This window comes from Amycolatopsis thermalba (genome assembly GCF_023376025.1).
Lineage (GTDB): Bacteria > Actinomycetota > Actinomycetes > Mycobacteriales > Pseudonocardiaceae > Amycolatopsis_E > Amycolatopsis_E thermalba.
Window position 1 is genome coordinate 6790688 of sequence record NZ_CP091196.1, and the last position, 115343, is coordinate 6906030.

Annotated in this window: 105 protein-coding genes, 2 tRNA genes, 3 pseudogenes and 1 riboswitch (2 of these 111 running past the window's edge); of the genes and pseudogenes, 52 read left to right on the forward strand and 58 right to left on the reverse strand. The window is 70.7% G+C overall.

Annotated features, from left to right (window positions below; genetic code table 11):
- Nucleotides 1-249, reverse strand: a pseudogene (locus L1857_RS35515) (CatB-related O-acetyltransferase) (it extends 395 nt beyond the left edge of the window).
- A gap of 90 nt (nt 250-339) precedes the next feature.
- On the opposite strand from L1857_RS35515, the gene L1857_RS32870 reads away from it, so the two are divergent.
- Complete coding sequence (locus L1857_RS32870; protein ID WP_116109446.1) at nt 340-969, forward strand: TetR/AcrR family transcriptional regulator; 630 nt, start codon at nt 340-342, stop codon at nt 967-969.
- Between the two features lie 277 nt (nt 970-1246).
- Here the strand turns inward: L1857_RS32870 and L1857_RS32875 are convergent, their stop codons facing one another.
- The 3 genes from L1857_RS32875 to L1857_RS32885 are packed head-to-tail and all read right to left on the reverse strand — an operon-like array spanning nt 1247 to nt 4539.
- Nucleotides 1247-2998, reverse strand: coding sequence for an ABC-F family ATP-binding cassette domain-containing protein (locus L1857_RS32875; protein ID WP_249467237.1), 1752 nt, complete (start codon nt 2996-2998; stop codon nt 1247-1249).
- A complete protein-coding gene (locus tag L1857_RS32880) occupies nt 2998-3960 on the reverse strand; it encodes a 4-(cytidine 5'-diphospho)-2-C-methyl-D-erythritol kinase (protein WP_116109444.1) in 963 nt (320 codons plus the stop codon). The genes L1857_RS32875 and L1857_RS32880 overlap by 1 nt, the downstream gene beginning before the upstream one ends.
- 9 nt (nt 3961-3969) lie before the next feature.
- The gene (locus L1857_RS32885) at nt 3970-4539 is read right to left on the reverse strand and encodes a TetR/AcrR family transcriptional regulator (protein ID WP_094004560.1); all 570 of its coding nucleotides are present in this window, start codon (nt 4537-4539) and stop codon (nt 3970-3972) included.
- A 166-nt stretch (nt 4540-4705) separates the two neighbouring features.
- On the opposite strand from L1857_RS32885, the gene L1857_RS32890 reads away from it, so the two are divergent.
- Nucleotides 4706-6094, forward strand: a complete 1389-nt coding sequence (locus tag L1857_RS32890; protein WP_116109495.1) for an MFS transporter — start codon at nt 4706-4708, stop codon at nt 6092-6094.
- Nucleotides 6095-6145: 51 nt separating this feature from the next.
- Here the strand turns inward: L1857_RS32890 and L1857_RS32895 are convergent, their stop codons facing one another.
- The 5 genes from L1857_RS32895 to metG form a co-directional block, all read right to left on the reverse strand.
- Nucleotides 6146-7159: a methionine ABC transporter ATP-binding protein gene (locus L1857_RS32895; RefSeq protein WP_116109443.1), complete on the reverse strand. Its 1014-nt coding sequence runs from the start codon at nt 7157-7159 to the stop codon at nt 6146-6148.
- A 187-nt stretch (nt 7160-7346) separates the two neighbouring features.
- Nucleotides 7347-7437, reverse strand: a riboswitch (SAM riboswitch).
- 64 nt (nt 7438-7501) lie between these two features.
- Nucleotides 7502-8362 (reverse strand): 16S rRNA (adenine(1518)-N(6)/adenine(1519)-N(6))-dimethyltransferase RsmA, encoded by an 861-nt coding sequence (rsmA, locus tag L1857_RS32900; protein WP_094004558.1) that lies wholly within the window; start codon nt 8360-8362, stop codon nt 7502-7504.
- Between the two features lie 186 nt (nt 8363-8548).
- Nucleotides 8549-9949 carry a resuscitation-promoting factor gene (locus L1857_RS32905; RefSeq protein WP_116109442.1) on the reverse strand — a complete coding sequence of 467 codons (1401 nt, stop codon included), beginning with the start codon at nt 9947-9949 and terminating at the stop codon, nt 8549-8551.
- A gap of 274 nt (nt 9950-10223) precedes the next feature.
- Nucleotides 10224-11054: a TatD family hydrolase gene (locus tag L1857_RS32910; RefSeq protein WP_094004556.1), complete on the reverse strand. Its 831-nt coding sequence runs from the start codon at nt 11052-11054 to the stop codon at nt 10224-10226.
- Nucleotides 11051-12844, reverse strand: a complete 1794-nt coding sequence (gene metG, locus L1857_RS32915) for a methionine--tRNA ligase (protein WP_094004555.1) — start codon at nt 12842-12844, stop codon at nt 11051-11053. Before metG ends, L1857_RS32910 begins: the two co-directional genes overlap by 4 nt.
- 62 nt (nt 12845-12906) lie before the next feature.
- Here metG and L1857_RS32920 point away from each other — a divergent pair, with 62 nt between their 5' ends.
- The 5 genes from L1857_RS32920 (at nt 12907) to L1857_RS32940 (ending at nt 17724) form a co-directional block, all read left to right on the forward strand.
- Nucleotides 12907-13506 (forward strand): PadR family transcriptional regulator, encoded by a 600-nt coding sequence (locus L1857_RS32920; protein ID WP_094004554.1) that lies wholly within the window; start codon nt 12907-12909, stop codon nt 13504-13506.
- Between the two features lie 94 nt (nt 13507-13600).
- Nucleotides 13601-14587, forward strand: coding sequence for an ATP-binding cassette domain-containing protein (locus tag L1857_RS32925; protein ID WP_094004553.1), 987 nt, complete (start codon nt 13601-13603; stop codon nt 14585-14587).
- Nucleotides 14577-15344 carry an ABC transporter permease gene (locus tag L1857_RS32930; RefSeq protein WP_116109441.1) on the forward strand — a complete coding sequence of 256 codons (768 nt, stop codon included), beginning with the start codon at nt 14577-14579 and terminating at the stop codon, nt 15342-15344. The genes L1857_RS32925 and L1857_RS32930 overlap by 11 nt, the downstream gene beginning before the upstream one ends.
- Before the next feature lie 95 nt (nt 15345-15439).
- Nucleotides 15440-16918, forward strand: coding sequence for an alpha/beta hydrolase domain-containing protein (locus L1857_RS32935; protein ID WP_233157155.1), 1479 nt, complete (start codon nt 15440-15442; stop codon nt 16916-16918).
- Nucleotides 16919-17109: 191 nt separating this feature from the next.
- Complete coding sequence (locus L1857_RS32940; protein WP_094004551.1) at nt 17110-17724, forward strand: glycoside hydrolase family 25 protein; 615 nt, start codon at nt 17110-17112, stop codon at nt 17722-17724.
- Here L1857_RS32940 and L1857_RS32945 read toward each other — a convergent pair.
- Nucleotides 17713-18695 (reverse strand): annotated as a pseudogene (locus L1857_RS32945) (glycoside hydrolase family 183 protein). The gene L1857_RS32940 and the pseudogene L1857_RS32945 sit on opposite strands and share 12 nt — an antisense overlap.
- Nucleotides 18696-18770: 75 nt before the next feature.
- On the opposite strand from L1857_RS32945, the gene L1857_RS32950 reads away from it, so the two are divergent.
- Nucleotides 18771-19964, forward strand: coding sequence for an aminodeoxychorismate synthase component I (locus L1857_RS32950; protein WP_233157157.1), 1194 nt, complete (start codon nt 18771-18773; stop codon nt 19962-19964).
- Entirely contained in the window at nt 19922-20533 is a 612-nt protein-coding gene (locus L1857_RS32955) for a GNAT family N-acetyltransferase (RefSeq protein ID WP_283258027.1), read from the forward strand. The genes L1857_RS32950 and L1857_RS32955 overlap by 43 nt, the downstream gene beginning before the upstream one ends.
- A gap of 303 nt (nt 20534-20836) precedes the next feature.
- Here the strand turns inward: L1857_RS32955 and rsmI are convergent, their stop codons facing one another.
- Nucleotides 20837-21664 (reverse strand): 16S rRNA (cytidine(1402)-2'-O)-methyltransferase, encoded by an 828-nt coding sequence (gene rsmI, locus L1857_RS32960; RefSeq protein WP_162830557.1) that lies wholly within the window; start codon nt 21662-21664, stop codon nt 20837-20839.
- Nucleotides 21665-21728: 64 nt separating this feature from the next.
- On the opposite strand from rsmI, the gene L1857_RS32965 reads away from it, so the two are divergent.
- The gene (locus tag L1857_RS32965; protein ID WP_116109438.1) at nt 21729-23276 is read left to right on the forward strand and encodes a dolichyl-phosphate-mannose--protein mannosyltransferase; all 1548 of its coding nucleotides are present in this window, start codon (nt 21729-21731) and stop codon (nt 23274-23276) included.
- Nucleotides 23273-23395 carry a hypothetical protein gene (locus L1857_RS35520; RefSeq protein ID WP_255407863.1) on the forward strand — a complete coding sequence of 41 codons (123 nt, stop codon included), beginning with the start codon at nt 23273-23275 and terminating at the stop codon, nt 23393-23395. Before L1857_RS32965 ends, L1857_RS35520 begins: the two co-directional genes overlap by 4 nt.
- 189 nt (nt 23396-23584) lie before the next feature.
- Here the strand turns inward: L1857_RS35520 and L1857_RS32970 are convergent, their stop codons facing one another.
- Nucleotides 23585-25309: a serine/threonine-protein kinase gene (locus L1857_RS32970; protein ID WP_094004547.1), complete on the reverse strand. Its 1725-nt coding sequence runs from the start codon at nt 25307-25309 to the stop codon at nt 23585-23587.
- Between the two features lie 120 nt (nt 25310-25429).
- Nucleotides 25430-25936 (reverse strand): hypothetical protein, encoded by a 507-nt coding sequence (locus L1857_RS32975; RefSeq protein ID WP_116109436.1) that lies wholly within the window; start codon nt 25934-25936, stop codon nt 25430-25432.
- A 92-nt stretch (nt 25937-26028) separates the two neighbouring features.
- Here L1857_RS32975 and L1857_RS32980 point away from each other — a divergent pair, with 92 nt between their 5' ends.
- From L1857_RS32980 to L1857_RS33000, 5 genes are all read left to right on the forward strand, one after another.
- Nucleotides 26029-26700, forward strand: a complete 672-nt coding sequence (locus L1857_RS32980) for a hypothetical protein (protein WP_233157154.1) — start codon at nt 26029-26031, stop codon at nt 26698-26700.
- Nucleotides 26697-28415, forward strand: a complete 1719-nt coding sequence (locus tag L1857_RS32985) for a hypothetical protein (protein WP_116109435.1) — start codon at nt 26697-26699, stop codon at nt 28413-28415. Before L1857_RS32980 ends, L1857_RS32985 begins: the two co-directional genes overlap by 4 nt.
- A gap of 4 nt (nt 28416-28419) precedes the next feature.
- Nucleotides 28420-28782: a hypothetical protein gene (locus L1857_RS32990; protein ID WP_116109434.1), complete on the forward strand. Its 363-nt coding sequence runs from the start codon at nt 28420-28422 to the stop codon at nt 28780-28782.
- A gap of 791 nt (nt 28783-29573) precedes the next feature.
- Nucleotides 29574-31487, forward strand: a complete 1914-nt coding sequence (locus tag L1857_RS32995) for a propionyl-CoA synthetase (RefSeq protein WP_116109433.1) — start codon at nt 29574-29576, stop codon at nt 31485-31487.
- Nucleotides 31488-31728: 241 nt separating this feature from the next.
- The gene (locus L1857_RS33000) at nt 31729-33303 is read left to right on the forward strand and encodes a beta-N-acetylhexosaminidase (protein WP_094004530.1); all 1575 of its coding nucleotides are present in this window, start codon (nt 31729-31731) and stop codon (nt 33301-33303) included.
- Here the strand turns inward: L1857_RS33000 and L1857_RS33005 are convergent.
- The 3 genes and pseudogenes from L1857_RS33005 to L1857_RS33015 form a co-directional block, all read right to left on the reverse strand.
- Nucleotides 33273-33989, reverse strand: coding sequence for a sigma factor-like helix-turn-helix DNA-binding protein (locus tag L1857_RS33005; RefSeq protein WP_240323033.1), 717 nt, complete (start codon nt 33987-33989; stop codon nt 33273-33275). The two genes, L1857_RS33000 and L1857_RS33005, sit on opposite strands and share 31 nt — an antisense overlap.
- 161 nt (nt 33990-34150) lie before the next feature.
- Nucleotides 34151-34300 (reverse strand): annotated as a pseudogene (locus L1857_RS33010) (sigma factor); the annotation flags it as partial.
- Nucleotides 34294-34827, reverse strand: coding sequence for an SDR family NAD(P)-dependent oxidoreductase (locus tag L1857_RS33015; RefSeq protein ID WP_205413163.1), 534 nt, complete (start codon nt 34825-34827; stop codon nt 34294-34296). The pseudogene L1857_RS33010 and the gene L1857_RS33015, both read right to left, overlap by 7 nt.
- Before the next feature lie 105 nt (nt 34828-34932).
- Here L1857_RS33015 and L1857_RS33020 point away from each other — a divergent pair, with 105 nt between their 5' ends.
- Nucleotides 34933-35742, forward strand: a complete 810-nt coding sequence (locus L1857_RS33020; protein ID WP_094004529.1) for an SGNH/GDSL hydrolase family protein — start codon at nt 34933-34935, stop codon at nt 35740-35742.
- On the forward strand, nt 35715-36281 hold the full coding sequence (locus tag L1857_RS33025; RefSeq protein ID WP_094004528.1) for a TetR/AcrR family transcriptional regulator: 567 nt from the start codon (nt 35715-35717) through the stop codon (nt 36279-36281). The genes L1857_RS33020 and L1857_RS33025 overlap by 28 nt, the downstream gene beginning before the upstream one ends.
- 4 nt (nt 36282-36285) lie before the next feature.
- Here L1857_RS33025 and L1857_RS33030 read toward each other — a convergent pair whose 3' ends face one another.
- Nucleotides 36286-38085, reverse strand: a complete 1800-nt coding sequence (locus tag L1857_RS33030) for a heavy metal translocating P-type ATPase (protein WP_249467534.1) — start codon at nt 38083-38085, stop codon at nt 36286-36288.
- Nucleotides 38086-38156: 71 nt separating this feature from the next.
- Between L1857_RS33030 and L1857_RS33035 the strand changes: the two genes are divergently transcribed.
- The 5 genes from L1857_RS33035 to L1857_RS33055 all read left to right on the forward strand — a co-directional run bounded on the left by L1857_RS33035 (nt 38157) and on the right by L1857_RS33055 (nt 44433).
- Nucleotides 38157-38513: an ArsR/SmtB family transcription factor gene (locus L1857_RS33035; RefSeq protein ID WP_094004527.1), complete on the forward strand. Its 357-nt coding sequence runs from the start codon at nt 38157-38159 to the stop codon at nt 38511-38513.
- Between the two features lie 16 nt (nt 38514-38529).
- Nucleotides 38530-39021 carry a PH domain-containing protein gene (locus L1857_RS33040; RefSeq protein ID WP_249467239.1) on the forward strand — a complete coding sequence of 164 codons (492 nt, stop codon included), beginning with the start codon at nt 38530-38532 and terminating at the stop codon, nt 39019-39021.
- On the forward strand, nt 39018-40463 hold the full coding sequence (locus L1857_RS33045) for a PH domain-containing protein (RefSeq protein WP_249467240.1): 1446 nt from the start codon (nt 39018-39020) through the stop codon (nt 40461-40463). The genes L1857_RS33040 and L1857_RS33045 overlap by 4 nt, the downstream gene beginning before the upstream one ends.
- A 70-nt stretch (nt 40464-40533) precedes the next feature.
- Nucleotides 40534-41211, forward strand: coding sequence for a DUF2306 domain-containing protein (locus tag L1857_RS33050; RefSeq protein WP_116109430.1), 678 nt, complete (start codon nt 40534-40536; stop codon nt 41209-41211).
- Nucleotides 41212-41301: 90 nt separating this feature from the next.
- Nucleotides 41302-44433, forward strand: coding sequence for an ATP-binding protein (locus L1857_RS33055; RefSeq protein ID WP_249467243.1), 3132 nt, complete (start codon nt 41302-41304; stop codon nt 44431-44433).
- On the opposite strand, the gene L1857_RS33060 is transcribed toward L1857_RS33055, so the two are convergent.
- The 3 genes from L1857_RS33060 to L1857_RS33070 form a co-directional block, all read right to left on the reverse strand.
- Complete coding sequence (locus L1857_RS33060; RefSeq protein ID WP_094004522.1) at nt 44417-45160, reverse strand: ABC transporter permease; 744 nt, start codon at nt 45158-45160, stop codon at nt 44417-44419. The genes L1857_RS33055 and L1857_RS33060 overlap by 17 nt on opposite strands.
- Complete coding sequence (locus tag L1857_RS33065) at nt 45157-46095, reverse strand: ATP-binding cassette domain-containing protein (protein WP_116109428.1); 939 nt, start codon at nt 46093-46095, stop codon at nt 45157-45159. The genes L1857_RS33060 and L1857_RS33065 overlap by 4 nt, the downstream gene beginning before the upstream one ends.
- Nucleotides 46096-46208: 113 nt before the next feature.
- Nucleotides 46209-46631, reverse strand: coding sequence for a M15 family metallopeptidase (locus L1857_RS33070; RefSeq protein ID WP_240323041.1), 423 nt, complete (start codon nt 46629-46631; stop codon nt 46209-46211).
- A gap of 259 nt (nt 46632-46890) precedes the next feature.
- Here L1857_RS33070 and L1857_RS33075 point away from each other — a divergent pair, with 259 nt between their 5' ends.
- Nucleotides 46891-47574: a response regulator transcription factor gene (locus L1857_RS33075; protein ID WP_094004542.1), complete on the forward strand. Its 684-nt coding sequence runs from the start codon at nt 46891-46893 to the stop codon at nt 47572-47574.
- Between the two features lie 10 nt (nt 47575-47584).
- On the forward strand, nt 47585-48679 hold the full coding sequence (locus L1857_RS33080; RefSeq protein ID WP_275895879.1) for a sensor histidine kinase: 1095 nt from the start codon (nt 47585-47587) through the stop codon (nt 48677-48679).
- On the opposite strand, the gene L1857_RS33085 is transcribed toward L1857_RS33080, so the two are convergent.
- The 4 genes from L1857_RS33085 to vanH are packed head-to-tail and all read right to left on the reverse strand — an operon-like array spanning nt 48671 to nt 52475.
- Nucleotides 48671-49795, reverse strand: coding sequence for a UDP-N-acetylglucosamine--N-acetylmuramyl-(pentapeptide) pyrophosphoryl-undecaprenol N-acetylglucosamine transferase (locus L1857_RS33085; RefSeq protein WP_116109425.1), 1125 nt, complete (start codon nt 49793-49795; stop codon nt 48671-48673). The genes L1857_RS33080 and L1857_RS33085 overlap by 9 nt on opposite strands.
- Before the next feature lie 10 nt (nt 49796-49805).
- On the reverse strand, nt 49806-50414 hold the full coding sequence (gene vanX / locus L1857_RS33090) for a D-Ala-D-Ala dipeptidase VanX (RefSeq protein WP_116109492.1): 609 nt from the start codon (nt 50412-50414) through the stop codon (nt 49806-49808).
- Nucleotides 50415-50416: 2 nt separating this feature from the next.
- A complete protein-coding gene (gene vanA-Sc, locus L1857_RS33095; RefSeq protein WP_116109423.1) occupies nt 50417-51451 on the reverse strand; it encodes a D-alanine--(R)-lactate ligase VanA-Sc in 1035 nt (344 codons plus the stop codon).
- A complete protein-coding gene (gene vanH, locus L1857_RS33100) occupies nt 51444-52475 on the reverse strand; it encodes a D-lactate dehydrogenase VanH (protein ID WP_116109420.1) in 1032 nt (343 codons plus the stop codon). Before vanH ends, vanA-Sc begins: the two co-directional genes overlap by 8 nt.
- Before the next feature lie 495 nt (nt 52476-52970).
- Here vanH and L1857_RS33105 point away from each other — a divergent pair, with 495 nt between their 5' ends.
- Complete coding sequence (locus L1857_RS33105; RefSeq protein WP_116109418.1) at nt 52971-55202, forward strand: poly(ethylene terephthalate) hydrolase family protein; 2232 nt, start codon at nt 52971-52973, stop codon at nt 55200-55202.
- A 279-nt stretch (nt 55203-55481) separates the two neighbouring features.
- On the opposite strand, the gene L1857_RS33110 is transcribed toward L1857_RS33105, so the two are convergent.
- The 5 genes from L1857_RS33110 to L1857_RS33130 all read right to left on the reverse strand — a co-directional run bounded on the left by L1857_RS33110 (nt 55482) and on the right by L1857_RS33130 (nt 59367).
- Nucleotides 55482-55554 (reverse strand) — tRNA-Ala (locus L1857_RS33110).
- Nucleotides 55555-55620: 66 nt separating this feature from the next.
- Complete coding sequence (sepX, locus tag L1857_RS33115; protein ID WP_094004513.1) at nt 55621-56388, reverse strand: divisome protein SepX/GlpR; 768 nt, start codon at nt 56386-56388, stop codon at nt 55621-55623.
- 142 nt (nt 56389-56530) lie between these two features.
- Entirely contained in the window at nt 56531-57190 is a 660-nt protein-coding gene (locus L1857_RS33120; RefSeq protein WP_198958168.1) for a GNAT family N-acetyltransferase, read from the reverse strand.
- Nucleotides 57191-57199: 9 nt separating this feature from the next.
- On the reverse strand, nt 57200-58465 hold the full coding sequence (glp, locus tag L1857_RS33125; RefSeq protein WP_094004512.1) for a molybdotransferase-like divisome protein Glp: 1266 nt from the start codon (nt 58463-58465) through the stop codon (nt 57200-57202).
- Nucleotides 58465-59367 carry a UTP--glucose-1-phosphate uridylyltransferase gene (locus tag L1857_RS33130; protein WP_249467246.1) on the reverse strand — a complete coding sequence of 301 codons (903 nt, stop codon included), beginning with the start codon at nt 59365-59367 and terminating at the stop codon, nt 58465-58467. The genes glp and L1857_RS33130 overlap by 1 nt, the downstream gene beginning before the upstream one ends.
- Before the next feature lie 24 nt (nt 59368-59391).
- On the opposite strand from L1857_RS33130, the gene L1857_RS33135 reads away from it, so the two are divergent.
- From L1857_RS33135 to mscL, 4 genes are all read left to right on the forward strand, one after another.
- Nucleotides 59392-59985 carry a 5-formyltetrahydrofolate cyclo-ligase gene (locus L1857_RS33135; RefSeq protein ID WP_116109411.1) on the forward strand — a complete coding sequence of 198 codons (594 nt, stop codon included), beginning with the start codon at nt 59392-59394 and terminating at the stop codon, nt 59983-59985.
- An 89-nt stretch (nt 59986-60074) separates the two neighbouring features.
- The gene (locus L1857_RS33140; protein WP_094004509.1) at nt 60075-60389 is read left to right on the forward strand and encodes an FmdB family zinc ribbon protein; all 315 of its coding nucleotides are present in this window, start codon (nt 60075-60077) and stop codon (nt 60387-60389) included.
- Nucleotides 60390-60524: 135 nt separating this feature from the next.
- Entirely contained in the window at nt 60525-61001 is a 477-nt protein-coding gene (locus L1857_RS33145; RefSeq protein ID WP_116109408.1) for a hypothetical protein, read from the forward strand.
- Between the two features lie 25 nt (nt 61002-61026).
- Nucleotides 61027-61461, forward strand: coding sequence for a large-conductance mechanosensitive channel protein MscL (mscL, locus tag L1857_RS33150; RefSeq protein WP_116109406.1), 435 nt, complete (start codon nt 61027-61029; stop codon nt 61459-61461).
- Between the two features lie 290 nt (nt 61462-61751).
- On the opposite strand, the gene L1857_RS33155 is transcribed toward mscL, so the two are convergent.
- The 9 genes from L1857_RS33155 to L1857_RS33190 all read right to left on the reverse strand — a co-directional run bounded on the left by L1857_RS33155 (nt 61752) and on the right by L1857_RS33190 (nt 70439).
- Complete coding sequence (locus L1857_RS33155) at nt 61752-61922, reverse strand: hypothetical protein (protein WP_094004506.1); 171 nt, start codon at nt 61920-61922, stop codon at nt 61752-61754.
- Nucleotides 61922-62422, reverse strand: a complete 501-nt coding sequence (locus tag L1857_RS33160) for a MogA/MoaB family molybdenum cofactor biosynthesis protein (RefSeq protein ID WP_017984989.1) — start codon at nt 62420-62422, stop codon at nt 61922-61924. The genes L1857_RS33155 and L1857_RS33160 overlap by 1 nt, the downstream gene beginning before the upstream one ends.
- Before the next feature lie 899 nt (nt 62423-63321).
- The gene (locus L1857_RS35860) at nt 63322-63702 is read right to left on the reverse strand and encodes a restriction endonuclease (RefSeq protein WP_116109403.1); all 381 of its coding nucleotides are present in this window, start codon (nt 63700-63702) and stop codon (nt 63322-63324) included.
- 539 nt (nt 63703-64241) lie between these two features.
- Entirely contained in the window at nt 64242-65615 is a 1374-nt protein-coding gene (locus L1857_RS33165) for a S1C family serine protease (RefSeq protein WP_116109398.1), read from the reverse strand.
- Nucleotides 65616-65690: 75 nt separating this feature from the next.
- Nucleotides 65691-66776: a galactose-1-phosphate uridylyltransferase gene (galT, locus tag L1857_RS33170; RefSeq protein WP_249467249.1), complete on the reverse strand. Its 1086-nt coding sequence runs from the start codon at nt 66774-66776 to the stop codon at nt 65691-65693.
- Entirely contained in the window at nt 66773-67570 is a 798-nt protein-coding gene (locus L1857_RS33175) for a DeoR/GlpR family DNA-binding transcription regulator (RefSeq protein WP_162830560.1), read from the reverse strand. Before L1857_RS33175 ends, galT begins: the two co-directional genes overlap by 4 nt.
- A 60-nt stretch (nt 67571-67630) precedes the next feature.
- Nucleotides 67631-68989 carry a sensor histidine kinase gene (locus L1857_RS33180; protein WP_116109490.1) on the reverse strand — a complete coding sequence of 453 codons (1359 nt, stop codon included), beginning with the start codon at nt 68987-68989 and terminating at the stop codon, nt 67631-67633.
- 62 nt (nt 68990-69051) lie between these two features.
- Nucleotides 69052-69744 carry a response regulator transcription factor gene (locus tag L1857_RS33185; RefSeq protein WP_094004502.1) on the reverse strand — a complete coding sequence of 231 codons (693 nt, stop codon included), beginning with the start codon at nt 69742-69744 and terminating at the stop codon, nt 69052-69054.
- Nucleotides 69745-69785: 41 nt separating this feature from the next.
- The gene (locus tag L1857_RS33190; RefSeq protein WP_094004501.1) at nt 69786-70439 is read right to left on the reverse strand and encodes a response regulator; all 654 of its coding nucleotides are present in this window, start codon (nt 70437-70439) and stop codon (nt 69786-69788) included.
- A 265-nt stretch (nt 70440-70704) separates the two neighbouring features.
- Here L1857_RS33190 and L1857_RS33195 point away from each other — a divergent pair.
- Nucleotides 70705-70777, forward strand: a tRNA-Arg gene (locus L1857_RS33195).
- Nucleotides 70778-70954: 177 nt separating this feature from the next.
- Here L1857_RS33195 and L1857_RS33200 read toward each other — a convergent pair.
- A complete protein-coding gene (locus L1857_RS33200) occupies nt 70955-71848 on the reverse strand; it encodes an IS982 family transposase (RefSeq protein WP_116109393.1) in 894 nt (297 codons plus the stop codon).
- 1294 nt (nt 71849-73142) lie between these two features.
- Between L1857_RS33200 and L1857_RS33205 the strand changes: the two genes are divergently transcribed.
- From L1857_RS33205 to L1857_RS33240, 8 genes are all read left to right on the forward strand, one after another.
- On the forward strand, nt 73143-74714 hold the full coding sequence (locus L1857_RS33205) for a nuclease-related domain-containing DEAD/DEAH box helicase (RefSeq protein WP_116109391.1): 1572 nt from the start codon (nt 73143-73145) through the stop codon (nt 74712-74714).
- On the forward strand, nt 74711-77881 hold the full coding sequence (locus tag L1857_RS33210; protein WP_116109389.1) for a helicase-related protein: 3171 nt from the start codon (nt 74711-74713) through the stop codon (nt 77879-77881). Before L1857_RS33205 ends, L1857_RS33210 begins: the two co-directional genes overlap by 4 nt.
- Nucleotides 77878-79659, forward strand: a complete 1782-nt coding sequence (gene drmB, locus L1857_RS33215; protein WP_116109386.1) for a DrmB family protein — start codon at nt 77878-77880, stop codon at nt 79657-79659. Before L1857_RS33210 ends, drmB begins: the two co-directional genes overlap by 4 nt.
- Nucleotides 79656-82808: a sigma-70 family RNA polymerase sigma factor gene (locus L1857_RS33220; protein ID WP_162830956.1), complete on the forward strand. Its 3153-nt coding sequence runs from the start codon at nt 79656-79658 to the stop codon at nt 82806-82808. The genes drmB and L1857_RS33220 overlap by 4 nt, the downstream gene beginning before the upstream one ends.
- A 44-nt stretch (nt 82809-82852) precedes the next feature.
- The gene (locus L1857_RS33225) at nt 82853-84550 is read left to right on the forward strand and encodes an AIPR family protein (RefSeq protein ID WP_205413160.1); all 1698 of its coding nucleotides are present in this window, start codon (nt 82853-82855) and stop codon (nt 84548-84550) included.
- Nucleotides 84551-84694: 144 nt separating this feature from the next.
- Nucleotides 84695-86563 carry a DNA cytosine methyltransferase gene (locus tag L1857_RS33230; RefSeq protein ID WP_205413159.1) on the forward strand — a complete coding sequence of 623 codons (1869 nt, stop codon included), beginning with the start codon at nt 84695-84697 and terminating at the stop codon, nt 86561-86563.
- Nucleotides 86564-86765: 202 nt separating this feature from the next.
- Nucleotides 86766-87200: a very short patch repair endonuclease gene (locus L1857_RS33235; RefSeq protein ID WP_116109381.1), complete on the forward strand. Its 435-nt coding sequence runs from the start codon at nt 86766-86768 to the stop codon at nt 87198-87200.
- 284 nt (nt 87201-87484) lie between these two features.
- Entirely contained in the window at nt 87485-87733 is a 249-nt protein-coding gene (locus L1857_RS33240) for a hypothetical protein (RefSeq protein WP_162830955.1), read from the forward strand.
- 1 nt (nt 87734) lies between these two features.
- On the opposite strand, the gene L1857_RS35525 is transcribed toward L1857_RS33240, so the two are convergent.
- Both L1857_RS35525 and L1857_RS33245 read right to left on the reverse strand, forming a co-directional pair.
- Nucleotides 87735-87869, reverse strand: a complete 135-nt coding sequence (locus L1857_RS35525) for a hypothetical protein (RefSeq protein ID WP_275895878.1) — start codon at nt 87867-87869, stop codon at nt 87735-87737.
- A 339-nt stretch (nt 87870-88208) separates the two neighbouring features.
- Entirely contained in the window at nt 88209-88352 is a 144-nt protein-coding gene (locus L1857_RS33245; RefSeq protein ID WP_162830954.1) for a hypothetical protein, read from the reverse strand.
- 198 nt (nt 88353-88550) lie between these two features.
- Between L1857_RS33245 and L1857_RS35865 the strand changes: the two genes are divergently transcribed.
- Nucleotides 88551-88703: a response regulator transcription factor gene (locus tag L1857_RS35865; RefSeq protein WP_116109375.1), complete on the forward strand. Its 153-nt coding sequence runs from the start codon at nt 88551-88553 to the stop codon at nt 88701-88703.
- Here L1857_RS35865 and L1857_RS33255 read toward each other — a convergent pair.
- Nucleotides 88691-88891 (reverse strand): hypothetical protein, encoded by a 201-nt coding sequence (locus L1857_RS33255; RefSeq protein WP_094004480.1) that lies wholly within the window; start codon nt 88889-88891, stop codon nt 88691-88693. The two genes, L1857_RS35865 and L1857_RS33255, sit on opposite strands and share 13 nt — an antisense overlap.
- 55 nt (nt 88892-88946) lie before the next feature.
- A complete protein-coding gene (locus tag L1857_RS33260) occupies nt 88947-90032 on the reverse strand; it encodes a calcium:cation antiporter (protein WP_094004479.1) in 1086 nt (361 codons plus the stop codon).
- Nucleotides 90033-90161: 129 nt separating this feature from the next.
- Here L1857_RS33260 and L1857_RS33265 point away from each other — a divergent pair, with 129 nt between their 5' ends.
- Together L1857_RS33265 and L1857_RS33270 are read left to right on the forward strand one after the other, a co-directional pair.
- Nucleotides 90162-91163, forward strand: a complete 1002-nt coding sequence (locus L1857_RS33265; protein ID WP_249467250.1) for a hypothetical protein — start codon at nt 90162-90164, stop codon at nt 91161-91163.
- Nucleotides 91164-91205: 42 nt separating this feature from the next.
- The gene (locus tag L1857_RS33270) at nt 91206-92837 is read left to right on the forward strand and encodes a class I adenylate-forming enzyme family protein (protein ID WP_116111537.1); all 1632 of its coding nucleotides are present in this window, start codon (nt 91206-91208) and stop codon (nt 92835-92837) included.
- 268 nt (nt 92838-93105) lie between these two features.
- Here L1857_RS33270 and L1857_RS33275 read toward each other — a convergent pair whose 3' ends face one another.
- The 3 genes from L1857_RS33275 to L1857_RS33285 are packed head-to-tail and all read right to left on the reverse strand — an operon-like array spanning nt 93106 to nt 95495.
- Nucleotides 93106-93300, reverse strand: a complete 195-nt coding sequence (locus L1857_RS33275) for a hypothetical protein (RefSeq protein WP_094004476.1) — start codon at nt 93298-93300, stop codon at nt 93106-93108.
- Between the two features lie 9 nt (nt 93301-93309).
- A complete protein-coding gene (locus tag L1857_RS33280; protein ID WP_094004475.1) occupies nt 93310-94437 on the reverse strand; it encodes a fatty acid desaturase family protein in 1128 nt (375 codons plus the stop codon).
- Nucleotides 94438-94448: 11 nt separating this feature from the next.
- Entirely contained in the window at nt 94449-95495 is a 1047-nt protein-coding gene (locus L1857_RS33285; protein ID WP_094004474.1) for a ferredoxin reductase, read from the reverse strand.
- Between the two features lie 91 nt (nt 95496-95586).
- Between L1857_RS33285 and L1857_RS33290 the strand changes: the two genes are divergently transcribed.
- The 3 genes from L1857_RS33290 to L1857_RS33300 are packed head-to-tail and all read left to right on the forward strand — an operon-like array spanning nt 95587 to nt 97157.
- Nucleotides 95587-96261, forward strand: coding sequence for a TetR family transcriptional regulator (locus tag L1857_RS33290; protein ID WP_116111538.1), 675 nt, complete (start codon nt 95587-95589; stop codon nt 96259-96261).
- Between the two features lie 25 nt (nt 96262-96286).
- Nucleotides 96287-96754, forward strand: coding sequence for a hypothetical protein (locus L1857_RS33295; RefSeq protein ID WP_116111539.1), 468 nt, complete (start codon nt 96287-96289; stop codon nt 96752-96754).
- A gap of 49 nt (nt 96755-96803) precedes the next feature.
- Complete coding sequence (locus L1857_RS33300; protein WP_094004471.1) at nt 96804-97157, forward strand: hypothetical protein; 354 nt, start codon at nt 96804-96806, stop codon at nt 97155-97157.
- Nucleotides 97158-97185: 28 nt separating this feature from the next.
- Here L1857_RS33300 and L1857_RS33305 read toward each other — a convergent pair whose 3' ends face one another.
- Entirely contained in the window at nt 97186-98043 is an 858-nt protein-coding gene (locus tag L1857_RS33305) for an alpha/beta fold hydrolase (RefSeq protein ID WP_116111540.1), read from the reverse strand.
- Between the two features lie 149 nt (nt 98044-98192).
- On the opposite strand from L1857_RS33305, the gene L1857_RS33310 reads away from it, so the two are divergent.
- Nucleotides 98193-98585: a DUF6401 family natural product biosynthesis protein gene (locus L1857_RS33310; RefSeq protein WP_205413307.1), complete on the forward strand. Its 393-nt coding sequence runs from the start codon at nt 98193-98195 to the stop codon at nt 98583-98585.
- A gap of 49 nt (nt 98586-98634) precedes the next feature.
- Here the strand turns inward: L1857_RS33310 and L1857_RS33315 are convergent, their stop codons facing one another.
- From L1857_RS33315 to L1857_RS33325, 3 genes are all read right to left on the reverse strand, one after another.
- Complete coding sequence (locus L1857_RS33315) at nt 98635-99474, reverse strand: mechanosensitive ion channel family protein (RefSeq protein WP_094004469.1); 840 nt, start codon at nt 99472-99474, stop codon at nt 98635-98637.
- A gap of 199 nt (nt 99475-99673) precedes the next feature.
- Nucleotides 99674-100606 carry a ribonuclease Z gene (locus L1857_RS33320; protein ID WP_094004468.1) on the reverse strand — a complete coding sequence of 311 codons (933 nt, stop codon included), beginning with the start codon at nt 100604-100606 and terminating at the stop codon, nt 99674-99676.
- Entirely contained in the window at nt 100593-101990 is a 1398-nt protein-coding gene (locus L1857_RS33325) for a PucR family transcriptional regulator (protein ID WP_240323269.1), read from the reverse strand. Before L1857_RS33325 ends, L1857_RS33320 begins: the two co-directional genes overlap by 14 nt.
- Before the next feature lie 92 nt (nt 101991-102082).
- Between L1857_RS33325 and L1857_RS33330 the strand changes: the two genes are divergently transcribed.
- The 3 genes from L1857_RS33330 to L1857_RS33340 all read left to right on the forward strand — a co-directional run bounded on the left by L1857_RS33330 (nt 102083) and on the right by L1857_RS33340 (nt 105306).
- Complete coding sequence (locus tag L1857_RS33330) at nt 102083-103489, forward strand: aldehyde dehydrogenase family protein (protein WP_116111542.1); 1407 nt, start codon at nt 102083-102085, stop codon at nt 103487-103489.
- Between the two features lie 102 nt (nt 103490-103591).
- Nucleotides 103592-104014, forward strand: a complete 423-nt coding sequence (locus tag L1857_RS33335; protein ID WP_094004465.1) for a YciI family protein — start codon at nt 103592-103594, stop codon at nt 104012-104014.
- An 86-nt stretch (nt 104015-104100) separates the two neighbouring features.
- Complete coding sequence (locus tag L1857_RS33340; RefSeq protein ID WP_094004536.1) at nt 104101-105306, forward strand: RNA polymerase sigma factor; 1206 nt, start codon at nt 104101-104103, stop codon at nt 105304-105306.
- A gap of 867 nt (nt 105307-106173) precedes the next feature.
- Here L1857_RS33340 and L1857_RS33345 read toward each other — a convergent pair.
- Nucleotides 106174-106755 (reverse strand): TetR/AcrR family transcriptional regulator, encoded by a 582-nt coding sequence (locus L1857_RS33345; RefSeq protein WP_162830569.1) that lies wholly within the window; start codon nt 106753-106755, stop codon nt 106174-106176.
- A gap of 74 nt (nt 106756-106829) precedes the next feature.
- Between L1857_RS33345 and mca the strand changes: the two genes are divergently transcribed.
- On the forward strand, nt 106830-107654 hold the full coding sequence (mca, locus tag L1857_RS33350) for a mycothiol conjugate amidase Mca (protein ID WP_094004464.1): 825 nt from the start codon (nt 106830-106832) through the stop codon (nt 107652-107654).
- Here mca and L1857_RS33355 read toward each other — a convergent pair.
- The 3 genes from L1857_RS33355 to L1857_RS33365 form a co-directional block, all read right to left on the reverse strand.
- Entirely contained in the window at nt 107626-108285 is a 660-nt protein-coding gene (locus L1857_RS33355; RefSeq protein ID WP_094004463.1) for a rhomboid family intramembrane serine protease, read from the reverse strand. The genes mca and L1857_RS33355 overlap by 29 nt on opposite strands.
- Entirely contained in the window at nt 108282-109322 is a 1041-nt protein-coding gene (locus L1857_RS33360; protein ID WP_094004462.1) for an ABC-2 transporter permease, read from the reverse strand. The genes L1857_RS33355 and L1857_RS33360 overlap by 4 nt, the downstream gene beginning before the upstream one ends.
- Before the next feature lie 234 nt (nt 109323-109556).
- Nucleotides 109557-110870, reverse strand: a complete 1314-nt coding sequence (locus L1857_RS33365; protein WP_094004461.1) for an aminotransferase-like domain-containing protein — start codon at nt 110868-110870, stop codon at nt 109557-109559.
- A 71-nt stretch (nt 110871-110941) separates the two neighbouring features.
- On the opposite strand from L1857_RS33365, the gene L1857_RS33370 reads away from it, so the two are divergent.
- Nucleotides 110942-111730 (forward strand): alpha/beta fold hydrolase, encoded by a 789-nt coding sequence (locus L1857_RS33370; RefSeq protein ID WP_249467253.1) that lies wholly within the window; start codon nt 110942-110944, stop codon nt 111728-111730.
- Here the strand turns inward: L1857_RS33370 and L1857_RS33375 are convergent.
- Nucleotides 111727-112173, reverse strand: coding sequence for an anthrone oxygenase family protein (locus tag L1857_RS33375; protein ID WP_116111544.1), 447 nt, complete (start codon nt 112171-112173; stop codon nt 111727-111729). The genes L1857_RS33370 and L1857_RS33375 overlap by 4 nt on opposite strands.
- A gap of 454 nt (nt 112174-112627) precedes the next feature.
- Here L1857_RS33375 and L1857_RS33385 point away from each other — a divergent pair, with 454 nt between their 5' ends.
- Nucleotides 112628-113308: a hypothetical protein gene (locus tag L1857_RS33385; RefSeq protein WP_249467254.1), complete on the forward strand. Its 681-nt coding sequence runs from the start codon at nt 112628-112630 to the stop codon at nt 113306-113308.
- Here L1857_RS33385 and L1857_RS33390 read toward each other — a convergent pair.
- The 3 genes in view from L1857_RS33390 to L1857_RS33400 are tightly spaced (at most 60 nt apart) and all read right to left on the reverse strand, a layout consistent with a single transcriptional unit that may run on beyond the window.
- Complete coding sequence (locus L1857_RS33390) at nt 113265-113729, reverse strand: MarR family winged helix-turn-helix transcriptional regulator (protein ID WP_116111546.1); 465 nt, start codon at nt 113727-113729, stop codon at nt 113265-113267. The two genes, L1857_RS33385 and L1857_RS33390, sit on opposite strands and share 44 nt — an antisense overlap.
- 60 nt (nt 113730-113789) lie before the next feature.
- On the reverse strand, nt 113790-114689 hold the full coding sequence (locus L1857_RS33395) for a LysR family transcriptional regulator (protein WP_249467257.1): 900 nt from the start codon (nt 114687-114689) through the stop codon (nt 113790-113792).
- 9 nt (nt 114690-114698) lie between these two features.
- A protein-coding gene (locus L1857_RS33400) for an MDR family MFS transporter (protein ID WP_233157144.1) crosses the window boundary here: on the reverse strand, nt 114699-115343 show its final stretch. 750 nt of this gene lie beyond the right edge of the window; only the last 645 of its 1395 coding nucleotides appear in the window; its start codon lies beyond the right edge, outside the window; the stop codon is at nt 114699-114701.

Consider the following 115343-nt stretch of genomic DNA (forward strand, 5'->3'; position numbering starts at 1 on the left):
TCGGGTGTTCCGCCCCGGCCATCAGGAACCGCGTGCCGGCGGTGATCGCGCAGTACTTGCCGATGATCAGCTTCTCCGGCCCGTAGGCGTAGAGGACGTTGCGGGTTTCGAACTCGGTGGCGGCGTCCGGGTCGTCGTAGTAGGTGAACTCGCCGACCTGGATGCGCGGATCGGTGACCAGGGGTTTCAGGAACACCACGCGCGGGTCTCGGCGAGCGGGTGGAGCACGGTGGGGTCTGGCACGGACACCTCACAGGAGTAAACTTACGACCGACATAAACTTATCCCGCGATCAAGTCGCTTGTCAACATAAAAGTAGGACGGGGGTAAGATTCGCTCATGACCGTCACCGGCCTCCGCGAAGCCAAGAAGCAAGAGACGCGGCAGTTGATCTCCGACCAAGCGACCCGGCTCTTCATGGCGAAGGGCTTCGAGCAGACGACCATCGCGGAGATCGCGGAGGCCGCGCGAGTGGCGAAGAAGACGGTGACCAACTACTTCCCGCGCAAGGAGGACCTGGCCTTCGACCACCAGGACGAGTTCGTCGCGAGCCTCGCCCGCACGGTCGCGGCCCGCCGGCCCGGTGAGCCGGCGCTGTCCGCGCTGCGCCGGGATTTCCTGGACGCGGTCGAGCGGCAGGACCCGGTGGCGGGGTTCGCCGGCCCGGAGTTCAGCCGCATGATCGCAGACAGCCCGACCCTCTCGGTGTGCCTGCGCGGCCTGCACGACCAGCGCGAGGCAGCCCTGGCCGCCGCTCTCGCCGACGCGACCGGCGCCGCGCCCGGAGACATCACTCCCCGGGCGGCGGCGGCCGTGCTCGGCGGGGTGCACCGCGTGCTGTTCGCGCGCATCCAGGAGCTGACGCTGGCCAGCCGCGCCAACCCGGAGATCGCCGCCGTGGTCGGCCCCGAAGCCGAGCAGGCGTTCGCGCTGCTGGAACCCTCACTCGGCGGCTACGCCCGCGCCTGACGGCAATGCGGTGCCCCGGACACCGCCCGGGTGCGGCAACGCACAGCAGCCACGCGCTCTCGCGCATCATGCAACGGCCAAGACATCGGCACCATCCGGCCCGGAGTGGCAGACACCAGCCACCCTGGCGCTCTCCGCCCACAGGGCGGGCTCTTCGCCTGCCCAACGTCACCTCTAAAGATCAAGAGATGTCCTCGCCGGACGGGCAGGCTCCGGGATGACGGGGGAACGTTGTCGGCTCGCCTCGGGTGGGTGGTCGCTGGGTGGTCACCCCGGGCTACTCCACCAGTTCGGAGGTCTCCAGCCAGCGCGCCTCGACGTCCTCGATCTCCGCGCGGACCGTCTTCAGCTCCGTGTTCAGCTCGACCAGCTTGTCCGGGTCGGTGGCGTGCTCGGCCAGCTGCTCGTGCAGCTTGGTCTCCCGCGTGTGCAGCTGGTCCAGCCTGCGCTCCAACCGGGACAGTTCCTTCTGCGCCGCCCGGAACTCCGCCGCGCTGGACGTCTTCGGCGCGGGCTTCGCGGCCACCGGGGTGCGTGCGGCGGCCCGCCGGGACAGGTACTCGTCGATGCCGCCGGGCAGGTGCGTGATCCGGCCGTCGCCGAACAGGGCGTACACCGCATCCGTCACGCGTTCCACCAGGTAGCGGTCGTGCGAGACGACGACCATCGTGCCCGGCCAGGAGTCCAGCAGGTCCTCCAGCTGCTGCAGCGTGTCGATGTCCAGGTCGTTCGTCGGCTCGTCGAGCAGCAGCACGTTCGGCTCGGCCATCAGCAGCCGCGCCAGCTGCAGCCGCCGCCGCTCGCCGCCGGAGAGGTCCTCGACCGGCGTCCACTGCCGCGCGGGCGGGAACCCGAGCTTCTCCGCCAGCTGCGACGCCGACAGCTCCTGCTTGCCCAGCACGACCCGCGCCGAGACCTCCTCGACGGCCTCCAGCACGCGCAGCTGCCCGGGCAGCTCGTCCAGCTCCTGCGACAGGTGCGCCAGCCGCACCGTCTTGCCCTCGATCCGCTTGCCCGCGACCGGTTCGCGCTCCCCGGCGAGCAGCTTCAGCAGCGTCGTCTTGCCCGAGCCGTTCACGCCGACCAGCCCGAACCGGTCACCCGGGCCGATCCGCCAGGTCAGGCCCTCGACGACCGGCTTGTCCCCGGCCTTGAGGGTCACGTCCTCCAGCTCCAGCACGGTCTTGCCGAGCCGCCGCTTCGCGAACGACATCAGCTCGGCCCTGTTCCGCGGCTCCGGGACGTCCGCGATCAGCGCCTCGGCCGCCTCGATCCGGTACCGCGGCTTCGACGTGCGGGCCTTCGCGCCGCGCTGCAGCCAGGCCAGTTCCTTGCGCGCGAGGTTGCGCCGCTTCTCCTCCATCGACGCCGCGAGCCGTGCCCGCTCGGCGCGCGCGAAGATCCAGTCGGCGTACCCGCCCTCGTACTGCTCGACGCGGCCGTCGGCGACCTCCCAGGTCCGCCCGCACACCGTGTCCAGGAACCACCGGTCGTGGGTGACGACCACGAGCGCGGACCGCCGCGCCAGCAGGTGGTCGGCGAGCCAGCGCACGCCTTCCACGTCCAGGTGGTTGGTCGGCTCGTCGAGCACGAGCAGGTCCAGGTCGCCGATCAGCGCGGCGGCCAGCGCGACCCGGCGACGCTCCCCACCGGACAGTGTCCCGGTGGGGTTGTCCAGCCCCAGCTCGGTGATCCCGAGTCCCTCCACAATGGACCGGACCCGGGAGTCGGCCGCCCACTCGTGCTCGGCGTCGAAACCGGCCAGCACGGCGTCGCGGATCGTGCTGCCCTCGGCGAGCTCGGTGCGCTGGGTGACGACCGCGAGCCGCAGCCCGCGGACCTGGCTGACCCGGCCCGAGTCCGGCTCGGCGAGTCCGGAGAGGACCTCCAGCAGCGTCGTCTTGCCGCCACCGTTGAGGCCGACGACGCCGATGCGCTCGCCTTCGCCGACACCGAGGGAGACGTTGTCCAGCAGCGGGCGGACCCCGTAGGACTTGGAGACCGCCTCGAGGTTGATCAGATTTGCCACTACGCGTGCACCTGCGGAGGAGTGGGTCGGTGTTCGTCGCCGCCGACGAGCCGCGCGCCCGGCACCGGGCCGTGCGCGACCCGGACCGTCCGGCACACCCCGGCCCCGGCCAGCTCGGCCGCGACCTCGAGGGCGGATTCCGCGTCGGCGCACAGGAACGCGCATGTCGGGCCGGAACCGGAGACGGTGCCGGCCAGCGCACCGGCGTTCACCCCGGCACGCAGCGTGCGGCGCAGGCCGGGCCGCAGCGACACCGCGGCGGCCTGCAGGTCGTTGCCGAGCAGCAGGGCCAGCTGACGCGGGTCGCCGGAGGCCAGCGCCTCGACGACCGGCGCGTGCGAGCCCACGCGCGGCGGGTTGCCGGTCTCGCGGAGCCGGTCCAGCTCCTGGTAGACGCGCTCGGTGGACAGCCCGCGCTGGTCGAACGCGAGCACCCAGTGGAAGGTGTGCCGGGACAGCACCGGGACCAGCTGCTCACCGCGGCCGGTGCCCAGCGCGGTGCCGCCGTAGAGCCCGAACGGCACATCCGAGCCGAGCTTCGCGGCGATCCCGGCCAGCTCGTCGCGCCCGATGTCCAGCTTCCACAGCGACGCGAGCGCGACCAGCGTGCCCGCGGCGTCGGCGCTGCCGCCCGCCATACCCCCCGCGACGGGGATCCCCTTGCGGAGGACCACCCGGACGTTCGACGCGCCGTCGGTCTTGCCGACGTGCGCGGCCAGCGCCTCGACCGCGCGCCAGGCGAGGTTGCTGGCGCCGGTGGGCACGACCTGCTCACCCTCGCCGTAGACCTCGACGCCCGGCTCCTCGGCCAGCGCGACGGTGACCTCGTCGGTCAGCGAAAGCGCGTGGAAGACGGTCGTCAGATCGTGGAAACCGTCCGGGCGCAGGTCGCCGACCGACAGGTGCAGGTTGATCTTGGAGGGCACCCTGACGGTGACAGGTGGCGGTACGACGGCGAGCACCAGTCAAGCCTACGTGCCCCCCGGAGAGCGCGGAGAGGCAAGCTCCAGTGCGACGCGCAACGCCACCTCGGCCGACTCCGGCGACGGGTTCTCGTCCAGGAACTGCGGGCTGTTGCCGACCATCAGCGCGATCAGCGCCAGCCGCGCGCGCAGCTGGTCCTCGGGGGCGGCGTCGGCCGGGACGAGGAAGGTGAACAGCTCCTTCATCCGCTTGGCCAGGACGTGCCCGGCGTGCAGCTCCTTGAGCGCGGGCTGGTTGTCCTGCATGAACCGCATGATCGGCCCGAACCGGCCCTGGATCAGCGCGGAGAGCCGGCGCAGCAGCTCCTCGCGGGCCCGCGCGTGGTCGTCCTGCGCCCGCGCCCACTCGATGATCTCGTCGAGCGAGGTGCCGATGTCCTCGATCAGGCTGTGGACGATGTCCTCTTTCGTGCGGAAGTGGTAGTAGAGCGCGGCCTTGGTGACGCCCAGCGCCTCCGCGATCTCCCGCAACGACGTCTTCTCGTAGCCCTGCTCGACGAACAGGTCCAGCGCGATCTGCTGGATGCGCTCGCGCGTGTCGGTCCGCCGCCCCGCCATGACCGTCCTTCCTGAGGAACTCTCAAACTTGCTTGACGACCGGCTAGCAATGGGCCTACCGTGTCGTCGGCGCCATTACTTGTCGGCCGACTAGCAATGGTTGCTCTCAGTCTAACCCAGTTCTCCACCAGGGGGTTCCACCATGACCACCACCACTCCGGCGCCGGTGACGGCGCCCACGGATTCGAGGAAGTGGCTGGCGCTCGCCGTCGTCGGGCTCGCCCAGCTGCTCGTCATCATCGACACGACGATCGTCAACATCGCGTTGCCCACCGCCCAGGCCGACCTCGGCATGTCCGACGTCGCCCGGCAGTGGACGATCAGCGCCTACACGCTGGCCTTCGGCGGTCTGCTGCTGCTCGGCGGGCGGCTGGCCGACCGGCTGGGCCGCAAGAACACGCTCATCGTGGGCGCGCTCGGCTTCGCCGCCGCCTCCGCGCTGGGCGGGATGGCCTCCGGGCCTGGCCTGCTCATCGCCGCCCGCGCGGCCCAGGGGGTCTTCGCCGCGCTGCTGGCGCCGTCCACGCTCTCGCTGCTGACCATCACGTTCACCGAGGCGAAGGAGCGGGCCAAGGCGTTCGGGATCTTCAGCGCGATCATGATGTCCGGCGGCGCGCTCGGCTTGGTGGCCGGTGGCGCGCTGGCCGAGTACGCGTCCTGGCGCTGGTGCCTGTACGTGAACCTGCCGATCGCCGTCGCCGCCGCCGTCGCGGGCTGGTTCGTGCTGCCGAAGGTGCCGGGCCACCGGTCGACGCGGCTGGACTGGTTCAGCGCGGTGCTGGGCAGCGCCGGGATCGCCGGCCTCGTCTACGGCCTGTCCGAGGCCGCCGGCCGCGGCTGGGGTTCGGCGGTGGTGCTCGGCACGCTGGCCGCCGCGGTGGTGCTGCTGGCCGGGTTCGTGTTCCGGCAGGCCCGGGTCGGGAACCCGCTGCTGCCGCTGCACGTCGTCGCCGACCGGACCCGCTCGTCGGGCTTCCTGACCATCGCGATCGCCGCGTTCGGGATGTTCGGGATGTTCCTGTTCGTCACCTACCAGCTGCAGGCGATCATGGGCTTCGGCGCGCTCGGCGCCGGACTGGCGTTCCTGCCGTTCCTGGCGGCCAACGTGACGGTCTCGACCCTGCTGACGCGGCGGCTGATCCCGCGGACCGGGCCGCGCCCGCTGCTGGTGATCGGGCTCCTGCTGATGGCGGCCGGGCTCGCCGGGCTGACCCAGTTGTCGGTCGACACGTCTTACTGGAGCCTCATCCTGCCGGTGACGCTGGTGCTCGGGGCCGGCGCCGGGCTGGCGATGCCGACGGTCATGAACATCGCGACCGCCGGGGTGGAGCCGGCGGACTCCGGGGTGGCGTCGGCGTTCATCACGACCTCCCAGCAGGTCGGCGCGTCGATCGGCACGGCGTCGCTGAACACGATCGCCGCGAGCGCGACCGCCTCGGCCGCCGGGCTGGCCCTGCCCGCGGCGACCGTGCACGGGTACGCCGTGGCGAACGGCTGGGCCGCGGGGATCGTGGCACTCGGCGCTATCGCGGTCGGGGTCCTCGTCCGCAAGTGAGACGAGCGGAGGGGCGTCCCGGACGGGACGCCCCTCCTGCCGTGTGCGGGATCAGGCCGCGACGACGCTCTTCGGGCCTTCCTTCGGGTGCACGACGGAGGCGCCGCGGTCGGCGATCCACGCCAGCGCGGCGTCGGCCTGGCTGCCGTTGACGCCGACCCGGAAGCGGGCCACCGGGGTGTCACCGACGCGGGTCAGGCCGCCGCCGATCGTGGCGAGCTCGACCTCGAACCGCGCGGAAGCCTCGGGCAGCAGCGCGCCGACGGCCGCGAAGCCGATCAGCACGACGTCGACGGACCGGTCGTAGCTCGACGACTGGCTGCGCGGCGTGTCGATCGGGGGCAGCAGGCTCTGCGCGACCTTGCTCGCCGGGTTGGCCAGCAGCTCCAGCACGGTGCCCTGCTCGACGAGCCGCCCGTCCTCCAGCGCCGCGACCCCGTCGCAGACGCGCCGCACCGCGGCGCCGTCCTGGGTGGTCAGCAGCACGGTGACGCCCAGCTCCGCGCGGGCGCGGTCGAGGACGGTCAGCACGCCGCCGGTCTCCTCCGCGCCGACACCGGCGGTCGGGTCGTCGGCGAGCAGCACGGCCGGGCCGGCGGCGAGCGATCGCGCCAGCGCGACGCGGCGGCGCTGTCCCGGGGTCAGCTCGCTCGGGCGCAGCGCGGCGCGCTGGGTCAGGCCGGCCAGGTCGAGCAGGCGGCCGACGCGGCTGCGGCGCTGCGGACCGTCCAGGCCGAGCTGCTCCAGCGGGGCCGCGACGTTGCCGGCCACGGTGCGCTCGGCGTGCAGCACCGGCTGCGCGTCCAGCACCGCGACCTGGCGGCGCACCTCACGCAGCCGCCGCCCGTCGAGGCCGGTGGTGTTCAGGCCGTCCAGGCGCACGACACCGCGGTCGGGCTTCTCCTGCAGGGCGATGCACCGGGTCAGGGTGGACTTGCCGGAGCCGGCCGGGCCGACGACGCCGAACAGGGCGCCGGCGGGCACCTCGACGCTCACGTCCCGCAGGGCGTGGACGGGCTTGGCGGCACCGGGGAAGGACTTGGTCAGGTTTTCGACAGTGATCACGAATGGCTCCAGCACAACAGGCGCGAACGCGCCGACCGCACACCAAGGCGACCGTCCAGTGCGGACGGTCAGGCGAAGACAGGGAAAAGTGGTGGTTCAGAAGCGGTCAGCGACGACACGCACAGACCGTGCGACGACATTCGTCGACGACGCGGCGCCTCGTGAGCATCGTGCGATACACAGGAATCCTCCATCGGTCCTGGCGTTAGCACCTGCCCCGGGTGGGGTGGTTGCTGCGGCTTCGGCGAGCCAGGTCTCTCAGCCGCTCGGGATGGATACCTCAAAGAGTAGAACGGACTTCACATCTTTTTGGCAAGTCCCCGGCGCGGATCAGGTGCGAGATCACACCAACGGTGGTAAGGACTTGCTCGCCGCGATCCTGGCGAAGTCCCTTACCCCGAGCTGCTCGCCCCGGGTGCGCGGATCGACACCGGCCGCGCGGAGGATCGCCTCGGCCCGCTCCCCCGAACCGGCCCACGACGCCAGCGCGGCGCGCAGGGTCTTCCGGCGCTGGGCGAAGGCGGCGTCCACGACGGCGAACACCTCGTCCCGGTTCGCGTCCGACACCGGTTCCGCGGACCGCTCGAACGCGACGAGCGCGGAGTCCACGTTGGGCACCGGCCAGAACACCGCGCGGGGCACGGGCGCGACCTTGCGGGCCGGGCCGTACCAGGCGAGCTTCACGCTGGGGACGCCGTAGATGCGGCTGCCCGGGCCGGCGGCCATCCGGTCGGCGACCTCGGTCTGGACCATCACCAGGCCGTGCGCCAGCGAGGGCAGCTCGGCGAGCAGGTGCAGGACCACCGGGACGGCGACGTTGTAGGGCAGGTTGGCGACCAGGTGCGTGGGCTCCTGGGCCAGGTCCGCGCGCCGGAGCTTGAGAGCGTCCCGGATCTGGACGGTGAACCGGGGGACGGCTTCGGGCGCGCGCTCGGTGATGGTGACCGGCAGGCGCTGCCCGAGGACCGGGTCGATCTCGACGGCGGTGACCGTGGCCCCCGAGTCCAGAAGGCCGAGCGTCAGCGAACCCAGGCCCGGGCCGACTTCGAGGACGTGATCGCCGTCGCCCACTCCGGAGAGGTCGACGATGCGGCGGACGGTGTTGGGGTCGTGCACGAAGTTCTGGCCGAGCTTCTTCGTGGGACGGACGTCCAGCTCGGCGGCCAAGCCCCGGATCTCGGCTGGTCCGAGCAGTGCTGTCACGTCTGGTGATGCTACTGGCCCGCCCCACCCCCACCACCGCGAGTCCCACGCTCCCGCGCGCGAGTCCCACGCTCAGGTCCGCGAGTCCCACGTCCCCGCGCGCGAGTTCCGCATTCGCGGCAGGCCACCCGCAAAAAAAGATGACCCCGGCCACCGGCCGGGGTCATCATGGTCTTGCTCGGGGGGTCAGCTGGTCGCCTTGGCGCCGCAGACCGGCCAGGCTCCGTAGCCGCCGCGGTCGTCGCGCACCTTGGTCGCCACCGCGATCTGCTGTTCGCGCGTGGCCTGGTGCGGGTAGGCCGCGTACTGGTCGCCGCCGTAGGCGTCCCACGTGCTCTTGTTGAACTGCAGGCCGCCGTAGTAGCCGTTGCCGGTGTTGATCGACCAGTTGCCGCCGGACTCGCACTTCGCGATGGCGTCCCAGATGGCGCTGTCGCTGATCACCGGCTGCTTCGTGCCGACCCGGACGATCTTCGGCTTGGCCTCGACCAGCACCTTGGTCGACAGCTCCTCGCGGGCGGTCTCCTTGCCGTTGCGCTTGGTGATCCGGTAGGTCACCAGCTTCTTGCCCGCGGTGCCCGGGTCCTGGACGACCTCGTCACCGGCGTCGAGGGTCGCGTCCTTGATCTCCTGGACCTCGGGCGCGATCTCCTCTTCCTGGTTGATCACGGACACGCCGGTGCGGGAGATGTGCACCTCGGCGCCGTTGGCCAGCTTGAGGCCGAGCCCGCCGTCGATCTCGTCGTCCGGGCCGAGCGACAGGCCCTGCTCGGCCAGGAACTCCTCCGCGGTGATCGCGGTGGTGCTCACCTGGCGCGGGGCGGCGTCGCCGTCGAACACGGTGATGTTCTTGAGGGTCTTGACCTCGACGGTCGCGCCGTCCAGCGGCAGCTCCGCGTCCAGCGGCATCGAGTACGCGGTGCCCGGGCCGAACTGGCCGCTCAGGCCCAGCTGCGTGATGGCCTCCTGGAGGCTCGTCGCGCGGACCCACAACTCGCGGGCGACCCCGTCGACGACGAGGTTCAGCTTGCGGCCGCGCTCCAGCTTGATGACGCCACCGTCACCGACCGGCGCCTGCGGCGAGGGGGACAGCGCGTCGTGCTCACCGACGGTGAGACCGGCGTCCTCGAGGACCTCGCCGACCGTCTTGCCGAAGCTGTGCACGGTCTGCGTGTGGCCGTCGACGTCGACGGTCACGCTCTTGTTCATGGCCAGCGCGGCCGCGCCGCCGCCGGTCAGGCTGATCAGGAGGGCCAGGACCGAGCCCCGGAGGAACCGGCGCTTCCAGGTCTTGACCGCGGTGACGAGGGCCTTCTCCGGCTCCTCTTCGGCCTCCACGGCGGCCGTGCGGTCTTCGGACACCGCATCCGGGATGGCCAGCGCCGGGAGCATCGTGGTCTCGGCGTTGATCAGCCGGATCAGCTCGTCGACGTCGATCTCGGCCTCGGCCATGAGATCGTCCGCGTCGCTACCCAGAACCGTGCGGATGTCGTGCTCGGTGACGGCCAGGTCGTCCGAGAACGCGTCGGCGTCGGGCCAGTCGAGGGTGCCCACGGCGCCGCCACGGCTGGACTCGAACCAGTCCATCGCCTCGGTCGGGCGCGCGTCGGCCCATCTACTACCAGTCACAGCAGGTCGATCCCTTTCGCACTACGGCTCCCGGAAGTCGTCGCCATCCCCGATCCCGACCTGCACTGGCTTGACTCCGGGTGTCCCGCGCTTCGCCCGGTTGGAGCGATCATGCGGCACGGTCACGGGACAGTAACGGACCCCGGGAGGTTGCGCAAACACCGGGCGGAATGTCGTGGCGTTCGTCACTCCTCCAGGTGGATGGTTGATTTCCACGAATGTCGCAGTCCGTTCAACCCGACGTGACGGACGGGAGCCGGAAGACGCGTTCGGCGGTCTCCGACACCGCCGAACAGACGCCTTCCAGGTCTTCCGAACGGAGGTCGGCGAGGAAGTGGACCGTGTACGCCGTGCAGTACGGCTCGTTCGGGCGGCCGCGGAACGGGTGCGGCGTCAGGAACGGCGCGTCGGTCTCGACGAGGAACTGCCCGGATGGCACCAGCTTCGCCGCGGCCTGCAGCGCGCGGGCGTTGCGGAACGTGACCGTGCCGGCGAACGACAGCACGTACCCGGCGTCCACGCAGCGGCGGGCGATGTCCTCGTCACCGGAGAAGCAGTGGAACACCACGGTCTCCGGCGCGCCCTCCTCGTCCAGGATCCGCAGCACGTCTTCGTGCGCGTCCCGGTCGTGGATCATCAGCGGTTTGCCGATCCGCTTGGCGAGGTCGATGTGCCAGCGGAACGCCTCCCGCTGGGCCTCCGGCGGTGAGTAGTCCCAGTAGTAGTCCAGGCCGGTCTCGCCGACCGCGACCACCCGATCCTGCCGCGCCAGACGCTCTATTTCGGACTGTTCCGGCTCGCCGAAGTCCTTGGTCCGCGTGGGATGGATCGCCACCGCGGCCCACACCCGTTCGTCCCAAGTGGACGCCTGAGCGGCCCAGCGGGCGGCGTCGAGGTCGTCGGCGACGGTCACCATCCGGGTCACCCCGGCCGCCGCGGCGCGGTCGGCCAGCTCGGCGACGTCGGCCGCCGTGACCGCACCGCAGGCGTCTAGGTGCGTGTGCGAGTCGACCACCGGCGCCGGAAGGCGCTCCGGCACCGGCGGTCGTTCCTGCTTGCTCACTGCGCGATCGGGGCCCACTCCGGCCCGGTCTCGCCCAGCTTCGGGTCGAGCTTGGCGAACAGCGGCGTCGGCTTGGCCAGCGGACGGCCGACCTCGATCGGGATCGACTCCCAGCGCGCCTGCTCGGCCGCGTAGTCACCGGTCAGGATCGGGTTGATCCGGCCGGGGATGTCCAGGTCCTCGACGTCCTGCAGCTCCGGCTGCGCGGCCCACACGCCGGTGCCGCCCAGCGCCTCGTGCACCTTCTGCGCCGAGTGCGGCAGGAACGGCGTGAGCAGCGTGTTCGCGTCCGACACCACCTGCAGCGCGGTGTGCAGCACCGCGTCGCGGCGCTCCGGGTCGTCCTTGAGCTTCCACGGCTCCTGGTCGGACAGGTACCGGTTGGCCGCCGACACGACCCGCATCGCCTCGGTGGCGGCCAGCTTGAACCGGGACCGCTGCAGGTGCCCGCCGACGGTCTCGAACGCCTTGCGGGACAGCGCCTTCAGCTCCTCGTCGGCCGGCGCCGGCTTGACCGGGGCCGGGATGGCGCCGTTGTTCTTGTGCGCCATCGAGATCGAGCGGTTGACCAGGTTGCCCCACTCGTTGGCCAGCTCGAAGTTGGTGCGGCGGACGAACTCGTCCCAGGTGAAGTCGGTGTCCTGGGTCTCCGGGCCGGCCACCGCGATGAAGTAGCGCAGGGTGTCCGGGCCGAACTCGCGCAGGAAGTCGTTGACGTAGATGACCGTGCCGCGCGAGGTGGAGAACTTCGACCCGCTCATGGTCAGGAACTCGCTGGATACGATCTCGTCCGGCAGGTTGAGCCTGCCGTACGGGCCGACCTGACCGCCCTTATCCCCGGCGCCGTTGTGGCCGAGCAGCAGCGCCGGCCAGATCTGGGCGTGGAAGGTGATGTTGTCCTTGCCCATGAAGTAGTAGCCGCGCGCGTCCGGGTTGTTCCAGAACTCCTGCCAGGCGTCCGGGTTCCCGCTGCGGCGGGCCCACTCGACGCTGGCCGAGAAGTAGCCGATCACCGCGTCGAACCACACGTAGAACCGCTTGAGCGGCTGGTCGCGCCAGCCGTCCAGCGGGATCTTCACGCCCCAGTCCAGGTCACGCGTGATCGGCCGGGGCCGCATGTCGTCGAGCAGGTTCTTGGTGAAGTTGACGACGTTGGGCCGCCAGTCCGTCTTGGTCGACAGCCACTTGCCGAGGCTCTCGGTGAACGCCGGCAGGTCGAGGAACAGGTGCTCGGTCTCGACGAACTTGGGCGTCTCGCCGTTGATCCGCGACTTCGGGTTGATCAGCTCCGCGGCGTCCAGCTGGTTGCCGCAGTTGTCGCACTGGTCGCCGCGCGCGCCGTCGTACCCGCAGATCGGGCAGGTGCCCTCGATGTAGCGGTCGGGCAGCGTGCGGCCGGTGGACGGGCTGATCGCGCCGGTGGTCGTCTTGGGCACGACGTAGCCGTTGCGGTGCAGCGCCAGGAAGATCTGCTGCGTGACCTCGGCGTGGTTGCCGGTGCTGGTGCGGGTGAACAGGTCGTAGGTCAGCCCGAGGCCCTGCAGGTCCTGGCCGATCTGGCGGGTGTACTTGTCGGCCGTCTGCTGGGAGGTCAGGCCCTCCTTGTCCGCCTGGACGGTGATCGGGGTGCCGTGCTCGTCGGTCCCGGACACCATGAGCACCCGGTTGCCGGCCATTCGCTGGTAGCGCGAGAACACGTCCGACGGGACGCCGAAGCCGGAGACGTGGCCGATGTGACGGGGCCCGTTGGCATAAGGCCAGGCCACCGCCGTCAACACAGGGATGCTCATGCCTGTTTAGCGTACGGATGCCGTCTCGTGCATTGTTACCTGGGAAGGCTTAAGGAGGTCGGGTGTCGCCGACGCGGCTGCTGGTGCTGGGCGTCGTACGGATGTACGGCAAGGCGCACGGCTATCAGGTGCGGCGTGAGCTGCTGACCTGGTCGGCCGACCGGTGGGCCAACGTCCAGCCCGGGTCGATCTACCACGCGCTGAAGAAGATGGCGGCCGAGGGCCTGCTGGAGGCGGTGCCCGACGAGCCGGAGGGGCGCGGGCCGGACCGGGTCGCCTACCGGCTGACCGGAGACGGCGAGACCGAGTTCCAGGTCCGGCTGGCCCAGATGCTGAGCCAGCTCGGCGAGAACGACGCGCAGAACGCGTTCGGCTTCGCCGCGGCGCTCACGTTCCTGACCTGCCTGCCCCGGCAGCGGGCGGCGTCCCTGCTGCAGCACCGGCTGACCCAGATGGAAGGCCAGCTCGCGTCGGTCCGGCACGTGCTGGGGCACGGCGTCGAGTGGGGCCAGCCGGCGCACGTGAACGAGCTGTACCGGCTGTGGGCCACCAACGTCTCGGCGACGATGGAGTGGGTCCGCAACCTCATCAAGCGGCTGGAGGACGGCGAGTACGTCATGGCCGACGACCCGGGACGCAGCTTCGGCGAGCCGCCCCGGTGATCAAGTAATCAAATTTGACTACGGCGCGATAGTTGGGGCAGAGTGGCCGCGCTCACTAGTCAAATTTGACTACTGACTCAAGGGGGATCTTCTGATGATCAAGGCACGCGGCCTCGCGCGGACGTTCACCGCGCGCGGCCGCAGCGTCGAAGCCGTGAAGGGCGTCGACATCGACGTCGCCGAGGGCGAGCTGGTGGGGTTCCTCGGCCCGAACGGCGCGGGCAAGACCACGACCCTGCGCATGCTGACCACGCTGCTGCGCCCGACCGCGGGCGAAGCCCAGGTCGCCGGGCGCGACCTGCTGGCCGACCCGGTCGGCGTGCGCAGGCAGATCGGGTACGTCGCGCAGGGCGGCGGCGTGACCCCGGAGATGAAGGTGCTCGAGGAGATCGAGCTGCAGGGCCGCCTCTACGGCATGTCGAAGGAGAACTCGCTGCGCCGCGGCCGGGAGCTGGTCGAGCAGCTCGACCTGGTCAACCTGGACCAGCGGCTCACCAAGACCCTGTCCGGCGGCCAGCGGCGGCGGCTGGACATCGCGCTGAGCCTGATCCACGACCCGAAGCTGATCTTCTTCGACGAACCGACCACCGGGCTCGACCCGCAGAGCCGCGCCAACCTGTGGGAACACATCCGGCGGCTGCGCGCCGACCACGGCGTGACGCTGTTCCTCACCACGCACTACCTGGACGAGGCCGACTCGCTGTGCGACCGGATCCTGGTGATCGACAACGGGCGGATCGTGGCCGAGGGGTCACCGGACTCGCTCAAGGCGCGCGTGTCCGGGGACGGCGTGACGATCGGGGTGGCCCCGGAGTTCGTGGGTGCCGCGGCCGAGGTCGCCGGGCGCCTGGCCGGCGCGCACGAGGTGACCACCGGCGACGGCGTGGTGCGGTTCCGGGTGCCGCGCGGGGACACCGCGCTGCCGGAGCTGCTGCGCCGGCTGGACGCCGACGGCATCGCGATGACCTCGATGCAGGTGCACCGGCCGACGCTGGACGACGTGTTCCTCACGCTCACCGGCCGCTCGCTGCGGGACGCCGAGCAGTCCCAGACCTCCCCGGAGGCCGCCCATGTTGCGTGACACGTGGCTGATCTTCAAGCGGGACTGGACGTTGTCCATGCGCAATCCGGCGTGGGTGATGATCGGCATCATGCAGCCGGTGCTGTACCTGGTGCTGTTCGGGCCGCTGATGGAGAAGGTCGTCAGCAGCACGCCGGGCTTCCCGCCGGGCAGCAGCTGGACGATCCTGACACCGGCGCTGATCATCCAGCTGGCGCTGTTCAGTTCGTCGTTCGCCGGGTTCGCGCTGCTGATGGACTACCGCAGCGGGGTGCTGGAGCGGTTGCGGGTCACGCCGGCGAGCCGGGTCGGGCTGCTGCTGGGCAAGGTGGCGAACAACGTGATCCAGGCGGTCATCCAGGCCGTGCTGATCACGGTGCTGGCGTATGTCGCGTTTGGACTGGACGCGCCGGTCGGCGGGGTGCTGCTGAGCCTGGTGATCGTCGGCCTGGTGGCGGCGACGCTGGCTTCGGCGTCGTACGCGGTGGCGCTGACGCTGAAGAGCGAGCAGGCGTTCCCGGCGCTGCTCAACGCCGTGCTGATGCCGGTGCTGCTGCTGTCCGGCATCCTGCTGCCGATCACCAGCATCCTCGCGCCGGACTGGCTCTACACCCTCTCGCGGATCAACCCGTTCACCCACGTGGTCGACGCCGAGCGGGCCACGTTCCGCGGCGACCTCACGATGGACGCCCTGATGACCGGCTCGATCATCCTCGTGGTGATGGCGGTGCTCGCGGTGTTCTGGGGCACGCGGACCTTCCAGAAGGAGAACGCCTGACCGACGCGGCCGCGGTCGCCGACCGGTGATTTCGCCGATGCCGCGGCGACCGCGGCCGCACCACACTGGCCCTCCCCACACCACGGAGGTGACCAGTGCGCACAGCCGTCCTCGCAACGCTCCTGGCGGTGTTCGCCGCGGTACTGCCCGCCACGGCCGCGGCCGCCACCCCGACGATCACCACGCCACCCGCGGGCAGCCACGGGTTTCCGTTCCTCGCCGCGGCCGAGGACCTCGGCTCGTTCGGCTACACCGAGAGCGAGTACTTCATCTCGGGCACCGCGACCGCCTACGCCAAGTCCGGGCTGTGGACCTCGAGCGGCCGCTGGGACGTCCGGCCGACCACCCAGGCCGGGTACCGGACCCGCCTGCTGGTGCGGCGCCCGAGCGATCCCGCGCGGTTCAACGGCACCGTCGTCGTGGAATGGCTCAACGTCAGCGCCCAGCTGGAGCTGTCGCCGGACTACTGGTTCACCCGCGACGAGCTGCTGCGCCGGGGCTACGCGTGGGTCGGCGTGTCCGCGCAGTCGGTCGGCGTCAACGGCGGGCTCGGGGACATCGCCGGGCTGCGCGGCTGGGACCCGGCCCGCTACGGCAGCCTCGTGCACCCCGGCGACGCGTACGCCTACGACATCTTCTCCCAGGCGGGGCAGGCGTTGCGCACCCCGGACGGGCCGGATCCGTTGGGCGGACTGGAGATCCGGACGCTGCTCGCCGACGGGGAATCGCAGTCGGCCGGGTTCATGACCACCTACGCCAACGCCGTCCAGCCGGTGTCCGGCGTCTACGACGGCTTCCTGATCCACAGCAACAGCGCGGTCGCCGCACCGATCAGCGGGCGGCCGGCCGACGTCCTGACGATGCCGAACCCGAGCCGGATCCGCACCGACACCGCGGTGCCGGTGTTCGTGGTGCTGACCGAGACCGACGTGCCGGGCGCGTCCGCGGCCCGGCAACCGGACACCGACCGGGTCGTGCACTGGGAGCTGGCCGGCACGGCGCACGGTGACCAGTGGGCGTTCGACCTCGGCGACCCGACGCTGAAGAAGTCGGTCGGCTCGGCCGCGCCCCAGCCGGACTGCGCCGCGGGTTCGGCGCCCTTCAACGACGGCCCCGGCCACTACTCGATGAACGCCGCACTGCGCTACCTCACCACGTGGGCGCAGGGCGGTCCGCGCCCGGCGAGCGGCGCGCTGCTCGACGCCGACCGCCGCGATCCGCGCACCGGACTGGCCCTCGGCGGCATCCGGCTGCCCGATGTCGCCGTGCCGACCCGCACGCTCAGCGGCGAGCGGGACACCTCGGGCAGCGGGGTGTTCTGCGGCCTCTACGGCGCCCGCGACCCGTGGAACGGCGACGCCGACCCGTGGGACCAGCACGACGCCGGCGACCCGTCCGACCCGTCGTACCCGCCCACCGCGGAACCGGTGCTGAGCCGCCTGTACCCGACCAACGCCGACTACGTGAGCAAGGTGCGGGCCGCCGCCGAGTCCTCGGTCACCGCCGGGCACCTGCTGCCCGAGGACGCGGCCGCCATCGTCGAGGCGGCACGGCACTCCGGAATCGGCGGTTGACCGCGGCCGGCAGACCCCGGCCGGACCGGGGACTGCCGGCAGCCGCGGATCTCCCGGGCAGCCTCTCGTGTACTTGCCGTGCATCACACCCTTTTCGGGTGGTGCGTCGATACGGCAACCGGGGCTTTCCGCGCTTATGGTGACTACACAGTGTCTTGAGGAGCGCATTTCGGAAATGTGAAGGCGGCGGTTTGACGGAGGGCAGCACGGAGCGCGGGATCAACCTCGCGCTGCACGCGACCGTGGCGGACTGGGACGCGGTCCGTTCCGGCGCTGTCTCGTTCGCCTCCATCACCGTCACCGAGAACACGAACTGGCTCGACCACGGCGCGGGCAAGCAGATCGAGGCGGCGCAGCGAGCGGGTCTCCGCACCGGCATCCGCCACTACGCGCGTCCGGGCGCGCCCCACGACCAGGCCGAGCTGTGCGTGCGGGCGGGACGCAGGCTCGGGGTGTTCGGACCCGGTTCGCTCGCGCCGACGCTCGAGGTCGAAGCGGAAGGCGTCGACGACCGGTTCGTGAAGGCGTGGATCAAGACCGTGCGGCAGTCCGCGGGCATCCAGCGGGTCGTCATCTACGCCGACTACGCGCTCTGGCTGCGGCGGCTGCACCCGGAGAAGTGGGCCGACCGCGAGGTCGTGCTGTGGGTGGCGCGGCACAACGACATCCCGGGCCGGCCGGGCTGGTTCCACCCGCGCCTGGCGCTGCACGAGCACAGCTCGGTGCCCCCGATGCCCGGCGTGTCCGGTCCGATCGGGATGGACGCGCTGGTGTACCCGTTCACGCTGGCCGACCTACTGCTCTAGCCGGCTGCGCATCAGGAACACGTTGTACGGCCCCCACTGGGACATCAGGTAGTAGATCTCCGGGCCGTCCAGCGCCCACGGGTGCAGGTACCCGCCGTAGAGGCCGGGGTACCGGTGCCCGGGCACGGCGGCCTGGCCGGGCGACCACGGTCCGGTGAGCCGGTCGGCGGAGTGCAGCAGGATCGCGCCGCCCGGGTCGTCCAGGTGCATCGCCAGCCACTGTCCGAGGTGGACGTCGTAGGCGACGGACAGCTCGCCGACCGGGCCCGGGATGACCGGCGCGGCGGCGAACTCGTCACGGGTCCAGCCGCGGCCGTCGAAGTACTCGTAGGAGGACGCGTCGAGCAGGTGCGGGATCGCCGCGCGGGCCAGGTAGGCGTCGCCGTGCCGCCCGTTGGTGGTGCCGAAGAGGTAGAGGTGGTCCCCCTCGCGGGCGAGCGCGCACATCTGGAACGGATCGTCCCGCTCGGCGCGGTTGATCCACCGCGCGCTCCAGGGCTTGTCTAGGTCACCCCGTCGCGCGACACGGCGAGGCCGGAGTAGTTGGTGGTCCACTTCCCGGGCGGGCCCCACTGCCGGACGGACATGTAATGGACGATCTGGAGCCCGTCGACGGCCAGGCCGGAGTTCGGGATGACCGTGACCTCGTCGCGGCGCTCGTCCCGCGGGATGACCTGGGCGGCGGTCCCGTCCGGCCGGGCGACGACGCCGTCGAGCGTGAGACCGGCGGCGAGGTCCGTCGTGGTGGAGAACGCGAGGACGTTGCTGCGCCAGTCGGCGCTGTCCGGGCCGCCGCCGTCGCCACCCCAGCCCTCGCCGAAGGTGTCGCCGAACAGCACGAAGACCCGGCCGTCCCCGCCGTCCCACGGGATGCCGAGGTCGGTGCCGTGGATGGCGAACCGGTCGGTCCGGTTGATCGAATCGGCGCCGGTCACCTTGCAGATCTGCTCCGTTTCCGCGATGCGAACCATGGCCCGACCGTAAGTCACAATGGTCCCGTGCGGGTGACACGAACGAGACTGGGCCGAGGCAGGACACCGGACGAGGTGTTGCTGCTCCTCGACGAGCGCGCCCGCTTCCGGGGCATCGGCACGGCGGCCGGTCTGTGCGGCGACTGGTTCGGCTCCCGGGCGGTGCTCGCGCCCGAGGTCCAGCTCCGCCCGGTCACCGACCCGTTCGAGGTCCCGGACCTGCAACCGCGGGTCGAGCCCGCGGACGGCGTCGTCGGCGGCGGCTGGTTCGGATACCTGTCCTACGACCTCACCGACCCCTCCGGTCGCCGCGCCGACCTGCCGAAAGCCGTCTGGGGCTGGGCCGACCACGTCCTGCGGCTGGACGCCGACGGCTGGTGGTGGTTCGAGTCACTCGACGCGGACGCCACCGCGGCGGAGTTCGAACGGCTGCTGAGCCTCCCGGCGCCCTCGCCGAGCTGGCACGCCGGCCCGTTGCACCGTCCGTTACCGGCCGAACACGGCGACGCGGTCAAGGCCTGCGTGCACGCGATCGAGGCCGGTGAGCTGTTCCAGGCCAACATCTGCACCCGCTTCGAGGGCACGTTCGAGGGATCGCCGGCCGCGTTGTTCGCGCAGGGCGTCCGCGGGTTGCGGCCGCGCCGGGCGGCGTTCCTGACCGGTGACTGGGGCAGCGTCGTGTCGTTGTCGCCCGAGCTGTTCCTGGCCCGCCACGGCGACCGCGTCCGCTCCACCCCGATCAAGGGCACCCTCCCCCGCCGCGGCCCCGCCGACGACGCGCTGGCGCGGCGGCTGCGCGAGTCGGTCAAGGACGTCGCCGAGAACGTGATGATCACCGACCTGGTGCGCAACGACCTGGGCCGGGTGTGCGCGGTGGGCAGCGTGCGGGTGCCCGAGCTGCTGCGCGTCCGGCCCGCGCCCGGGGTGTGGCACCTGGAGTCGACGGTGGAGGGGCGTGTGGTCACCTCGGACGCCGAGCTGCTGGCCGCGACGTTCCCGCCGGGCTCGGTCACCGGCGCCCCGAAGATCCGGGCGCTGGAGCTGATCGCGGAGCTGGAACCCCGCCCGCGCGGCGTCTACACGGGTGCGATCGGTCTGGCCTCCCCGGTGGCCGGCCTGGAACTGAACGTGGCGATCCGCACGTTCGAGCTGCACGGCGACCGCATCGCCCTCGGCGTGGGTGGCGGCATCACCGCGGACTCGGACGCGGAGGCAGAATGGCAGGAATGTCTGCACAAGGCCGCACCACTGGAAGCCCTGCTCACCTGATCCGCCCCGGGACGCCCACCGACATCGACGGCGCGGCGGCGACGCTGGGCGCCGCGTTCGCCGACTACCCGTTCACGCGGCACACCGTCGCCGCTGACGCTCACGTCGCCCGGGTGACCGGCCTGCAACGGCTGTTCCTGGAGCACATCGGACTGCCGCACGGACGCGTGTGGGTGAGCGACGACCTGGCGGCGGTGGCGGTGTGGACGACGCCGGCCTCCGGGGAGATCGATTTCGGCGAGCTGGGCCCGCGGCTGAGCGACTTGGCCGGCGACCGGGCGGCGGCGGCAGCGGCCGCGGAGGAGGCACTGGCCCCGCACCGGCCGACCGGGCCAGCGTGGTTCCTCGCGACGGTCGGCGTGGCCCCCGACCGGCAGGGCGAGGGCCTGGGACGGGCGGTCCTCGCCCCCGGCCTGCGCGCCGCCGCCGCGGAGGGCCACCCGGCGTACCTGGAAACCTCCCTGGAGGCGAACGTCGGGTTCTACGAGGGCCTGGGCTTCGAGGTAACGGCGAAGGTCCCGCTCCCCGAGGGACCCCTCACCTGGACGATGCGGAAGGCCCCGGCCTGACCCACCCGAGCGGCCACGGCGAATGCCAGGCCGCCGCGCCTGGGTGGTGGCAGGGCCGCCACCCAGGCACCACCCACCTACTCGACGGCGGAGGCCGCCCCCCTCAACGCCGCCGCGCCCGCACAACTCCCTCTCCCCGCCGCCAACGGCCCCAACCCGCGCCGGCAGCCCGACCACTCACGGCCTCAACCCCTCACCAGCCCCCGGACCACCGCTCATGCGCGCCGCCAACGGCCCCAACCCGCACCGGCAGCCCAACCACCACTCACGGCCTCAACCCCTGACCAGCCCCCGGACCACCGCTCACGCGCGCCGCGCTGCCAGCACCGCGTCGTACAGCTCCTTCTTCGACACCCCCGCCGCCTCGGCGACCTCCGCCGCCGCCGACTTCAGCCGCTCGCCGGCCGCCACGCGGGCCGAGACCTCGGCCACCAGGTCCGTCACCGACACCGCCCGCGGCCGGGCGCCCTCCAGCACCACGGTGATCTCGCCGCGCACACCCTCGGCCGCCCACGCGGCCAGCTCCGGCAGCGTCCCGCGCCGGACCTCCTCGTACGTCTTCGTCAGCTCCCGGCACACCGCCGCCCGCCGCTCGTCGCCCAGGGCCGCGGCGGCCTCCGCCAGCGTCGCGGCCAGCCGGTGCGGCGACTCGAAGAACACGACCGTCCGCGGCTCGTGCGCCAGCTCCCGGAACCAGCGCCCCTTCTCACCCGGCTTGCGCGGCGCGAACCCCTCGAAGCAGAACCGGTCGCTGGGCAGCCCGGACAGCGCCAGCGCGGTCGTCACCGCCGACGGGCCGGGCAGACAGGTGACCGGCAGATCCTCCGCCACACACGCCGCTACCAACCGATATCCCGGGTCGGACACGCTGGGCATGCCGGCGTCGGTGACCAGCACGACCGTCTCCCCCGCCCGCAGCGCCTCCAGCAGCTTCGGCAGGCGGGACGTTTCGACGTCCTCGTAGAAGCTGACCACCCGCCCGCGCGGGGTCACGTCCAGCGCGGTGGCCAGCGACCGCAGCCGCCGGGTGTCTTCGGCGGCGATCACGTCCGCCTCGGCCAGTGCGGTGACCAGTCGCGGCGAAGCGTCGCGGGAGTCACCGAGGGGGGTCGCGGCGAGGACGAGCGGCATGGCCTTCACCCTATTAGCCGCGCGGGAACTCCGAGTTCACCCGTGGGTCCCTAGGATCACCCCCGTGACCGCTCTGCTGACCCGACCGGACCAGGTGGACCACCTCCGCCCGCCGACGGACCGTGCCGCCACCCTGCTCGGACGGCCGATGCCCGGCGACCGGCTGCGCGGCTGGGTGGTCACGATCGTCCTGACGCTGGTCGCGGCGGTCACCCGCTTCCAGAACCTCGGCGTCCCCACCGACAAGGGCACCCCGGTCTTCGACGAGAAGCACTACGTGCCGCAGGCGTGGCAGATGCTGCGCAACGGCTGGTTCGAGGACAACGCCGGCTACGAACTGGTGGTGCACCCGCCGCTGGCGAAGCAGCTCATCGCGCTCGGCGAGTGGATGTTCGGCTACAACGGCTGGGGCTGGCGGTTCAGCGCCGCGCTGGCCGGCACGATCATCGTGCTGCTGACGATCCGCATCGCGCGGCGGCTGACCCGCTCGACGCTGCTCGGCGGGATCGCCGGGATCCTGGTCATCTGCGACGGCGTGCTGTTCCTGCAGGCCCGGATGGGCATGCTGGACATCTTCATCGCCCTGTTCGCGCTGTCCGCGTTCGCCTGCCTGCTGTGCGACCGCGACCAGGTGCGACGGCGGCTGGCGGTGGCGGTCGCCGAAGGCTGGGCGGACGAGTCGCCGTGGGGTCCGCGGCTGGGTTTCCGCTGGTGGCGGTTCGCGGCCGGGGTGTGCCTGGGCCTGACGTTCGCGGTGAAGTGGTCTGGCCTGTACTACATGGCGTTCTGCGGGCTGTTGTGCGTCGGGTTCGACGTGGCCGCGCGCCGGGCGGCGGGCGTGCCGCGGCCGTGGGCGGGGACGCTGCGCCGGGACGTGCTGCCCGCGCTGTGGGCGATCGTCGCCGTCCCCGCGCTGCTGTACCTGGCGAGCTGGTGGGCGTGGTTCGCGAGCGAGTCCGGCACCGACCGGCACTACGTCGAGATGCAGGGCATCGACCCCGGGTTCTGGAGCTGGGTGCCGCCGGCGCTGCGGTCGCTGGGCGACTACTCGATGAACGTGCTGCACTTCCACGAAAGCCTGGTCACGCCGAAGAACGACCCGCACCCGTGGGAGTCGAAGCCGTGGACGTGGCCGATGGGGCTGCGTCCGATGCTCTACTACTACGAGTCGGGCAACGGCACGTGCGGCGCGTCGGACTGCATCCGGGCGACGATGCTGATCGGCACGCCCGCGATGTGGTGGCTGGCGTTCCCGATGCTCGCCTGGGGCCTGTGGCGGTGGCTGTTCCGGTTCGACTGGCGCTACGCCGCGGTGCTGGTCGGGTACCTCGCCGGGTTCCTGCCGTGGTTCACCAACATCGACCGGCAGATGTACTTTTTCTACGCCACGCCGATGGCGCCGTTCCTGGTGCTCGGGCTGACGCTCGCGCTGGGCCAGATCCTGGGCAGCGCGCGGCGTGGGTTCGAACGCCGCGGGACGGGGCTGCTGGTGGTGGCCCTGTACGCCGGCCTGGTGGTGGCGAACTTCGCGTGGCTGTGGCCGATTCTGAACGGCGACCCGATCAGCAACGCCCGCTGGCAGGCGGAACTCTGGCTACCGTCCTGGCGATGACCGGGCACGTGGACCGCGCGCGGGAGTCGTCCGACCGGGCCGCGGAGGACTACGCCGAGTTCGCAGGCCCCCGTTTCGCGGCGACCGCGGTGGGCTGGGCGCGTTCGCCGAGCTGGTGACCGGCCGGGTCGCCGATGTCGGCTGCGGCCGAGGTTGTCGCGGTGGCGCGTGCCCGGGTGGTACCGCGGCGGCGCGGACCACGGGAGCACCGCCCAGGTACCGCCCCAGACGCGGCACGATCCGCGCCACGGCCCCCTCAACGACTCGCCTAGACCACGACCCCAACCCGCTCTGGCCGGCGCGGCGCGTCAGCGACGGGGCGGCATCGCCCGGGTGGTGCCGCCCTGGCGGGGCACTATGCGCGTCACCGGGCCGTCCATCGACTTGCCGGACCTCGACAGGAAGCCCTCCACCTCCCGGACCACCGTGTGCAGCGTCGGGCGGCGGCGGGGTTCGTTGTCGAGCGACGCGATCAGCAGCCGGGCGTGCGCGGAGCGCTGCGGCAGCTTCGAGACGGGCTCCGCGCGGGCCGCCGCCATCAGGGCGGCCATCGGCGTCTCGCGGGTGCCTCGCGGCGGGTAGCCGGACAACGCGTAGCTCACGGTGGCCGCCAGCTGCCACGCGTCGGACGCCGGGGAGGCCGCCGCGCCCGCCGCCTGCTCCGGCGCCACGAAGTCCGGGGTGCCGATCATCATCCCGGTCGCGGTCATCGTCGAGTCGCCGCGGCTGCGGGCGATGCCGAAGTCGATCAGGTGCGGCATGCCCTGCGGGTCCAGGATCACGTTCGACGGCTTCACGTCGCGGTGCAGCACACCCTTCTCGTGCGCCGCGGCCAGCGCGCCGGCCATCGTCGCCCACAGGCGGCCCGCCGCGATGTCGTCGAGCGGGCCCATCGTGTCCACCGCGGTGGCCAGCGACTGGCCCTCCAGGTACTCCATGACCAGCGCGAGCCCGTCCGGCTCCTCGATCAGGTCGTAGACCCGCACGCAGTTCGGGTGGTTCACCATGGCGAGCGCCCGCGCCTCGCGGCGCATGCGCTCCTCGGTGTCCCGGTCCGGCGCGTGCGCGATCTTCAGCGCGACCGTGCGACCCAGCTGGTTGTCCACCGCCTGCCACACCGTGCCGAACCCGCCGTGACCGAGACGCTTGATCCGCCGGTACCGGCCGCCGCCGTTGGCCGTCGACCCCGGCGGCACCGGAACCGGGCCGGGCGCCGCGGCGAGCTCCTGCGCGGCCGGCGCGACCGCGGTCGGCGCGTACTGCTTGGGCAGCTGCTGCGGCGGCGGAGGCGGTGGCGGCACCTGCGGCGGAGGCTCGCGCCGCGGCTCCGGGCGCGGCCGCTCCGGTTTGTTGATGACCGACCACGACGGCGGCCCGACCAGCGCGATCGGGATGATCCCGAGCATGGCGATCGGCAGGAACCCGAGCCACAGGAACACGCCCGCGTTGGCCGAGACACCCACCGAGAAGACCACGAACAGCACGAACCCGGCCCACAGCAGACGGCCCGGCCACTTCGGACCGCGCCGCATCGCCGTGCGGGCCTGCAGGATCATGAACAGCAGCGCGACCACCGGCAGTCCGACGAGCGCGCCCAGGTAGTAGCCGTAGGCGAGGACGTTGCCGGACGGGTAGAAGATCGTTTCGAAGACGTTCTGCCCGCCGCCCAGGTAGTCGCTCTGGGTGCCGATGAACGAGCAGTACTCGCGGTTCAGCGTGGCCAGGTCGGCCTTCGACAGCGACGACGTGCCCTCGGCGGCGGCCCGGTAGATGCCCGAGATGCCGTTGAAGGCCATCCACGGCAGCCCGAACGAGAACACGAACGCGATCACGCCGATGGCGGCGATCGTGCCGGTGTCGTACCGGTTGCCGGTGAACTTCCGCATGAGCGCGACGAGGACCGCGCCGGCCACCGGGAACAGGGCGGTCAACGCCCCCGCGGCCACCGTTGCCCACACCCAGTCGCCGGGGCAAAAGCCCGGGTTGAACAGGGCATGCGCGAGGGACAGCAGCCAGTCCGCGAACGCGTTCACCGCCCGGGTCCCTTCGTGTTCGGGGTCGTCTTCCGGTCTTCCACCCTATTCGCACCTTGGACGCGGCAGGGGGCGGGCGGGTTGCGGTCGGGTTCCGGCCACCCTGCGGAGTGAGGGTCCTCAGATCCCCGGCCGCCAGATCACCGGGGCCAGCCGCTCCGCCTCGACGCGCCACCGCTCCCGCCGGAATCGCAGGACCAGCACCGCCAGCAGGGCACTGCTGACCACCGCACCGGCCACGACGACGGCGATGACGCCGGTCAGCCCGCCCAGCACGACCGCGGCGAGGCCCAGCGCGACGACCGCGGCGACCGCGAACTGTCCCTGGCCGAGCCACACCCACCGTCGTCCCGCCTCCAGCTCGGCCAGCAGACCCTGCGCGCCGGTGGTGAGGCGGGCGTCGGGCACGTTCAGTTCGAGGATCCGGCGGGCCGCCCACGCGCACAAGTCGCGCTGGCGTGCCGAGGTGACGACGGGCATCCCCTCTCTGGTCACACTCCGTGCGGACACGGTCAACGCTTCGAGTGCCAGCGCGAGCCGCAGGCGGAGGTCGGGGTCCGCGGGAGCGGCGGCGAGCTGCTGCTCAAGCGCTTGAACAGCGGTCATCGGGTCGGTCTGTTCGGTCACGGCGAATCTCCTGAAAGGAGTAACCCGGGCGGGGCGCCCAATGCTACCCTCAGTGCTCACTTCTGCACGAGCGGTTGACTGAGGGGACATCGATGCCGCCTCCTGGGGGCCAGCCGACCTCGGCGCGCGTGGCGCTGCTCGCGGGTGTGGCGAACCTCGTCGTCCTCGGCGCCGTGGGCACGGCGCTGTTGCTGGTCCGCGACGACGGCACCCGCGGCGACACCGACCTGGCCGTCGCCACGACCAGCCCGGCCACGACGACCACCAGCACCCGCACGTCGAGCAGCCGCCGCGCCACGACGACCACCACAACCACGACCACCAGCTCGGCCCCACCGGTGAGCGAGGTGACCGGCCCGGCCGCCATCCGCACGGTGATCCCGGAGGGCTGGACCGTCGCACCCACCCAGTCCGCGGGCAGCGTCCAGGCCACCGATCCCGCCGACAGCTCCCGCTACGTCCGCTACGGCGGTTCGGCCGTCCCGAACGTCTCGATCCTGGAGGCCCACCTCGAGGCCGAACGCAACTTCGCCGCGGCCCGGCCCGCCTACTCGCGCATCGAACTCACCCAGACGACCCTGCGCGGGTACGAGGCGATCGTCTGGGAGTTCGAGTGGACCGCGCCGGAGGGCAGACGGCACGTCAAGGCCGAGTACTGGCGCGCGTCCGGCACCGAGTACTTCGTGTACGCCTCGTCGAAGGTCGCCGACTGGCCCGCGATGGTCCCGATCCTGGCCGCCATGACGGAGAACGCGATCCCGTGAGCGAAACGACGATCACCGCCTGGACCGTCCCGCCCCAGGTACGGCCCCAGGACGACACGACGCGGTACCTGTGCGCCGCCGCGCACCTCGACTCCGGCTACGCCGACAACGCGATCCGCGAGTTCCTCACCGAGCCGACCCGCCCGCTGCCGCACTCGCCCGGCTTCGACCCGGCACGCGTGCTGGTCGAGGCGATCGCGTCGCGTGGCCGCCGCAAGCTCCGGGACGGCATCCTCGCGGTGCTGTTCGGCCTGTTCGTCTGGGCCTCGGGCCCGAGCCTGTTGCTCTTCGCGTGGCTCGCGCTCGCGGTGGTCCTGGTGATCCCGTCGATCTGGCGCACGGCGATCAACGTCGCGCTCAAGGCCGCGGTCGTCGCGGTGCTCGGCGCGTTCACACTGGCCGGCCTGCTGCTGTACCTGATCGGCACGATCGATCCGGAGACGACCGAGGACTTCACCGGCGGCTACTACAGCGACTACTACGGCCCGCCGCCCGGCGACGAAGAGGTCTGGTTCTACGTCTCGATCGCGCTCGTCGTGCTGATGCTCGCGATCCTGGTGACCGACCGGCTGGTCGTGCGTTCGCTGCTCGTCGACCGGTTCGGCTACCGGGCCCGCAACCGGCCGCCGGCCGACCCGTTCACCGCCGAGCGCCCGCTGCTCGGTCTGTGCCCGCCGCGGTTTCTGCGGCAGCTGCACCGCTATCGCGACGCCGAGCAGACCCCGCAGGGCACGGTCCCGCTGTTCGTGCACCGCGGGTACAACCCGTTCGTCGGCGCGGGTCTGCACCGCGAATCGTGGTCGATGGCGCTGCCGCTGGAACGGCTGCCGGAGGACCGCAAGCCGGACGGTTCGCCCTTCGACGAGCTGACCACGCCGCTGCTGTACGAGCGGGTCCGCGCGGCGATGGCGGTGTTGCAGGAGAGCGAGTCGCTGTCGCCGGACCGCCGGTTGCGCGAGCTGTCGATCCGGGAGGCCGTGTTCGCCTCCTCCGCCGAGCTGATCGACCACGTGAACCAGCCGGAGTCGGTCGTCTACCTGCGCGGCTTGGACAGCGCGCCGGAACGGCACCTGCCGCCGGGCGAGGTCACCGCGCTGCGGCAGCAGCCGCGTGAGTGGGCCCGCTACTACTTGTGCTTCCAGGTCGAGACGTGGGACCGGGACCTGGTGATGTCCAGCTTCCTGCACGCGGCCGCCGACGCCAGCACCCTGTACCTGGAGTGGACGCCGTGCGTGCTCCCGCCGGTGCGGGACCGCTACCGGGCGGTGGACAAGCTGCCCTCCGGCGTGATCGCCCCGATCGGGCAGGCGCTGCTGCGGCTGGCGCGGCTGCCGGTGACGGTGTGGGGCCGCGCCCGGCACACGCTGGAGTGGATCCAGCCGCTGCGGCAGGATCGCGGCCTGATCAACCCCGACGCCTACGGTTCGCTGCGCACGCTGCGCGAGATGGCCGCCGCCGACGAGGTGGACAGCTATTTCCAGCTGGTCGACGTCGAACGCTACGAGAAGATCCTGCACAGCAGGCTGATGCCGGCGATCAGCCGCATCCTGCGCGACTGCGGTTACTCGCCGGCGAGCTTTGAACGGCAGGCCGCGACGGTGATCCACAAGGAGATCACCATCCACGGCGACAACTACGCGCCGATCAACACCGGCGCGAACAGCGGCTCCATGGACGGCGCGAACGTCCAGTCGGCACCGGCCACGGGAGATTGACGGCATGACCGGCATCAACATCGGCGGCGGCAACTTCGGCCCGATCAACACCGGGACGAACAGCGGATCGATGAGCGGCGCGAACATCAACCAGCAGCAGGCACCGCTCGTCGCCCTGCTCGAGCAGCTGCGTGCCCAGACCGCCGCGCTGGAGGTCGAAGACCGGAAGGCGCTGGATCGCAACCTCGCCGGCCTGCTGGCGGACGCACACAAGGCGCAGGACCCGGAAAACGCCGACGACGTGGAGCCCGAGGTCGTGCGGACCCGGTGGGAGAAGGTCAAGAACCTGCTGTCCCAGGCGTCCGAGGTGAGCGGGACGGTCGCGCAGATCGGCGGGCACATCTCCGGGCTCATCGGGGCTTTCTGAGCCGTCGCCGGGCGCTGGGGTGCGCCGCGTCCGCCTCGCGTGGGCGATGCCGCAGATGACGGCTTGCGGCGCCGGGTGGTGCATGGGCGCGCAGAGCCGCCATCGAGTGGCGTGCGACCTGTGTACTGGGTCTGGACGGGGACCGGGCGAGCCCGCCTCGTCGCGGATCCGGCCGTCAGAGGCGTCCGCGCCGAGCACGGCAAGAGCCTTGTCAGGTCAACCTGCGTCAGCTCACCCGGCCGCTCCCCGCGGCGGATCGGCGTCCCGGTGAGGCGTTGCGGCCGGGTATCCCATGGCGCACCAGGGCTTGACGCACAGTCGAGGCGGGCATGTCCGGGCTCCCCGCGATGTGCGCTTGGCCCGGCGGACGGTCTCCAGGTAGCCGCAGAAGCTCCAGCTCCGTCGGGTGTGGCCGACGGGTGGGCCGTAGGGGGCATGGACGTCGGTGTAGTTGGCGTGTCGGGGGGCTCGTGCGGGTCTCGCCATGACGTCCGGCTGGCTGGGAACGGGCGGCGGTTGCTGGGCGAGCTTGCCGAGGCGGGGCGGCCAGTGGTCGAGATGGGGTGTCGCGGGCGAGCGGCCACAGGTGAGTGCGAGACGAGGGCGAGACCGGCCACAAGCGGGTGTGGGAGGAGGGCCAAGGCCGGCCACAGGTGAGTGTGGAGGAGGGCGAGTGCGGGCTCGCGGATTGCTGCAGTTCGCCGCAGGGCTTGCCAGTGGGGTGGGTGGGGACGGGTGGCCGGAGCGTGCTCTGGACGCGGCGGGTCATCGGGGGCGTTTTGAGCCATGATGTGTGGCACGAGCTCGACGACGAGGAGGTCTGCCCCATGGGCCGTCACGCGGAGGAACACCAGCGCAGCCTGACCGATCCGGAGGGGTTCTGGCTGGCCGCCGCCAAGGCGATCGACTGGACGCGCGAACCGTCCCAAGCGCTGGACTCGTCGAACGCCCCGCTGTTCCGCTGGTTTCCGGACGGGGAGCTGAACACCGCCTACAACGCCCTGGACCGGCACGTGGAGCGCGGCCGCGGCGAGCAGCCGGCGTTGATCTGGGACTCGCCGGTGACCGGCGGCAAGCGCACCTTCACCTACACCCAGCTGCGCGACGAGGTCGCCCGGTTCGCCGGGGCGCTGCGCTCGCTCGGGGTCGGCAAGGGCGACCGGGTGATCGTCTACCTGCCGATGGTGCCCGAAGCGGCCGTGGCGATGCTGGCGTGCGCGCGGATCGGCGCCGTGCACTCGGTGGTGTTCGGCGGGTTCGCGCCCAAGGAGCTGGCCGCGCGCATCGAGGACGCCAAGCCCAAAGTGATCGTCGCGGCGTCCTGCGGCATCGAACCGAACCGGGTGGTCGAGTACAAGCCGATCATCGACGAGGCGCTCGCCACGACCGAACACCAGCCGGACCGGATCGTGGTGCTGCAGCGCGACGCGGCCCAGGCGACGCTCGGCGAACAGGACGTCGACTGGCAGCAGCTGGTCGCCGACGCGAGCCCCGCGGACCCGGTGCCGGTGGCGGCGACCGATCCGCTCTACATCCTCTACACCTCTGGCACGACCGGGAAGCCGAAGGGCGTCGTGCGTGACGCCGGCGGGCACGCCGTCGCACTGGCGTACTCGATGAACGCGGTCTACGACATCCAGCCGGGCGACATCTGGTGGACCGCCTCCGACGTCGGCTGGGTGGTCGGCCACTCCTACATCGTGTACGCGCCACTGCTGATCGGCGCGACGACCGTGATGTACGAGGGCAAGCCGGTCGGCACCCCGGACGCCGGCGCGTTCTGGCGCGTCATCAGCGAGCACAAGGCGAAGGCCCTGTTCACCGCGCCGACCGCGCTGCGGGCGATCAAGCGGGTGGACCCGGACGCGACGGAGCTGGCGAAGTACGACCTGTCCGCGTTCCGCACCCTGTTCATGGCCGGGGAGCGGCTCGACCCGGAAACCCTGAACTGGGCCTCGGACAAGCTGGGCGTGCCGGTGATCGACCACTGGTGGCAGACCGAGACCGGCTGGCCGATCGCGGCCAACCCGCGCGGCCTGGAGCCGATGCCGGTGAAGCCGGGCTCGGCGACCGTGCCGGTGCCGGGCTACGACGTGCGGATCCTCGATCAGGCCGGCAATCCGCTGCCTGCCGGGCAGGAGGGGGCGATCTGCATCAAGCTGCCGATGCCCCCGGGCACGCTGCCGACGCTGTGGGACGATGACGAGCGCTACGTGGAGGCGTACCTGTCGCGTTACGAGGGCTACTACCTCACCGGCGACTCGGGCTACTTCGACGAGGACGGGTACCTGTTCGTCATGGGCCGCACCGACGACGTCATCAACGTGGCCGGGCACCGGTTGTCGACCGGCTCGATGGAAGCCGTGCTGGCGGCGCACCCCGCGGTGGCCGAGTGCGCGGTGATCGGCGTGCACGATTCGCTCAAGGGCCAGCTGCCGCGCGGGCTGGTGGTGCTCAAGTCCGGTGTGGACATCGACGAGGAGACGTTGAAGGCGGAGCTGATCACCGCCGTCCGGCGCGACATCGGCCCGGTGGCGGCGTTCCGTCAGGTGTCTATTGTGGACGCGTTGCCGAAGACGCGATCGGGCAAGATCCTGCGCAAGACCATGCGCGGACTCGCGGAAGGCCGTGACGAGCCGGTGCCCTCGACGATCGAGGACCCCTCGGTGCTCGACAGCCTGCGCGCGATCCTGCGCGAGAGCTGAGCGACACAGTGTCCACTTGAGACGGTTGACGACGTTCGGCAACGAGTTGATGTTCATACCGACAAGTTAGACCCGGGCACCGACAGAAAGCACGCTCCGGCCGGGAAATCGCCACCCGATCGAGTCGAACGCGGCGATTCACCCGGCCGGAGCAGTGCGACGGCGACTGGAGCATTGCGCGGGCGGAAGCACTGGTCTATACCTTTAAGAGACCCGCTCCCGATCCCCGCGGAGAGTGACCATGCGCAGATCCCTGGCCGGCCTGCTCGGCGCCACCGCGCTCGTGCTGACCGCCCTCACCCAGCCCGCCCTCGCCAGCGAGCCCGCCGCCGCGAACCAGCCGGCCACGCGTGCCCTGGCGGACGTGATACCCGTTCCGGTGTCGGCGAAAGCCGATCCCAGGGCCGACTTCCGGCTGACCCCCGCCACCGCGATCGAAGCCGGCCGCGACGCCCGGCAGGTCGCCGACTACCTCGCCGGCCTGCTCCGCCCGTCGACCGGTTATCGCCTGCCGGTCGTCGAGCGCACCTCGGCGCCGTCCATCGCCCTCGAGCTGGGCCCGACCGCGCAGGTCGGCGACCAGGGCTACCAGCTCACGGTGACGAAGAAGGGCGTCACCGTCCGCGCGAACAGCAGTGACGGGCTGTTCGCGGGGGTGCAGACGCTGCGCCAGCTGCTGCCCGCGCAGGTCGAATCGCGGCAGGTCGCGCGCGGCCCGTGGGTCGTGCCGGGCGGCAGGATCGTGGACTACCCCCGGTTCGCGTATCGCGGAGCGATGCTCGACGTGGCGCGGCACTTCTTCGCGGTCGATGAGGTCAAGCGGTACATCGACCAGATCGCGCAGTACAAGATCAACCGGCTGCACCTGCACCTGGCGGACGACCAGGGCTGGCGGATCGAGATCAAGAGCTGGCCGCGCCTGGCGACGTACGGCGGCAGCACCGAGGTCGGCGGCGGCCCGGGCGGGTACTACACGCAGGAGCAGTACCAGGACCTGGTGGCCTACGCCGCGTCCCGGCACATCACGGTGATCCCGGAGATCGACATGCCGGGCCACACCAACGCCGCGCTGGCGTCGTACGCGGAGCTGAACTGCGACGGCGTGGCTCCGCCGCTCTACACCGGCATCGAGGTCGGGTTCAGCTCGCTGTGCGTCGACAAGGACATCACCTACGAGTTCCTCGACGACGTGATCGGCGAGCTGGCCGCGCTGACGCCGGGGCGGTACCTGCACATCGGCGGGGACGAGGCCCATGCCACGACGCCGGAGGACTACCAGAAGTTCATGGGCGAGGTGCTCCCGATCGTCGCCAAGCACGGCAAGCTGGTGCAGGGCTGGCACGAGATCGCGAAGGCCGGGTTGCCGGTGTCCGCGGTGCCGCAGTTCTGGGACACCGACGGGGTGGACGCCGCCACGGCCGCGGCCGCCGCGGCGGGCAACAAGATCGTGATGTCCCCGGCGAACAAGGCCTACCTCGACATGAAGTACCACGAGAACAGCCCGCTCGGCCTGCACTGGGCCGGGTACGTCGAGGTCGCCGACGCCTACGACTGGGACCCGTCGACGGCGGTGCAGGGCGTGGGTGAGACGTCGATCGCGGGCGTCGAGGCGCCGTTGTGGTCGGAGACGCTGACCGACAGCGACGACATCGAGTTCATGGCCTTCCCGCGGCTGCCCGGCATCGCGGAGATCGGGTGGTCGCCGAAGTCGACCCACGACTGGAACGGCTACCGCGAGCGGCTGGCGAAGCAGGCGCCGCGGTGGGAGGTCCAGGGGATCGACTTCTACCGCTCGCCGCAGGTGGACTGGCGGTAGCGCGGACGTGGGCCCGGCGCGGTTCGGCCGCGTCGGGCCCCGTGGGGGCGGCTGCTCCGGCCGGCTGGGGTGCCGAGGGGCAGGTGGCAGGTGGCTAACGCCGCGGGTCTCCGGTGCCGCTTGCCGCCCCGGTGAACGGCCAGCCGGGTGCGATTTTCCGTGCTCGGGACGGCGGGCTCATCAGCGTCTGGACGTCGGACATCGTGGACGGACTGATCCAGACGATCCGCACCGTGAAGAACCCGGAGAAGCTCACACACCTGGCCCCGATCGCCGACGTATGGTCCGCCCTGCGCATGCTGCGACACCTGGCAGCCGATCCGGGCGGACAGCGGCATGAGCTTGGCGAGCACCCCGGCCACCGCCCCGGCGCCGGTGAACCGCGAGGCCCACTGCGGGGCCTTGCCGCCGCCGTCGCCGACCAGCTGGACGTCCGCGGCCAGCAGCTTGGTCAATGCACCGACGTCGCCGCTCCGGAAGGCGTCCAGGAACCGGCCGGCGAGCTCCTCGCGCTTGGCCCGGCCGGCCTCGAACCGCGGCCGGACCGCGTCCACGTGCCGCCACGCCGCCTCCGAACGTCCCACCGCGGAGGCGATCTCGGGGAAACCGCACCCGAACACCTCCCGCAGCACGAAGACCGCCCGCTCCAGCGGACTGAGCCGTTCGAGCAGCAGCAGGGCCGCCATGGACAACGAGTCGGCCGGCTCCGCCGAGCGCTGCGGGTCCTGATACGGATCGGCCAGCAGCGGCTCGGGGAACCACGCCCGACGTACTCCTCCCGCCGGACGCGCGCCGACCGCAGCACGTCGATCGCGATGCGGCTCACCGTGGCCGACGGGAACGCGTTGAGCGAATCCGGCCGCGTCGAGGAGGCCGCGAAACGCAGCCACGCGTCCTGGACCGCGTCCTCGGCGTCGCTCACGCTGCCCAGCAGGCGGTAGGCGATGGAGAACAGCGACGGCCGCAGCTCCTCGAACGCCTCGGCGCGGTTCACCACGGCACCGGGCCGTCCTCGGCGAAGAACCCGGCCGTCGGCCCGTCCGGGCCGAGCGTGGCCGGCCGCACCACGACCGCGGAGCCCTGCGCGACCGTCTGGAACCCGGTGTGGTTGTTGCTGTCCGTGTCGACGAAACCAGGAGCGACCGCGTTGACCAGGACCCCGTCCTCGCGCAGCTCCTTGGCGTACTGCACGGTCAGCGCACACAGGGCGGGCTTGGACGGGCTGTACGCCGCCGACGGCAGCAGCGCCGAGAAGGGGCCGTCCAGGTCGCTGTTCAAAGTCAGCGAGGCCTCGTGACTGCTGACGTTCACGATCCGCGGCGCCGGTGACCGCCGCAGCAGCGGCAGCATCGCGTTGGTCACCGCGATCACGCCGGAGACGTTGGTCTCGAACACCGCGCGGACCACGCCGAGGTCGACCGAGCTGAGGACCTGGTCGTGCGCGTCTTCGGGGTTGACCTGCCCGGAACCGGTGATGGCGACGGTCCCCTGCTGCCTGCCGTCCAGCGCCGCGATCCCGGGCACCGATCAGGACGGTCATGCCGAGAGCCGCCAGGCGCCCAGTAGACACCGTCTACAAATCTTGATAGACAGTGTCTACCAGGTGAACATCGGATGTCGGAGAGCTGAATGGGCTATCAGAGGTTCGTGGTCCTCGGCGACAGCTGCGCGGAAGGCCTGCACGACCCCTACCCGGGGACCAACATCTACCGCGGCTGGGCCGACCTGGCCGCGGCGACGCTCGCCCGGCACGACCCCTCCTTCCGGTACGCCAACCTGGCCGTCCGCGGCCGTCGCCTGGACCAGATCATCGTCGAGCAGATCCCCGCGGCCCTGGACCTCAAGCCCGACCTGGTCACCCTCTTCGGCGGCGCCAACGACGTCATGACCCGCACCTACCGCGCCGAGATCGTCGCGAAGCGGGTGGACGCGGCGATCCGCATGCTCACCCGCGCGGCACCCACCGTGGTCGTCTTCACGCTCAGCGACGTCTCCAGCCGCGTCCCGGGCCTGCTGCGCATCCGGCACCGGCTGGAAGCCCTCAACGAGGCCATCCACACCTCCGCGGCCAAGCACGGCGCCCGGGTGGTGGACCTGTGGGGCGAGGAGGCCGTGCACGACCTGCGTTACTTCGGCCCGGACCGGCTGCACCTCTCGGAGTACGGCCACCGCCGCCTGGCCGCGCACCTGCTCACGAACCTGGGCGTCGACTACGACCCGGCCTGGCTGGAACCCCTGCCCGGGGAACCGCTGCGCCCGGGCCTGCGCGCGCACGCCGGCTGGGTGTGGCGGGAGGTCCTGCCGGTGATGGTCACGCGCACCCGCAACTGGTTCACCGGCCGCTCCCCGGGCGACGGTTTCGCGCCCAAGCGCCCCGACCTGCTCCCCGTCATCGCCGACGAGCTGGCGTCGTGGAAAACGATCCCCGGCAGCGCCTGATCGACAGCGCGATCGCCGTTCTGACGAACGAGGGTGTCGAGGCCGTCACCCTGCGGCGGATCGCGCGCGAAGCCGGTGTCTCGCACGGCGCGCCCCTGCGGCACTTCGCCGGGCGCGCCGAACTGCTCGCCGCGGTCGCCGCGTCCGGGTTCGCGGAGCTGCACGCCCGCGCGGCCGACCTGCCCGACGACAACCCGCAGCAACGGCTGCTGACCGCGTGCCGCCGCTACCTCGACTTCGCGCTGGCGAATCCGGCGATGTTCGAGCTGATGTTCCGGCCCGACCTGATCGACGTGCGCGAACCCGAGCTGGCCCGGCTCTCCAACGCGGTGTTCGAGCAGTTCCTGGACCTCGTCACCCGGGCCCAGGCGGGCGGCTGGCGGCAGGGCACCGCGTCGCGCCCGCTGGCCGCGTCGCTGTGGGCGTCCCTGCACGGGCTGGCCGCGCTGTGGCTGCGCGGCGGGCTCCCGTCGGCGGCGGAGTCGTCCGATGTGGAGCAGACGCTGGCCGTCACGCTCAACACCTACCTGCGCCCCTGACGCGTCAACCGCGCCAGGCCTTCTCGCGCAGCAGTCGCAAGCCGTTCAGCGCCACCAGCACGGTCGAGCCCTCGTGGCCGGCGACCCCGAGCGGCAGCGGCAGCTCACCGAACAGGTCCCACAGCACGAGCCCGACGATGAACCCGCCCGCGATCGCGAGGTTGGCCAGCACGAGCCGGCGCGCGCGGCGGGCCAGCGCGACGACCGCGGGGATCGCCGTCAGCTCGTCCCGCACGACCACCGCGTCCGCCGTCTCCAGCGCCAGGTCCGAGCCGGCCCGTCCCATGGCGATGCCGGTGTGCGCCGCGGCCAGCGCGGGCGCGTCGTTGACCCCGTCGCCGACCACCAGCACCCGCTCGCCGAGTTCGCGGACGGCCGCGACCTTGTCCTGCGGCAGCAGCCCGGCCCGCACGTCGGTGATGCCCACCTCGGCCGCCACCCGCGCCGCGGCACGGGCGTTGTCCCCGGTCAGCAGCACGGGCGACGTCCCGGCCAGCGCGGCCACCGCGGCACGGGCGTCCGGGCGCACGCGGTCGGCCAGCCCGAGCACCCCGGCCGGTTCGCCGTCGACCCGGACCAGCACCGCGCTCCGCCCACCGGCCTCGACCTCGCGCACCGCATCGCTGTCGTCCCGGCCCACGAACACCTGCCGCCCGTCGACCACCGCGTGCACGCCCCGGCCGGGCTCCGCGCGGAAGTCCCGTGCCACCGGCACCCGGTCCGCGGCCGCCACGACCGCCCGGCCGAGCGGGTGCTCGCTCGACTGCTCCGCACCGGCCGCGTACCGCAGAACGTCCTCTTCGGACATACTCAGTGGACGGACCTCGACAACGCGCGGCGAACCCTCGGTCAAGGTTCCGGTCTTGTCGAACGCCACCCGCTCCGTCGTACCGAGCCGCTCCAGCACCACGGCCGACTTGACCAGCACACCGTGGCGCCCGGCGTTCGCGATGGCCGACAGCAGCGGCGGCATGGTCGCCAGCACCACCGCGCACGGCGACGCGACGATCATGAACGTCATCGCGCGCAGCAGCGTCTCCCGCAGCCCGGCCCCGAAGGCCAGCGGGACCAGGAACAACGCCAGGGTCGCCACCACCACGCAGACCGAGTAGCGCTGCTCGATCTTCTCGATGAACAGCTGCGTCTTCGCCTTGGTCGCGGACGCCTCCTCGACCATCGCGACGATCCGCGCCAGCACCGTGTCCGACGAGTCCCGCGTGACCCGGACCCGCAGCACCCCGGTTCCGTTCAGCGTGCCGGCGAACACCTCGTCGCCGGCGGCCTTGGGCACCGGCATCGACTCACCGGTGATCGACGACTGGTCCACCTCGCTCGCGCCGTCCAGCACGACGCCGTCCCCGCCGATGCGCTCCCCGGGCCGGACCACGAACTCGTCGCCGGCCTGGTAGCTGTCGGCCTCCCCGGTCAGGTCGAGCAGGCTGCGCACCGAATCCGCGGTCCGCTGCGTCGCGACGGCCTCCAGCGCGCCGGAGGTCGCGAAGATGACGATCAGCAGGCCGCCGTCGAGCACCTGCCCGATCGACGCCGCGCCCACCGCCGCGACGACCATCAGCAGGTCCACGTCCAGCGTCCGCTCGCGCAGGGCCCGCAGCCCCGCCAGCAGCGGTTCCCACCCGCCGGCCGCGTAACAGCCCAGGTAGAGGGTCCAGTACAGCCACCAGGGGCCGCCGCCGAGGTCGGCCGCGAGACCGGCCAGGAACAGCACCAGGGCGGCCAGCGCCCAGCGCACCTCGGGCAGCAGCAGCCGGCGTACCGGACGGATGGGGGCCGCTTGGCCGATCACCTGAACCACAGGCCGCAGCATACCGGAACACATGAAGACGTCTACATGTGTTCTTCGACTAGAATCGTCTCGTGGGTCACGGAGTCAACGGCAAGGACAGGCCGGCAGCGTCGCTGGACGCGCAGAGCGCGGTGACCGTCGCCGCGACCTTGCAGGCGCTGGCCACGCCGAGCCGGCTGCTGATGCTGACCCGGTTGCGGCAGGGGCCGTGCGCGGTCGGCGAGCTGGCCGAGGCGGTCGGGATGGAGCAGTCGGCGGTGAGCCACCAGCTCCGGCTGCTGCGCAACCTCGGCCTGGTCACCGGGCAGCGCTCGGGCCGCAGCATCGTCTACAGCCTCTACGACAACCACGTCGCCCAGCTGCTCGACGAGGCCGTCTACCACATCGAGCACCTCCGCCTCGGAGTTCCGGACAGCACGACCGCCTGACTGGCACAGTGGTGGCGTGACAACGCCCGTGGTGGATCTGCGCCCGCCCGCGAACCTGGTCAGCCGGAAGGCCGTGCTGTTCTGGGCCACGCGCGCGGCGATCGGCTGGGTCGTCGTGCTCGTCGGCGGTGGTGTGTGGCTCGCGCTGACCGGCTGGTTCCCGCTGGTCGTGGCACTCATCGTGGCCGGGGTGCTGGCGGTCGCGCACCTCGCCGTCATGCCGCAGTGGCGCTTCCGCGTGCACCGCTGGGAGACCACGCCCCAGGTCGTCTACACCCAGTCCGGCTGGATCGACCAGGAGCGCCGCATCGCGCCGGTCTCCCGGATCCAGACCGTCGACACCGAGCGCGGCCCGTTGGAGCGGCTGTTCGGGCTGGCGAACCTGACCGTCACCACGGCATCGGCGCGCGGCCCGGTCCAGATCCACGGCCTGGACTACGAGGTCGCGCAACGCCTGACCCAGGAACTCGCCACGCTCACGCAGGCCACGCCGGGAGACGCGACGTGAGCGAGGACTGGCACCGGCTCAGCGCCCGCATGCTCGCGGTCCACCCGGTGCAGGAGGTCGTGCGGCTGCTGCCGGTGCTGATCGGCGTGCTGTTCATCGGCCGCGGCAGCCAGGGGCAGATCTGGAGCCTCGTCGGCCTCGGCCTGGCGATCGCGGCCGGGCTGCTGCGCTGGTTCACCACGACCTACCAGATCACCGCCGAGCACGTGCGCGTGCGGCGCGGGCTGCTCAGCCGCAAGGAACTGTCCGTGCCGCGGGACCGGATCCGCACCGTCGACCTGACTTCCCGGCCGCTGCAACGGATCCTCGGGCTGAGCCGGGTCGTGATCGGCACCGGCCGCGGTGACTGGCAGGGCGCGATGGGTGTCACGCTGGACTCCCTGGCGACCGCGGACGCCGCCCGGCTGCGCGAAGAGCTGCTGCACCGGCGCACCGAGCAGTCCACGGGCCTGGTCGACGTGCTGGCCGAGCTGCAGCTGTCGTGGGTGCGGTTCGGGCCGTTCACGCTGTCCGGGATCGCCGCGATCGGTGTCGTGGCCGGGTCCCTTGCGAACCTGTTCAACGAGGTGCAGATCGACGAGGACGACTTCGGGGTGCTGCAGTCGTTCCTCGGCCAGGTCGCCTCGGCGCCGGTGTGGGTCATCGTGGCCGGGCTCGTGGTGCTGACCGCGGTGCTGGTGTCCGTGCTGTCGGTGATCGCCTACGTCCTGGCGTTCTGGAACTTCCGGCTCGCCCGCGGCGAAGGCACGCTGCGTGTGACGCGCGGCCTGCTGACCACCCGTCAGACGACGATCGAGCTGCGCCGCCTGCGCGGGGCCGAGATCAGCGAGCCGCTGCTGCTGCGGGCCGCCCGCGGTGCCCGCTGCTCGGCGATCACGACCGGGTTGCGCGGTGAGCACAGCAGTTCCGTGCTGCTGCCGCCCGCACCGCGCGCGGTGGCGCACCGCGTGGCGGGCGACGTGCTGGAGGACCCGGCGGTGGCCTCCGCCGAGCTGGTCCGGCACGGTCCGCGGGCCCACCTGCGGCGCTACACGCGGGCGTTCCTGTTCGCCGCCGCCGTCACCGGGTTGTTCGTGCTGTTGTGGTGGCTCGCGGACTGGCCGGCGTGGCCGTGGCAGGTCGCGCTGGTGCTGTTCCCGGCCGGCGCGCTGCTGGCCGAGGACCGCTACCGCAACCTGGGGCACGCGCTGATGGGCGGCAAGCTGGTGTTCCGGCAGGGCAGCCTGGTGCGGCGGCGGCAGGTGCTGTCGACCGAGGGGGTGATCGGCTGGGTGTTCCACCGGTCGTTCTTCCAGCGGCGCGCCGGGCTGATCTCACTGACGGCGACCACCGCCGCGGGCCGCCAGCACTACACCGGCGTGGACATCCCGGCGGCCGAAGCCATCGCCCTCGCCGACGCCGCCGAACCCGGTCTGCTGGAACCGTTCCTCATCCGGCGGTAGGGCCGGCCCGACCGCCGATCGGGCGGTGGACCGCAGTGTTTTCGGTGCCGTGCGGGCGAAAACTGGCGGCATGACTGCTTCGACGCGGATCCGCCCGCCGCTCGTCGGACTCGGGCTCGTCACCGTCGCCTTCCTCGCCTACGCGTTGCCGCCCTACCTCGGGCTGGACCCGGCGAGATCGCGCGTGCCGACGCGTGCGGACACGTGGTTCCACTACCCGCTGCTGGTGACGCACATCCTCCTGGGCACGGTGGTGCTGGTGACCGCGGTGTTGCAGTTGTGGCCGTGGCTGCGCCGGCAACACCCGCGGGTGCACCGGTGGAGCGGGCGGATCTACGTGTCCGCGGCCATCCCCGCCGGGCTCGCGGCGCTCGTCGTGGCGCCACTGGGAGCGTTCGGGCTGAACCAGCGCGCGGCGAACACGATGCTGGCGCTGCTGTGGCTGGGCACGACGGTGACGGGTTACGTGATGGCGCGCCGGCGCCGGTATCCGCAGCATCGCGAGTGGATGGTCCGCAGCTTCGCGTTGTGCTTCTCGATCGTGGTGAACCGCCTGTGGACCACGGTGTGCACGATCGCCTTCGTGCCCGACCCGTCCGACACGGCGGCGCTGGAGCAGGCGATCGGCGTCGGGACGTGGCTGAGCTGGGTGGTGAACCTGCTGATCGCGGAGTGGTGGCTGCAGCACACGCGCCACCGCCGCACCAAGCACCGCGTACCGCCGAGGGAGATGGCCGCGGCGGCGTGATCGCGGGCCCTTGCCGGTTCACGGGTCCCACTCGACGCCGAAACCGCCACTCGCCGGACCCGGTCTCGATCAACTGGCAGAATCGGCCGGGTGCAGGTCGGGATGCTTGGCCCCTTCGAAGTTCGCACGGACGACGGCGCCCTCGCCGACGTGCCGGGCGCCCGGCTGCGCGGGCTGGTGGTCGCCCTCGCGTTGCAACCGGGTCGCGTCGTGCCGAAGGCGGCGCTCGTCGACTGGATCTGGGGCGAGCAGCCGCCCGCGGACGCGGCCAACGCCCTGCAACGCCTGGTCTCCCGGCTGCGGAAGGCGCTGCCCGCCGGGCTGGTCGAGGGACAGCCGGACGGCTACCGGCTGCGCGTGGAACCCGACGACGTCGACGCGGTGAAGTTCGAACGCCTCGTCGCCAAGGCCCGCCAGGACGACGAGCCACAACTGCTGCGTGAGGCCCTCGCGTTGTGGCGCGGTCCGGCCATGCAGGACGTGGGCCTGCCGGACAGCGGCGCCTTCGACGCGGCGGTCACCCGGCTCGAAGGCCTGCGCCTGGCCGCGCTGGAGGACCGGTTCGACGCCGAGATCCGCCTCGGCAACGCCGCCGGCCTGGTCACCGAGCTGACCGACCTGGTGGCCGCGCACCCGGTGCGCGAACGGCTCGTCGCCGCGCTGATGCGCGCCCTCGTCGCGACCGGCCGCGACACCGACGCGCTGCTCGTGTTCGAGCGCACGCGGGAAACCCTGGCCGACGAGCTGGGCGTCGACCCCTCGCCCGAGCTGTCCGCGCTGCACGTCGCGCTGCTGCGGGGCGAGGTCGAGCGGCCGCCGGAGAAGCAGAAGACCAACCTGCGCGCCGAGCTGACCAGCTTCGTCGGCAAGGACGCCGATGTCACCGCGGTCCGCGAACTCGTCGCCGAACACCGGCTCACCACCCTGATCGGCCCGGGCGGCGCCGGCAAGACCCGGCTGGCCGCGGAAACCACGCGCACGCTGCTCGGCGACCTGCCCGATGGGGCCTGGCTGGTCGAACTCGCCCCGCTCGGCGCCGACGGGGACGTCGCGCAGGCCACGCTCGCCGCGCTCAAACTCCGTGACGCGCTGCTCGGCGACGCCCCGGACGCGGACGCGACGGACCGGGTCGTCGCCGCGCTCCGCGAGCGGGCGGTGCTGCTGGTGCTGGACAACTGCGAGCACGTCATCGAGTCCGCGGCGAAGTTCGCCCACCGGGTGCTCGGCGAGTGCCGCCGCCTGCGGATCCTCGCCACCAGCCGGGAACCCCTGGGCATCACCGGCGAGGCGCTGTGGCCCGTCGCGCCGCTGGCCCTGCCCGCGGACGACGCCGACCCCGGCAAGATCGAGTCCGCTCCCGCCGTCCAGCTGCTGCGGGACCGGGCCGGCGCGGTGCGCCAGGACCTCCCGGCCGACGCCGAGACGCTGGCGACCATGGCGCGCATCTGCCGGGCGGTGGACGGGATCCCGCTCGCCATCGAACTCGCCGCGGCCAGGTTGCGCACCATGTCGCTGGACCAGCTCGCCAACCGCCTCGACGACCGGTTCCGCCTGCTCACCGGCGGCAGCCGCACCGCGCTGCCGCGGCAACGGACGCTGCGTGCCCTGATCGACTGGAGCTGGGAACTGCTCAGCGACGCCGAACGGACGGTGCTGCGCCGGCTCTCGGTGTTCTCCGGTGGCGCGAGCCTGGAAGCAGCCGAGCGGGTCTGCTCCGACGACACCATCGAGTCGTGGGAAGTACTCGAGCTGCTGACCGCGCTGACCGAGAAGTCACTGGTGGTCACCGACGGCGCGGGCGCGCCGCGCTACCGGATGCTCGGCACGATCAAGGAGTACGCCGACCAGCGTCTCGCGGAGGCGGGCGAATCCGATTCGGTGCGTCGCGCGCACCTCGCGTACTTCACCGAACTCGCCGAAACCGCGGAGCCGCACCTCCGCCGCGCCGAGCAGCTGGACTGGCTCGCGGTGCTCGAGGCCGAGCACGACAACATCGCCGCGGCGATGCGTGGCGCGCTCGCGGCCGGGGAGGCGGACGGGGCGATGCGGCTCGCCGCTGCCGCCGGCTGGTACTGGTGGCTCGCCGGGCACAAGGCGGAGGGCAACGAGCTGATCCTGGCGGCCGCCACGCTGCCCGGCGAAGTGCCCGACGAGATCCGGGGCGTGGTGTACGCGTTCGTCTCCGGGTTCATGACCTCCGGGCGGGGCAGCGACCAGTTCAACGCGGTGGAGTGGATCCACAAGGCGTACGAGATCAGCCTGCGGGTGCCGGACCGGCACCCGGCGCTGCGGTTCGCCGGCGCGATGGAACGCCTATTGGACGGAACGGACGCGATGCTGACCGCGTTCGAGCCGCACCTCACCGACGCCGACCCCTGGGTGCGTGCCCTGGCCCGGCTGCAGCTCGGCAAGATGCGGGTCCAGCTCGGCCACGGCGGCTGGGACGCCGACACCTACCTGGAGGCGGCGCTCAACGAATTCCGCGCGCTCGGCGAGCGGTGGGGCATTTCGTTCGCGCTGACCGAGCTGGCGGAGCGGATCGCCACGCGCGGCGAGTTCGCCAGGGCGTGCGAGCACTACGAACAGGCGATCGCGGTCGTCACCGAGGTCGGCGCCATCGAGGACGTCGTGCGGATGCGGTCGCGGCAGGCCCAGCTGTACTGGATCCTGGGCGACGCGGAGCGCAGCGCCGCCGCCCTGACCGAGGCGCAGCGGCACGCGGACCGGGTCGCCTGGCCCGAGGCGCTGGCCGAGCTGGCGCTGGCGAAGGCGGAACTCGCCCGCTGGCGCGGTGACGCCGAGCAGGCCCGCCGGGAACTCGGCCTCGTGATGGAGTTGCTGGGTGCAGACGCCGGGCGGGCGAACCACCGCGCGGTGTGGCACGACCTGCTCGGCTACCTCGCCGAGGATCTCGACGAGGCCCGGGAGCACCGTGCCGCGGCTGTCGAGGCGGCGTCCGAGCCCGGGCACCCCTTGATGATCGCCCAGGTGCTGGTCGGGGTCGCGGACTTCGCGCTGCGGGCCGACCAGCCCGAGCAGGCCGCGAGGCTGCTCGCGGCGAGCACCGGCCTGCGCGGTCTGCCGGACCACGCCCAGCCGGACGTGGCCCGGATCGAGCGGGAAACGCGAAGCCGCCTCGGTGACACGGAGTTCACCGAGGCGACTGGCGAGGGGCGGGAAGCGGACTGGCGCGAGCTGGTCGCGGTCACGCTCGCTTCTTGAACGTGGCGGACGCCCACAGGTACCCGACCAGGGCGATCCCCACGCACCAGGCGAGCGCGGCGATCAGGTCGCCGGTGGCCGGCGCGCCGTTGAGCAGGCCGCGCAGGGTTTCGATGATCGGCGTGAAGGGCTGGTACTCCGCGAACTCGCGCAGGCCCGGTCCCATCTTGTCGGCCGGGACGATCGCGCTGCTGAAGAACGGCAGCATGACCAGCGGCACCGACGCCATGCCGGCGGTTTCCACGGACTTCGCCGCCAGGCCCAGTGCGATCGTCAGCCAGCCGGTGGCGAGGCCGAGCAGGACGACGAGGCCGAGCACGCCGAGCCAGTCGAGGAAGCTCGCCGACGGGTCGAACCCGAGCAGGAAGGCCACCCCCACGAGCGCCGCGATGGCGAGCAGGTTGGTCAGCACGCTGGCGATGACGTGTCCGTTCAGCACCGCGCCGCGGGAGACGTCCATGACCTTGAACCGGTTGATGATGCCCTTGGTCATGTCGGAGCTCACCGCCGTCGCGACGCCGCCGAGCCCGTAGCAGACGGCCATCAGCATCAGGCCCGGCGTCGCGTAGTCCACGTAGTCGACACCGACGCTGAACGCGTCTCCGAGCATGTACACGAACATCACCATCATCACGATCGGCATCAGGACCGCGTTGAAGACGGTGACCGGGTTGCGGGCGATGTGCTTGAAGTTGCGGCGCAGCATGACGAGCGAGTGCGTGTTCATTTCGCGGCCACCTCCGTGGTGTGGCCCGTGAGGGCGAGGAAGACGTCGTCGAGGTCGGGCGTGTGGACGGTGAAGGTTTCGGCGCTGAGCGAGTACTCGTCGAGCCGGTCGAGCAGGGAGCGCAGCGACTTCGTGCCGCCGTCGCTGGGCACGCGCAGCGTCAGCGCGTCGTCGTCGCGGGTGGAGCCGGGGAGGATCCGCGCGGCCGAATCGAGTTCGGCGGCGGTGGTGAACCGGAGCCGGACGTGGGTGCCGGGGATCTGGCGCTTGAGCTCGTCGGGCGTGCCCTGGGCGACCAGGCGGCCCTTGTCCAGGACCGCGACCCGGTCGGCGAGCTGGTCGGCTTCCTCCAGGTACTGGGTGGTGAGGAAGATGGTCACGCCGTCGGACACCAGCTCGCGGATGATCTCCCACATGGTGCGGCGGCTGCGCGGGTCCAGACCGGTCGTCGGCTCGTCCAGGAAGATGATCCGCGGGTTGCCGACGAGGGTCATCGCCAGGTCGAGCTTGCGCCGCATCCCGCCGGAGTAGGTGGACGCGGGCTTCTGGGCCGACTCGACCAGGTCGAAGCGCTCCAGCAGCTCGGTGACGATGCGCTTGCCGTCCTTGGCGCGGGCCCGGTTCAGGTCGACCATCAGCTGCAGGTTCTCCTGGCCGGTCAGCAGCTCGTCCACGGCGGCGAACTGGCCGGTGACGCCGATCGCGGCGCGCACCGCCTTGGCCTCGGTGGCGATGTCGTGCCCGGCGACGCGGACGGTGCCGCCATCGGCCTTGATCAGGGTGGTCAGCACGTTGACGGTGGTGGTCTTGCCTGCGCCGTTCGGGCCGAGCAGGGAGAAGATGCTGCCCGCCCGGACGTCCAGGTCGATACCGTCGAGCACGACTTTGTCTTGGTAGGACTTCCGGAGCCCGGAAGCTGTGATCGCGTCTGTCATGCGACCACGGTCGCGGGCGGAACTGACACCGCCCTGCCCTGGCCCTGACACGAGTCCTGACACGACCGGAAGCCGATTCGGATGAGGCTGCGTCGCTCTCGCGAACAGCCCGGTCAGCGTCGCATCCGGGGATCCTGCGAAGGGTCGGCGTACATCGGCGGGCAACCGTGGTCGATGGCTTCCGGGCGCAGTTCGTAGTGCCAGGGTTCGTTGCGGTAGATCTGGCACAGCCCGTACCTGGCGCCGTGCTCGGACAGCCACGCCCTGGCCTCGGCGGGCCCGATGTCGACCGCGTGCCCCGACACGTGCGACGACGTGTCCGCGGTGGCCACCCAGCGGGCGGCTTCTTCTTCCGAGCCGTACTTCGACACCGCGTCACGGAGCAGTTGTTCCTGGTAGTCCCGGGACCGCCAGCCACTGTTGACGATGAACTCGATCCCGTCGCCCGCGGCATCCTTCGCGGCCTGGCGCAGGGCGCCGAGCAGATCGGGGTCCAGGTTGGCCACGGCCGGGATTTCGTCGTCGAAGACCGTCACACCGCCGCGGACGACGCCGTCCGCCTCGGTGAGGGAACGCCGGACGGCCGCGGACACCAGCGACTGGTAAACCCGGACACCGATGAGCGCCGCGCTGCCGCCCACCAGGGCAGCGAAGAGGTTCGACCGGGTACGGCGGGTTGCTGTTCGTGCTGGCTCGATGCAGGTCATGCCCCGAGTCAAGGCAATGCGGTGTTGCCGGTACGTATGCGGTTTTCGATATGCCGAGGATATGGTGCGTCTCGTAGCATTCGTGACCGTGCGTGTGTTGATCGTCGAGGACGAACCCTATCTGGCGGAGGCCATTCGCGACGGCCTGCGTCTGGAAGCAATCGCCGCCGACATCGCCGGTGACGGTGACACCGCGCTGGAACTGCTGAGCATCAACTCCTACGACATCGCCGTGCTCGACCGCGACGTCCCCGGCCCCTCCGGCGACGAGATCGCCAAACGCATCGTCGCCTCCGGCAGCGGCATGCCGATCCTCATGCTCACCGCCGCCGACCGGATCGACGACAAGGCCTCCGGGTTCGAGCTCGGCGCCGACGACTACCTCACCAAACCCTTCGAGCTCAAAGAACTCGTGCTCCGGCTCAGGGCGCTGGACCGCAGGCGCGCGTACAGCAGGCCACCCGTGCGGGAGATCGCGGGCCTGCGGCTGGATCCGTTCCGCCGGGAGGTCTTCCGCGACGGCCGCTACGTCGCGCTCACCCGGAAGCAGTTCGCCGTGCTCGAAGTGCTCGTCGCCGCCGAGGGCGGTGTGGTCAGCGCCGAAGATCTCTTGGAGCGGGCGTGGGACGAGAACGCCGACCCGTTCACCAACGCCGTGCGCATCACGGTCTCGGCACTGCGCAAACGGCTCGGCGAACCCTGGATCATCGCCACCGTGCCGGGCGTCGGCTACCGCATCGACACCGCCGCCGGGGGAGACGACCGTGCATAGGGCTCCCGGTTTGAGCGTTCGCCTCAAGCTCACGCTCAGCTACGCCGGGTTCCTCATGATCGCGGGCTCCTTGCTGCTCGCCGCCGTGTGGATGTTCCTGTTGCGAGGATGGTCGAACGGCCTGAACATCCCCGATTTGTCCGACTTCGGGCGTGCCTTCGACCCGACCAATTTCGGCCCATCGGTCTTCGTTCCGGCGGCAATACTGGTGCTGGCGTTCCTGCTGGTGTTCGGTCTCGTGGGAGGGTGGATCCTCGCCGGCCGCATGCTCGCCCCGCTGACTCGCATCACCGATGCCACCCGCATGGCCGCGGAGGGATCGCTGTCCCACCGGATCCGGCTGCCGGGGCGCAGAGACGAGTTCCGCGAACTCGCCGACGCCTTCGACACCATGCTTGCGCAGCTCGAAGCCCACGTTGCCGAACAGCAGAGGTTCGCGGCCAACGCCTCACACGAACTGCGGACCCCGCTGGCGATCACGCAGACACTTCTCGACGTGGCCCGCAACGATCCGCACCACGACAGCGGCGAGCTCGTCGACCGCCTCCACTTGGTCAACTCCCGCGCGATCGACCTCACCGAGGCGTTGCTCCTGCTCAGCCGCGCCGATCAACGGTCCTTCACCCCAGAGCCCGTCGACCTGTCCCTCATCGCCGAAGAAGCCACCGAAACGCTTCTCCCGCTCGCGGAGAAGCGCGGCGTCACCGTCGAGACCTCCGGCGACATCGCCCCCGCCATCGGCTCGCCCGCGCTCCTGCTGCAGTTGACCACGAACCTCCTGCACAACGCCATCGCGCACAACCTGCCCGATCGGGGCACCGTGTGGGTCACGACCAGCGTTCACCCGACGAGCGTGCTGCTCACCGTCGAGAACACCGGCGAGAAGCTCACCCCCCAGCTGGTCTCGACCCTCACCGAACCGTTCCAGCGCGGCTCCCAACGCATCCGCACCGACCACGCGGGTGTCGGCCTCGGCCTGGCGATCGTCAAGAGCATCACGCACGCGCACGACGGAACCCTCACCCTCACTCCCCGACCTGCCGGCGGGCTCCGCGTCACGGTGCAACTGCCGGCCGCGCCACCACACCCGAGCCGATCACCCTGAGGCGGCCCCACGTCGCTCGGCGACCGCGGTGAGCACGTGCCGGGCCAGGGCGACGTCCGCGTCAGGCGCGCCGGCCGCCGAAGCGCGAGCCGACATCACCGCGATCCGCTCGGGATCGGTGAGCACCGGGATCAGCGTGTTCACGATCCAGGCCGGGTCGAGGTCGGCGTCGTCGACGAGCAACGCCCCGCCGGCCGCGACGACCGGCTCGGCGTTGAGCCGCTGCTCACCGCCGCGCAACGGCAGCGGGACGTACGCGACCGGCAAGCCGGCCGCGGCCAGTTCGGCGCACGTCATCGCTCCCGAGCGGCAGATCACGAAGTCGGCCGCGGCGTAGGCGTACTGCATGTCGTGGACGTAGGGAACGACGACGTAGGGCGGATCACCGTCCGGCACCTCGACCGAGTGCCGCGGCCCGGTGATGTGCAGCACCTGCACACCGGCCGCCCGTAACGACGCGGCCGCGCCGGACACCGCCGCGTTGATCGTGCCGGCGCCCTGCGAACCGCCGGTGACCATCAGGACGGGCGCGTGGGGTCGCAGGCCGAACCGCTGCCGGGCCGCGTCGCGCAGCGCCGGCCGGTCGAGTCCGGTGATCGCCGGCCGCAACGGGATCCCGATGGCGGTGGCGTGCGCCAGCGGGACGTTCGGCGATGCGGTGAACACGTGCGTCGTCATCCGGGCCGCCAGCCGGTTGGCCACTCCGGGCCGGGCGTTCGCCTCGTGCACGACGATCGGCACGCCCCGCTTGCGCGCGGCGAGGTAGGCCGGCATGGCCACGTAGCCGCCGAAACCCACCACGACCTCCGCTCGCACGCGGTCGAGCACCGCCCCGGCCGCCAGCACCGACTCGCGCAGCTTGCCCGGCGTCCGCAGCAACGCCCGGTTCAGGGTGCGCGGCAGCGGCGCCGGCGGGATGAGTTCGAGCGGGTAGCCGCGGGCCGGGATGAGCGTGGTGTCCAGGCCGCGGATCGTGCCGAGGGCGGTGATCTCCGCCGTGGGTTCCAGCCGGCGCAGCGCGTCGGCGAAGTTCATCGCGGGCTCGATGTGCCCGGCCGAATGGCCGCCGGCGACAACGACGCGCGGTGCCGCCGCACCGGATTCCTGATGCGACATCCCAGCTCGCCTATGCGATGGGGAAGTCGAAATAGGTGTCCGGATAAGGCTCGTCGGTCAGCGTGTAATGCCACCACTCATGGTCGTACGGCGTGAACCCGCAGGTCTCCATGATGTCCCGAAGGTGCTCGCGGTTCCGCGCCTCGACCGGCGTGATGCCCCGTGCTCCGTGGTGTGAGATGGGATCCATCAGATCGTGGTCACCGCCCATGGAAGCGAGCTCACCGGTGGTCAGGTGGTAGAGCGTCAGGTCGACGGTGCTGCCCCGGCTGTGGCCCGACTTGGCGGCCACATATCCCTTCTCGAACATCTCGGCTCGGTCGATGTTCGGATAGTGTCGTGGCTTGGTCCGGCCGTCCTCCGGCTGCGCCGACCAGCGCAGGAAGCAGTCGACGGCGCGTTGCGGGCGATAACCGTCCCACAGGAGCAAGCCGAAGCCAAGGGACTCGGCCTTGTCGCGCGCTTCCGCCTGGGCCGCGCACAACGCCTTCGTACCCACGATCCGGTTCGCCAGATATCCGTGCACCGGTTTGCCGGTGAAGTTGTCCCAGGTGGCGTACTTCGCATCCCAGCGTACGCCGGACACGACCTCGTCCACGAAGACAAAATCCTCGTGCATCGTCATTTCCCCGTCAATGCGAGCGACACCATCCGGTCGATCACCTCGGCGAGCGGCAACCCCGCGGCCGCCATCATTCGCGGATAACGGCTGTAGGAGGTCAGCCCGGGAAACGTGTTGACCTCGTTGAGGACCACGCTGCCGTCGTCGGTGAGGAACATGTCGACCCGCGCGAGGCCCCTGCACCCCAGGACGCGGTAAATCTCCTTCGCGGTTTCCTGGACGAGCGAGCGCGACTCCGCCGGGATGTCCGCGGGCACGATGAACGTCGAGTTCTCGGATCCGCTTTCCGGGTTGTCTTCCTGGTGGATCCGGAAGAACCCGTGCGACAGCGCGACCCGGTCCACCTCGCCGGTGACCAGATCCAGGTCGTTCCCCAGTACGGCACACCCGATCTCACTGCCGGCGACAGCCTCCTCGACCAACACCTTCGAGTCGTACTTCCTGGCGGTTTCCACCGCATCCGGCAGTTCTTCTTTTCGCTCTACCTTGCTGACGCCGAAGGATGACCCCGAACGGGCCGGCTTCACGAAGACGGGATAGGTGAGCGGACCGACATCGATGCTCTCGTCGGCCATGACGGTCCAGAAGTTCGGCGTGGCGATTCCCGCGCTGCGGACGATGGTGTAGGTGAGGGATTTGTCCATGCACAGCGCGGAACTTTGGACGTCACAGCCCGCGTACGGGATACCGGAGAGCTCCAATAATCCCTGGATCGCGCCGTCCTCGCCGAGTTTGCCGTGCAGAACGGGCAACACGACGTCCAGGCTGATCGTCCGGTACCGCCCCTGTTCCAGCACGAGCAGTCCCCGGACGCTTCGGTCCGGCGACAGCACGACCGGGCGGCAGTTGCCGTTTTCCCAGTCCGGACCAGGACCGTCACAAAGCAGCCAAGCGCCGCTCACCGAAATCCCGATGTAGAACGGCTCGTACTTCTCGAGATCGAGGTTCTTCGCGACCTCTTGCGCGGATTTGACCGAGACGGGGTGTTCTTCGGACGCGCCGCCGAATATGATGCCGACCTTCAACCTATCCACGCTGATCCCTGCTTTCGAATTTCAGGCAGTTGACGAGAGAGTTCTCCACGGTGTCGCTCAGGGCGTGATCCGTGTAATAGGCGGTGTGCGGGCTGATCAGGACGTTGGGCAGTTCCTGCAGCCGCAGCAGCGGTTTGTGGCCGATGGGTTCGTTCCGGCAGTCGGCGTAGAAGATCCCTTCCTCCCCCTCAAGAACGTCCAGCGCCGCGCCGCCCAACCTGCCGCTTTCCAAGGCGGAAAGCAGGGCCTCGGTATCGACGAGTGCGCCACGGCCGGTGTTGACGACGAACGCCCCGGGCTTCATCCGCTCGATACGCCGGCGGTCGAAGAGGTGGTGCGTGTCCGCAGTGAGGGGCACGTGCAGGGTGACGATGTCGCTGTGCTGCACCAACTCGTCGAGCGGAACGTGACCGGCGGAGCCGGGACGGATGTCGTGGGTCAACACGCGGCAGCCGAAACCCCGCAGCCGGTCTATGACCGCGACGCCGATGCGCCCGGTGCCGACCACCCCGATGGTCAGATCACGCAGCTCTTTGCCGCGTACCTCGTCCAGCCGGTAGTCGTGGACGTCCGCGCGGCGGATGACGGATTTGGCGTTTCGCACCGACATCAGCATCAGCATCAGCGTGTAGTCAGCCACGCTGTCCGGCGAATAGCCGACGTTCTCCACGGTGAGGCCAATGCTCTTCGCGAACTGCACGTCGATGTGGTCGTATCCGACACTTCTCGTGGAGACGTACTCCACACCGGCTTCGCTGAGGGCGCGAAGAATCGAAGCGGTGACCTTGGTTTTGTGACCGACGCTGACGCACCGGTTCCCCGCGGCCAGTTCTGCATTGGCTTCGGACACCGCCGCCTCGGTGATGGCCGGCAGCACGCCGAAGCGGGGCGCCAGCTCCCGGAACAACACGGCCTCGTCCGGCTCGCAGCCATAAATCGTGATGCCCGTGGCGGGGGCGGCCGATGAGGACCCCAGCGATCGCCCGCGGCGGGCCGCTGTTCGTGCTGGTTCGCGGTCGGTCATGGCTGCCATTCAAGGCAGCGCGATGTTGCCGGCACGTATGCGGTTTTCGATACGCCGACGATATGTTACTGCCCAGTACCGGCGCGGAGCTGCGGGAGCCTCCGCTCATCCTGGCCTCGATGCACGGTATATCCCGAAATGCCGCTCCCGTGCGCGATTGGGCGAATTCATCAAACTGCGCAGCCATCGGTCGGCTTGTCCGCCACGCCACGGGAAAACCACGTCCCGGGTTCCAGGCAGTATCCGCCTCACTGCGCTCCCGTACCCCGGCGGCTTGACCTGCGCGCTTTGATGATCTTCGTGACAGCACCCCGTCAGCACCTGGGCCTAGATTGACTTTTTGTCATTTGTCGCAACAAAAAACCCGGGAGGGTGTGGATGCGCAAGTATTGGAGACCGGCGCTCACCGGCGCGATACTGGCTCTGGGACTGGCTTTGCTGCCGACGCCGTCCGCGTCGGCGGCTTCGCCCGATGGTTCCTGGTCGGTTACGCCGGTGGACGGCGGTTACCGGATCACGCTGACGCTCGACGAGCGGCTCCCGACGCGGGACGCGTCGCCGGAACTCGCGGTCGACGGCCGGTCGCTCGGTGAGGCACAGGAGTCCCGGGACGGCCGGACGCTCACGCTGGTGACGACCGATCCCGCCGCGGCGCACCCGTCGTCGGTGCGGGTGGCGTGGCAGGGTGTGGTGCCCGGCGCGACCCCCCGCAGCGCCGCCGCCACGACCGGCGTGCCCGCCGGGACGCCGATCACGTCCGCCCCCGAGGCCGCGGGACGCTACGGCGTCACCCGTGCCGACTACGACTTCGGTGACACCGCGCTCCAGTTGTCCGGATTGACCGGAGTGCCGGTCGAGGAGCGGGCAGCGGTGTGGGTGCCGGTCGGCGCGTCCGGCAAGCGGCCGGTGGTGGTGTTCCTGCACGGCCGCGCGGACGCCTGCTACGACCCGGACGCGGGCACGTTCGACAACGAACACTGGCCCTGTGTCAACGGCCTCGAACCGATGCCCAGCTACGTCGGCTACTCGCGGCCGGCCGAAACCCTGGCCAGCCAGGGATACGTGGTGGTGTCGGTCAGCGCGAACGCGATCGGCGCCTTCGACCAGAGCACGGCGTCGCCCGACCGCGGTGGCTTGGCCCGCGGCCAGCTGGTGATGGCGCACCTCGACCTGCTCGCCAAGGCCGACGCCGGCACCGCCCCGGGGATGAGCAGTCTGCTCAAGGGCAAGCTCGATCTCGGCAACGTCGGTCTCATGGGCCACTCCCGCGGCGGTGACGGCGTGGTTCGCGCCGCGCTGCTCAACGCCGCCCGCCCCACCCCGTACGGGATCAGGGGTGTGCTGCCGCTCGCCCCGATCGACCGGACCCGCCCCGCCCTGACGGACGTGCCGATGGCCGTGCTGCTGCCCTACTGCGACGGCGACGTCTCGAACCAGGAAGGCCAGCACTTCTTCGAGGACTCGCGGTACACGAGCCGCACGGACTCCGCGCTGAAGTCGTCGTTGCTCGTGATGGGCGCCAACCACAACTACTTCAACAGCGTGTGGACCGAGGCCTACGGCGACGACTGGGACCTCTACGTCGACCCGGCCGACCCGACCTGCGGCACCACCGCGGCCGGCAACACCCGGCTCACCTTCGAAGAGCAGCAGAAGACCGGAATCGCCTACACCGCGGGCTTCTTCCGCATGACGCTCGGCAAGGAAAGCGCTTTCCTGCCGATGTTCCAGGCCAGTGCCGGTAGCGCGGTTCGGGTCGGCGCGGCGACCGTGCTGCAGGCGACGCAGTCACCCGCGGCGCAACGCCTCGACGTCGCCCCGTTGCAGGCGGCCGCGGCGAACGTCACGTTCGCCGGCAAGGTGCTCGGCCAGTACTGCGCGAGCATCGCCGGCCGGTCCCCGCAGAGCGGCCTGCCCTCGTGCAGTGATTCCACGGCCACCAGCCGATTTCCGTCCTTCACGCCGGTGACCCACACCGCGAATGTGCCCGCCACGCCGATGCTGCACATGACCTGGGCCAACGGCGGCCAGATGACGGCCGCTCTGCCGTCCGGCCGGTACGACGTCAGCCGCTACGGCGCACTGACCCTGCGGGCCGCGCCGGACGGGGCCAACAACGCCACGGATCTGCGGCTGACCGTCGTCGACGGGGCCGGCCGGACCCAGTCCACCACCGTCTCGGCCCTGAGCGACGCGCTCTCGCCGCTGCCGGCGGGGAACCCGGACGTGCTGCCGAAGACGTGGTTGCGCACCGTCCGCTGGCCGGTCGCCCAGATGACCGCGGTGGACACGACCGACATCCGGCAGATCCTGATCACGACGGCGACCGCCACCGGCGGGGTGCTCCTGTCCGACCTCGCGTTCACCACGCCGTCCGTCGGCACGGGTGCACCGACCAAGCTGCCGCAACTCTCGGTCGCCGACACGACGGCCAACGAGAACGCCGGCACCGCGACGGTCGCCGTGACGCTGTCCAAGGCGAGCAGTCTGCCCGTGACCGTGCACCTGCAGGCCATGGCCAGCACCGGCACACAGATCGCCGCCGGGGCGAAGCAGGTCACGATCCCCGCCGGTCAGACCACCACCATGGTCACGGTCCCGATCCAGGACAACTCCACGGTGGACGCCACTGCCGACACCAGGTACGAAGTCGTGCTCGGCTACCCCACCAACGCCGTCACCGGCAAGAACACCGCCTACGCCACCATCCACGACGACGAGGCATGACCCCGGCGCCGGGGGTTTCACTCGCGCGAGCGAAACCCCCGGCACTGCCGGCCCACCACTTCCGGACACTCCGTTCGCTGAAACAAAAAAGACCACCCGGCGACGCGGGTGGTCTTATCTGGTGTGAACCTCACGGGACCTTACGCGAACAAGTTGACCACAGATGGGGGGTCCGGGGGGCGAAGCCCCTCCGGGCGGGGTGTGGGGGTTGCACCCCACGAAACACAACGGAGCGACCCGGTTCGCGCTATCCGCGAACACAAGCCGCCCCGAGCGAAGTGGAGCTGAGGGGAATCGAACCCCTGACCTTCTCGATGCGAACGAGACGCGCTACCAACTGCGCTACAGCCCCTTACTGGACTTCCCGAAGGAAGCTCCAGAAGCATAGCAAGGGCCCGAAGGCGGTTCGCGAGGGGGTCTACTCTCCGACCGCGCGCCGGAACGGGAGCTGGTCCGGGTCGTCGAGGTCGTGGAACGCGGGGTCCTCGTCCTCGAGGTCGACGACCACCGCCCGGCCACGCAGGCGGGACGCCGGCGACGGGCGGCGCTCGACGCCGGGCACCTCGCGCGGTGGCTCGACGACTTCGAAGTCCTCGGCCGGGCGCTCGCGGCGGGCCGGGCGCGTCGCGGAGCGGGATCCGAGCCGGGCCATGCGCCGCTGGCGGATCTCGGCCTCGATGCGCACCTGCCGGCGCAGGTAGGCGAGATACCCGACCAGCATCAGGTCGACGGCGCCGTGCAGCCACCACAGCGACGAGGTCAGGAACCCGGCGCCCGCGGCCGTGACGACCGCGAGCAGGAACAGGCAGAGGACGACCCGCTGGCGGAACGCGTACTTGGCGCGTGCGGCGATCTCGGCGGCCTCCGGGTCGAACCCTCCACGGCCCGGCCGGTAGCGCCGTTCGGACGCCGGCTCGTACACCCGTGGCGGGCGCGCCGGCTCCTCTTCGTGCTCCTCGACGTCGTCGTAGTCGACGCGGTCGTCGGCCTCAGCGACCTGCTGGGTGGTCTCGGACATCGCGAACTCCTCCTCCGCGTCGTCTTCCCCGCCGCCGCTGCGGACCACGCGGGCGGCCAGTTCGGCGTCGGCCGTCTGCGTGACCGCCTGGCGCTTGCGGGCGACCATGGGCACGAGCACGACGAGCCAGGCCGCGGCCAAGGCGACGATGATCAGCGAGCTGGGCAATCCCCTCTCACCTCCCCCGTTCACTGCTACATGTCGTCACGCTAGTCACAGGAGTAACAGATGGGACGGAGCCACGCCGCTCGTGACCAGAAAAAGGGTCACTTGATCTAGTGAAAATCTCGCCGTTGGGTAACGAACCTGGTCACGGGTATTCCGCGCGACCGGCCGCGACCAGTCGCGCCACCAGTCCGGGCCCGGTCTCCTCGACCGTCATCGCGTAGCAGTAGTGGTCCCGCCAGTCGCCCGCCACGTCGAGGTACCGCTTGAACAGGCCTTCCTGCCGGAACCCGGCCTTGGTCAGCACCTTGATGCTCGGCGTGTTCTCCGGCCGCACCGTCGCCTCGATCCGGTGCAATCCGGCCGAGGTGAACGCGTGGTCCACCACCAGGGCGACGGCGGCGGTGGCGACGCCGCCCTTGACGACCGACGAGGACACCCAGTAACCGACCCACGCCGAGCGGAGTGAGGCGCGGATCACGTTACCGATCGTGATCTGGCCGGCGAACTCGCCGTCCACGGTGATCGTGTACGGCAGGCACTGGCCGCGCCGGGCCAGCGACCGCAGCGCCGTCCACTGCGCGGGCCAGGACCAGTAGCTGTTCCGGTCGCGCCACGGCCCGGGCCCGGTCGGCTCCCACGGCTCGAGGTGCTCCTGGTCACGCAGCCGGATCCGGCTCCAGTCACCCGCGTCGCGCAGCCGGATCGGCCGCACCGCGACCTCCCCGGCCGCCACGCGGAGCGGCCCCAGCCGGGCCGGCCACCCGGGGTGACGGGACTCCAGGTCATACGCTGCTGGCTGCACCGGACAGTTCTAACCCCGCTGGGCCAGGAAGGTCACCTTGACCTGCTCGCCCGCGGGCACCTCGGTGAGGTCCTCGTCAACGTTGACCAGGCAGTTCGCTTCGGCCAGCGACGCGAGCAGGTGCGCGCCGGACGTGCCGAGCGGCTGCACCAGGTACTCGCCGGTGCTCTCGTCGCGCAACAGCTGGCCGCGCAGGTACCCGCGGCGGCCCTTCGTGGACGACACCGGTGACAGCAACCGCGCGCTGACCGTGCGGCGATGCGGGTTGCGGGTGCCGCGCGCGGCGCGGATCAGCGGCCGGATCAGCACCTCGAACACGACCAGCGCGCTCATCGGGTTGGCCGGGATCAGGAAGGTCGGCACCGCATCCGGGCCGAGCCGACCGAAGCCCTGCGCCGACCCCGGGTGCATGCCCACGCGGGTCATGTCGATCTCGCCGAGGTCGGACAGGGCCGCCTGCACCTCGTCGCCGGCGGTGCCACCCGCCCCGCCCGCGACCACGACGACCTCGGACATCAGCAGCCGGCCCTCGACCACCTCACGCAGCCGCTTCGGATCGCTCGGCACGATCCCCACGCGGCTGACCTCCGCTCCGGCGTCGCGCGCCGCGGCCGCGAGGGCGTAGGAGTTCACGTCGTAGACCTGGCCGGTGCTCGGGGTGCGGTCGATGTCGACCAGCTCGTCGCCCACCGACACGATCGACACCCGCGGCCGCGGGTAGACCAGCACCTTCGAGCGGCCGACCGCCGCGAGCAGTCCGACCTGCGCCGCGCCGATCGTGTCGCCCTGGCGGACGGCCACGTCGCCGATCTGCACGTCCTCGCCGGTCCGGCGCACGTAGGCGGCGGACGGCACCGACCGGTGGATCGTCACCTTGGCCGGGTGGCCGTCGGTGAAGGCGGTCGGCACGACGGCGTCGGCGAGGGTCGGCAGCGGCGCTCCGGTGGCGACCCGGACCGCCTGCCCGGGCTGCAGCCGCCGGGGCTGCCGTGAGCCGGCCGGGATCTCCCCCACCACCGGGAGCTGGACGGGCTCGTCGCCGTCGGTGCGCACGTCCACGCTGCGCACCGCGTACCCGTCGACGGCGGCCTGGTCGAAGCCGGGCAACGCGTGCTCGGCCACGACCTCCTCGGCGCAGAGCAGGCCCTGGGCTTCGGAGATCGCGACGCGGACGGGTCGCGGGCGCACCGCGGCCTGCAGGACGCGGGCGATCTGCTCGTCGACCGAGCGGAGGTCCTGCTCGGCCTGGTCGGGCTCCGGGGTGGGGTCGGTCATCAGCGATCGGTCCCGAGTCGTTCGGTCAGCCAGTTCCGCAGCTCGGGCCCGTAGTCCGGGTCGTCGAGGGCGAAGTCGACGGCCGCCTTGAGGAAACCGCCGGGGTTGCCCAGGTCGTGCCGCCCGCCGCGGTGGACGACGATGTGCACGGGGTGGCCCTCCTCGATCAGCAGCGCGACGGCATCGGTGAGCTGCAGTTCACCACCCGCGCCCGGTTCGATGCGACGCAGGGCGTCGAAGATCGCCCGGTCGAGGAGGTAGCGGCCGGCCGCGGCGTAGGTGGACGGCGCCTCCTCCGGCGAGGGCTTCTCGACCATGCCGTGCACCTGCTTGACGTCGGGGTCGCCGGTGTCCGTGACGTCGAACACGCCGTAGGGCGAGATCTGCTCCTTCGGGATGTCGAACGCGCACAGCACGCTGCCGCCGTGCTCGGCGCGCACCTCGGCCATCTTCGAGAGCACGCCGGCGGGCAGCACCAGGTCGTCGGGCAGCAGCACCGCGACGGCCTCGTCCTCGTCGGTCAGGTTCGGCTCGGCCTGCGCCACCGCGTGCCCGAGGCCGAGCGCCTCCTCCTGGATCGCGACCTCGACCTCGATCAGCTCCGGACCGCGCCGGACCTTCTCCAGCAGCGCGGTCTTGCCCTTGCGCTCGAGGTTCGCCTCCAGCTCGGGCGCGGGCCGGAAGTAGCTGACGACCGACTCCTTGCCCGGCGAGGTGACGATCACCAGCCGTTTCGCCCCGGCCTGCGCGGCTTCGCTCGCGACGATCTCGATCCCCGGCGTGTCCACCACCGGGAGCAACTCCTTGGGAACCGCTTTCGTCGTCGGCAGGAACCGGGTCCCCAGGCCCGCGGCGGGGACGATTGCGGTTCGGAACGAGTGGTTGTCGAAGGCGCCCGTCATAGGCGCCAAGCCTAACCTGCGTACATGGGTGCGCAGCGCAATGACGAGGTGACGAAGGCCGAGTGGCGCGCCGAGCTGTCGGCCGCCCGCGCCGCCGTCTCCGTGCAGCAACGGGTCGCCGAGACCGCCGCGCTGGTCCGCGCGGTGTCCGCGATGTCACTCCCGGACACCGTGTGCGGCTACGTCCCGTTCGGCACCGAGCCGGGCTCGATCGGCCTGCTCGACGTGCTGCGCGAGCGCGGCGCGCGGGTGCTGCTCCCGGTGATTCCCGCCGAACCCGGGCCACTGGAATGGGCCGAGTACACGGGCACCGCGAGCCTGCGCGCCGGCCGGTTGCGCCGCATCCTCGAGCCGACCGGCCCGTTCCTGGGCCCGGAGGCGCTGGCCGCGGCCGGGCTGGTGCTGCTACCCGCCATGGCCGTCGACCACCGCGGCGTGCGTCTGGGCCGGGGCGCCGGGTTCTACGACCGGTCGCTGGCGCACGCCGCGCCCGGCGCCGACCTGGTAGCCGTGGTGCGGGACGCTGAGCTGGTCGAACGGCTGCCCGCGGAGGCGCACGACGTGCTCATGACCGGGGCGCTCACCCCCGGCCGCGGGCACGTGCGGCTGCCACTGTGACCAACCCTTGTTTGCGCTGAGGGAATGGTGTCCAGCACAATTGCGTTAGCACTCTTGCGGATCGAGTGCCAATGCGCGAAGGAGCACCTGTGCCCACGTACCAGTACGCCTGCAAGGAGTGCGGCCACCGTTTCGAGGCCGTGCAGTCGTTCTCCGATGCCAGCCTGACCGAGTGCCCGGAGTGCACCGGCCCGCTGCGCAAGCTCTACGGAGCGGTCGGCGTGATCTTCAAGGGCTCCGGCTTCTACCGGACCGACTCGCGTTCTTCGTCGTCCTCATCGACGTCGTCCACCTCCTCGTCCAGCTCGTCAAGCTCGTCGAGCACGTCCAGCGAGAGCAAGAGCAGCTCTGCCTCCTCATCTTCGTCGAGCGGTACGACAACGGCGGCCGCCGCGGCTTCCTGACCGCTGAGTTATCCACAAGTACCCAGTTATCCACAGCTGCCAGATCCGCGTCTTTCCGCCGGGTGTCAGCACCCCTAGCGTCGATTCCGTCGACGGCACACCGCCGTCGCATCCGACGACTGGGGGTGCTTCGCCATGCGCTTCGATCCGTGTGCCCGCTGGAACCGGCTCCGGCCCCGCTTCGGCGGACGACGGTGGCACCGGCTGCGCAAGCTGGTCGCCGCCGGTCTGCTGATCACCGCGGCGGTCCTGGCCGCACGCCCGGACGCGGCCGAGCCGCGGGCCGAGCCGCCGCCACCCTCCGTACCTGTCCCCTTCACGGGTGATCTTGCGTTCGCCGCGGTGCCGGTCCGGCTCGCGGACACCGGTGTCGCCGACCTGCTGAGCCCCGGTATGCGCGTCGACGTGGTCACCCTCGACGAGTCGGCGCAGAGCAGGAAAGTGCTGGCCAGCATGGCGACCGTGCTGACGGTGCGGCCGCCGCCGGCCTCGGCCGGACGCCTGGCGAGCGCGCGCGACGGGCCGCTGGTGGTCCTGTCGTTGCCGGAGGACACGGCCAGGGAGGTGGCCGCGATGTCACTCCAGAACCCGGTAGCGGTTACCCTCCGTTAGCCGTTTCCGGAGGAGAGGAGTGCACATGCTCAAGGGCTTCAAGGACTTCCTGATGCGCGGCAACGTCATCGAGCTGGCGGTCGCGGTCGTCATCGGGACGGCGTTCACCGCGATCGTCACGGCGTTCACGAACGGGCTGATCAAGCCGCTGATCAACGCCATCGGCGGCTCGGACGCCGCGAAGGGCCTGGGGTTCAACGTCCTGCGCGAGAACGACTCCACGTTCCTCGACTTCGGCGGCGTGATCAACGCGGCGATCAACTTCGTGATCGTGGCCGTGGTGGTCTACTTCCTGCTGGTCCTGCCGATGAAGAAGATCCAGGAGCGCCGCAAGCGGGGCCAGGAGGAGGGCCCCGCCGAGCCGACGGACGTCGAGCTGCTGACGGAGATCCGCGACCTGCTGCGCCAGCAGAGCGGAGCCAACGGCCAGGTCAGCAGCCGCACCGAAGCCCGCGACTGAGGCCCTTTTGCCTGCTCCGGGCACCCTGGGCCCGGAGCAGGCCGGTCAGCCCTGGCGCTCCCGGCCGCGCAGGAGCCGGTCGCCGGGCCGCCGATCCCGGTACCAAGCAGGCCACTCAGCTCCGGCACCCGTCACACAGGGGCGCGCCAGCCCAGGACGAGGTCAACGGCCCTGAAACACCATGGCCGACCCAAGCACACCTCAAGCCCCACAGGCGTCTCCGAGAAAGCCGTTGGTGGCGGCCTCCCGGGCGGGCCGACACCTGGCCTCCCGACAGGGCCGGGCTGCGGCTAACCGCCGTGGTGGGGTGGCCGGTTCTCGCGGTACCAGGCGTCCTCGTCGCGGGCCGGGCGCTCCGGCTCGCGCTCGTCGGACGTCGTGTCCGGGAGGACCTCCCCGAAGATCTCCTCCAGCTTGCGCCGGTCGCGGGGAGGCTTGCGCTCCCGGTCCTCCCCGGACATCAGGACTCGTCGAGGCCGGAGAGCTGGTCGATCACGTAGGGCACGAGCGAGGACAGCGTCGCCATGCCGTCGCGCACCGCGGCGCGCGAGCCGGCCAGGTTGACCACCAGCGTGCTGCCCGATACGCCGACCAGGCCGCGCGAGATGCCCGCGTCGACCGCGCCGGCGGCGAGCCCGGAGGAGCGCAGAGCCTCGCCGATCCCGGGAATGGGGCGGTCGAGCACACCGATCGTCGCGTCGGGGGTGACGTCCCGCGGCGACACGCCGGTGCCACCGACGGTGATGACGAGGTCCACACCACCGATCACGGCGGTGTTGAGGGCGTTGCGGATCGCCACGGTGTCGGCGTGCACCAGCACCACGCCGTCCACGATGAAGCCGGCTTCCTCCAGCAGCTCCTGAACCAGGGGGCCCGAGGTGTCCTCATGCTCGCCGTGCGCCGCGCGGTCGTCCACGATCACCACGAGCGCGCGGCCCAGCCGCTGTGCACTGCGTTCCATGAGCACACGGTATCCGGTTGTTACCGACGTCTGACGAGCACGTCGCCACTACTGCGAGGTAGCCCGCGCCGCCCGTGACCGGTGCCCCGCGCCACGGGCGGCGCCGGGATCATCGATTCCCACGTCGCCGCCTCCTGACCACCTCCCGCCGGGGGTCGTGCTCCTCGACGACGTCCCGCCACGACCCCAGCGAGCTGCCCACCGGTTCGCCCACGACACCGTCACCGGCGCCCGGGCTCCTGTCCGAAGTGGACGCGGTGCGGCTGGCCGGGGCGGAGCGACTGGCGCGGACGTCAACGGCGCACCGCCCCCATGTCCGCGACCTGCAGCCCGCGCCGCTTCAACCAGGACGTCCACCTGACTCCCCCGCACAACGCCCGCTGAACCGGCCTCCCGCACACAGTGGTCCCCGTAACCACGGGCAGCGCCTGGACAGCCGACGTCCGCCACAGTGCGCATGCCCGTGGCCTGCTGGGCTTCGCGGCCCGGCGCGCGTCCACGCCGCCGCACCTCCGCGTCACCTTCGTCGGCCGTCTGGGGTCCTCGACCGAACCCAACACTCCCGAACGCTTCCTGCGACGCAGGGGCGCGATTCGCCGCGTCCCGACGACGCGGTGGATCCACGGCCCGCCGATGCTGGAGGTGTCAGCCCCGCCGTCGGGGTCGATCATGCTCACCGGGCTGACTACGGCCCCGGTCGGGCCAGGCCCGACCGGGGCCAGCCGTGCGCTGGTTGCGGCTCCGCTCGGTTCAACCACCGCCCCGCCTGCCAAAATTCACCCGCCCGCGAGCGGCAGCCCTCGCCGTGGTCACACCCCGACGCGACCTCGCCCGCCATGCGAGACCAAACCCATTCCTCGGACTCCTCCACGAGCATCCACACCCGCTGCAGTGGCACTTCAATCTGGACGCTTCCCGGTAAGCGGTCGTAGGTCCGCAGCAACCGGTCGATCACGTCGTTCGCGTCGCACACTCGGACGCGGATGGTTCCCGAGATGGCGCCTCGCCTCGCGGTTCAGCCCACCCCACGCGACCAACAGGCCCTGATCGGCACCGTGTGTGCCCATCACCCCGTGCAGCTGCGTGACGACCTGCGAGCCGATCGGTCCCTCGTTGGATTTCACCTGTGCGAGCAAGAGGGGCCCACGTCCCGCGTAGATGTCCATCCCACCATCAGGCCCCGGGGTCGACACCGTGCAGTGATAACCCTCCGCACGCAGGATCTCCGCCACCAGGTCGGCCAAACCATGGCCGGCGAACCGCTCCCGGATCCGCTGCATGATCCGGTCCCGGGCGACTTGTTCGATGTTGGCACGCAGCTCGGGAACGTCGACCGGGTCTCGGAGTCCAACCGCACGGCTTCCGTCCACACGCTCGCGAACGGCGCTTCGGCTGACCGGTTTTCCGGATCGGAACCGACGCCCATCAACTCCTCGATCCGACGGTAGACGTCGTTCTTGCTCGGCTGGAATATCGTCAACGCCGAGCTGAAGAGCAGGTCCTGGTGAACGACGGCACGCGGAAGATCTGTCCGGCACCAGTCCACGTCGATCACATGGCGCCTCGCGAGGTCGGCGTCGGCGACTTCAGTGACAGCACCACAGCGCCGCAGGTTCTGTCATTTCACATCGCGGCAAAGAGAAAACCGCGCGCGACCGGAATCCCTCCAGTCGCACGCGGTTCGGTTGCCGGCTCGTCCCCGGGGAGCCGGTCAAGTGGTCTCGGCCGCCCCGGGCGGCCGAGCGTCTGTCATCCCCTCCGGCCGCCCCGAAGCGGCCGGACGCGTCTCCGGCCACCGAGCAGGCCGGAGACAGCAACCTCAGTTCGTCGGCACCGGTTGGCCGCCCAGCGTCACTTGCACGGTGCGCCCATCGCTCAGGGTGAAAGTCACCTTGTCGCCCGGGGCGCGGGTTCGCACGGCCGCGATGAGGCCGTCCGCGTCGTTGATGACCAGGTCCTCGACCTTCGTCACCACGTCGCCCTGCTTCAGGCCCGCCTGCTCGGCCGGGCTCCCGGCCTGCACGCCCGCGATCGTGGCCCCACCCTGCTGCGCATCGCTGACGTTCGCCCCGATGAACGTCTGCGTCGCCTTGCCGGTGTCGATGATCTCCTGCGCCGTGCGCCGCGCCTGGTTGATCGGGATCGCGAAGCCGATGCCGGCGTTCGTCGCCTCCGTCTGGCCCATTCCGGACGACTGCGGGCTGTAGATGGCCGAGTTGATGCCGATCACCTGACCCGACAGGTTCGCCAGCGGACCACCCGAGTTGCCCGGGTTGATCGCCGCGTCGGTCTGGATCGCGCTCATCACCGTCGTCTGGTCGCCCTCGCTGCCACCGGCCCGCACCGGGCGGTGCAGCGCGCTCACGATGCCCGACGTGACCGTCCCGGCCAGCTCGAACGGCGACCCGATCGCCACCACCGACTGGCCCACGTTCAGGTCGTCGGAATTGCCCAGCGCCACCGGCGTCAGGTTCTTCACCCCGTTGACCTTCACCACGGCGACGTCGGTCGTCGGGTCGCGGCCCACGATCGACGCGGTCGCCTTCGTCCCGTCCTGGAACACCGCCTGGATCGAGCCGCCGTCCACGGCGACCTCCACCACGTGGTTGTTGGTCAGGATGTAGCCGTCGGTCGACAACACGAACCCGGAGCCCTCGCCCTGCCCGCTCCGCCCGGACACCTGCAGCTCCACCACGCTCGGCGACAGCTTCTGCGCCACCGCCTCGACCGAACCGGCCGGCGCGGACGTCGTCTGCTGCGCGGGCACGGGCTGGTCGAGCGCGTTGTACGACGCGCCACCGGTGTTCTGCGCGGTCAGGTACCCCCCGGCGGCACCCGCTCCGCCACCGACGATCAACGCGAGCACCGCGACCCCGGCCACGAGCTTGCCCGGGCCCCGACGCTGCTGCGGCACAGCCGTCATCGTCGCCGTCGCGTACGGCGACTGCTGCTGCGCGCCCGGCGGCGTCCACGGGTACCCACCAGTCTGCTGCCCACCCGGCGCATACGCGCCGCGCGCCTGCTCAGGAGCGGCCTGCTGCGCGGCTCCCTGTGCCGACCACGGGCTCGGCTGCGGCCCCGAGCCGAGCGGCGTTCCGCGCGCGGGCGTCTTCGCGTCCTCCGGCGACTGCTGCGCGCCGGGGTCCCGCTGGGCACCGCCGTCGTGCGGTGCGCTGGGGTCGTTCTCGGTCATGTCCCTACCATGCGTGTCGGTCCTGAGAGCGGGCTGAGCCCAGCCTGAGGGTCACGCATGAGTATGCCGCCGGTGTCAGCCCACCGCGCGGAGACGTTCCGCGATCTGCTCCGGCGTGGCGTCGTTGATCCACACCGCCTCGCCCGATTCGGACCCGGCGAGGTACTTCAGCTTGTCCGGCGCACGCAGGATGGAGAACAGCTCGAGGTGCAGCCAGCCCAGCTCGCGGTCGATCCGGACGGGCGCCTGGTGCCAGCCGGCGATGTAGGGCAGCGGCCGGTTGTAGAGCCCGTCGCAGCGGCGCAGCACGTCGAGGTAGACCTCGGCGAAGTCGTCGCGTTCGGCGTCGGTGAGCGCCGGGATGTCGGGCACCTGGCGGTGCGGCACGACCTGCACGTGCACCGGCCACCGCGCCGCGGGCGGGACGAACGCCGTCCAGTACCGCCCCTCCGCGATCACGCGCGTGCCGGTCTTCCGCTCGGCGGCCAGCACGTCACCGAGCACCGGGCGGCCGTGTTCCTCCTGGTAGGCCCGGGCGACGTCGAGCATGCGGCGCGTCTTCGGCGTCACGAACGGGTAGCCGTAGATCTGGCCGTGCGGGTGGTGCAGCGTCACGCCGATCTCCTCGCCCCGGTTCTCGAACGGGAAGACCTGCTCCAGCCCGTCGATCTCGGACAGCGCGGCCGTGCGGTCGGCCCACGCCTCGACGACCGTGCGCACCCGCGACGGGCTCAGCTGCGCGAACGATCCATTGTGGTCACTGGTGAAGCAGACGACCTCGCAGCGCCCCTTGCCCGGCGCGGTCCGCACGAGCCCGAGACCGTCCAGTGTGGACCGCTCACCGGTGGCGCCCTCCTCGAAGGAGGGGAACCGGTTCTCGAACACGACCACGTCGTAGTCGGGTTCGGGGATCTCGCTCGGCTTGCCCGGCTTGCTCGGGCACAACGGGCACAGGTCGGCCGGCGGCTTGTACGTGCGGGTCTGCCGGTGCGCGGCCATCGCCACCCACTCGCCGGTCAGCGGGTCGAGGCGGATCTCCGAGCTGGCGGCCACCGCGGGCAGGTCGCGCGTGTCCTCCGCCGTGCGGGACGGGGTGTTCTCGCCCTCGTCGAAGTAGATGATCTCCCTGCCGTCGGCAAGGTGGCGAAGCGTCCGCCTCACTCTTCCTCCGTGTCCTCGTTGACGGGTGCGACCTTCAGCTCACCCACGTGCTCGGCCAGAACGTCGCGCGCCGCCTCGCCCAGCCCGTCGTCGCTCACCACGACGTGCGCTTCGTCGAGCTCGGCGATCGTGGAAATGCCCACCACACCCCACTTGGACGAGTCGGCGAGCACGACCAGCCGCCGCCCGGACTCCACCAGCGCGCGGTCGGTCTCGCTCTCGGTCAGGTTGGGCGTGGTGAAGCCGGGGCCCTCGGCCATGCCGTGCACGCCGAGGAACACCTGGTCCAGGTGCAGTCGGCGCAGGCTGTGCACGGCGACCGGCCCGACCAGCGCGTCGGAGGGCGTGCGGACGCCGCCGGTGAGCACCACCGTGCGGTCCGGCGCGGACGACGCGCGCAGCACGTCGGCGACGTGGATCGAGTTGGTGACGATCGTCAGCCCGGGCACCCCGTCCAGCGCGCGGGCGAGCGTCCACGTGGTCGTGCCGGCGGACAGGCCGATCGCGGTGCCCGGCTGGACCAGCTCGGCGGCGACGCTCGCGATGGCCTCCTTCTGGGCCTGCTGCCGCACGGACTTGGCCTCGAACCCGGGCTCCTCCGTGCTCGGCCCGACGACGGCGGTCGCACCGCCGTAGACCTTCTCCACCAGACCGCGGCCGGCGAGCACGTCCAGGTCGCGGCGGATGGTCATGTCGGACACGCCGAGCCTGCTGACGAGGTCGCTCACGCGGACCGCGCCGGTCCGCCGCGCCTCTTCGAGGATCATCGCCTGCCGCTGCCGCGCCAGCACCATCGCTCCCATCGCCCAACAACTACACAAAATCCTACACGAATCAACAAGCGCAGGATGTGGTCAGCCGGGCGAACCGGGCAGACGCAGGTTCAGCAGAGCACCACCCTCCGGGGCGCGGCCGGCGTACGCGACGCCACCGTGGCGCTCGGCGGCCTGCTTGACGATCGCCAGCCCCAAACCGGATCCGGGCAGGGTGCGGGCCTCGGACGAGCGGTAGAAGCGGTCGAACACGCGCGGCAGGTCCTCGTCGGCGATGCCCGGACCGGAGTCGGCGACCTCGATGACCGCGGTGCCGTCGCCCAGCGGGTACATCCGGACCCGCACGCGGGACTCGGGCGGGGAGAACTTGACCGCGTTGTCCAGCAGGTTCAGCACCGCGCGTTCGAGGGCGCCGGCGTCGCCGGTGACGACCCACGGCTGGAGCGCGACGTCGAACTCGATCTCGCCGGCGCGGCGGCGGGCGCGGTCCAGGGCGCGTTCGACGACCTCGACCAGCTCGACGCGCTCGAACGCGGTACGCGGCTCGTCCTGCCGGGCCAGCTCGACGAGGTCGCCGATGAGCTGGGTCAGCTCGTCCAGCTGGGCCTTGATGTCGGTCTCGATCTCCGCGCGGTCCTTCTCCGACAGCGACGGCGCGCCCGAGCGGCTGGCGGACAGCAGCAGCTCGAGGTTCGTGCGCAGGGACGTGAGCGGGGTGCGCAGCTCGTGACCGGCGTCGGCGACGAGCTGTCTCTGCCGGTCCTGCGACTCGGCGACGGCGCCGAGCATCGTGTTGAAGCTGTGCGTCAGCCGGGCCAGCTCGTCGTCGCCGCTGATCGGGATCGGGCGCAGGTCACCGGTCCGGGCGATGTGCTCGGTCGCCGAGGTCAGCCGTTCGACTGGTCTGAGCCCGGTGCGGGCCACGGCCGTCCCGGCGAGCGCGGCGACCACGATCCCGCCACCGCCGATCAGCGCGAGGACCACCGCCAGCTCGCGCAGGGTCTGTTTGGTCGCGTCGAGTGGTTGCGACAGCACCAGCGCCACGCCCGGCTGGTAGCGGTAGGGCACGGCGAGCACGCGCGAGTCGGTGTTCTGGTCGGTGCGGATCGACGAGGTCTTCTGGCCGCTGGCCACCTCGCGCTCGTCGAGCCCGATCGGCGGCCGCATCGACGGCGCCGACTCGAACGCGGACGTGCCGTCGGCGACGATCAGGTCGAAGCGCACGTCGACCAGGCGGGTGATGTAGGTGGGGATGCGCAGGCCGCCGGTCTGCACGACCTGCGGATCGTTGATGACGCTGTTCGCCTGCTGGATCAGCTCGTCGTCGACCTGCTGGTACAGGTTGTTGTAGACGGTGATGTAGGCGCCCAGCGAAACCAGCGCCAGCACCCCCGCGACGCACGCCGCGGCCAGCAGGGTGACACGCGCCCGCAGCGACATCCGCCGGGGAGCTGAACCGTTGTCCACGCGGATCACGGGCACCGGTTCGGTCACGGCTTGGCTCACGGCGGGGTTTCCCGCAGCACGTACCCGACGCCGCGGACGGTGTGGATCAGGCGCGGCTCACCGCCGGCCTCGGTCTTGCGGCGCAGGTAACCGACGTAGACCTCCAGCGCGTTGCCCGAGGTCGGGAAGTCGTAGCCCCACACCTCCTCGAGGATGCGGCCGCGCGTGAGGACGTGCTTCGGGTACGACATGAACAGCTCGAGCAGCGCGAACTCGGTGCGGGTGAGGCTGATGTCGCGGTCGCCGCGGCGGACCTCGCGGGTGCCCGGGTCGAGCGTCAGGTCGGCGAAGGTGAGCTTCTCGGCGTCCGGGGGCGTCTGGGCCTCGCGGGAGGCGCGGCGCAGGAGCGCGCGGAGGCGGGCGAGGAGCTCCTCCAGCGCGAAGGGCTTCGGGAGGTAGTCGTCGGCGCCGGCGTCGAGACCGGAGACGCGGTCGGACACCGTGTCGCGGGCGGTCAGCACGAGGATCGGCAGGTCGTCACCGGTGCTGCGCAGGCGCCGGGCCACCTCCAGCCCGTCCAGCCGGGGCATCATGACGTCGAGGATCATGGCGTCCGGCCGGTCGGCGATCACGCGCTCCAGAGCCTGGGCGCCGTCGCCCGCCAGCTCCACCTGGTAGCCGTTGAACTCCAGCGACCGCCGGAGCGACTCCCGGACCGCCCGATCGTCGTCGACAACGAGAATGCGCATGTAGACAGTGTTGCGGACGGTGCTGAGACCCGCCTAAGAAGTCACTGGTCCAGCAGCCCGCCGCGGTAGGCGAGCAGGGCGGCCTGGACCCGGTTCGCGGCGCCGATCTTCGACAGGACCGCCGAGACGTAGCCCTTGACGGTGGCCTCGGACAGGTGGAGTTTGCCGCCGATCTCGGCATTGGACAGGCCCTGCCCGATCAGGGCGACGACTTCGCGCTCCCGCTCGGAAAGTGAGGCGAGTAACTTGCGCGCCGGCTGAGCGGCGCGTTGTCCTTCGCGGTGGGCGCGCACCATGCGCGCGGCGACACCGGGGTCGAGGACGGCGCCGCCTCTCGCGAGGTCGCGGACGGCGCGGAGGAGTGCCGCGGGCTCGATGTCCTTGAGGAGGAAGCCGTTCGCGCCGAGCCGGAGGGCCAGGCTGACGTACTCGTCCATGTCGAAGGTGGTCAGCATGGCCGCGGCGGGCGGGTTGGGCAGCTCGAGGATCGCGCGGAGCGCGCGGATGCCATCGTCGGGGGCCCGCATCTTGATGTCGAGCAGGACGACGTCCGGGTGGAGGCGCCGTGCCGTCTCGACCGCCGAGCGCCCGTCGTTCGCTTCACCGACCACCTCGATGTCCGGCGCGCCGGCCATCATGCCGCGGAGACTGGCCCGCACGAGATCCTCGTCGTCGGCGAACATGAGCTTGATCAACTAAGCCCTCCGAACGGTCGGTGGAGCGGGGTGTCCGCGTCCCGATCACGGAAGGTTACCCAGTGGTAGCGCGGACGTCGATACGCTGATCACCCGGGGTGGTTGCGCCTTTCGTAGGTGGTTTGGGGCGGCCGGGTTGCGCCCCCGGCAGCACCATGGCGCGGCTGACCGCACTCGACCGAGGCGGCGATCGGCCAGCCGCGCTCGACCGAGGCGGAGGTCACGCACATAGGGGCGCCCCGGACCCGCTACGCTGAGGCGGCCAGCCCTCGTAGCTCAGGGGATAGAGCACCGCTCTCCTAAAGCGGGTGTCGCAGGTTCGAATCCTGCCGGGGGCACAAAGCCCCTGGTAGAGCCATTGACCAGGGGCTTTGTGCTGCGCGTCCCCATGCTCAACCCTCGTTTTGGGCCTTTCGACGGCGGGCCGAGCCGCCAGCGGGGGCGAGCCTCAACTCACGCGCCCCCGGGACGCGAATCGCCGTGTGCTTGGGCTAGACGAGTAATGCGTAACTGTGTCAGTGGTCGTAGGCGGTGAGGGATCGGGTGACGGGTTGGCCGGTGGCGCGGTTGTGCCAGATGGCCGCGGTCAGGGCCAGGAGACGTTGGGCGATGCGGATGCCGACGCCCTCGATGGTGCGCCCACCGTGCCGTTCCAGGTCCAACTGGCCTTTGAGCGTGTCGTTGACCGACTCGATGAGCTGGCGGATGGACTTGAGTAGCGGCTCACCGGGGTGCGGGATTCGGTTGCGGTAGGACAGTCGGATCAGCCGGACGCCGCGCTCGGCGAGGTAGTGGTCGAGTTCTCGGGAGACGTAGCCCTTGTCGGCGATGATCAGCAGTCCGGGGCGTTCGGCGAGCAGGTGGGGTTCGTGGTCGCAGATGGCCATGAGTACCTGCCGCTCGTCGATCTTCGGATCGGCCAACGCCCAGGCGATGGGCAGTCCGGCCGGGGTGCAGACCAGGTGCAGGCGCAAGCCCCAGAACCAGCGCGAGTGCGAGCGGCAGTAGCCGTACTTGGCCCAGCCGGCCAGTTCCGAGCGCTTCACGGTGGGCAGGGAGCGTCCGCATTCGACCGGAGTGGAGTCGACGATCCAGGTGTTGTCGGTCCACAGGTCGGTGTCCGTCGCCAACCAGCGCATCACCTGCTTGACCAGTGGTAACGCAGCGCGCAGACGACGGTTGTAGCCGGACTGGCCGGGCAGGCTCCGGAAGGCACCAGGCATCCGGGTAGGCAGGAACCGCAGCCACCGGGCCTCCGAGGTGAACCCCAGCAGCGCCTGAGCCACGGCCAGGGTGACCAATTCCGCGTCGGTGAGCTTCGCAGGTCTGCCCATCCGACGCCTATCAGCGAGGCGGTCGTCGATCTTGACGTACAGTGCGGTCAGAAGGGTGTTCAAATCGGTCGTCACAAACTGATCTTGAACACCCTTCGTCCGTCTTCGCTACCACCCCGACTTACGCATTACTCGTCTAGCAGCCGGCGCGGATCTCCGAGCGGTGCTGGCCCAGGCGATTGAGCAGCCCCACAAGACGCTTGACCTGGAGCCTGGAAACTGGCGTCCAGCACCATGCCCACGCTCCGCGAATCCAACCGCGTAGTTGATGTGCTGCGCCCGGGCGATAGCGTGGCCGTGCTGCCCGACGCCGTTCTCACCGACGAGCGGACAGACGGACTGGATTTCGCCCCGCGGACGAAGTACCAGCATCGGTTGACGGAAGGCGGCGGGTACGACGAGCCCCATCGGGCCTTGCTGCGAGAACTGCAGAACCAGCAAGGAAAGCACCGAAACCAGCCCGGAGGGTTCTGGTTCGCAGAAAGCCGCTCAGGACGCCCTGGTTCGCAATACCCAACTTCAATGCACCCTGGGCCTTCCTCGCAACTGCCGACGCACACAACACGACGCGCATCGGTATGACCGGCTGGGTCATGAGTCCTCAATCAGATCCGACAAGCTCTGCGCCATCCTCCGCCGCGGCCGGCAGTGGGAGCGAACGGAGGCATGCGCGCCAATCTTCCCGAGCCAAGCGGCACGATGAACAGGTCACTGATGCTATGACTGGATTCTGAGCCAATCAGTCATTGGCCCGGAACTCCCTCACCACGAGGTCATGGCGTACGCGTGTTCAAAGTTTCCTTACTTGTTCGAGGCGGCCCCTGCGGGGCCGCTCATTCGGCCCTCATCTCGTCGAACCGCCGGACGCGGGCGTGCGGCTGACGCCGGTCCCCCGTGGCGGTTCGACGAAGGCCAGGCGGCCCCACAGCCACCGCAAGAAGAAGAACAAGATGCCCTCGCCGGGCAGGCAGGCTCCGCTGGGGAACGCAGACCAGGTTGCGTTGGCAGGATGGGCTCTCGGTGGTCATCCCGTCGCCTGATCCGATGGCTATCGACTCGTCCCGGGCGGAAAGGTTGGCGACTTCGGCCGGCGGATGAGCCCCGAGGTTGCAGCCAGCCCCCACACGTCGTGATCCGAGACCACGAAAGGCGGGGCCGCAGGTTTCCGAAGTGTTTCGATCGCCCGCAGGACTCGGCAGTACACGTGATCAAAACTTGACCCTGTGTCATGTAACCATGTCGCCCGAGCCAACGATGGATCGTTCGCGCACAGCTGCTCTGGTGATCCAAGGGGGACTCCGCTGAACTTCTCGAACAAGCTTTCGACCACCTCACCCACTCGGAGCAACGCAGGCAGGTCACCGTGCGCATGATCCCAGATTCGGTGCATCCCGGTGCCAGTCGGGCAGAACAGGACATTTTCTCGGAGCTGGCCGCACTCGAAGTCGCCGGGTGGGAATACGCCATGCACAGCACCAACCTGCCCGAACACGACCGCAAGAGGGTCTGCGAGATCGATTTCCTCTTGCTGGGCGAACGCGGCTTGCTGGTGCTGGAGGTCAAAGGAGGCGAGATATTCCTGAAGAAGGACGTTTGGCACACGCGTGACCTCAAGGGCAAGCGGCACCGGCTCAAGGAAAGCCCGCTCGACCAGGCTCGGACGAGCATGTTCGCCTTGACGAACGTCCTCCGCCGCACCACCGCCGATCCGGAGTTGGTCGAGCGCACGGTGTTCGGGTATGGCGTCGTTTTCCCGGACAGCGAGTTCGATGCGGTCAGCGTGGAGTGGACCCCCGAAATGGTGATCAACTCCATCCGCTTGGACTCCGAGGGGTGGGCGGACTGCCTCGATCGGCTGGGCGCGTTCTGGGAGGGCAAGCCTGGCGGCCGGGGTTCTCTGTCCGCCGATGAGGTCGAGCGCTACCTCAACGTCCTCCGCCCCGACTTCGATCGCGTGCTGTCCCTACGCCGTCTCGACGACATGGTGGAGAAAGAACTCGTCGCCCTCACGAAGGGCCAGTACAAGGCACTCGACCAACACCGCAGGAATCCGCGCTTGGTGTTCGAAGGCGGTGCCGGGACGGGCAAGACCATGCTGGCGGTCGAGATGTGCCGACGTGCCCGGGGTTCCGGTGAACGCATCCTGCTGACCTGCCGCAGCCACGTCCTTGCGGCCTTCATCCGATCGCAGCAGGACCTGGAAGGCATCACCGTGGTCCCGTTCGACGAGGTGCCCGCTTTCGACGCGACCACCTTCGACGTCGTTGTGGTGGACGAGGCGCAGGACGTCATCAACGGGCACGACCTCGACGTGCTGGACACCCTGCTGGTAGGCGGGTTGGCCGATGGCCGCTGGGCCTTCTTCCTGGACTCCAACAACCAACGAGGGCTGGTCGGACGCTACGAGGACGATGCGAAGGTCAGGCTGGACTCGCACCGTCCCACTTTCGTCGACCTGATGGACAACTGCCGGAACACCATCGAGATCGTTCGAGCCACCCAGGAGCGAACCGGGGCCGACTTGGGAGTGACCACGGCCGGTCACGGCCGGGAGGTCGTGGTGGTCGAGGAGAACCGCGAGAAGACAATCAGCACGGTGGCAGCGGCCTTGGTCGAACTGGAAGAACACGGCGTGCCACTCGAACAGGTCGTGCTGCTCTCACCGCACGATCTGGCCGCCTCGATCTTCGTCGAACTACCCGTCGAGTGGCTCGAGCGTGTCGACGTGCTGGACCTGATGCGCATGCGCCGACCCGGCCGTGGACGCGTCGGGTTCGCGCAGGTCGCCGACTTCAAGGGACTGGAGAGCCGGTACGTCTTCCTGGAGGTGGACGAGGCGGCGGACGAACAGGCAGCGCGCGCCCAGCTGTACGTGGGCATGACCCGCGCCAAGGCCGCGCTGTGGGTGGTCAAGCCGGAGGCATTGGGGGTGGAGGGGTGACGGAGGCGCAGGCCACGGGGTTCCCGGACCGGGACCGAGTGCTCGACTACCTGCACGACCAGCTGGTCGGTCCGGTCGACGGTGACGACGAGGTCCTGTACGAGAAGGCTCCGCAGCACCGGTACCTGACCGCGGTGCTGTACCCGATGTCGCTCGTCCCGCCCCCAGCCGACGCGAGCGCCCCCAACGATGATGCAGAGGAAGTCGACGACCGCGCGGGCGCACTACCCGATGACGACGACGAGGACCCCATCACGCTGGCGGGACAAAGCCGGCCGAGTTCGGCAGGCATCAGCTTCATGACCACAGAGCGGTCCGCGATCGTGGTGGAGGTGCGAGCAGCGCGGTACCGGGCCACCTCAGCCGACGAGTGGCGACGCGAACCGCTCGAACTCAGGGGAGAACAGGCGCTTCGGATCGACCCCCCACCCTCCGGGACGAGCCGGGGGAAGAAGCTCTGGAACGAGGCGGCCAGCGTCGAGGTCACCTGGCGCCCGCACACCGACGGGGTGATCGTCACCGTCGTCTTGGTCAACCGCAAGGTGCAGGAGGAGCGCCGAGCGGTGAACCCGGAGGACTGCCTCTTCCAGGTCGACCTGCGCTGCTCGGTCGCGGAGGGCGCTCTCATCCGCTATCCGGCGCAGGCGCGGGCACACAGTGACGAAGAGGCGGAAGAACTCGAACTTCAGTACCGCGACGTGCCGGTGTACGCCGTCGGTCACGGAACGGCAGCCCGCTGGGACACCACCGGCGACCGGCCCTCCTGGGTCGGCACGTCGTTCCTCCCCGTGCACGTCGTGCCCGACGTCGACTTCGACCTACCCGAAGTGGCCGACGCCATCCGCCTGAACGGCCTCGCCGCGATCGTCACCGACCCCGAGCCCGTGTTCGCGGCCCTGACCGGCTTCGTCGACCGGTACTCGGAATGGATCACGAGAACCTGGGAGGCCGCATCAGCGAGCCTCGACCAGCGGCTCTACCCCGCCGCCCAGCGCTTGCGCGATCGCGCGACACGTGCCAGGGACCGCATGCTCGCCGGTCTCGACTTCCTGCGCGAGGACCAGGACGCGCTCAAGGCTTTCGCGTTGGCGAACCGCGTGATGGCCATGCAGATGGCGCACAGCCAACCGCACCTCGGTGGCTCGCCGCACGCCCCCTCGGAGGCACCGGACCCGGCGGTCGACTACGACACGCTCGACTACACCTGGCGCCCGTTCCAACTCGGCTTCCTGTTGATGACGGTTAAGGGCGTGGTCCAAGAGGTCGAGGACCGGGACTTGGTCGACCTCATCTGGTTCCCCACCGGCGGAGGCAAGACCGAGGCGTACCTGGGGCTCGCCGCGTTCACCATCCTCCACCGGCGGCTGACCGGGGGTGACGCAGGAGCGGGTACGACGGTCATCACCAGGTACACCCTGCGCCTGCTCACCAGCCAGCAGTTCCAGCGCGCCGCAACCATGATCGCCGCCTGCGAACGGGTACGCCAAGACCACCCCGACCACCGGGGGCAGCTCGGCAGCCGTCCCGTGTCGATCGGCCTGTGGGTCGGCGGTGAGAACAGCCCCAACAGCTTCGCGGAGGCCCGCCGGTTGCTCGCGCAGCTACGTGACGGCGCCGCGACCGACCAGGGCTTCCAGATCGAGTCCTGCCCGTGGTGCGGTACCAGAATCGCGCCAGGCAGCGCGGACGACGAGCAGCGATGGGGCATCTCGGCGACCAACAACTCCTTCCGGGTGCGGTGCGTGAACGACAAGTGTCCTTTCCGCACCGAGCTGCCCATGTCGTCCGTGGACGAAGACCTCTACCTGAACCCACCCACCATGCTGGTCGGCACGGTCGACAAGTTCGCCCGCACGGTCTGGAAAGAGGACACCGGCGTGTTCTTCGGCGCGGGTCCCTACCCAGGGCCGTCACTGATCATTCAAGACGAGTTCCACCTCATCTCCGGCCCGCTCGGGACCATCGTTGGCCTCTACGAAGCGGCCTTCGACGTGCTGATGGCGCATCGGGGCGCCAAGCCCAAGATCGTCGCCGCTACGGCCACCATCCGCCGGGCCGACGAACAGACCAGGAGTGTCCTCGGACGGCCTGTTGCGCTGTTCCCGCCAGCGGGCGTCGATGCGGCCGACTCCTACTTCGTGCGCACCGACCGCGAACGACCCGGCCGTGCCTACATGGGGGTCATGCCCCAAGGGCACACACCGCTCACCGCGCTCATCCACGTCACCGCGGCGCAGTTGCAGGCACCGCTCGAAGTCGACCTGACGCCCGCGGCCAAGGACGCATATTCGACGCTCGTCGTCTACCACAACAGCCTGCGCGAGCTGGGCAAGACGATCAACCTTGCCTCCGACGACATCCCGTCGCGGTTGAAGGTGATTGCACAGGCCGAGGACCACGTGCGGCACCTCGACGACGACAATGTGGTCGAGCTGACCAGCAACGTGGCATCAGCACAGATCCCGCAACGCCTGGAGCGGCTCAAGAAACCGCACGACGCTCCAGACGGCGTCGCCTTCCTCGCCAGCACGAACATGATCTCCGTCGGCGTCGATGTCGGACGGCTCGGCGTAATGACCGTCGTCGGCCAGCCGAAGACGACCGCCGAGTACATCCAGGCCACCAGCCGCGTGGGGCGGAGCGCCGACCGCCCTGGCCTCGTGGTGGTGGTCTACTCACCGTCCAAGCCGCGAGACCGGTCGCACTACGAGTCGTTCACCCCCTACCACGCGAGCCTCTACCGCTCGGTTGAGCCGAGTTCGGTGACGCCGTTCTCGGTACCGGCACGCCTGCGCGCCCTCCACGCGGACTTGGTCGTGCTTGTGCGCCACGCGCTCGGTCTGGCGGGTGACCAGGAGGCCGCGTCGTTCGACCCCGACGACGAGCGGTTCGCCGTGCTCGTCAAGAGGTTCCTCGGCCGAGTCGAACGAGCCGACGCGACTGAGCTGGAGCGGGTCGAGACCCACTTGAACGACCTCATCGAAACATGGGTGAAGCGGGCAGTGGATGCGGAGCCAGCCGGCGGCCTGCGCTACAGCCAGGGCGGGCGCGAGCGTCCCAGGCTGCTCAAGCGTTTCACAGACCGGGGCGACGGCTGGGCCACGCTCGACTCGATGCGCAGCGTCGACGTGGAGGTCCAAGTGGAAGTGAGGGGGGCCAGGAAGTGACGGTCCGCAAGGTTCGGCGTTCGCAAATCATCAGTCCTTTCGGCCCTGGAGCGATCATCGACCTCGTCGGTGAGTCGTTCGTGGTGGAGGACGCCGGGAAGTGGCGCGGCCCGCACGTGCCCATCGACTTCCCACGCTTGGCTTCCTACCTGAAGGTGGACTCGCTCGCGGCGCCCTCACCTCGCTGGCCCATCCCCTACTACCGCTTCCCCCAGTGGCTGTTCTGCCCAAGCTGCCGGCGCATGAGCCGGTGGTCGTACAAAAAAGAGGTCGCCAACACCGCTCCCTCCTGCGAACACTGCCCCAGCCACAAGCAGCTCATCCCGATGCGGTTCGTTGCGGTGTGCGCCAACGGGCACCTGTCGGACGTGGACTGGGTCCGCTGGGCGCACTCCGCGGTTCGCCGCAACCGGAGTCAGAACCAGTGCCAGCGGCCGGACCTGAAGTTCCTGAGCAAGGCCGACGTCGGTGGTGGCCTGAACTCGCTCCTCGTGCGCTGCGGGACGTGCGGTGGTGAGAGGTCCTTGGACGGTCTGACCACCAGGATCGGACTGACGCAGATCGGCAGCAAGTGCTCGGGGAGGCAGCCGTGGCAGGACCAGAGGGATGCTGCGGTGTGCTCCGAGCAGGTGGTGGCGATGCAACGCGGGGCGTCGAGCGTGTACTTCCCCACCGTGGAGAGCGCCATCGACATTCCGCCGGAGTCGGCGTGGAGCACGGTCAGCGACCCACTAGCGACGCTGAAGAGGAGCAGCGAGTTCAAGTTCCTGGTCGGCCAACCCAGCTACAAGTTGGCCAAGCAGATGATCGAAGTCGCTGCCGACGAGTACGGGCTCTCCGTCGCCGAGGTCGAGGCGGCACTGGCCCGTGAGGTGGGTGACCCGCGCGTCCCCATGGACGGTGGTCCGGAGAACATCCGTCCGGACGAGTGGGCGGCCCTGATCAACCCTCAGGAGGACCACGACCACCGGGATCACTTCATCTCGCGCCGAGCCGATCGACCGCTGGGTGACGCCGGAGGGAAGACGAGCGGCTGGCGGGAGCTGATCGCCGACGTCGTGTTGGTGGACCGCCTTCGCGAAGTTCGGGTGCTGACGCACTTCGAGCGCCACACGATGCAGGAGAAGGTGCCCTCGAACCTGAGTTCCGACGGTGACTTCCTGCCGGCGATCGAGGTGTTCGGCGAGGGTTTCTTCCTCAGGTTCGACGAGGAAGCCCTCGTCCGCTGGGAACGATCAGGCCCAGTGGTCGACCGGTGCCGGAAGCTGGTGGAACGGCACGAAAACAAGGGAGCCAAGTGGCTTCCCGAACCGACACCGCGCTACGTGCTCCTGCACACCTTCGCGCACTTGCTCCTGCGCAACACCGCCTTCGAAGCTGGCTACTCGACTTCCGCCTTGCGCGAGCGCCTGTACGTGACGAAGAGCGACAAAGGCCCCGCCATGGCCGGGGTACTGGTCTACACCGCGGCTGGTGACTCGGAGGGCACTCTCGGCGGCCTTGTCAGGATGGGCGAGTTCCCCCGGCTGGGCCGGCTCCTCGACATGTCGATCACCTCGGCCCGGTGGTGCTCGTTCGACCCCGTGTGCGCGGACCACCCCGGCCAGGGGCCGGACGGGTTGTCCCTGGCGGCGTGCCACGCGTGCTCGTTGACTCCAGAGACGAGCTGCGAGGTGATGAACAGGCTGCTGGACCGGCGTCTGCTGCTCGACCCGGAGTTCGGTTTCTTCAAGGACCTGGCGGCGATGGTCGACAGTGTCCCGGGGAGCGCGCTGTGAGCGCCGCGTTACGCGCCCTGGTTCACGAGGCACCTTGTCACACCGTGGTGGCCGCCGCGCCCGCGGTCGATCAAGCGAGCCAAGCGGTCGCCGCCTACCGCCGCTTGCGGGCGCGCGGCAAGGAACTTCACGTCATCACCCGGTCCAGCGTGCTGGCACGCCGCATCCGCGCGATGATGCCGTTCGAGAGCCGTGGTGACGCGGTCATGACCTACCACTCCTACTTCGCCAACGTGTGGCGCACCGTGCTGCGAGTCAGGCCACCGGAAACGGACGATTACGACGTCGACTTCTGGGAGTTCAAGCGGCACCTCCGGGCCCGCTACGTCCGGCCGCTGGACCGACGGCATGTCATCGTCGTCCAAGGGCAGCAGCTGCCATCCGACTTCTACACGGTGCTCCGGCTGCTGAACATCGAAGCGACGGTGTACGTCGATCCCGTGCAGACGGTCGGCGACTCCGGTACGCCCCTGGACGACCTCACCGCCCTCCTCGGCTCCGGCGCAGCCACGACTTCGCACGACGTCGACGGCGGCACCGCGCAGATCGCCCAGTTGCTCGAGCACCTCGGCGATGGATCCTTCCTCGCAGACGTCTCCCGTCGTGAAGGTCCGCGGCCAGCGCTTGTCGACCACGAGGACGTCGACGAGGAAATTCGGTTCGTCGTGGAGCAGGCGACGGCGCACCGCGACCTGCGGATCGGCGTGCTCCTGCCGACCAGGGAAATGGTCCACGTCTTCAAGGACAGGATCGGCGACCTGTTCGACGGTACGACGCAGTGGCACTTGTCCGGTGCCAACGTCCCACAACACGCCATGGTTACCGCATCCGATCCGGGAGTCAAGGTGCTGACCTGGGTCAGCGCGGTCGGGATGCGGTTCGACCACGTCGTGCTGGCGGGACTCGACCAAGTGGAGGACCGCTTCCGGTTCGAGAACGCGTTGCGGGTGCTCGGCCCGACGACGCGCTCGGAGTTGTTTCTCTCCTACTCCGGTATGGGACGACCCACTGCATTGAGCGGGCTCCCGTTCGCCTTGGTGGACGACCGCACGCGCAAGACAGCCGGCGACGAGTGGGTGGAGGTGGTGTCCACCACGCTCCCCGCTCCTCCTCCTGCCGCACCCGAACAGTTGCCACCGCCCGGCCGATCAACCGTCGACAGTGCCCGTGCCGTGCTCGCCGTTACGATGCGGAGCAAAGACCGCGCCAAACGCCTACTGACAGCCCAGGAGGAGGTCGGGTTGGCGCAGCTGATGCGGCTCCCCGGTGGAGACCTCGCGGAGGAACTTCCCAGAGGTTTTCGCTCGACGCTGCGCAGCGACGACGAGCGGGCGAAGGCGTTCGACGCCATGGTGCTGCACAACACCGGCCTCGTGGGGTCCTGCATCACGAAGTACCTCGGTGCCGGTCTCGACCACGAGGACCTGTACCAACACGGGGTTTTGGGTCTGATGCGAGCGATCGAGAAGTGGGACGGTTCCCGAGGGCTGAAGTTTTCCACCTACGCGATGCACTGGATCAACCAGCACATGGGCCGGGCGGTTCCCGACGAGGGCACGACGGTCCGGCTGCCGATCCACAAGTACGAGGAAATCCGCAAGGTTCGCAGCGTCCGGAACAGGCTGCTGTTCGAGCAGGAAGACGCTCCAATCGCGGAGATCGCCAGACGCACCGGGTTTTCCTGGGAGAAGGTGGTGGACTGCTTGCGATTGTCCAAGGGTGTGATCAGCCTGGACACACCCCTGGGCGTGGGCGAGAGCTCGTTCGCGGAGCTGATCCCCGCTCCGCTCGAACACCACTCGAACCCCGACTACGTGCTGGACCACGAACTCGGTGCCCAACTCGTGCGAGAAGCCTTGTCACTGTTGAAGGAACGTGAAGCCGAAGTGCTCAGGCTGCGGTTCGGCTTCGACGGTGGTGACGACCTCACCTTGGAGAAGATCGGTGAGCGCTTTTCGGTCACCCGCGAACGGGTGCGGCAAATCGAGAGCAAGGCGAAGGGCAACCTGCGCGACAAGCTCGCGATCGTGGGGCTGGTCGCCGGCGGTGCGGATCCCGTTCCCACTCCCCCACCCAAACGTCCGACCCGTCGGCCGAACGTCGTGCGCAGACCGATCGACGACAGACGCCCGGCCGGCACGGAGATCGCCACGGGATCGGGTCTCGTTGAGCGGCTCGGCGCCGCAGGCGGAAACAGCGCCGTCGGGCACCTGCTGATCGCCTTGGTGGACCGCGCTCTGGAATCCGGTGCCCGCCACATCCGCATCAGGAGCGCTGGCTCCGGCACGAGTTCCAGGCTTGCGCTCGTCCACGACGGTGAAGCCTTCGCCGGATACACGTTGCGCTCGACGCTCGCCGAGGAACACGAGGTTTCGCGCGGATCGGTGGCCCTCGGTGTCGCCGCTTCCCTGTACGACGAGGTCACCACTTGGGAGTCGCACGCGTCCCCGGCCTGCCTGGTGCTCACCTCCGCAGTGGACACCGACACGTGGTGGTTGCATCGCACTTTCCGGAGGCTCCCTGCAGGACTGCTGGCCGAGCGTGAGGTGAACCACTGGTCGGTGGTTCTGCTCCGCGTCCCACGTCCGCAAGTCGCACGAGCACACCTCGGCACGATCCTCGACCAGTGCCTCCGAGACCTGGGCGTGGTGTTCGGAGAGTTGTTGGAGCGCAGGGTCGACATCGACGTCAACGGATGCGCGGTGACTTCCAAAGACCCGTTCCTGTGGAGCAACCCTGCCGGTCAACACCTCGGGGAGGAGCAGGTGACCGGCGCGGGTTTCTCGGTCGTCGCCAGTCCTCGTGTCCTCCCCCACCCGGACCTACTGCGCGCGGGCGACGTGGACTCGGTCGGCGACCCGGTCGACTGGCGGGCCTCCCAGGGTTTCTACGTGCGATGCGACGGCCGATATCTCTCGCGCGGTGGCTGGCTCGGGCTCGACGGCCTGGACATGGCGGAGAGCGCCGCACTGGCCCGGGTACTCGTCGAGGTCCCGCTCACGCAGCGATCCGCTTGGGGCGAAGACCGCCCCGGAGCCGCGGTCGTGCCTCCGGAACCGCTGCGGCCGAGGCTGGCCGCTCTCGCGCGAATAGCGCGCGGCAAGTCAGAACTCGTGATTGAACGACACCGAACCAGGGGGACGACGTGACGGACAGCGAACTCGCTGCCTTCGCAGCAGAGCTGCGGCGCAGGGTGGAGGATCGGGTCCAGGCCGAGCCCGAGCTGATGGCACGGGACGCTTTCGTGACCTTGGTCGGCGAGCACCTGATCGACGACGGGGCGCTGGACGACCTGAACACCTGCTACCTGTTCGTGCCCTGGCAGAGCCGTCGGGTCGAGGTCGCCGGGTACGACATCACGGGAGACGGCTCGATCCTGCACCTCGTCACGGCCGATTACGGCTTGAACGCCGAGCCCCTCAAGCGCGAGCGGCTCACCCAGCTGGTGCGTCGCGTAGGCGCGTTCGCGGAGTTCTGCCGCAGCGGACTGCACGAGCAGCTCGAGCGGTCGAGCCCGGCTTACGACATGGTCGAGCACATCCACAGTGCGTGGCCCCAGTTCCAGATGATCAAGATTTTCGTCTTCACCGACGGGAAGACGGGGTTGCGTCGAGCGGAAGAGGTCACCGTCGCTGGTCTCCCGACCCGGGTGAACGTGTGGGACGTCAACCGCCTCCACAAGCTGATCAGTTCGAGCGCCGACCAAGAGGACATCCTCATCGACGTCGTGAAGATGGGGTACGAGGTGCAATGCCTGGAGTCACCTGAGCAGGCCGACGGGTACCGCTGCCTGATGGCGATGCTGCCGGGGAAGCTACTCGCCGATTTGTACGACGAGTACCACAGCCGCCTGCTCCAGCGCAACGTGCGCGCCTACCTGCAGGCCAGGGGAAAGGTCAACAAGGGAATCGCGGAGACGATCAAGGAGCAGCCCGGTCGATTCCTGGCCTACAACAACGGTGTCTCCGCCACCGCTCGTGCAGCAGGCCTCGAACGGACGCCGAGCGGTCTGGTGCTGCGGACCCTGACCGAGCTGCAGATCGTCAACGGTGGGCAGACCACCGCGTCGCTGCACCACGCTGCGCGCAAGGGGATCGATCTGGCCCAGGTCGTCGTGCCCGCGAAGATCACCTTGATCCCCGACGACCGGCTGGACAGCATGGTCCCGGAGATCTCCCGCTACGCGAACTCGCAGAACGCCGTCACCCCAGCCGACTTCGAGGGCAACAGCCGCTTCCACGTCGGGTTGGAGCGGTGGTCCCGCACCACCTGGGTGACCCCTCTCGGTGTCGACGTCGAGCAGACCCGCTGGTACTACGAGCGCGTGCGTGGGCAGTACGACGTCGAGAAGAACAGGTTCACGACCGTCGCCGCGCGGCGCAAGTTCGACCGCGAGAATCCCGTGCGACAGCGGTTCGGCAAGACCGACGCCGCGAAGTACGAGTACGCATACTCGCTCCGACCTGAAGTCGTGTGCCAGGGCGCCGAGAAGTGCTTCCGGACGTGGACGTCGGACGAGGGTTTGGCCGAGCGCGAAGCCCCCGACGACGTGTACTTCCGCCACCTGGTCGCCAAAGCGATCGTGTTCCGCCAGGTGAGAGCGATCATCCAGAAGCAGAACTTCGGGGGCTACCTCGGGCAGACAGCTGCGCACACCGTGTCGCTGATCGTGCACACGCTCGGCGGGCTCGACCTGGACCGGCTCTGGCGCGAACAGACGCTGCCAGAAGCGATCGCCACGGCGGTACCCGAGGTTGCCAAGGCTGTGCGCCGAGTGCTCACCTCACCTCCTAGCGGCGGGAACGTCACCGAGTGGGCGAAGAAGACCGCGTGCTGGGACCGCGTCCGCGCGGTGGGCTGGGCTCCTCCTTCCGACGTCCTCGCCTGTTAGGCGACTTCATCTCCGTTTTCATCGTTAGCGCGTCGGGCGGCCGAGCGGACCGGTCCCGGGAAGTGGCATGAAGAAGTTGAGCAGATCCAGATCTACGGCGGTGCAGGTTCTACACGGGTCTCTGTTCGGAGGACGGGAGGCGACGTGGCGGTCTACGCGGTGAAGCTCGAGCGCAGCGATCTCCTGCAGCTGCCGGCGCACCCGGACGCGTGCACCGAGGAAACCTTCGAGCAGTGGTGCGCCGAACGAGTGGCGAAAGGTGCCCGGCTCGCGGTCGACCTGTTCTCCGGCGGCGGTGGTCTGAGCCTGGGTTTGACCGACGCCGGGTGGACCGTCGCGGCCTCGGTCGACCACAACAAGTTCGCGTTGCAGACCCACCGGGCGAATTTTCCCGGCCTCGCGCTCGACATCGACTTGGGCGCCCCGAAGAAGCGAGCCGCGTTGATCAGGATGCTCAAGCGCGTCGACATCGACCTCATCGCCGGCGGGCCACCGTGCCAACCGTTCAGCAGGGCAGGACGCAGCAAGATCCGCAGTCTGGTGGACGCCGGTGTGCGCGACGAGTTCGACGAGCGCAAGGAGCTGTGGCGGGCGTACGTCGATGTCGTGCTCAAGGTGAAGCCTCGTGCGGTGCTGATGGAAAACGTCCCTGACATGGCCTTGGGTGACGACTTCCACGTCGTGCGACGGATCGTGAGGATGCTGGAGGACGTCGGGTACCGGACCAACCTCCGACTGGTCGACGCTCGGCAGTACGGCGTTCCCCAGCACCGCAAGCGCCTGATCCTGCTCGCCCGCCTCGACAGCGACACCTTCACCTGGCCCAGCCCTGGCAAAGAGGTGACCGTGGAGGACGCCATCGCCGACCTACCCGAGCTTGGCCTCACCACCGGTTGCCGAGACCTGCCCTACTCACCCACCGGCGAGGTGTCGGAGTTCGCCAAGGCGATGAGACGCGGCATGGGCGAGCAGAGGGTGTGGGATCACATGACCCGACCGGTTCGCGACGACGACCGTAAGATCTTCGCCTCGATGACGTCCAAGACGCTATACGCGCACATCGACCCGAGCCTGCGCAGGTACACGGCGGAGACGTTCGACGACAAGTACAAGCGGTTGGCCTGGCAGGAGCTGAGCCGCTCCATCACCGCGCACATCGCGAAGGACGGCTACTGGTACATCCACCCGTCCGAGAACCGCACACTCACCGTTCGCGAGGCCGCCCGTATCCAGACGTTCCCGGACGACTTCCGCTTCGCGGGCAGCCGCAGCCACGCGTTCCAGCAGATCGGCAACGCCGTACCGCCGATGCTGGGCAAGGCCGCAGCCACCGCCCTGGTCCCGGTACCGGTCACCGACAAAACCCGGCAGAACCGGTGGCGCGTTCTCGCAAATCACCTGGCCGCTTGGGCCGAGGAGCGACGTGCCGGAAACTATTGGTGCGTGCTTCCCGGAGACCAGCTGACCCCGCCCGTCGCCGCCGTCGCGGCGATGCTGGACCCGTCACCCACCGAACTGGCCGCGTACGCTTCCGGCCTCCGCGAGGTGGCCGCGAGGGGGCGGGTCACCAAGCGAGCGGTGGACCTCATCGAGCGAGCAGTAGTCACGCGCGGAGCTGCTGCAGCGGTCAGGCGTATGCGGCAGTTGCAGAGCGACAGGAAGGTCTGGCTGCACCCCCAAGACATTCCGGAAGCCTTGGGCCTCCCGCCTGGGAAGACTGCACTCCTGAGGCTGCTGGCAGGCGACGACGTCCTGTTGACCAGCCAGCCGGTCATCCGCGTGTCGTCACGCGTGCTCAACACCAGCTCGGAGCGGGCGAACAGCCTCACCGACGGCAGAGTCGACCTCTCCCGCTTGGTAGGAGGTGACTCCAAAGCGCCGCTGCGAATGGCCGCGTTGCGTCTGGTCGGCCAGCTCCACTGCCACAAGCAAGCACCGATGTGCGCGGGGTGTCCATTGGCCCGCCAGTGCGCGACCGCCCGTGACAACGAGTCCTCCAACAGGCTGTTCTGACCCAGAAGTGCAGATAATGCTGACGGCCCGGTCGAGTCCTCACCGCCCGGACCGGGTCGTCAGCAAAAGGAGAAAGAGTTCTCACCTCCGGCACGATCTGTGTCGGTGCCGAGGCGGCAACACATCCAACGAAACGTCCAGGTGTTGAGTTGATTGATCGGCGGAGTACCTGTTTCACGCCCTCGTCGCTAGGGTCGGGGCCATGGACCACACAGCGGCCCCACCAGTGCCGCTCGACGCTGCAACGTCCGCGCGGCTGAGCCGCCAACCGCGCTCAGCCACCAAACCCGAGGTCACGTTACGCCGCGAACTGCACCGCCGCGGCCTCCGGTTCCGGGTAAACCACCCAAGGTTGCCAGGTCGGCCGGACATCGCATTCACCCGAGCGAAGGTCGCCGTCTTCGTCGACGGCTGCTTCTGGCACTGCTGCCCGGATCACGGCACGCTGCCGCGCAACAACCGCGACTGGTGGCGCGTCAAGCTCGGCCAAAACGTCGCCCGCGATCGAGTCAAGGATGCCGCGCTCGTGGAGCTGGGGTGGACCGTCCTGCACGTGTGGGAACACGAGGCGGCCAGCGCAGCTGCCGATCGGGTCGAGGCCGAATGGCTCCGTCGTCTTCCCATGATCAGCGACTGACCAGCGCACGTCGGTCGCCATCGGCCCCGAAAAGCCCCCACCCCGAAGACCATTTCGACGAGCTGTGCTCTGGCTACCAGTGGGTCCGCTTGAAGAACGGTCCGAGATCGATCGACCCGCACGTCTCCATGGACTGCCCGAGCTTGAACGAACGTGCCTCGTATTTTGCCGGTCGTCACCTTGTGCCCATAAGCGCGTGCCTGTCTCCCATTGCGATGTTCGCCCCCTCGCTCGCGTGAGGTGAACACGATGCCGCAGGCTTGCGGTCCATCCTCTGGATGGTCGTGACGCAACAGGAAAACCCGCGCGCCGCGATCGAGCACGGCCTCGCCGCCGAGGACCCGGAACGGGCCAGCGGCTCACTGCCGGCTTGGCCTGGTTGTGGCACCTCAACGGCCGCAGTCACGAGGGCATCAAACTGCTGCGACGGGCCGTCGACCGCGGTCCGGCAGGCACGAAGTTCGCACGCCCGGCTGCTGACCGGGCTCGCCCTCGTCGCCGACACGATGGGGCTCGACTACGACGCCGCCTAGCCTAGGCGGCGCTGGAAATCGTCTCGTACGACGGCTTGGCCACATGTTGCGCGCGCTCGGCGAACTGGTTCGCGACGTCGACACCGCGATGAAGCTCGCCGAGCGGGCGTGGACGAGCGACGACAGGTTCGTCCACGACGGCGTGAACGCATTGCTGGCATCATCGCCCACCTCGCGACGACCACGCTGCCGCTGCCCGAGGGCGTGCGCGTCGCCCGGCCGCTGGAGGACCACCACCGGATCGGTTCCACAACTAGCGTCCTCGCGATGGTCGAGGGGACGGCCGGGAACCTCGACGAGGCCCGGGCGGCGCTCGATCCGATGGTCTGGCTGGCCTACGGCGCCGAGTCGGCGCCGTTCGTGCCGGGGCTCGCGGGCGATCGGGTGTCTCCCGTGGCCAGGCTCGCCGGCCGAGGGGATCGGCCGGTTCCGACTGGAGAGAACCCCGGCGGCGCTGGTCGGGCTCGCCGAAGCCCTATGGCTGACCGGCGAGGTCGAAGAGGCGGTGACAGTGCGCGAGCGCCCCCTCGCCGCCGTCCGGCAGGCGGGCATGCCGAAGGTGATCGCCGACGCGCTGGAACAGTCCACGTTCCTGGTTGATTCCGAGGATCTGCATCACGAGGGCTGGCGATCCGCGCCGAACACGGGCTGGGCTGTGTTGCGCGCGCAGCCTGGACGCGCTTTTCGGCGAGCCCTCGAGCAGGCGCGCGAGTGCGCGAAGCGGGACGTGCGCCTACCGCGCGGCTGTGCTCGCCGCGCGGCTGCCCGGCGAGCGGCCGGGCGAGCCTGACGGCGACCGAGGAGAGCGTGGTGCGCCTTGCGCGCAGGGCTGAACAACCCCGCGAACGCGGCGCGGTTGTTCATGAGCCGCAGCACAGTCAAGACGCACCTGTCGCGCATCTACGCGAAACTCGGGCTCACGAATCGCACCGAGCTGACGGCTGCCAGCGCTGGCACTCAGATCACGTAGAGCCACCACCGCTCGTTCGCGGGGCTCTTCGGGTGGTGTACGCATTCGTAACCCCGCTCCGCGTGCTTCTTGCCGACGGCCGCGCACTTCGCCTTCGTCGGGTACTTGCCCCACGGGTCCTGGGCCGCCGCCGTGCCCGCGGTGCCGAGCAGGACGCCGAGCGAGGTCACCGCGACCGCACTCGCCACTAGAAAACGTTTCACGTTATGTCCGATTACCATGTCAGCTTTCAACCAGACCTGGTCAAGGATTGACGGCCAGGAAGAGGAAACTCGCGAACAGGACGAGGTGGACGCCGCCCTGCAAGGGGGTCGCCCGGCCGGGCACGACCGTCAGCACGCCGGTCACCACGGTGAGCGCGAGCAGCACCAGGTGGGTGCTGCCGAGGCCGAGCACGAGCGGGCCGGGCAGCCAGATCGTCGCCACCGCGATCGCCGGGATGGTGAGCCCGATGCTCGCCATCGCCGAGCCGAGCGCGAGGTTGAGGCTGGTCTGGATCCGGTCGCGCAGGGCGGCCCGCAGCGCGGCGAGGGTCTCCGGCAGCAGGACCAGCAGCGCGATCACCACCCCGACCACCGCGTGCGGCAGTCCGGCGTTGTCCACCCCCGCCTCGATCGCCGGGGAGACGACCTTCGCGTCGCCGACCACGGCCACCAGCGCGATCACCAGGAAGACCAGGCTGAACCAGGCAGCGCCGGAACTGGGCGGCTCGGCGTGCTCGTCGGCGCCCTGCTTGACCGGCAGGAAGTAGTCGCGGTGCCGGTAGGTCTGCATCGCCACGAACAGGCCGTACAGCACGAGCGACGCCACGCCCGCGAACGCCAGCTGCGCCGGGGAGAACTCCGGCCCGGGGCGGCTGGTGGTGAAGGCGGGCAGGACCAGGCTCAGCGTGGCCAGCGTCGCGACGGTGGCCAGCGCCGCGCCGGCCCCCTCGGCGTTGAACACCGCGACCCGGTGCCGCAACGCGCCGACCAACAGCGACACGCCGAGGATGCCGTTGCAGGTGATCATCACGGCGGCGAACACCGTGTCCCGCGCGAGGGTGGCGCTCTTCCCGTTGCCGTCAGCCATCAGAGTGACGATCAACGCGACTTCGATCACCGTGACGGCGACGGCCAGCACGAGTGACCCGAACGGTTCACCGATCCGGTGCGCCACGACCTCCGCGTGGTGCACCGCGGCGAGGACGGCCGCCGCCAGGCACAGCGCGACCACGATGACGAGCGGCAACGGGAGTTCCCGGCCCCAGCTCAGCAACAGCGCGACGACCGCCACGAGCGGGCCGAGGACGGTCCAGTCGGTCAGCCGGGATCGGATGCGCGCGCCCACGGGCTCACCCTGCCACAGTGATCCGGCCCCGGCCGGGCTTGCGCGCGCCGCTGGTGTGTGGTGCGCTTTCACCCCTGGGTGGTCGTTTTCGCGCGATTGAGCGAACGAGTGATGAGGAAGGTACGCCCTGTGACGACAGGTGCCCACAGCCTGGGATCCGAAAGCGGGGCGACGACGGTCGCCGAACTGCTCGCGCGCCGCGATCGCCCGGTCCGGCAGCGACAGTCCCGCGCGCCCGAACCCTCCCCGGCCGAGATGACGATGCCGACCATGGTCGCCGCCATCTCCGTCCTCGACTCGAAGTCCCCGCGCCGCCTGGAGCGGCCGCCGGTGGCGAGCACCGCCGGGATGCGCGTGTTCGGGACCGGCTCGTTCGGCTCGGCCGGAACGGTCGGCGCCACCCTGCGCGGCACCGACGGGGGTGGCCGCGCCGGACGGACGACGGCCCCCGGCCCGATGACCGGTGAGCAGACGCCGGCCGCGCTCGCGACCACCCCGGCCGCCCCACCCCCGGCGGCCCCGCCTGCTCCGCTGGCCGCGGAGGTCAAGGCGGCCCAGACGATCGTGTTCGAGGCGTGCGTCGTGGACGACGAGCCGGCCGAGCCGCTGATCGTGCCGGTCGACGAGGACGCCGACGCGCGGCCGGCGAAGGAGCGGCGGAACCGGCCGCTGATCCTGGCCACCGCGAGCGCCGGGCTGACCCTGGCCGGCGCGATGCTCGTCGGCGGCTGGATCGCCGGGCCGGGTGGCGAGCCCGAGCCGGTCAGCCTGTCCGGTGGGCACGCCGCGCCGCAGGAGCCGACCGTGGCCAACCAGGGCGAGCGCCCCGGCGCCGTCCCGCCGGAGGGCCGGTTCACCGGCATCCTGCCGGTCGCCGCGACGAAGCAGGCGGCGCCGAAGACGACCACGCCGAAGGCCGCCGCGCCGACCACGAAGAAGCCGACCCGGCAGGCGGCGCCGAAGCAGACCCAGCAGGCGCCGAAACCGCAGTTCTCCGTCCCGCAGTACCAGATCCCGCGTTTCGACCGGGACTGGAGCGAGTACGAGCGCGAGTTCGACTACGACTACGGGCACCACTACGACTACGACCGGGACCGCTACGACGACCGGCACGGCCACCGGCACCGCTGAGCTGTTGACGCCCCCACCGGCGGCGGCGGATCATCGCCGGTGATGAGCGTCTACGACGACAGGCTCTGGCTGGCGCGGTACGCGCCGGGGCAGCCCGCGGGGATCACCGTGGAGCACGACAGCGCGCTGGCGATGTTCCGCGCCGCGGTGGCCCGCGATCCCGGCGGCGACATCCTGCGGTACTTCGGCGGCCGGATCACCCTGCGCGAGCTGGACGAGCTGACCGACGCCTTCGCCGCGGGCATCACCGACGCCGGGTTCCGGCCCGGTGAGCGGGTCGCGATCTACGCGCAGAACGTGCCGCAGTTCGTGATCGCGCAGGTCGGCACGTGGAAGGCGGGCGGGATCGCGGTGCCGGTCAACCCGATGAACCGGGAACGCGAACTGGGCCAGCTGCTGGCCGACTCCGGCGCGACGGTGCTCGTGACGCTGCAGTCGCTGTGGCAGGAGGTGGCGGCGGAGGTCGTGCCCGGGACCGCGGTGCGGACAGTGCTGACGACGTCCGAACTGGAGTACCGGGCGGAGCCCGCCTCGCCGGTGGAGTGCCCGGGGACCGTGGACCTGGCGGACATGCTCGCGCGGTTTCGCGGGGTGGTGCCGCCGGAGGTGACGCTCGGGCCGGACGACATCGCGTTCCTGACCTACACGTCGGGCACGACGGGCCCGCCGAAGGGCGCGATGACGACACACCGGAACGTCGTCTTCAACGCCCAGACGTACCGGGACTGGGTGGGGTTGAGCGGCGACGACGTGATCCTCGGCGTGGCGCCGCTGTTCCACATCACCGGGCTGATCGGGCACATCGCGGTGGCGCTGCTGGTGGGCGCGCCGCTGGTGCTGATGGGCCGGTTCGATGCGGCGCGGACGATCGAGACGGTGCGTGCGGAGCGCGCGACGTTCACCGTCGGGTCGATCACGGTGTTCATCGCGTTGATGAACGCAGCCGGCGCCGACCGGGAGGCGCTGGCTTCGCTGACGAAGATCTATTCCGGCGGAGCGCCGATCCCGCCGAGCACGGTGAAGGCTTTTCAAGCGGCGTTCGGGGCCTATATCCACAATTGCTACGGCCTGACCGAGACGACATCGCCGTCGCACGCGGTCCCGTTCGGCGCGGAGGCACCGGTGGACCCGGCTTCGGGCGCGCTGTCGGTCGGGGTGCCGGTGTACGACACGGTGGTGCGCGTCGTCGACGAGGAGGGCCGCGAGGTACCGGTCGGCGAGGTGGGCGAACTGGTGACGTCCGGTCCGCAGGTGGTGGCCGGGTACTGGGAAAAGCCGGCGGAAACGGAGAAAGCGCTTCCCGGCGGGCAGTTGCACACGGGCGATGTGGGTTACATGGACGCCCAGGGCTGGTTCTACGTGGTGGACCGGAAGAAGGACCAGATCAACGCGGGCGGGTACAAGGTGTGGCCCCGCGAAGTCGAGGACGTGCTGTACGAACACGAAGCCGTCCGGGAAGCTGCGGTGGTCGGTGTCCCGGACGAGTACCGCGGGGAGACGGTGAAGGCGTTCGTCAGCCTGCGGCCGGGGTTTTCGGTCACGGCGGAGGAATTGATCGCTTTTTGCCGCGAGCGCATGGCGGCGTACAAATACCCGCGCCAGGTGGAATTCCGGGAGGAGCTACCGAAGACGGCGACGGGCAAGCTACTGCGCCGAGCGCTGCGCGGAGATTGATCTTTTCTGGCCTTCGGCCAAAGCGCCTCACGGCGCCGGAAGGTCGCCTTGGGTGCCGACCTCCCCCGCCCCCGATTCCGGATTCTGTGTACCTTGACACGCCTGGTCGGCGACCAAAGATCGGCTGTGGATCGGGGGCGGGGGAGGTCTGGGGCGTGGTCGGTCCGCTTGCGTTGCCGGCCGCCGGTTTGCCGGGCTGCCGCGCGGTCAGGCTGATTACCGGCCCGCTTGCGTTGCCGACCGCCGGTTGTGCTCCCGCCGCCCGGCCCTACTCCCGCTCGTCGGCGTTTGCTCGGCGCGCTGCTTCTCGCATCTCGAACAAATCCGTCAGCCAGTCGCCCGTCTCCCGGGCTATGTCCCGCACCGCGCCGGTGATGATCGTCGCTATGTTGCCGATGTGCGTGGCCGCGGATTCGGTGAGCACCTGGACCGTGTCCTTGCCGCTTTCGATCGGGTCGACCATCACACGTCCTTACGCCGCCGCGGAAACCCTGTCGGACGTCAGCTTATCCGGCGTCGGCTCCTCCCGCCGGGGGCGTGGCGGCAGCGCGAACTTCACGATCTTCTTCGCCACCGACCACAGCTGCTTGTGCAGCGGCCCGGTGTTGTAGGGCAGCCCGTACTTCTCACACACCGCCCGCACCTCCGCGGCGATCTCCGGGTACCGCCGCGCCGGGATGTCCGGGAACAGGTGGTGCTCGATCTGGTGCGACAGGTTCCCGCTCAGGATGTGGAACAGCGGGCCGCCCGTGATGTTCGCCGAGCCGAGGATCTGCCGAAGGTACCACTGGCCGCGCGTCTCGTTCTCGGTCTCCTCCTCGGTGAAGCTCTCCACGTCCGACGGGAAGTGGCCGCAGAAGATGATCGCGAACGCCCACAGGTTGCGGGTCAGGTTCGCCGTCGCGTTGCCGAGGAACGTCAGCGGCGCGAGCGGGCCGGTGAGCAGCGGGAACAGCACGTAGTCCTTGCCGACCTGCTTCACCGCCTTCTGCGCCATCCGCGCCCGCATCTCCTTGAGCTCGGGGTCCGACCACTTCCGCTCACCGCGCACGATCCGGTCGAACTCCAGGTCGTGCAGCATCACGCCCCACTGGAAGATGAACGCCAGCACCGTCGCGTACACCGGGTTGCCCAGGTAGTACGGGTGCCACTTCTGCGCCGGGTCGATGCGCAGGATGCCGTACCCGATGTCGCGGTCCTTGTCGAGCACGTTGGTGAACGTGTGGTGGATGTAGTTGTGCGAGTGCCGCCAGTTCTCGGCTGGCGCCATCGTGTCCCACTCGAACTTCTGCGAGCTCAGCTCGGGGATGCGCGTCCAGTCGTACTGGCCGTGCATCACGTTGTGGCCGATCTCCATGTTGTCCAGGATCTTCGCCAGCGACAGCGCGCCCACCCCGGCGAGCCAGGCCGGCGGGAAGAACCCGCCGAACAGCAGCGCCCGCCCGGCGACCTCCAGCCCGCGCTGGGTCCGGATGATCTTCATGATGTAGTCGACGTCGTCCTGGCCGAGGTCGGCGACGATCCGCTGCCGGATCGCGTCCATCTCGCGGCCGAACTCCTCGATCTGCTCCGGCGTGAGCCGGTCCTGCAAGCCGGTCATGGGAAGCTCCTCTACGCGTTGATCTCCACGTCCCCGGCGGGGACGGAGATGCACAGCTGGATCTCTTCGTTGTCTTCGCCGGACACCTCGCCCGACTTCGCGTTGCGCACCCGGCCGCGGGCCTTGACCTTCGTGCAGGAGAAGCAGATGCCCATGCGGCACCCGTGCTCCGGGCTGAGCCCGGCCTCCTCGGCCTGTTCCAGCAGCGGGCGGCCCGAGTTGGGGACCTCGACACCGCTGTGCGCGAACCGCACCGTCCCCTCGGCCGCCGACTCGTCGATCACCAGCTCCGGCGGCGTGAACTCTTCGGTGATCAGTTGTTCACCCAATTGTTCGCTGTCGTACACGGCGCGCACCGAGTCCATCAGCGGCGCCGGGCCGCACAGGTACGTCAGCGCGCCGGCGTACCAGGGCGCGGCCTCGACCAGGTGGTCCCGCGAGAAGAACCCGCTCAGCTCGCCGCCCTCGGCGTGCGTGCAGGCCAGCACGACCCGCACGTTCGGCGCCTGCCGCGCCAGTTCACCGGCGTAGAGCACGTCGCCGGGGGTGTTCGCGTAGTGCAGGAACACCACCTCGCCGGTGTGCCCCTCGTCGGCGAGGGTGCGCAGCATCGACATCAGCGGGGTGATCCCGCTGCCGCCGCTGATCAGCAGCAGCTTCTCCGGCCGCGGCTCGGGCAGGGTGAACGCGCCCTCGGCCTGGGACAGGCCCAGCACCCAGCCCGGCCGGGCCCGGTTGAGGTGCCGCGACACCAGGCCCTGCGCCTTGATCGTCAGCTCCAGCCGCCCGTCGCGGTGCTGCGAGCCGGCCGGTGAGTAGCAGCGGGTGCGCCGCACCCCGTCGATGTCCACCGAAACCCGCACGTACTGGCCGGCCCGGAAGCCGCGCCAGGCCGCGCTGGGCTTCAGGGTCAGCGTGACGGTGTCCGCGGTCTGGTGCTCGACCGCCGTGACCTCGCCGCGGATCTCGCGGCGCACCAGCATCGGGTCGATGAGCTCCAGGTAGCGGTCGATGCCGTGCGGGGTGAGCAGCGCCTCGGCGATCGCGGCGAGCCGCATGATTCCTCCCCGGGATCATTTTCGGAGAACACTTGTACACTCAATGGTGGCGTACCCGCCGGGGGCGCTGTCAACCGAGGGAGGTGCGGGCGTGACGCAGGTCGCACCCGGAGCCGGACGTAAGATCGGCGATGTGTCGGCCGAGTCCGTCAAGCCCGTGAGCCGGCAGGAACGCAAGCAGCGCACCCGCCAGGCGTTGCTGGACGCGGCGCTCGCCCAGCTCGCGGACCGCCCGTTCGCCGTGCTGAGCCTGCGCGAGGTGACCAAGCAGGCCGACATCGTGCCGACCGCCTTCTACCGGCACTTCACCTCGATGGACGAGCTGGGCCTGGTGCTGCTCGGCGAGTCGATGGACGTCCTGCACCGGATGCTCGACGCGGCGCGCGACACCGGCACCGACTTCGACCGGGTCGTCCACACCGTCGTGCGGACGCTGTACGAGTACACGCGTGCGCACGAGGCCCACATCCGCTTCCTGACCCGCGAGCGGCACGGCGGCGGGGGCGCGGTGCCGCAGGCCGCGCGCACCGAGCTGCGCATGTTCGCCGGCGACCTGGCCGTCGACCTCGCCCGGTTCGACTGCCTGCGTCGCTGGCGCACCGACGACCTGCGGATGCTCGCCGACATGATCGTCACCACGCTGTTGTCCACCGCGATGGAACTCATCGAAACCGTGCCGCGCACCGCGGAATCCGACGAACGCATTCTCGCCACCGCGGAGAACCGGCTGAAGCTGATCGCCCGCGGCGCCGCGCACTGGACGTGACCCTCATTCGAGGGACACCGGCGGTTTGCGCACTCCGACGGCGCTTGCGAACGTCGAATTCATGCGAACGATCGCCGCACTGACCGCAGCCGCGTTCCTGCTGACCACGACGCCCGCCGCCGCCGAGCCGGCGTTTCTCACGTCCTACTACGGAAACGGGTGGAGCCTGCAGGTCGCGGGCACCGTGACGAAGGACGGCGACCAGGCGTACTCGATCGAGCTGAGCGTGTCCGGCGCGTGCCCCGCGGCGCACCTGCTGAGCACGCCGAAAATGGGTGTGCGATACCGATCGCCGCGCGAGGACTGGCACACGGAAATGTTCCCGTGCGGCACGACTCCGCAACCCATCAAGGGATCCGGCTACCTCTTCCCCGGCGACAGCGTGTCGATCCAAGCCGTCGGCGAAGCCGGTTTCCCGCCCTCGCCCGGCTACGGTTTCGAGGTCCGGGTGCAGCCACGCGAACCTGAGACGGCTCCCACCCCGAGCTTGTGATCATCGAACACCTGTTCTAGCGTCGTGCACGGAGGGTGAGGAGTGCACGATGAACCGGCAGGACGAGGAAGACCGCCTGGAGCGGAAACGGATCGCCGAGCTGGCGGACCAGTGGCGCTCGCTCGCGGGTGCGCTGCCGTTCTGGACGGAGGCGCGCGAAGGCGAGGAAATCGTGCTGCGCAACCAGTTCGGCGACGAGCTGCTGGTGACCCTGCACGGCCGCTGGGCTCAGCATTTCGCGCAGTACCTGGGCTCGCTGCAGAAGACGGCGGGCTGCGCACTGGCCGAGTTGCTGTGGACCATCGGCGGTCACGGCGACTCGGTGCAGATCCGCCGACAGGCCCGCGAACTCCTGCGCGCCATGCTACTCGAGGAACCCCGGCCACCCGGCCGGCAACGGTGACGGTGCGTGACCGTCCACTCGCGACGATTCAGCGGCCGGGCAGGAAGCGCAGCGTCCGCTCGGTGACCTCGTCCGCCGGCATGGCGTGGGTGGCGTCCGGCCACAGCTCGGCCTCGCCGTGCCGGAGGAGTTCTCGGGCCCGGGCCACCGCGCGGCGCGGGTCGTGCACCACGCTGCGACCGCCGATGAGCGCCAGGACCGGCGCACCGATCCCGCGCAACTGCTCGCCGGGGAACGGGACGGGCCGGGGCAGCGCGATCCGGAAGTGCTGGAAACCGGCGCTGACCAGGCGCCCTTCGACGGCGTCCGCCGGGTCCGCGCCGGTGACCCAGGCCAGGAACCGCGGGCGGGCCCAGCTGGACACGTAGGGCAGGCCGACCGGGATGGCCCGCAGCACCAGTGCGGGCGGCAGCGGCGCGAACGTGGCGACCGGATCGACGAGCGTCGCCGACGCGACCCGCGCGGGCCGCCGGATCGCGAGGTTGGCGGCCAGCCAGCCACCGAAGGAGACGCCGAGCAGGTGCGCCTCGCCGAGGCCGAGCCCGGCCAGGGTCTCGTCGAGCCAGCGCGCCTGGTCCCCGGCGTCGCGGATGGGCGCGGTCTGCTCGCTGCGGCCCGGTTCGCCGAGCAGGTCGACGGTGTGGACGCGGTGCCGGCGGGCCAGCCGCGGGATGCTCGTGCGGAACATGACGCTCGTGCCGCAGCGCCCGGGCAGCAGGACGAGTGGGTCGCCGTCGGCGCCGAAGCGGTAGACGCGGACCGTGCCGAAGGCGGTCGGCACGTCGTGCCGCGCGGCCGGCTCGGGCAGGGCGCGCAGGCCTTCGTCGTAGACGGCGTCGTAGCGCGCCCGGCTGCCCGGCGACCGGAACCCGCCGATCCGTCTCATTCCCGCCTCGTCATCGTGAAGTTCCGCACCTGTAACGGAAGCCGTCGGTGACGCCGCGCTGACACCGCGTCCCGGCCGCGAGGAAACGGCCATGTCGATCGTCGCCGCCCCGGTCCACAAGGTCGAATCCGGGGGTTACCGTGGGAGGCATGTTCGGTTTGGCCGCGGTCTGGGCGGAACGGTCGTCCCGCCGGACGCTGAATCATCTGCACAGCCAGCTGGGTGCCGCGGGGCTCGTCGCCGCCGTGGCCACCGCGCCCGGCCTGGCCGCGGTGGTGGACCAGCACGCGGCCGCGGTGCGCGACATCCTGGCCGCGGGCGTCGAGGGTTCCGCGGCCGTCGCGGGTGTCGTGCTGCTCGCCGGCTACGCGCGCGGCCTGCTCGACCACGCCCGCGAAGCCGGGTGGCGGCTGAGCGTGCCGCACGGCCCCGAGTCCGGGCCGATGGACTGGCTCACCTTCCGCCTGCTCGCCGTCTGCGCGCTGGCGACCTCGATGGACGACCCCCGGTACCGGCAGGGTTTCGAGCTGGAACTGCGCTAGACGCACGAGAACGGCCGGTCCGTCGCCGGACCGGCCGTTGCTCCCCGCGTTACCGGAAGCTCTCCGGCGGCCGCGTGGTCGCGCCGCTGTCCGACGCGGTGGAACCGGTCGGCTGGCGCATCTCCTGCGTGGCCGCCTCCGCGGTCGGCGTGGTGGCGCGGGTGGCGTCCTCACGGCCCCGCTGGTAGGCCTCGGCGTGTGCCTTGGCGGCCGGGATCTGCTCCTCGGCGCGGCCCAGCCAGCGCTCCCAGCGCTGCTGCATCGGCTTCACCAGGCCACCACCGGCGCCGACGACGACCACACCGGCGACCGTCGCGAGCACGGTGATCAGCACCGGCGTGGTGACCGTGGTGGCCACGCCGATCTGGTTCAGCGCGGCGATGATGCCCAGCGCCCAGATGAACACCGCGGCGATCGTGCCCAGGGTCTTGCCGTAGGACAGGCCGCTGAGGGCGCTGCCGATCAGGTCCTTGACGGCACGGGCGATGGCGCCGGCGATGACCACGATGATGATCGCGACCGCGGCCTTCGGCAGCCACGCGACGATGCCCGCGAGCAGGCCGCTCACCGGGTTCGGGCCCCACACCCCGAAGGCGATCTGCAGGGCGATCAGCAGGACCGCGTAGTACACCAGCTTGGCGATGATGTCCGAGGCGTCGTACTTGCTCTTGGCGAGCATCTGTTTGATGCCGCCGCGCTCGACGACGCGGTCAAAACCGACCTTCTCGAGCACCTTGTTCACGATCTTGCCCAGCGCTTTCGCGACGAACCACCCGATCGCGAGGATCACCAGGAACGCGACGAACTTCGGCACGAAGGTCGCCACCGCGCTCCAGGCGTTGGACACACCCTGGCCGAAGTCGACGGCCGCCAGGTTGGACGTTGCCACTGGCCTCTCTCCCTTCCGTTGCAGGAGCAACCTGCGCCCCGTTTCTGAAGCGCTTCCGGTGGAGTGGCTACCCAGCCCCGGGAGGGCCACACCTGAGTGACCTGCGGTTATCCCCCACACGTGTGACGTAGGCCGCTCGGGAGGAGGGGGTGCGGGATGGTGCTCAACCGGCGGCTTCCGGCCACGTCGCGGGCCGCGATCAGCCCGCCACCGACTCCGGCCGCCGCGCCGGCACCGCGACCCGGCTGACGTCCGAGGCCACCACGACCTCCCCGCCGAAGAACTCCCCCGCCTCCGCGCGGAACGCCTCCGGGTCCGCGTACCGCTGCGAGAAGTGCGACAGCACCAGCTTCCGCACCCCGCACTCCGCCGCCACGCGCCCGGCCTGCGCGGCCGTCAGGTGGCCGTACTCGGCGGCCAGCGCGGCGTCCGCGGACAGGAACGTCGACTCGATCACCAGCAGGTCCGCCCGGTCGGCCAGCTCGAACACGCCGTCGCACAGCCGGGTGTCCATCACGAACGCGAACCGCTGGCCCCGGCGCGGCTCGCTCGCCTCCGCCAGCTCGACCCGCCGGCCGTCGACCTCGATCGAGCCCTCCCGTTGCAGCCGCCCGACCGCCGGGCCGCGCACGCCGAGCCCCGCCAGCCGCTCCGGCAGCATCCGGCGGCTGTCCGGCTCGACCAGCTGGTACCCGAACGACTCGACCGGGTGCGACAGCCGCCGCGCCACCAACCGGCCGAACGCCCCACGCGCGATCACGCCCGGCTCCGCCACCGGCGACTCCACCAGCTCCGCCGTCTCGTGGAAGACGCTCGCGTGCCGCAGCCGCGCGAAGTACTCCGCGCCGGACGCCGGGTAGTGCGCGACGACCGGGTGCCGCACCCCGTCCAGCGACAGCCGCTGCACGATGCCCGGCACGCCCAGGCAGTGGTCTCCGTGGAAGTGGCTCAGGCAGATCCGCGTGATCGAACTGGCCGCCACCCCGGCGAACAGCATTTGCCGCTGCGTGCCCTCGCCGGGGTCGAACAGCAGGCCCTCGCCGTCCCAGCGCAGCAGGTAGCCGTTGTGGTTGCGGGTGCGGGTCGGCACCTGGCTCCCGGTCCCCAGCACCACCAGTTCACGCACGGACACTCCCCGACCCTAGGCCGCGCAGCCGCAGCGCCATCCACAGCTCCGCCCGCACGTCGGGGTCGTCGAGGTCCCGGCCGGTCAGCTCGGCCACCTTGGCGATGCGGTTGCGCAAGGTGTGCCGGTGCACGCCGAGCCGCGCCGCCGCCGGGTCCCACTGCCCGTGCCGCCGCAGCCACTCCGCCAGCGACGCCACCAGATCACCCCGCCCGCCCTCGTCGTGGCGCACCAACGGCTCCAGCACCGCGGTGGCAAACGCTTGCGCCTCTTCCGCGGGAAGCAGCGAGACCAGGTCACCGCGGAACCGCACCAGCTCGGTCGCCGAGGCCACGCCCACCGCCCGCCGGTGCGCCGAAGCCAGCTCGGCGTACCCGGCCGCCGGTGCCACCCCACCCGTCAGCTCCGGGGCCGGCCAGCCCGGCGGCGCGATCGCCACGACGAATCCCTCCACCTCCGCGGGAAACACCGGGCTCCCCTCGAGCGCGTCGAGCACCCGTTCGGGTGGCCCGGTGAACGCGAAGACCTCGACCGGCTCCGGCGGCAGATCGACGATCCCCGCGACCAGCTCGTGCTGCCCGGCCAGCAGCAAAGACATACATGCGGTATGCATCTTGCGTCGCACCGTTTCCACGCCGTCCGCCCGCGTCAACGCCAGGGTGAGCAGCGAGGCGGCCGCGCTCAGCACGTGCCGGCTGGTGCGGTCGAACGGCTGCGGCCGTCCGGCGACGAGGAACCCGTGGTTGCGCAGCACCTGGACGACCACGTGCTGCCCGTCCACCTCGAAAGTCGCGCTCGCCGGACCACCGCGCAGCCGCGCCAGTTCGCCCGCGACGGAAGCCAGCCGTTCCGCGGCCGCCGCCGGCGCGGCGCGCACCAGCTCACCGCCGCGGCCGACCAGCAGCACGAACCCGTCGAGCAGCCGCGCCAGCCGCCGCACCGCCGCGTCCGGGCCGCGCAACGCCGCCCGCGTCAGCTCCTGCTGTGCCGCGTTGGTCGCGGTGACCTCGGCGTACGAGTCCGCCGCCAGCGCCGCCGACACGGCCTTGCTGATCGCGATGAACGGCGTCCGCCGCGGCACCTCGATCAGCGGCAGCCCGGCCGCGGCGGCGGCGCGCACCAGGCCGGCGGGCACTTCGTCGTGGCTGAGCCCGATGCCGAAGCCCAGCCCGGCCAGCCCGCGCGCGGTCAGCCGGTCCACGTACTCGGTCTCGCCCGACAGGCGCAATCCCGTGGTGAGCAGCAGCTCGCCGCCTTCGAGGAACGGCGTCGGGTCGTCCAGCTCGCTGACGTGCACCCAGCCCACCGGACGGTCCACATCGGACTCCCCGGCCAGCGCACGCAGACCGAGCGTCGGATCGGCGAGCAGCCGCCGCAGGGTCACCGGCATGTCCACCACTCTGCCACTTCGTCCAGTTTCCGGGTATCCAACTGGCCAGTCCGGCCATTTCCGTCCGGTCCGGGCGAGCCGATGCTGGACGCATGACCTTCCCCTACTGGGTCGCCGGCCGCCCGGCGTCGAGCGACGACCTCGTCGAAGTCCGCAGCCCCCGCGACGGCGCCCTCGCCGGGACCACCAGCAACGCGACCGCCGAGGACGTCGAAAACGCCGTCGCTGCCGCGCACGACGTACGGCACGAGGTCGCCCAGCTGCCCGCGTACGTGCGCGCGGACGCCCTCGACCACGTCTCGCGGCGGCTGGCCGAGCGCGCCGACGAGATCGCGAACCTGATCCACGCCGAGTCCGGCAAGCCGCTGAAGTGGGCGCGCGCCGAGGTCGGCCGTGGCGTGTCCACCTTCCGCTGGGCAGCCGAGGAGGCCCGCCGCTTCTCCGGTGAGCTGCAGCGGCTCGACACCGACGCCGCCTCGGCCGGGCGGCTGGCCCTGGTCCGCCGCGCGCCGCGCGGGCCGGTCCTGGGCATCACGCCGTTCAACTTCCCGCTCAACCTCGTCGCTCACAAGGTCGCCCCGGCGATCGCCGCCGGCTGCCCGATCGTGCTCAAGCCCGCGCCCGCGACGCCGCTGACCGCGCTGGTGCTCGGCGAACTCCTCGCCGAGACCAGCCTGCCCGCGGGCTCCTGGTCGGTGCTGCCGATGCCGAACGAGGCGGCGAGCGAACTCGTGGCCGATCCGCGGCTGCCGGTCGTGTCGTTCACCGGGTCCGGGCCGGTGGGCTGGTCGATCCAGGACCGGGTGCCGCGCAAGCACGTCACGCTGGAGCTGGGCGGGAACGCGGCGGCGATCGTCTGCCCGGACTGGACGGACCTGGAGTTCGCCGCGCAGCGGATCGCGACGTTCGGCACCTACCAGGGCGGCCAGTCGTGCATCTCGGTCCAGCGGGTCTACGCGCACCGCGACGTCTACGCCGAGCTGGCCGACCGGGTGGTCGCGCACGTGCGCAAGCTGGACGTGGACGGCGAGGTCGGCCCGCTGATCAACGAGGCGGCGGCGGTGCGGGTGCAGTCGTGGGTCGACGACGCGGTCGCCGCGGGTGCCGAGTTGCTGGCCGGCGGGACGCGGCAGGGCGCGACGGTGGCGCCGACCGTGCTCGCCGACGCGCCCGAGGACTGCGCGGTCAACGCCGAGGAGATCTTCGGCCCGGTGCTCTCGCTCGCGCCGGTCGACTCGGTCGACGAGGCCTTCGCCCGCGTCAACGCGTCGCGGTTCGGTCTGCAGGCCGGGGTGTTCACGCACGATCTGCGGATCGCGTTCGAGGCGTCGGCGCGGCTGGAGGTCGGCGGGGTGGTCGTCGGCGACGTGCCGAGCTACCGCGCGGACCAGATGCCCTACGGCGGGGTGAAGGAGTCCGGCACCGGCCGGGAGGGCCTCCGCGCGGCGATGGAAGACCTCACTGAGCAGCGGGTTCTCGTGCTGACCGGGGTCCGCTGAGATTTCCGAAAGAAAATTGTCCGGCCTTGTCGATTCGCCCGGTGCTCGATCGATGTCATCGTGACGGTCCCGCGGGGACACCACGAGAGCAGGGAGAAGACGATGAAGTTCATGGTCCTGGTCAAGGCCGACGAGAGCACCGAGGCCGGCGCGATGCCGACCGAGCAGGAGCTGGCCGAGATGGGCAAGTTCAACGAGGAGCTGGTCAAGGCGGGCGTGATGCTGGCCGGTGAGGGCCTGCACCCCAGCTCGAAGGGCGCGCGCGTGCGGTACTCCAGCGAGGGCACGACGGTGATCGACGGGCCGTTCGCCGAGTCGAAGGAGCTGATCGCGGGCTTCTGGATCCTCGACGTGAAGTCGAAGGAGGAGGCCGTCGAGTGGCTCAAGCGGGCGCCGTTCCAGAACACCGAGATCGAGATCCGGCAGGTGTTCGAGGCCGAGGACTTCGGTGAGGCGTACACGCCGGAGCTGCGTGAGGCCGAGGACCGGATGCGTCAGCGGATCGAGGAGCAGCACGGGCAGTAGGAGCTTGCCCTCGCCGCGGTGAGGTGGTGTGCTCGGTGACCGTGACGGTCACCGAGGCACACCGCACCATCGACGCTGTCTGGCGCATGGAGTCGGCGAAGCTGATCGCGGCGCTGACGCGCATGGTCCGTGATGTGGGGCTGGCCGAGGAGCTGGCGCAGGACGCGCTGGTCGCGGCGCTGGAGCAGTGGCCGTCGTCCGGAGTGCCGTCCAACCCGGGCGCGTGGCTGATGACGATCGCCAAGCGCCGCGCGATCGACCACTTCCGGCACCTGAAGATGGCCGAGCGCAAGCACGAGGAGATCGGGCTCGACCTGGAGACGACGCAGCAGGCGATCGCGGTCGAGCCGGACGAGGTGCCCGACGACCTGCTGCGGTTGATCTTCACGGCGTGCCACCCGGTGCTGAAGACGGAGGCGCGGGTGGCGCTGACGTTGCGGCTGCTGGGCGGGCTGACGACCGAGGAGATCGCGCGCGCGTTCCTGGTGCCGGAGGCGACGGTGGCGCAGCGGATCGTGCGGGCGAAGCGGACGCTGGCGCAGAAGAAGGTGCCGTTCGAGGTGCCGGCCGGGCCGGAGCTGGCGGAGCGGTTGGGGTCCGTGCTGGAGGTCGTGTACCTGATCTTCAACGAGGGCTACTCCGCGACGGCCGGTGACGACTGGATGAGGCCGCAGTTGTGCGCCGACGCGATGCGGCTGGGGCGGATCCTGGCCGGGCTGGCGCCGCAGGAGCCCGAGGTGTTCGGGTTGGTGGCGCTGATGGAGTTGCAGGCTTCGCGGTCCCGGGCGCGGGTGACGGCGGACGGTGAGCCGATCCTGTTGCTGGACCAGAACCGCGCGAGGTGGGACCGGTTGCTGATCGGGCACGGGTTGGCTGCCCTGGAGCGGGCCGAGAAGTTGTCGGAGGTGCGCGGGCCGTACGTGCTGCAGGCGGCGATCGCGGCGTGCCACGCCCGGGCGGGGACGCCGGAGGACACCGACTGGGCGCGGATCGCGGCGCTGTACGGGGAGCTGGCGGAGGTGGCGCCGTCGCCGGTGGTGGAGCTGAACCGGGCGGTGGCGGTGTCGATGGCGGCCGGCCCGGAGGCGGCGCTGCCGTTGGTGGACGCGCTGGCGGAGCTGCCGGCGATGGCGCGGTACCACCTGTTGCCGACGGTACGGGGCGACCTGCTCGCGAAGGTCGGTCGGCGGGAGGAGGCACGGGCGGAGTTCGAACGGGCGGCTGCGCTGACGCGCAACACCCGGGAGCGGGAGGTACTGCTGGCCCGGGCGGCGGAGGCTGCTGGGGGGTGAGTGGGGTTTGTTCGGCGCCCAGCTGGGCGTGAACGGACCATTCATCGCGATATGACTGGGACCTTCGTCGCGGCGTGAATGGACCGTTCATCGGAGGTCCGTTGACCCACTCGCGAATACACGAACGGTCCCTTCATCGCACCACCACTGGCCCACTCACGACCGCGCGAACAGGCCAATCACCAGGCCACGACCGGGCCCGCTCACCAAGGCATGAATGGACCGTTCATCGGGCCACCGTTGGCCCACTCACCGCCGCCCGAACAGTCCCCTTGCCTAGCCACCACCGGGCCACTCGCCAAGACATGAATGGACCCTTCATCGCGCCGCCATTGGCCCACCCGCTCACCCAACTCATGAACGGACCGTTCATCGATCCACTACTGGCCCAGTCATGAAGGCTGAAGGCATGAACGGACCGTTCATCGCCCCACGAGCGGTCCCACCACTCCCGTTATGAATGGGCCATTCACGGCGCCACCACTCGCCCCACTCGCGAACATATGAATGGGCCATTCACGGCGCCACCACTCGCCCCACTCGCGAACACATGAACGGACCATTCATCGCCCCGCCGCCGGCCCACTCGCCGCCTCATGAACGGGCCATTCATCGGGCCATCGTTGGCCCACTCGCTAACACACCAACGGGACGGTCACCAAGGCATTGCTGGGCCACTCGCCGCTTCATGAACGGACCGTTCATCGTCCCCTCACCGCTCACTCGCCGCCTCGTGAACGGACCGTTCATCGCCCCACCATCGGCCCACTCGCGCACACATGAACGGACCATTCATCGCCCCGCCGCCGGCCCACTCACCGCCTCATGAACGGACCATTCAGTCGCCCCGCCGGTACGCACAAGAACCTAAATCGACCCCAGGCCGGACTCCAGTAGGTCGAACATCCGCTCTCCGGCGCGCCCCACCGCCGCCGCGACCTCGGCCTCCGGCTCACCATCGGCGATACGCCGCAGGACCTCGTCGAAGAGTAGGCGCGCCACGCTCCCGATCTGGGCGGCGACCGCGCGCGCCGTATCGCTGTCCAGCTCGTCGAGGAGCGATGCGGCCAGCGCTTTCTCCCGCTCCTCGTGCAGCTCCCGCAGACGGGCGAGCAGCGTCGGGCTCTCGACGATCATCCGGGCGAACTCCGGCCCCGAAAAACCCAGCAGCGCATCCCGCCGCTCGAGGCCCGCTCGCCAGGCCCGCCGGAACGCGGCGACCAGCGGCCGGCCCCGGACCTCCGCCAGGCTCGCCACGAACGACTCGTGCACGTCGAAGACCAGGTCCTCCTTGCGCGGAAAGTGGTTGGTCACCGTCATCTTCGCCACCTGCGCCGCCTCCGCGACCTGCGCGATCGTCACCTCCTCGAAGCCCCGCGAGATGAACAACCGCGTGGCCACGTCCGAGATCGCCTGCCGCGTCCGCTGCTTCCTCAACCCGCGCTCCATGCACCCCACCCTAGCCAACTGATTAGGTTTGACCTAAAATTAGGTCGAACCTAACCAAAGCGCAGGAGGCACCGATGCGGCTGATGGCCGTCCACGCCCACCCCGACGACGAGTCCAGCAAGGGCGCCGCCACGCTGGCGCGCTACGCCGCGGAAGGAGCCGACGTCCTGGTCGTCACCTGCACCGGCGGCGAGCGCGGCGACGTCCTCAACCCGCGCCTGAACACCCCCGAGATCCGCGCCAACCTGCCCGAGATCCGCCGCCGGGAAATGGCCCGCGCGCGCGAGATCCTCGGTGTGCGGCAACGGTTCCTCGGCTTCCGCGACTCCGGCCTGACCGACGACCCGCCCGCGGACAGCTTCGCCCGGCAACCCCTCGGCACCGCCGTGCACAGGCTCGTCGAGGTCATCCGCGAGTTCCGCCCGGACGTGCTCGTCACCTACGACGAGACCGGCGGCTACCCGCACCCGGACCACATCCGCACCCACGAGGTCGCCGTCACCGCGTTCGACGCCGTCACCGGCACGCCCTGGCAGATCGCGAAGCTCTACTACCTCGCCACCCTGAGCCGCCAGTGGTTCCAGGCCATGCACGACGCGCTCACCGCACGCGGCCTCGACTCCGCCATGGGCGAGGTCCTGGCCGAACTGCCGGACACCGAAATCCCGATCACCACGCGAATCCACTGCGCGGACTACTTCGACGTCCGCGACCGCGCCCTGCTCGCCCACGAAACCCAGGTCGACCCCGCCCACGGCTTCCTGCGCCACCCGCGCGACGTCGAACGCGAGGTGTGGCCCACCGAGGACTACGTGCTGGCCCGCTCGCTGGTCCCGGCCGACCCGCCCGAGGACGACCTGTTCGCCGGGATCAGGGCTGTTTCGGCGGATCCAGCATGACCGTCGGGTCCGCCGGCGCGGGCTCGACCTGCTTGCGCCGCCGCTCCCGGAACACCCAGCCGCCGATCACGCCCGAACCGAACCCGAACAGGTGCCCCTGCCAGCTGATGCCCTCCTCGGCGGGCAGCAGCGCGGTGAACTGGTAGGCGAAGCACAACGCCATCACCAGCCCGATGACGAGGTCGATCGGCCGCCGGTCGAACAGTCCCCGCACGATGATGTAGCCGAAATATCCCAGCACGACACCGCTCGCGCCGGCGGTCACCCCGTTCGCCGGCGACACCAGCCACACGCCGAGCCCGCTGCCGATCACGATCAGCGCCGTGACACCGAAGAACTTCCGCACCCCGCGGTAGGCGGCGAGGAACCCGAAGATGAACAGCGGCCCGGAATTGCTCTCGATGTGTCCCCAGCTGAAGTGCAGGAACGGGGCCGTCAGCGCCTCGGGCAGCGAACTCAGCTCGCGGGCGCGGATGCCGAAGTCGAAGCTGAGCGCGTAGTCGGTGGCCCAGTTGACGATCTGCACGATCCAGATGACGGCGAGGAACCCGACCATGACCCACAGCGCCTTGCGCGCCTCGGCGATCATGGCCTGGGCTTCGGCGCCACTGGGCAGCGGGCGTTCCTTCATCCGGTCAGGGTAATGGAATTCGCGGCATTTTCCCGGCGAATCCGGAACGCCGAGGCGAGCAGGGTCACCACGAGCCCGGCGACGCCCCAGACCACCAGCACCACGATCGGCCCGCCGGTCGCGTTGCCGGCGAAGTAGACCTCGTCGCGGATCGCCTCGGTGCCGGCGCCGTTCGGCAACCAGTCGCCGATCGCGCGCCAGAACGGCGGCAGCAGTTCGGTCTGGTAGGCGCCGCCCGCGCTCGGGTTGCCGAGGATCACGAAGATCAGCACGGTGATGCCGACGCCGATGACGCCGAACAGCACCTGGAAGGCCATCGTCACGGTCGCCGCGGCGAAGGTGAGGGCCGCGCCGATCCACCACAGGGACAGGAAGTGCCCGGTCAGCGCGCCGAGGACCTGGTCGACGACCAGCGCGCCACCCAGGCCGGACACGATCGCGTAGGGCACCATCGCGGCGAGGCGGATCGCCGTGCGGCGCAGGGTCGCCGGCCGGGCGCCCTTCGCGATGCCGAGCGCGGCGGCGGCGAGGTAGCCGCCGACGAGCCAGCCGACGACGGCGTAGAACGCGGTCAGCCCACGCGCGTCGCCGGGCTGTGGTGGGACGAGGTCGGTGACGGTGAGGGTGCGGTTCTGCGCGGCGTCGAGCTGGGTGAAGACCTGCTCGACGGCGGTGGCGAGGGCGGGGCCCGCGGCGGTCGCGACCAGGAGGGTGTCGGTGGTGCCCGCGGTGTCGATGAGGTAAGCCGCCTCGACGTCGCGGTCGAGCACCCGTTGGCGCGCGTCGGCCGGGTCGGGGCTCGGCGACGCCTCGATCGGGGTGCCGTCGATGGCGTTGATCCGGTCGACCGTCTCTTGTGGACCGACGACGGCGACGGCGATCCGGTGCGGCGTGGGGCTGTGGAAGGCGCCGACGTAGGACAGGATGAAGCCGAGCTGCAGGAGCAGCACCCCGAGGACGAGCAGAACGGTCCGCGGGGCGATCGCGTCCCGCAGATCACCGGCGAGGCCGCGCGGGCCGCTGTGTTCGCTGGTCATGGCCCGAACCTAGGCTCGGCGGGGCCGTCCCGCGCGGCGAGAATTCACTCGATCCTGGTGCCCGCGGCAGGGAAGGCGATGACCGGCGGGGGCGGATGGCCGGACGAGGAGAGGTTGCCCCCGTGACCGCCTTGGCCCGGGGCGACCATCCCCTGAACCGGGGGTGAGCGGACACAGACGGCGGGTGGCTGGCCCCGGCGCTCCCCGCGGTGAGTGCGCGGCCAGCGCCCGGCGTCACTCGATTCCGCTGTCCTCCGGGCTGCTTCGCGCCAGTGCGGCCAGCGTGTCCAGCGCCCCGGCCAGCACGTCGAGCCTCGGGGAGGCCAGTGCGAGCCGCACGGCGGTGGGGGCTCGGCCGGGGGTTACGGCGAACGCCGCGGCCGGGGTGACCGCGATGCCGCGCCGCGCGGCTGCCGCCACGAAGGTTTCCGCCCGCCACGGCTCCGGTAGCTGCCACCAGCAGTGGTAGGCCCGCGGATCCGCCCGCACCGAGAAGCCCGCCAGCCGCGTGCGGACCAGCTCCTGCCGCGCCATCGCGTCGTCGCGCTTGGCGGCCTCGATCTTCGCCAGCGTGCCGTCCGCCATCAGGCGCGTCGCCACCGTCAGCGGGAACTGCGCGGCCGCCCAGCCGCCCGACCGCACCGCGGCAGCCAGCCGATCACGCAGAACCGGTGGCGCCACCGCGAAACCCAGCGTCATCCCGGGCGCGAGCCGCTTCGAGAGGCTGTCCAGCACGATCGTCCGCTCCGGCGCGAGCTCCGCCAGGGGCGCGACGTCCGGCCGCAGGAAGCCGTTGATGCCGTCGTCGATCACCGGCAGGTCCCGCTCCCGCACCGCCTCGGCCAGCTCGGCCCGCCGCGCCGCGGGCATCGTCACGCCCAGCGGGTTGTGCAGCACCGGCTGCAGGTAGACCGCCCGCAACCGCGGCGGCAGGTCCGGCACCACACCGGACGAGTCCATCTCCAGCGGCACCAGCGTGACCCCGAGCCGCGCCGCGATGCCCTTCACCACCGGGTACGTCAGTGCCTCGACCCCCAGCCGCTCGCCCGCCGGGACCAGCGCGGCCATCGCGGCGGCGATCGCCTGGCGGCCGTTGCCGGTGAACACCACATCCCCCGCGTCCGGCGCCCACTCGCCCCGTGCCAGCACCCGCGCGGCCTCCGCGCGCGCTTCGGCGGTCCCGGTCACGACGGACGGCCCCAGCCCCTGGACCAGCAGGTCCGGTCGCAGCACCGGGCCGAGGCTCGCGACGATCAACCCGGGTTGTTCCGGCAGGACCGGGAAGTTCAGCTCCAGGTCCACCGTCGCGCCCGCGGGTTCGGCCAGCGCGGACTCCGGCTTCGGCGCGGCGCGGATGTACGTGCCCCGCCCGGTCTCGCCGACCGCCAGCCCGCGCCGGACGAGCTCGCCGTACACCCGGGCCGCGGTGGAGACCGCGATCCCGCGCTGCCGGGCGAACCGGCGCTGCGGCGGCAGCTGGTCACCCGGGCGGAGCCGCCCGGCGGCGACGTCGGCGGCGACCGAGTCCGCGATCGTCCGGTAGTCCATCCACACCCCACATTGCACCGAGAGCAATATTGGTATTGCACCGAGCATATCACCGGATCTACGGTCGGGGCATGACGATCGACATCGCCTTCGACGACAAGGGCTCGGGCCCCGCGCTGGTCCTGGTCCACGGCCACCCGTTCGACCGCTCGATGTGGCGGCCGCAGCTGGACCACTTCAGCGAGCGCGGCTGGCGCGTCATCGTGCCCGACCTCCGCGGGTACGGCGAAACGACGGTGGTGCCCGGCAAGACGCCGCTCACGGTGTTCGCCCGCGACCTGGAAACGCTGCTGGACCGGCTGGACGTCGGCGAGTTCGTCCTCGGCGGGCTGTCGATGGGCGGGCAGATCGTGATGGAGTGCCACCGCCTCTTCCCGGAGCGGATCCGCGCACTGGTCCTCGCCGACACCTCGCCCCGCGCCGAGACCGAGGCGGGCAAGCGCAATCGCACCGAGATGGCCGAGCGATTGCTCCGAGAAGGGCTCCGCCCGTACGCCGACGAGGTCCTCACGAAGATGGTCGCGCCCGCCAACGTCGCCGCGATGCCGGACCTCGCCGAGCACGTCCACCGCATGATGCGCTCGACCTCGCCGGAGGGCGCGGCGGCGGCGCTGCGGGGCCGGGCCGAGCGCCCGGACTACGTGCCGACGCTGGCCGGGATCCGCGTGCCGACACTGGTCGTCGTCGGCGACCAGGACGAGTACACCCCGGTCGCCGAGGCCGAATTCCTGCACGCGCACGTCCCCGGCGCCGAACTGGCGGTCATCACGGGCGCGGCGCACATGCCCAACCTGGAACGCACCGTGGAGTTCAACTCCGTCCTCGCGGACTTCCTGGCGACGCTGCCTCAGGCGTCCTAGGAACCGAGCGCCGCGGCCAGCAGGACGAAGGCGGCGATGATGACGGCGACGCGGCCGTAGTGGAAGCGGTCCCACCGGTTCGCCTGCTGCTTCCAGTCCGCGGGCCGGTTCTCGGGGGTCCACGTCTTGCTGCGGTTGTTGATCGGGACGAGCAGCAGGACCGACATGAGCACGCTGACCATCAGCAGCGCGCCGGCGGTGACCACGAGACCGGTGCCGTGCTGCCACCCGGCGATCGCCCAGATCGCGACCAGGACGACCGAGGTGATGTACCAGACCGGCATCACGGCGCCGAGCATCCGGCCGCCGTAGGCGCGGCCGCGCAGGGCGCTGTCGTCCGGCAGGTGGTCGAGGATGCGGTTGATGACGAAGGCGACAGAGAACTCCACCCCCACCATCACGCCGACGACGACGGTCGTGAACACCTCGAGTGCGTTGAGCATGGGGATCTCTCTCCTGGAATGCTAGCGTTGATAGGCAACATGGCAACGCTAGCATTTCTACCGCTCGTTCGTCTAGCAGTGCTAGCACTGCGCCCGGGCGACGGCGGCGGGGAGAACGGAATTGGTGGTCAACCGCGGAACCACACCGGCGCCCCAATGGTCGCGCCACGGGCGCTGGCCTCCACTGCGGATTCGTCCTCGGCGGGCTGTCGATGGGCGGGCAGATCGTGATGGAGTGGCACCACCTCTTCCCGGAGCGGATCCGCGCACTGGTCCTCGCCTGGAACGCGCCGCCGAGTTCAACTCCGTCCTCGCGGACTTCCTGGCAAGGCCGCCTCAGCCGTCGTAGGCGGCGCGCGCCTGCTCGATCTCCTCGACCGTGGGATGCGCGTTGCGGCACCTCCGGTTCTGAACGACTGCAGGCGCCATCGATTCATTCCGGAGGAGACGAAGAATGCGTGCGGTGATCCGGGTGTCGGCGGCCGGGCTGTTCGCCCGGACGGGCGTGGCCGGCGTGGTCGAGGAGGCCGGCGCCGGGGTGGCGTTCGCGCCCGGGGACGCGGTGATCGGGCTGCGGACCAGGCCGGCCGGCCCGCTCGGCGCGTGGGCGGAGCACATCGTCCTCGACGCGGACGCCGTCGCACCGGCACCGGACGGGGCGGACCCTCCTGGTGACCGGCGCGGCCGGCGGGTTCGCGGTCGAACTCGCCGCGCTACGCGGGCTCCGGGTGGTCGCGGCCGCGAGCGCGCGCGACGAGGAGAGAACCTCGCCGAGGGGGTGCGCAAGCGGGTGCCGGGCGGGGTCGACGGCGCGATCGACGCGGCCGTGCTGGGCTATCCGGCGCTGGACGCGGTCAAGGACGGCGGCGCGTTCGTGGCGGTGATCGGCAACGGGCCGGACAACTACCGGGGCATCCGGATCCGCCCGGTGCGGATCAAGGCCGACGGTGTGGCCCTCACCGGGCTGTCCCGGCTGGCCGCGGCCGGGCACCTGACGTGGCGGTGGCCGGCACCCTCCCCCTGGCCGACGCGGCGAAAGCGGCGGCGCGGCTGCGGGACGGCGGGCTGCGGGGGCGTCTGGTCCTGGTGCCCTAATCCCCGCGGCCGAGGTGGTGCTGGAACAGCTTCCGGCTGATCCGGCCCAGCTCGGCGAACTCGTCGTCGCTCAGGGGGGCCACCACGGAATCGTGCACGGCCTGGCGGTATCCGGGCGTCACGCGGTGGAGGAAATCGGCTCCCTCCGCGGTCAGCACGGCGTACAGGCCGCGGCGGTCCGTCGGGTGTTGTTCGCGGCGGACCCAGCCGAGGCCGGCCAGCCGGGTGATCCGGTAGTTCAGCCTGCTGCCCGGCGAGAACAGCACGGCGGCCAGCTCGCCCATGCGCATCCGGCGGTCCGGCGCGCCGTCCAGCCTGGTGAGGATTTCGTACTCCGCATGGGAAATGCCCGCTGCCTCGTGCAGGTGCCGTTCGAGCGCGCGTTGCACGAGGGTCTGCGCGCCCAGGTACTGCACCCAGGCCCGGAGCTGGTCATCGGACAGCCGGTGGCTCTCCCGCATGGACCCTCCCAGTTGGTCGGCAGAGGCTGGAATATAGCCGATCGGCAGGGAACAGCCGGGTCAATTCAGGCACCGCTGCACGTGGCCCGGCACCAGAACGGCCTTGCGGCGGAGGATTTCGGTGAACGCCGCGGAAACGGGATCGCCACCCGGGCGCGTGTACGCCGCCAATCGGCGTCGCACCGGCGGGTCCGGGCGCAGCAGGTGCCCGGCGAACCGGGGCGGCAGCACGTTCGCCGGCACCAGCGCCGGACCCAGACCGGCCGCGGCCAGCGACGGCGCCGCGGCCGTCTGTTCGGTCCGCACCGCGGCGCGCGGCTGGAACCCGGCCGCCGCGCAGGCCTGGTCCAGCAGATCGGCGAGCCCGTTGCCGGGCGCGTAGTGCACCCATTCCCGCTCGGCGAGGTCCGCGAGGCGCACCCGCGTGCCGTCCGCGGCCGGATCGTCCGGCGGCACCACGACGACGAACTCCTCCTCGCCCAGCGGGTGCACCGGACCGTCCCAATCGGACGGTGGCGGCCCGACGGCGAGATCCGCCTGCCCCTGGGCCATGGCGGCGGCCAGTTCGTCGGCGTGCCGGTGCTCGAACAGCCGCACGTGCACCTCCGGATGGGCCCGCCGCCACGCCTTGAGCACCGGGGGCAGCACGCCCAGGCTCACCGAGTACACCGTCGCGACCATGATCTCGCCGCACTGCAGCCCGGCCGCCTGCCGCGCGGCGGCCACCGACTTCCGCGCCGCCGCCAGCGTGGCCCGCGCGTGCGGCAGCATCGCCCGGCCCATCGGCGTCAGCCGCACCGACCGCGGCAGCCGTTCCAGCAGCGGTCCGCCGGTCGCCCGCTCCAGCGCCCGCACCTGGTGCGACAACGCGGGCTGCGTCACGTGCAGCAGCTCGGCCGCCCGCGTGAACGAGCCCGCGTCGACGATGGTCACCAGGTACTCCAGCTGGCGCAGGGTCATGAACGAAGCTTATGCCGCGACCGGAACCGCGCGGACCCGCTCATGCTGCTGCGCTCGCCACAGCCACCACGCGGCACCCAGCGCGATCACCGAAGCGCCGGTCAGCCACCAGAACGCGACCTGGAAGGCGTGCTCGGCGCCGGTGGGCAGCAACCGGGACAGCACGATCGCGGACATCGCGCCGCCGACCGCGCCGCCGACCCGCATCAGGATGTTCAGCATCGTCGTCGCGTCCGGCAGCTGCTCGCGCCGCACCGCGGTGAACGCGGCGGTCCCGGCCGGCGACGCCGACAGCGCCAGCGCCATCCCGCGCAGGAACAGCAGCACCTGCAGCAGCACCGGGTCCGCGTCCGCGCCGAGGACGGCGAACGGCGCCGTGGTGAGCACGGTGAACACCCCGCCGGCGAGCGCGACGATCCCGCCGCCGTACCGGTCGGTCAGCCACCCGGCCAGCGGCAGCACCACCATCGTGCCCAGGCCGAGCGACAACAGCGACAGCCCGGTCGTCACCACGTCGGCGCCGCGCAGGATCTGGAAGTACAGCGGGAACAGCAGCATCGCCCCGAACATCGCGGCGCCGATGAACAGGCTGGACACCGTGCCCGCCGCGAACACCGGGTTGCCGAACAGCCGCAGGTCCAGCAGCGGCCGCTC

Bases quoted from the DNA above. Each gene is read 5' to 3' on its own strand.
- L1857_RS33165 (WP_116109398.1), bottom strand. From the start codon at position 65,615: ATGACCGAGAACGACCCCAGCGCACCGCACGACGGCGGTGCCCAGCGG.
- L1857_RS33005 (WP_240323033.1), bottom strand. From the start codon at position 33,989: ATGGCGGCCCTGCTGCTGCTCGAACGGCTCAGTCCGCTGGAGCGGGCG.
- L1857_RS32905 (WP_116109442.1), bottom strand. From the start codon at position 9,949: ATGGACTGGTTCGAGTCCAGCCGTGGCGGCGCCGTGGGCACCCTCGAC.
- L1857_RS33160 (WP_017984989.1), bottom strand. From the start codon at position 62,422: ATGGAACGCAGTGCACAGCGGCTGGGCCGCGCGCTCGTGGTGATCGTG.
- L1857_RS33145 (WP_116109408.1), top strand. From the start codon at position 60,525: ATGCGCTTCGATCCGTGTGCCCGCTGGAACCGGCTCCGGCCCCGCTTC.
- L1857_RS33390 (WP_116111546.1), bottom strand. From the start codon at position 113,729: ATGCGGGAGAGCCACCGGCTGTCCGATGACCAGCTCCGGGCCTGGGTG.
- mscL (WP_116109406.1), top strand. From the start codon at position 61,027: ATGCTCAAGGGCTTCAAGGACTTCCTGATGCGCGGCAACGTCATCGAG.
- rsmI (WP_162830557.1), bottom strand. From the start codon at position 21,664: ATGCCGCTCGTCCTCGCCGCGACCCCCCTCGGTGACTCCCGCGACGCT.
- L1857_RS33050 (WP_116109430.1), top strand. From the start codon at position 40,534: ATGACTGCTTCGACGCGGATCCGCCCGCCGCTCGTCGGACTCGGGCTC.
- L1857_RS35520 (WP_255407863.1), top strand. From the start codon at position 23,273: ATGACCGGGCACGTGGACCGCGCGCGGGAGTCGTCCGACCGGGCCGCG.
- L1857_RS33235 (WP_116109381.1), top strand. From the start codon at position 86,766: ATGGACCACACAGCGGCCCCACCAGTGCCGCTCGACGCTGCAACGTCC.
- mca (WP_094004464.1), top strand. From the start codon at position 106,830: ATGCGGCTGATGGCCGTCCACGCCCACCCCGACGACGAGTCCAGCAAG.
- L1857_RS33065 (WP_116109428.1), bottom strand. From the start codon at position 46,095: ATGACAGACGCGATCACAGCTTCCGGGCTCCGGAAGTCCTACCAAGAC.
- L1857_RS33000 (WP_094004530.1), top strand. From the start codon at position 31,729: ATGCGCAGATCCCTGGCCGGCCTGCTCGGCGCCACCGCGCTCGTGCTG.
- vanX (WP_116109492.1), bottom strand. From the start codon at position 50,414: ATGCACGAGGATTTTGTCTTCGTGGACGAGGTCGTGTCCGGCGTACGC.
- L1857_RS33285 (WP_094004474.1), bottom strand. From the start codon at position 95,495: ATGCGGCTCGCCGCGATCGCCGAGGCGCTGCTCACCCCGCACGGCATC.
- L1857_RS33180 (WP_116109490.1), bottom strand. From the start codon at position 68,989: ATGTCGCTGCGGGCGCGTGTCACCCTGCTGGCCGCGGCGTGCGTCGCG.
- L1857_RS32925 (WP_094004553.1), top strand. From the start codon at position 13,601: ATGATCAAGGCACGCGGCCTCGCGCGGACGTTCACCGCGCGCGGCCGC.
- glp (WP_094004512.1), bottom strand. From the start codon at position 58,465: ATGACCGACCCCACCCCGGAGCCCGACCAGGCCGAGCAGGACCTCCGC.
- L1857_RS33085 (WP_116109425.1), bottom strand. From the start codon at position 49,795: ATGTCGCATCAGGAATCCGGTGCGGCGGCACCGCGCGTCGTTGTCGCC.
- L1857_RS33330 (WP_116111542.1), top strand. From the start codon at position 102,083: ATGACCTTCCCCTACTGGGTCGCCGGCCGCCCGGCGTCGAGCGACGAC.
- L1857_RS33365 (WP_094004461.1), bottom strand. From the start codon at position 110,870: ATGGACTACCGGACGATCGCGGACTCGGTCGCCGCCGACGTCGCCGCC.
- L1857_RS33175 (WP_162830560.1), bottom strand. From the start codon at position 67,570: ATGGTGCTGGCGCGGCAGCGGCAGGCGATGATCCTCGAAGAGGCGCGG.
- L1857_RS32955 (WP_283258027.1), top strand. From the start codon at position 19,922: ATGTCTGCACAAGGCCGCACCACTGGAAGCCCTGCTCACCTGATCCGC.
- L1857_RS33335 (WP_094004465.1), top strand. From the start codon at position 103,592: ATGAAGTTCATGGTCCTGGTCAAGGCCGACGAGAGCACCGAGGCCGGC.
- L1857_RS35860 (WP_116109403.1), bottom strand. From the start codon at position 63,702: ATGCAGCGGATCCGGGAGCGGTTCGCCGGCCATGGTTTGGCCGACCTG.
- L1857_RS33270 (WP_116111537.1), top strand. From the start codon at position 91,206: ATGAGCGTCTACGACGACAGGCTCTGGCTGGCGCGGTACGCGCCGGGG.
- L1857_RS33370 (WP_249467253.1), top strand. From the start codon at position 110,942: ATGACGATCGACATCGCCTTCGACGACAAGGGCTCGGGCCCCGCGCTG.
- L1857_RS33060 (WP_094004522.1), bottom strand. From the start codon at position 45,160: ATGAACACGCACTCGCTCGTCATGCTGCGCCGCAACTTCAAGCACATC.
- L1857_RS33275 (WP_094004476.1), bottom strand. From the start codon at position 93,300: ATGGTCGACCCGATCGAAAGCGGCAAGGACACGGTCCAGGTGCTCACC.
- L1857_RS33375 (WP_116111544.1), bottom strand. From the start codon at position 112,173: ATGCTCAACGCACTCGAGGTGTTCACGACCGTCGTCGTCGGCGTGATG.
- L1857_RS33300 (WP_094004471.1), top strand. From the start codon at position 96,804: ATGAACCGGCAGGACGAGGAAGACCGCCTGGAGCGGAAACGGATCGCC.
- L1857_RS32980 (WP_233157154.1), top strand. From the start codon at position 26,029: ATGCCGCCTCCTGGGGGCCAGCCGACCTCGGCGCGCGTGGCGCTGCTC.
- L1857_RS33205 (WP_116109391.1), top strand. From the start codon at position 73,143: ATGATCCCAGATTCGGTGCATCCCGGTGCCAGTCGGGCAGAACAGGAC.
- L1857_RS33385 (WP_249467254.1), top strand. From the start codon at position 112,628: ATGCGTGCGGTGATCCGGGTGTCGGCGGCCGGGCTGTTCGCCCGGACG.
- L1857_RS33325 (WP_240323269.1), bottom strand. From the start codon at position 101,990: ATGCCGGTGACCCTGCGGCGGCTGCTCGCCGATCCGACGCTCGGTCTG.
- L1857_RS33360 (WP_094004462.1), bottom strand. From the start codon at position 109,322: ATGACCAGCGAACACAGCGGCCCGCGCGGCCTCGCCGGTGATCTGCGG.
- L1857_RS33135 (WP_116109411.1), top strand. From the start codon at position 59,392: ATGGGTGCGCAGCGCAATGACGAGGTGACGAAGGCCGAGTGGCGCGCC.
- vanH (WP_116109420.1), bottom strand. From the start codon at position 52,475: ATGACCGACCGCGAACCAGCACGAACAGCGGCCCGCCGCGGGCGATCG.
- L1857_RS32930 (WP_116109441.1), top strand. From the start codon at position 14,577: ATGTTGCGTGACACGTGGCTGATCTTCAAGCGGGACTGGACGTTGTCC.
- L1857_RS33185 (WP_094004502.1), bottom strand. From the start codon at position 69,744: ATGCGCATTCTCGTTGTCGACGACGATCGGGCGGTCCGGGAGTCGCTC.
- L1857_RS33130 (WP_249467246.1), bottom strand. From the start codon at position 59,367: ATGACGGGCGCCTTCGACAACCACTCGTTCCGAACCGCAATCGTCCCC.
- L1857_RS32870 (WP_116109446.1), top strand. From the start codon at position 340: ATGACCGTCACCGGCCTCCGCGAAGCCAAGAAGCAAGAGACGCGGCAG.
- L1857_RS33355 (WP_094004463.1), bottom strand. From the start codon at position 108,285: ATGAAGGAACGCCCGCTGCCCAGTGGCGCCGAAGCCCAGGCCATGATC.
- L1857_RS33310 (WP_205413307.1), top strand. From the start codon at position 98,193: ATGTTCGGTTTGGCCGCGGTCTGGGCGGAACGGTCGTCCCGCCGGACG.
- L1857_RS33020 (WP_094004529.1), top strand. From the start codon at position 34,933: ATGGGCTATCAGAGGTTCGTGGTCCTCGGCGACAGCTGCGCGGAAGGC.
- L1857_RS32885 (WP_094004560.1), bottom strand. From the start codon at position 4,539: ATGGCGGGGCGGCGGACCGACACGCGCGAGCGCATCCAGCAGATCGCG.
- metG (WP_094004555.1), bottom strand. From the start codon at position 12,844: ATGAGCATCCCTGTGTTGACGGCGGTGGCCTGGCCTTATGCCAACGGG.
- L1857_RS33305 (WP_116111540.1), bottom strand. From the start codon at position 98,043: ATGAGACGGATCGGCGGGTTCCGGTCGCCGGGCAGCCGGGCGCGCTAC.
- L1857_RS33340 (WP_094004536.1), top strand. From the start codon at position 104,101: ATGGAGTCGGCGAAGCTGATCGCGGCGCTGACGCGCATGGTCCGTGAT.
- L1857_RS33345 (WP_162830569.1), bottom strand. From the start codon at position 106,755: ATGGAGCGCGGGTTGAGGAAGCAGCGGACGCGGCAGGCGATCTCGGAC.
- L1857_RS33280 (WP_094004475.1), bottom strand. From the start codon at position 94,437: ATGACCGGCTTGCAGGACCGGCTCACGCCGGAGCAGATCGAGGAGTTC.
- L1857_RS33395 (WP_249467257.1), bottom strand. From the start codon at position 114,689: ATGACCCTGCGCCAGCTGGAGTACCTGGTGACCATCGTCGACGCGGGC.
- L1857_RS32990 (WP_116109434.1), top strand. From the start codon at position 28,420: ATGACCGGCATCAACATCGGCGGCGGCAACTTCGGCCCGATCAACACC.
- L1857_RS33155 (WP_094004506.1), bottom strand. From the start codon at position 61,922: ATGTCCGGGGAGGACCGGGAGCGCAAGCCTCCCCGCGACCGGCGCAAG.